This is a genomic window from Rothia sp. P4278 (genome assembly GCF_048512945.1).
Taxonomy (GTDB): domain Bacteria; phylum Actinomycetota; class Actinomycetes; order Actinomycetales; family Micrococcaceae; genus Rothia.
The window spans coordinates 807,400-919,276 of sequence record NZ_JBLXXU010000001.1 but is presented as its reverse complement, the minus strand read 5'-3'; the positions used below and the strand labels follow the sequence as shown (position 1 = coordinate 919,276).

The 111,877-nt window shown below is 55.6% G+C and carries 86 protein-coding genes and 1 tRNA gene (1 of these 87 cut by a window edge); 63 read left to right on the top strand and 24 right to left on the bottom strand.

What is annotated here, in order from left to right; translation table 11 throughout:
• Nucleotides 1-217: 217 nt before the first annotated feature.
• The 9 genes from ACN085_RS04080 to ACN085_RS04040 all read left to right on the top strand — a co-directional run bounded on the left by ACN085_RS04080 (nt 218) and on the right by ACN085_RS04040 (nt 10,031).
• Entirely contained in the window at nt 218-1,465 is a 1,248-nt protein-coding gene (locus tag ACN085_RS04080; RefSeq protein ID WP_419110687.1) for a hypothetical protein, read from the top strand.
• Nucleotides 1,465-2,454 (top strand): HAD-IIA family hydrolase, encoded by a 990-nt coding sequence (locus ACN085_RS04075; protein ID WP_419110686.1) that lies wholly within the window; start codon nt 1,465-1,467, stop codon nt 2,452-2,454. The genes ACN085_RS04080 and ACN085_RS04075 overlap by 1 nt, the downstream gene beginning before the upstream one ends.
• Nucleotides 2,447-2,653 (top strand): hypothetical protein, encoded by a 207-nt coding sequence (locus tag ACN085_RS04070; protein WP_419110685.1) that lies wholly within the window; start codon nt 2,447-2,449, stop codon nt 2,651-2,653. The genes ACN085_RS04075 and ACN085_RS04070 overlap by 8 nt, the downstream gene beginning before the upstream one ends.
• Before the next feature lies 1 nt (nt 2,654).
• Nucleotides 2,655-3,395 (top strand): TlyA family RNA methyltransferase, encoded by a 741-nt coding sequence (locus ACN085_RS04065; protein WP_419110684.1) that lies wholly within the window; start codon nt 2,655-2,657, stop codon nt 3,393-3,395.
• A 93-nt stretch (nt 3,396-3,488) separates the two neighbouring features.
• Nucleotides 3,489-4,472 carry an NAD kinase gene (locus ACN085_RS04060; RefSeq protein WP_419100003.1) on the top strand — a complete coding sequence of 328 codons (984 nt, stop codon included), beginning with the start codon at nt 3,489-3,491 and terminating at the stop codon, nt 4,470-4,472.
• A gap of 25 nt (nt 4,473-4,497) precedes the next feature.
• On the top strand, nt 4,498-6,204 hold the full coding sequence (recN, locus tag ACN085_RS04055; RefSeq protein WP_419100004.1) for a DNA repair protein RecN: 1,707 nt from the start codon (nt 4,498-4,500) through the stop codon (nt 6,202-6,204).
• Between the two features lie 198 nt (nt 6,205-6,402).
• Nucleotides 6,403-8,082 carry a CTP synthase gene (locus tag ACN085_RS04050; protein ID WP_419110705.1) on the top strand — a complete coding sequence of 560 codons (1,680 nt, stop codon included), beginning with the start codon at nt 6,403-6,405 and terminating at the stop codon, nt 8,080-8,082.
• Between the two features lie 204 nt (nt 8,083-8,286).
• Nucleotides 8,287-9,030, top strand: a complete 744-nt coding sequence (locus tag ACN085_RS04045) for an NUDIX domain-containing protein (RefSeq protein ID WP_419110683.1) — start codon at nt 8,287-8,289, stop codon at nt 9,028-9,030.
• Between the two features lie 2 nt (nt 9,031-9,032).
• Nucleotides 9,033-10,031 carry a site-specific tyrosine recombinase XerD gene (locus ACN085_RS04040; protein ID WP_419110682.1) on the top strand — a complete coding sequence of 333 codons (999 nt, stop codon included), beginning with the start codon at nt 9,033-9,035 and terminating at the stop codon, nt 10,029-10,031.
• 62 nt (nt 10,032-10,093) lie between these two features.
• Here the strand turns inward: ACN085_RS04040 and ACN085_RS04035 are convergent, their stop codons facing one another.
• From ACN085_RS04035 to ACN085_RS04020, 4 genes are all read right to left on the bottom strand, one after another.
• A complete protein-coding gene (locus ACN085_RS04035; RefSeq protein ID WP_419110681.1) occupies nt 10,094-11,227 on the bottom strand; it encodes a bifunctional 2-methylcitrate synthase/citrate synthase in 1,134 nt (377 codons plus the stop codon).
• A gap of 100 nt (nt 11,228-11,327) precedes the next feature.
• On the bottom strand, nt 11,328-12,248 hold the full coding sequence (prpB, locus tag ACN085_RS04030; protein WP_419100008.1) for a methylisocitrate lyase: 921 nt from the start codon (nt 12,246-12,248) through the stop codon (nt 11,328-11,330).
• On the bottom strand, nt 12,248-13,765 hold the full coding sequence (locus tag ACN085_RS04025) for an MmgE/PrpD family protein (protein ID WP_419100009.1): 1,518 nt from the start codon (nt 13,763-13,765) through the stop codon (nt 12,248-12,250). The genes prpB and ACN085_RS04025 overlap by 1 nt, the downstream gene beginning before the upstream one ends.
• Before the next feature lie 36 nt (nt 13,766-13,801).
• A complete protein-coding gene (locus tag ACN085_RS04020; RefSeq protein ID WP_419100010.1) occupies nt 13,802-14,515 on the bottom strand; it encodes a GntR family transcriptional regulator in 714 nt (237 codons plus the stop codon).
• 244 nt (nt 14,516-14,759) lie between these two features.
• Between ACN085_RS04020 and ACN085_RS04015 the strand changes: the two genes are divergently transcribed.
• From ACN085_RS04015 to ACN085_RS03960, 12 genes are all read left to right on the top strand, one after another.
• The gene (locus tag ACN085_RS04015; RefSeq protein WP_419110704.1) at nt 14,760-16,673 is read left to right on the top strand and encodes a propionyl-CoA synthetase; all 1,914 of its coding nucleotides are present in this window, start codon (nt 14,760-14,762) and stop codon (nt 16,671-16,673) included.
• A 225-nt stretch (nt 16,674-16,898) separates the two neighbouring features.
• Complete coding sequence (locus ACN085_RS04010) at nt 16,899-17,759, top strand: ParA family protein (protein ID WP_419110680.1); 861 nt, start codon at nt 16,899-16,901, stop codon at nt 17,757-17,759.
• A 205-nt stretch (nt 17,760-17,964) separates the two neighbouring features.
• Nucleotides 17,965-18,942: a segregation and condensation protein A gene (locus ACN085_RS04005; protein WP_419110703.1), complete on the top strand. Its 978-nt coding sequence runs from the start codon at nt 17,965-17,967 to the stop codon at nt 18,940-18,942.
• On the top strand, nt 18,935-19,780 hold the full coding sequence (gene scpB, locus ACN085_RS04000; RefSeq protein ID WP_419105413.1) for an SMC-Scp complex subunit ScpB: 846 nt from the start codon (nt 18,935-18,937) through the stop codon (nt 19,778-19,780). Before ACN085_RS04005 ends, scpB begins: the two co-directional genes overlap by 8 nt.
• A gap of 41 nt (nt 19,781-19,821) precedes the next feature.
• Nucleotides 19,822-20,871 (top strand): pseudouridine synthase, encoded by a 1,050-nt coding sequence (locus ACN085_RS03995; protein WP_419100013.1) that lies wholly within the window; start codon nt 19,822-19,824, stop codon nt 20,869-20,871.
• Nucleotides 20,871-21,992: a prephenate dehydrogenase gene (locus ACN085_RS03990; protein ID WP_419110679.1), complete on the top strand. Its 1,122-nt coding sequence runs from the start codon at nt 20,871-20,873 to the stop codon at nt 21,990-21,992. The genes ACN085_RS03995 and ACN085_RS03990 overlap by 1 nt, the downstream gene beginning before the upstream one ends.
• Before the next feature lie 10 nt (nt 21,993-22,002).
• Entirely contained in the window at nt 22,003-22,674 is a 672-nt protein-coding gene (gene cmk / locus ACN085_RS03985; protein WP_419110678.1) for a (d)CMP kinase, read from the top strand.
• Nucleotides 22,675-22,759: 85 nt separating this feature from the next.
• Nucleotides 22,760-24,337, top strand: coding sequence for a ribosome biogenesis GTPase Der (der, locus tag ACN085_RS03980; RefSeq protein WP_419105410.1), 1,578 nt, complete (start codon nt 22,760-22,762; stop codon nt 24,335-24,337).
• 317 nt (nt 24,338-24,654) lie between these two features.
• Nucleotides 24,655-24,728, top strand: a tRNA-Pro gene (locus ACN085_RS03975).
• Nucleotides 24,729-25,014: 286 nt separating this feature from the next.
• Complete coding sequence (locus ACN085_RS03970) at nt 25,015-25,479, top strand: hypothetical protein (RefSeq protein ID WP_419110677.1); 465 nt, start codon at nt 25,015-25,017, stop codon at nt 25,477-25,479.
• Between the two features lie 878 nt (nt 25,480-26,357).
• Nucleotides 26,358-26,669 (top strand): hypothetical protein, encoded by a 312-nt coding sequence (locus tag ACN085_RS03965; RefSeq protein WP_419110676.1) that lies wholly within the window; start codon nt 26,358-26,360, stop codon nt 26,667-26,669.
• 531 nt (nt 26,670-27,200) lie between these two features.
• A complete protein-coding gene (locus tag ACN085_RS03960; protein WP_419110675.1) occupies nt 27,201-28,859 on the top strand; it encodes an L-lactate permease in 1,659 nt (552 codons plus the stop codon).
• A 208-nt stretch (nt 28,860-29,067) separates the two neighbouring features.
• On the opposite strand, the gene ACN085_RS03955 is transcribed toward ACN085_RS03960, so the two are convergent.
• The 4 genes from ACN085_RS03955 to ACN085_RS03940 form a co-directional block, all read right to left on the bottom strand.
• Nucleotides 29,068-29,577: a methylated-DNA--[protein]-cysteine S-methyltransferase gene (locus ACN085_RS03955; protein WP_419110674.1), complete on the bottom strand. Its 510-nt coding sequence runs from the start codon at nt 29,575-29,577 to the stop codon at nt 29,068-29,070.
• 114 nt (nt 29,578-29,691) lie between these two features.
• Nucleotides 29,692-31,245 carry a glycerol kinase GlpK gene (gene glpK, locus ACN085_RS03950; RefSeq protein ID WP_419110673.1) on the bottom strand — a complete coding sequence of 518 codons (1,554 nt, stop codon included), beginning with the start codon at nt 31,243-31,245 and terminating at the stop codon, nt 29,692-29,694.
• A gap of 62 nt (nt 31,246-31,307) precedes the next feature.
• On the bottom strand, nt 31,308-32,120 hold the full coding sequence (locus ACN085_RS03945) for an MIP/aquaporin family protein (RefSeq protein WP_419100118.1): 813 nt from the start codon (nt 32,118-32,120) through the stop codon (nt 31,308-31,310).
• A gap of 93 nt (nt 32,121-32,213) precedes the next feature.
• Complete coding sequence (locus ACN085_RS03940; protein ID WP_419110672.1) at nt 32,214-33,977, bottom strand: FAD-dependent oxidoreductase; 1,764 nt, start codon at nt 33,975-33,977, stop codon at nt 32,214-32,216.
• Between the two features lie 108 nt (nt 33,978-34,085).
• On the opposite strand from ACN085_RS03940, the gene ACN085_RS03935 reads away from it, so the two are divergent.
• Together ACN085_RS03935 and ACN085_RS03930 are read left to right on the top strand one after the other, a co-directional pair.
• The gene (locus tag ACN085_RS03935; protein ID WP_419110671.1) at nt 34,086-35,030 is read left to right on the top strand and encodes a sugar-binding transcriptional regulator; all 945 of its coding nucleotides are present in this window, start codon (nt 34,086-34,088) and stop codon (nt 35,028-35,030) included.
• A gap of 136 nt (nt 35,031-35,166) precedes the next feature.
• Nucleotides 35,167-35,877: a DUF3800 domain-containing protein gene (locus ACN085_RS03930; RefSeq protein WP_419110670.1), complete on the top strand. Its 711-nt coding sequence runs from the start codon at nt 35,167-35,169 to the stop codon at nt 35,875-35,877.
• A gap of 189 nt (nt 35,878-36,066) precedes the next feature.
• Here ACN085_RS03930 and ACN085_RS03925 read toward each other — a convergent pair whose 3' ends face one another.
• From ACN085_RS03925 to ACN085_RS03905, 5 genes are read right to left on the bottom strand one after another with little or no spacing between them, the layout of a single operon-like run.
• Complete coding sequence (locus tag ACN085_RS03925; protein ID WP_419110669.1) at nt 36,067-39,246, bottom strand: type I restriction endonuclease subunit R; 3,180 nt, start codon at nt 39,244-39,246, stop codon at nt 36,067-36,069.
• A gap of 10 nt (nt 39,247-39,256) precedes the next feature.
• A complete protein-coding gene (locus ACN085_RS03920; RefSeq protein ID WP_419110668.1) occupies nt 39,257-40,444 on the bottom strand; it encodes an MBL fold metallo-hydrolase in 1,188 nt (395 codons plus the stop codon).
• Nucleotides 40,445-40,450: 6 nt separating this feature from the next.
• Nucleotides 40,451-41,533, bottom strand: coding sequence for a DUF4917 family protein (locus ACN085_RS03915; RefSeq protein ID WP_419110667.1), 1,083 nt, complete (start codon nt 41,531-41,533; stop codon nt 40,451-40,453).
• A 9-nt stretch (nt 41,534-41,542) separates the two neighbouring features.
• Nucleotides 41,543-42,769: a restriction endonuclease subunit S gene (locus ACN085_RS03910; RefSeq protein ID WP_419110666.1), complete on the bottom strand. Its 1,227-nt coding sequence runs from the start codon at nt 42,767-42,769 to the stop codon at nt 41,543-41,545.
• Complete coding sequence (locus ACN085_RS03905; RefSeq protein WP_419110665.1) at nt 42,769-44,760, bottom strand: type I restriction-modification system subunit M; 1,992 nt, start codon at nt 44,758-44,760, stop codon at nt 42,769-42,771. The genes ACN085_RS03910 and ACN085_RS03905 overlap by 1 nt, the downstream gene beginning before the upstream one ends.
• A 256-nt stretch (nt 44,761-45,016) precedes the next feature.
• Between ACN085_RS03905 and ACN085_RS03900 the strand changes: the two genes are divergently transcribed.
• Nucleotides 45,017-46,243: an ATP-binding protein gene (locus ACN085_RS03900; protein WP_419110664.1), complete on the top strand. Its 1,227-nt coding sequence runs from the start codon at nt 45,017-45,019 to the stop codon at nt 46,241-46,243.
• A gap of 193 nt (nt 46,244-46,436) precedes the next feature.
• Entirely contained in the window at nt 46,437-47,300 is an 864-nt protein-coding gene (locus ACN085_RS03895; protein ID WP_419110663.1) for a DUF6318 family protein, read from the top strand.
• 55 nt (nt 47,301-47,355) lie between these two features.
• Here ACN085_RS03895 and ACN085_RS03890 read toward each other — a convergent pair whose 3' ends face one another.
• Nucleotides 47,356-48,258, bottom strand: a complete 903-nt coding sequence (locus ACN085_RS03890) for a LysR family transcriptional regulator (RefSeq protein ID WP_419110662.1) — start codon at nt 48,256-48,258, stop codon at nt 47,356-47,358.
• A 178-nt stretch (nt 48,259-48,436) separates the two neighbouring features.
• Here ACN085_RS03890 and ACN085_RS03885 point away from each other — a divergent pair, with 178 nt between their 5' ends.
• From ACN085_RS03885 to ACN085_RS03865, 5 genes are all read left to right on the top strand, one after another.
• Complete coding sequence (locus ACN085_RS03885) at nt 48,437-51,922, top strand: bifunctional proline dehydrogenase/L-glutamate gamma-semialdehyde dehydrogenase (RefSeq protein WP_419110661.1); 3,486 nt, start codon at nt 48,437-48,439, stop codon at nt 51,920-51,922.
• A 216-nt stretch (nt 51,923-52,138) separates the two neighbouring features.
• The gene (gene gcvH, locus ACN085_RS03880) at nt 52,139-52,531 is read left to right on the top strand and encodes a glycine cleavage system protein GcvH (protein WP_419110660.1); all 393 of its coding nucleotides are present in this window, start codon (nt 52,139-52,141) and stop codon (nt 52,529-52,531) included.
• A 284-nt stretch (nt 52,532-52,815) separates the two neighbouring features.
• On the top strand, nt 52,816-53,256 hold the full coding sequence (locus ACN085_RS03875) for an FHA domain-containing protein (protein WP_419100035.1): 441 nt from the start codon (nt 52,816-52,818) through the stop codon (nt 53,254-53,256).
• Nucleotides 53,256-53,990 carry a MerR family transcriptional regulator gene (locus tag ACN085_RS03870; protein WP_419100036.1) on the top strand — a complete coding sequence of 245 codons (735 nt, stop codon included), beginning with the start codon at nt 53,256-53,258 and terminating at the stop codon, nt 53,988-53,990. The genes ACN085_RS03875 and ACN085_RS03870 overlap by 1 nt, the downstream gene beginning before the upstream one ends.
• 261 nt (nt 53,991-54,251) lie before the next feature.
• Nucleotides 54,252-54,812 (top strand): MerR family transcriptional regulator, encoded by a 561-nt coding sequence (locus ACN085_RS03865; protein WP_419100119.1) that lies wholly within the window; start codon nt 54,252-54,254, stop codon nt 54,810-54,812.
• 90 nt (nt 54,813-54,902) lie between these two features.
• Here ACN085_RS03865 and ACN085_RS03860 read toward each other — a convergent pair whose 3' ends face one another.
• Complete coding sequence (locus ACN085_RS03860; protein ID WP_419100037.1) at nt 54,903-55,721, bottom strand: ParA family protein; 819 nt, start codon at nt 55,719-55,721, stop codon at nt 54,903-54,905.
• 287 nt (nt 55,722-56,008) lie between these two features.
• Here ACN085_RS03860 and ACN085_RS03855 point away from each other — a divergent pair, with 287 nt between their 5' ends.
• The 4 genes from ACN085_RS03855 to ACN085_RS03840 all read left to right on the top strand — a co-directional run bounded on the left by ACN085_RS03855 (nt 56,009) and on the right by ACN085_RS03840 (nt 61,947).
• On the top strand, nt 56,009-59,458 hold the full coding sequence (locus tag ACN085_RS03855; RefSeq protein ID WP_419110659.1) for a pyruvate carboxylase: 3,450 nt from the start codon (nt 56,009-56,011) through the stop codon (nt 59,456-59,458).
• Nucleotides 59,459-59,777: 319 nt separating this feature from the next.
• A complete protein-coding gene (locus ACN085_RS03850; RefSeq protein ID WP_419110658.1) occupies nt 59,778-60,176 on the top strand; it encodes a hypothetical protein in 399 nt (132 codons plus the stop codon).
• A 24-nt stretch (nt 60,177-60,200) separates the two neighbouring features.
• Nucleotides 60,201-60,407: a hypothetical protein gene (locus tag ACN085_RS03845; RefSeq protein WP_419100040.1), complete on the top strand. Its 207-nt coding sequence runs from the start codon at nt 60,201-60,203 to the stop codon at nt 60,405-60,407.
• A 130-nt stretch (nt 60,408-60,537) separates the two neighbouring features.
• Complete coding sequence (locus ACN085_RS03840) at nt 60,538-61,947, top strand: mycothione reductase (protein WP_419100120.1); 1,410 nt, start codon at nt 60,538-60,540, stop codon at nt 61,945-61,947.
• 151 nt (nt 61,948-62,098) lie between these two features.
• Here ACN085_RS03840 and ACN085_RS03835 read toward each other — a convergent pair whose 3' ends face one another.
• A complete protein-coding gene (locus tag ACN085_RS03835) occupies nt 62,099-64,183 on the bottom strand; it encodes an AMP-dependent synthetase/ligase (RefSeq protein ID WP_419110657.1) in 2,085 nt (694 codons plus the stop codon).
• 312 nt (nt 64,184-64,495) lie between these two features.
• Here ACN085_RS03835 and ACN085_RS03830 point away from each other — a divergent pair, with 312 nt between their 5' ends.
• Nucleotides 64,496-65,242, top strand: a complete 747-nt coding sequence (locus tag ACN085_RS03830; protein ID WP_419110656.1) for a lysophospholipid acyltransferase family protein — start codon at nt 64,496-64,498, stop codon at nt 65,240-65,242.
• A 165-nt stretch (nt 65,243-65,407) separates the two neighbouring features.
• Entirely contained in the window at nt 65,408-66,766 is a 1,359-nt protein-coding gene (locus ACN085_RS03825; protein ID WP_419104235.1) for a class II 3-deoxy-7-phosphoheptulonate synthase, read from the top strand.
• Between the two features lie 108 nt (nt 66,767-66,874).
• On the opposite strand, the gene ACN085_RS03820 is transcribed toward ACN085_RS03825, so the two are convergent.
• The gene (locus ACN085_RS03820; RefSeq protein WP_419110655.1) at nt 66,875-68,440 is read right to left on the bottom strand and encodes a serine/threonine protein kinase; all 1,566 of its coding nucleotides are present in this window, start codon (nt 68,438-68,440) and stop codon (nt 66,875-66,877) included.
• 135 nt (nt 68,441-68,575) lie between these two features.
• On the opposite strand from ACN085_RS03820, the gene ACN085_RS03815 reads away from it, so the two are divergent.
• The gene (locus tag ACN085_RS03815) at nt 68,576-68,917 is read left to right on the top strand and encodes an Rv2175c family DNA-binding protein (RefSeq protein ID WP_419100121.1); all 342 of its coding nucleotides are present in this window, start codon (nt 68,576-68,578) and stop codon (nt 68,915-68,917) included.
• Nucleotides 68,918-68,983: 66 nt separating this feature from the next.
• Here the strand turns inward: ACN085_RS03815 and ACN085_RS03810 are convergent, their stop codons facing one another.
• On the bottom strand, nt 68,984-70,096 hold the full coding sequence (locus tag ACN085_RS03810) for a polyprenyl synthetase family protein (RefSeq protein ID WP_419110654.1): 1,113 nt from the start codon (nt 70,094-70,096) through the stop codon (nt 68,984-68,986).
• Between the two features lie 186 nt (nt 70,097-70,282).
• On the opposite strand from ACN085_RS03810, the gene dinB reads away from it, so the two are divergent.
• From dinB to nrdR, 26 genes are all read left to right on the top strand, one after another.
• Nucleotides 70,283-71,494, top strand: a complete 1,212-nt coding sequence (gene dinB / locus ACN085_RS03805) for a DNA polymerase IV (RefSeq protein WP_419110702.1) — start codon at nt 70,283-70,285, stop codon at nt 71,492-71,494.
• A gap of 144 nt (nt 71,495-71,638) precedes the next feature.
• Nucleotides 71,639-72,031, top strand: coding sequence for a DUF3040 domain-containing protein (locus ACN085_RS03800; protein WP_419104239.1), 393 nt, complete (start codon nt 71,639-71,641; stop codon nt 72,029-72,031).
• 294 nt (nt 72,032-72,325) lie between these two features.
• Nucleotides 72,326-72,760 (top strand): division/cell wall cluster transcriptional repressor MraZ, encoded by a 435-nt coding sequence (mraZ, locus tag ACN085_RS03795; protein WP_419100048.1) that lies wholly within the window; start codon nt 72,326-72,328, stop codon nt 72,758-72,760.
• 48 nt (nt 72,761-72,808) lie between these two features.
• Entirely contained in the window at nt 72,809-73,804 is a 996-nt protein-coding gene (gene rsmH, locus ACN085_RS03790) for a 16S rRNA (cytosine(1402)-N(4))-methyltransferase RsmH (RefSeq protein WP_419104240.1), read from the top strand.
• Nucleotides 73,801-74,457, top strand: a complete 657-nt coding sequence (locus ACN085_RS03785; protein WP_419100050.1) for a hypothetical protein — start codon at nt 73,801-73,803, stop codon at nt 74,455-74,457. Before rsmH ends, ACN085_RS03785 begins: the two co-directional genes overlap by 4 nt.
• 87 nt (nt 74,458-74,544) lie before the next feature.
• Nucleotides 74,545-76,416 carry a peptidoglycan D,D-transpeptidase FtsI family protein gene (locus tag ACN085_RS03780; protein ID WP_419110653.1) on the top strand — a complete coding sequence of 624 codons (1,872 nt, stop codon included), beginning with the start codon at nt 74,545-74,547 and terminating at the stop codon, nt 76,414-76,416.
• 82 nt (nt 76,417-76,498) lie between these two features.
• Nucleotides 76,499-78,193, top strand: coding sequence for a UDP-N-acetylmuramoyl-L-alanyl-D-glutamate--2,6-diaminopimelate ligase (locus ACN085_RS03775; RefSeq protein ID WP_419110652.1), 1,695 nt, complete (start codon nt 76,499-76,501; stop codon nt 78,191-78,193).
• Nucleotides 78,194-78,207: 14 nt separating this feature from the next.
• A complete protein-coding gene (locus ACN085_RS03770) occupies nt 78,208-79,803 on the top strand; it encodes a UDP-N-acetylmuramoyl-tripeptide--D-alanyl-D-alanine ligase (RefSeq protein ID WP_419110651.1) in 1,596 nt (531 codons plus the stop codon).
• Between the two features lie 21 nt (nt 79,804-79,824).
• Entirely contained in the window at nt 79,825-80,943 is a 1,119-nt protein-coding gene (gene mraY, locus ACN085_RS03765; protein ID WP_419100054.1) for a phospho-N-acetylmuramoyl-pentapeptide-transferase, read from the top strand.
• On the top strand, nt 80,943-82,478 hold the full coding sequence (gene murD, locus ACN085_RS03760; protein WP_419110650.1) for a UDP-N-acetylmuramoyl-L-alanine--D-glutamate ligase: 1,536 nt from the start codon (nt 80,943-80,945) through the stop codon (nt 82,476-82,478). The genes mraY and murD overlap by 1 nt, the downstream gene beginning before the upstream one ends.
• A gap of 97 nt (nt 82,479-82,575) precedes the next feature.
• Nucleotides 82,576-84,426 carry an FtsW/RodA/SpoVE family cell cycle protein gene (locus ACN085_RS03755; RefSeq protein WP_419110649.1) on the top strand — a complete coding sequence of 617 codons (1,851 nt, stop codon included), beginning with the start codon at nt 82,576-82,578 and terminating at the stop codon, nt 84,424-84,426.
• A gap of 100 nt (nt 84,427-84,526) precedes the next feature.
• A complete protein-coding gene (gene murG / locus ACN085_RS03750) occupies nt 84,527-85,624 on the top strand; it encodes an undecaprenyldiphospho-muramoylpentapeptide beta-N-acetylglucosaminyltransferase (protein WP_419100057.1) in 1,098 nt (365 codons plus the stop codon).
• Nucleotides 85,621-87,111: a UDP-N-acetylmuramate--L-alanine ligase gene (gene murC, locus ACN085_RS03745; protein ID WP_419110648.1), complete on the top strand. Its 1,491-nt coding sequence runs from the start codon at nt 85,621-85,623 to the stop codon at nt 87,109-87,111. The genes murG and murC overlap by 4 nt, the downstream gene beginning before the upstream one ends.
• Entirely contained in the window at nt 87,111-88,058 is a 948-nt protein-coding gene (locus ACN085_RS03740; RefSeq protein WP_419104248.1) for a cell division protein FtsQ/DivIB, read from the top strand. The genes murC and ACN085_RS03740 overlap by 1 nt, the downstream gene beginning before the upstream one ends.
• A 192-nt stretch (nt 88,059-88,250) precedes the next feature.
• The gene (ftsZ, locus tag ACN085_RS03735; protein ID WP_419100060.1) at nt 88,251-89,459 is read left to right on the top strand and encodes a cell division protein FtsZ; all 1,209 of its coding nucleotides are present in this window, start codon (nt 88,251-88,253) and stop codon (nt 89,457-89,459) included.
• A 111-nt stretch (nt 89,460-89,570) separates the two neighbouring features.
• A complete protein-coding gene (locus tag ACN085_RS03730; protein WP_419110647.1) occupies nt 89,571-90,371 on the top strand; it encodes a polyphenol oxidase family protein in 801 nt (266 codons plus the stop codon).
• 25 nt (nt 90,372-90,396) lie between these two features.
• Nucleotides 90,397-91,209: a YggS family pyridoxal phosphate enzyme gene (locus ACN085_RS03725; RefSeq protein ID WP_419110646.1), complete on the top strand. Its 813-nt coding sequence runs from the start codon at nt 90,397-90,399 to the stop codon at nt 91,207-91,209.
• A gap of 141 nt (nt 91,210-91,350) precedes the next feature.
• The gene (locus ACN085_RS03720; protein ID WP_419110645.1) at nt 91,351-92,034 is read left to right on the top strand and encodes a cell division protein SepF; all 684 of its coding nucleotides are present in this window, start codon (nt 91,351-91,353) and stop codon (nt 92,032-92,034) included.
• A gap of 14 nt (nt 92,035-92,048) precedes the next feature.
• A complete protein-coding gene (locus ACN085_RS03715; RefSeq protein WP_419110644.1) occupies nt 92,049-92,348 on the top strand; it encodes a YggT family protein in 300 nt (99 codons plus the stop codon).
• A 361-nt stretch (nt 92,349-92,709) separates the two neighbouring features.
• Nucleotides 92,710-93,420: a DivIVA domain-containing protein gene (locus tag ACN085_RS03710; RefSeq protein ID WP_419100065.1), complete on the top strand. Its 711-nt coding sequence runs from the start codon at nt 92,710-92,712 to the stop codon at nt 93,418-93,420.
• 148 nt (nt 93,421-93,568) lie between these two features.
• Nucleotides 93,569-94,141 (top strand): signal peptidase II, encoded by a 573-nt coding sequence (gene lspA, locus ACN085_RS03705; protein ID WP_419110643.1) that lies wholly within the window; start codon nt 93,569-93,571, stop codon nt 94,139-94,141.
• Nucleotide 94,142: 1 nt separating this feature from the next.
• Nucleotides 94,143-95,111, top strand: coding sequence for an RluA family pseudouridine synthase (locus tag ACN085_RS03700; RefSeq protein ID WP_419110642.1), 969 nt, complete (start codon nt 94,143-94,145; stop codon nt 95,109-95,111).
• Between the two features lie 50 nt (nt 95,112-95,161).
• A complete protein-coding gene (gene dnaE / locus ACN085_RS03695; RefSeq protein ID WP_419110641.1) occupies nt 95,162-98,704 on the top strand; it encodes a DNA polymerase III subunit alpha in 3,543 nt (1,180 codons plus the stop codon).
• Nucleotides 98,705-98,959: 255 nt separating this feature from the next.
• Nucleotides 98,960-99,697 (top strand): Abi family protein, encoded by a 738-nt coding sequence (locus tag ACN085_RS03690; RefSeq protein ID WP_419110640.1) that lies wholly within the window; start codon nt 98,960-98,962, stop codon nt 99,695-99,697.
• A 143-nt stretch (nt 99,698-99,840) separates the two neighbouring features.
• Complete coding sequence (gene hisD, locus ACN085_RS03685) at nt 99,841-101,247, top strand: histidinol dehydrogenase (protein WP_419110639.1); 1,407 nt, start codon at nt 99,841-99,843, stop codon at nt 101,245-101,247.
• Between the two features lie 11 nt (nt 101,248-101,258).
• A complete protein-coding gene (nrdR, locus tag ACN085_RS03680) occupies nt 101,259-101,735 on the top strand; it encodes a transcriptional regulator NrdR (protein WP_419100071.1) in 477 nt (158 codons plus the stop codon).
• Between the two features lie 78 nt (nt 101,736-101,813).
• On the opposite strand, the gene glgX is transcribed toward nrdR, so the two are convergent.
• The 6 genes from glgX to ppgK all read right to left on the bottom strand — a co-directional run.
• Nucleotides 101,814-103,685 carry a glycogen debranching protein GlgX gene (glgX, locus tag ACN085_RS03675; RefSeq protein WP_419110638.1) on the bottom strand — a complete coding sequence of 624 codons (1,872 nt, stop codon included), beginning with the start codon at nt 103,683-103,685 and terminating at the stop codon, nt 101,814-101,816.
• Nucleotides 103,682-105,136: a glycogen synthase GlgA gene (gene glgA, locus ACN085_RS03670; protein ID WP_419110637.1), complete on the bottom strand. Its 1,455-nt coding sequence runs from the start codon at nt 105,134-105,136 to the stop codon at nt 103,682-103,684. Before glgA ends, glgX begins: the two co-directional genes overlap by 4 nt.
• Nucleotides 105,137-105,156: 20 nt before the next feature.
• Nucleotides 105,157-106,455 carry a glucose-1-phosphate adenylyltransferase gene (gene glgC, locus ACN085_RS03665; RefSeq protein ID WP_419100074.1) on the bottom strand — a complete coding sequence of 433 codons (1,299 nt, stop codon included), beginning with the start codon at nt 106,453-106,455 and terminating at the stop codon, nt 105,157-105,159.
• The gene (gene glgB / locus ACN085_RS03660; protein ID WP_419110636.1) at nt 106,452-108,587 is read right to left on the bottom strand and encodes a 1,4-alpha-glucan branching protein GlgB; all 2,136 of its coding nucleotides are present in this window, start codon (nt 108,585-108,587) and stop codon (nt 106,452-106,454) included. The genes glgC and glgB overlap by 4 nt, the downstream gene beginning before the upstream one ends.
• Nucleotides 108,588-108,623: 36 nt before the next feature.
• On the bottom strand, nt 108,624-111,029 hold the full coding sequence (locus ACN085_RS03655; RefSeq protein ID WP_419110635.1) for a glycogen/starch/alpha-glucan phosphorylase: 2,406 nt from the start codon (nt 111,027-111,029) through the stop codon (nt 108,624-108,626).
• Between the two features lie 243 nt (nt 111,030-111,272).
• Nucleotides 111,273-111,877, bottom strand: partial view of a polyphosphate--glucose phosphotransferase gene (ppgK, locus tag ACN085_RS03650; protein ID WP_419110634.1) — the 3' portion only. It continues 238 nt past the right edge of the window; only the last 605 of its 843 coding nucleotides appear in the window; its start codon lies beyond the right edge, outside the window; its stop codon occupies nt 111,273-111,275.

Sequence of the window (111,877 nt, the reverse complement as noted above, 5' to 3'; positions counted from 1 at the left end):
GTGGGGTTTGGTGACCTGACCCCCCTTTTTGTTTAATAAGAAAACAGTGTCCAGCTATACCCAAGCTCTATCTTGACAACGGATGTGCCTGAAAACGCACCCCAAACCTGTCTACCCCACTACGCAAGTAGATACTAAGCCCGATAAACTAGAAGCCAGCGTCCAGCACAGGGCAAGACAGTTAGCCCGGATAACAGAACACTATAGAGGAGAACACTTGGCTGATTACTCACGCAACCACTCAGAATCTAACCGAGGTGGATACAAGAAGAGCAGGCCCCAGAACTCCTCTAACAGTAAACGTAGCTACGGAGACCGCACCGAAGGCGGCTACCGCAAGCAGGAGGGTGAGAGCCCCTTCCGCGGCGAGAAGAAGAAACACTTTGACTCACAGCGTGGCGGAAAGCGCTACGACGACCGCAACTCCAACGGTCCAAGGAAGGACAGATTCTCCAAAGATCGCAACTCCAACGGCCCCCGCCGTGACTTTGACCGCGATAGTAAGCAAGGCTACAAGGACCGAGAGGCTGAAAAAACCGACTACAGGCCTTCCAAGAAGGCACCCGAGATTGACACAGACGTTACCGGGAAAGAGCTAGAGAACTGGACTCTGCGTGCTCTACGCCAGCTCGAAGCCCAGAACGCAGAGACCGTAGCTAAGCACCTGGTCATGGTTGGGCGTTACCTCGATATTGACCCCGACTTCGCACTCGAACACGCGATCGCTGCCTCTAAACGAGCAGGCCGTATCGGCGTCGTCCGCGAAGTCGTAGGCATTGCCGCCTACGCAGCAGAAAACTTTGGGCTTGCCCTGCGTGAGCTCCGCACCCACCGCCGTATCTCCGGTTCTCATGACCACCTTGCCCTGCTAGTGGACTGCGAACGCGCCCTGGGTAGGGTTGATAAGGCACTTACCTTGGCCGATGAGGCCAACCAAGAGGAAGTACCCGCAGCCGTACGTTCAGAGGTAGCAATTGTTGTCTCCGGTATCTACCTTGACCGGGGCGAACTCTCAAAGGCTATCTCTGCCCTCGAAATTCCCGAGCTTAACCCCAAGCGCGGCTATGACTACTCACCCCGCCTATTCAAGGCCTACGCTGAACTGCTGCAGCAGGATGGCCGAACCAAAGAAGCGGCCCGCTGGGCCCGTCTAGCGCTCATGACTGAGGCCGCACTGGGCCAGGGCGACTTCGTGGAGCCCGAAATCTTTGACATCTTCACCGAAGAAGATTTGCTTGAACCTGAGGAAGTTTCAGTAGACCTTGAAGCCGCTGAAGCCCAGAGCCAGGAATCGGAACCTTCCGACCAGGAAACTAGCCAAGCAGAAGACCCAGTAGCCGGCCTTGATGACGCTCAAGAAGGGCTCACCACAGCTGAAGCCGTGGTCAGTGAAGAAGAGACTGAAGAGGAAAACCTCCACCAAGTCTCCGCTGACCATGAAGCACCCATAGAGGACGAAGCCTAATGCTGCTAGCCGCATACGACGCTATCCTGTCCGACCTTGATGGCGTAGTTTACGCTGGCCCCTACGCCATTGAGGGAGCACCCCAAGCGCTTAACCGCGCCCAGGAGCAGGGCATCACCCTTGCATTTGTCACCAACAATGCCTCCCGTAGCGTGCAAACAGTTGCAGACCACCTGGTTGAGCTAGGAGTCAAAACCGATGCTGATCACGTGGTCAGCTCAGCCCAGGCAGCCGCTCACCTACTGGCTACCCAGCTACCGGCAGGCTCTAAGGTTCTAATTACCGGTGCACAGGCTCTAGCAGATTGTGTAGCTGCAGAGGGTCTAAGGCCCGTGACCAGCCAGGCCGATGAACCCCTTGCCGTGGCCCAGGGTTTCAACCCCAAGATGTGCTGGGAAGACCTGGCTGAGGCCTCCTACACCCTTGCTGATCATTCGGTGCTCTGGGTGGCATCTAATACCGACTTCACTATCCCTAAAGAACGCGGTTTTGCTCCCGGCAACGGCACACTGGTTGCAGCGGTAGCAAGAGCCACCGGGCGCAAGCCCCTGGTCGCCGGTAAACCCGAGACCCCCATCTTTGAAACAGCTGCCCAGAAACTCGGCGCCCACAAGCCCCTAGTAGTAGGGGACCGCCTGGACACCGACATCCAAGGCGGTAACCGAGCGGGTATGGCAACCGCTGTTGTGATGACCGGTGTTGAGACCTTCCAGACCATTCTGGCCGCCATCCCCGGAGAACGCCCCACCTATATCTTGGAAGACCTCAACGGCTTCTTTGAGACCTACCCCCATATCCAGCTTCAAGAAGCCGAAACCGGCATTGAGGCTCGAGGCGCTGGCTGGACCGCTCTAGCAAGAGATGAGGAAATTCACCTGCAGGGGCAGGGGAGCGACCTCGATAGCTGGCGAGTAGCCTGCGCGGCATGGTGGGCCAAGCACCCCCATGCGAGTGAACCCACTTCCCCCAAGGATATACACCGTGGCTAAACTCCAGGCCGAAACAATATCTGCCGATTCGACTAAAGACTCGACGACCGATGTGAGCCTAGACCCTGAGTTTGAGGCAGAACTTGCCGCGACTCTTGCCTGCGACCCCACCGAACGTATCGAGCGGTTAAGCCGCCTGGTCCAGAGCCTGCAAGACGAGCTGTATAAGCACGGGGCACCAGAGAGCAAGGAACTGTAGCGTGCGGCTAGACCAGTACATGGTACAAGCAGGCATCACCCGTTCACGCACCCTGGCTGCCAAAATGATTAACGCCGGGCACATTAGCGTCAACGGGCAAACCGTGCAGAAAGCCTCCCACAAGGTGCACGAAGCTGATAAGGTCAGCGTCCGCAGGAGCGAGCTCACCGAGTACGTCAGCCGAGCTGGACACAAGCTTGCCGGTGCTCTCGACGCTTTCCCCAGGCTGACCGTAGTAGGTAAGCGCTGCCTTGACGCAGGCGCTTCGACCGGCGGCTTCACCGATGTTTTGCTGCGCCGGGGGGCATCGTGGGTTGCCGCGGTGGACGTAGGCCACGACCAGCTTGTTCCCGAGATACGTAACCACCCGGATGTTGCCGTCTATGAGGGAATGAACGTGCGCCACATGAGCCCTGAAGATATTGGCGGGCAAGTGGACCTCACAGTATCTGACCTCAGCTTTATTTCCCTGACTAAGGTTCTTGGGCCGCTGGCAGGAGCAACCGCTGCTGGCGGTGACCTGCTCCTGATGGTCAAACCCCAGTTTGAGGTAGGACCAGCGCGCATTGGCAAAGGTGGTGTCGTAACAGACCCAGCCGCGCGAGCCGAAGCAGTGGCCCGTGTCCGCGCCTCAGCTCAAGCTGTGGGTCTGGAAGTTCTTGGGGAAGAAACCAGCCCTCTGCCCGGGCAGGACGGTAATGTGGAGTTCTTCCTCTGGTGCCGTAAGCCTCTAGAATACTAACCTGACACCAGGAATCGAATAAATATTCGAAAAAATGTGTGTTGCCGGGCTTAAAAGCCCCTAAAACCTCGGGCTGTCAGTTAGCCTAAAAAGGTGAAGGAAACAGCAAACTCAGCTCCCAAGCCCCTGGCCGGTGAACGCAAGATACTGGTCTTTGCCCACACCGGTCGTCTTGAGGCCCGTGATGCCGCCCGCGCAACCTGTACCCAGCTCTACCAAGCCGGCCTGGTTCCCGTAATGAACCGTGCCGACTTAGAGGCTCTGACTGAAAAGTGGGAGAACCCCGTACCTGTAGCGGTAGCCCACGAAAGCGTGGCTCTCAAAGACATTGAGCTTGGCATGGTCTTAGGCGGTGATGGCTCAATTCTGCGAGCTGCCGAGATGATTCGGCATACCCAGATTCCTCTGATCGGCGTTAACCTCGGCCATGTTGGCTTCCTGGCCGAAGCCGAGGAAGTAGACCTCGCCGAGACGATTGAACGTGTCGTATCCGGTGCCTACACCGTTGAAGAACGCATGGCTATTGACGTCAAAGTGTGGGACGGGCGAACTAAGATCCTTGATACCTGGGCCCTCAACGAGGCCAGCGTTGAAAAGGGCAACCGCGAAAAAATGATCGAAGTAGTCGTTGAAGTGGACCGCCGCCCACTCTCGTCTTTTGGCTGTGATGGCGTGGTGCTCGCAACACCAACAGGCTCCACCGCCTACGCCTTCTCCGGTGGTGGACCCGTGGTTTGGCCCAGCGTTGAAGCTATGCTGATGGTTCCCCTATCGGCTCACGCGCTCTTTGCCCGCCCCCTAGTTACCGCGCCCACCTCCATGATGGCCGTGGAGCTGGTATCCACCAACGGTGCTGAGGGCGTGCTCTGGTGCGACGGCCGCCGAACCAGCGACCTGCCCCCGGGTGCCCGCGTTGAAGTAACCCGCTCTGCTAAGCCGGTACGTTTGGCCCGTATGCACCCGGCGCCTTTCTCGGAGCGCCTGGTCAAAAAATTTGAACTGCCTATCGCCGGCTGGCGTGGCCCCCATTCCCTGGGCCCGGCCACCAGTACACTGCCCCAAGTCAGCGCTCAGTAACTATACCCGGAAGAGATGCACACCCGTGATTGAAGAAATCCATCTGCGTGACCTAGGCGTGATCACCGATGCTCGCCTACCCCTTGAACCGGGGTTCTCGGTGCTCACCGGCGAAACCGGTGCCGGTAAGACCATGGTCGTGACCGCCCTCGGCATGCTTCTGGGCGCTCGTTCCGATGCTTCTAGCGTGCGCAACGGTGCAAAAAATGCGTTGGCTGAAGCCGTTATCCGTCTGCCACAGGGGCACCGCGCCCTCCACCTGGCAGAAGAAGCTGGGGGAGCGGTCGAAGAGCTCGACGGCGGTAGCTCGGAGTTACTGCTAGCCCGAACCGTGAGCGCCACGGGGCGTTCTCGCGCTCACGTTGGTGGGGTTTCTGCCCCTATCGGGACGCTGGCTGATATTGGGCACACCCTGGTCGCGGTCCATGGTCAGTCAGACCAACTACGGCTTAAAGATGCCGCCGAACAGCGGGCTGCCCTAGATGCTTATGCCGGTAAGAAACTGGAAAAGCTCTTAGCAAGCTATACCCTCAACTATGAGCGCTACCGCAAGGCCGCCGGAGAACTGCGTGACGTCCGCGAAAACACCAGGGCGCGTGCTCTCGAAGCTCAGACCCTTCAAGGTGCACTTGCCGAAATCGATTCGGTCGCGCCTACCGACGGCGAAGACGAAGCCCTAAGAATTGAGAGCCAGAAGCTAACCAATGTGGAGTCTTTGCGGCTGGCCGCAAGCACAGCAGCAAGAGCTCTGGCCGGCAGTGAGTACGCAGACGCCGATGCCCCAAATGTGCTGGGACTGCTCGATGTGGCCCGGTCCGCCCTGGCCGCTGAGGCTGAAGCTGACGCAGATTTAGCCTCGCTAGCAGGGCGTTTGAACGAGGCTCTGATTCATGTCACCGATATTGCCGAGGAAATCTCCGCCTACACCTCTGGGTTAGATAGCGAAGGCCCCGAGCGCTTGGCCGAGGTAGAGAACCGACGTGCCGCGCTCAAAACCCTGACCCGCAAATATGGGGCCGATATTGCTGAGGTCCTTGCCTGGGCTGAGGAATCACGCGCCCGACTTGCAACTCTCACCGATGACCCGGCCCGCCAAGAGGCTCTGGAGAGCGAACTCCGCCAGCTCCGTGAAACGCTGGGGAATCAGGCTAGCCAACTCACTGAGCTACGGTCCAAGGCCGCCCGTAAGCTGGCCCTGGCGGTGAGCGAAGAACTGACAGCTCTGGCCATGCCCAACGCCTCACTGGTCGTACAGGTAGAAGAAACCGAGAAGTTCCACCGGTTTGGCAAAGACTCCGTGACCTTTATGCTGGCTCCCCACCGGCAGGCTGTTCCCAGGCCGCTGGGTAAGGGGGCCTCGGGCGGTGAGCTCTCCCGTGTCATGCTGGCACTAGAAGTTGTACTCTCTGAGGTAGACCCCGTACCCACCTTTATCTTTGACGAGGTGGACTCAGGCGTGGGCGGTAAAGCCGCTATCGAGATCGGCCGTCGCCTTGCCATGCTGGCCAAGAACGTGCAGGTACTGGTGGTTACCCACCTGCCCCAGGTCGCGGCCTTTGCCGACCAACACATTCTGGTGCGTAAAAACGATGACGGTTCCCTCTCTAAGGTCCAGGTACTTTCGTCCGAGGAGCGAGTAGTGGAACTTGCCCGTATGCTCTCTGGACACGACCAATCGGCGGCCGCACAAGAACACGCCCGCGAGCTACTACAGAACGCTGGCCAGCTTTAAAAGGAGAGTACCGGCCTCAGAACTTTAGCTGCAGGAACAATGAACTGCTACGAGAGATTGCTGGCAGTCAGCCAGGGCAGAGGCCACAAAATATCCGCCTTAACCGCTCTTCTTAGTGCGGTTTTCGCGGATTTTCCTGAACGGGAAAACGTGATTTTACATAAAGATAAGTCCCGCGAAACCATTCAGGCCAAAGTGGTGATAAGCTGGAATTCCGTGGTAGATACTCAGACATCAAACAACGGTAAAGTCACCCGCCAGATCTTCGTGACCGGTGGCGTGGCATCATCTCTCGGCAAAGGCCTTTCCGCCTCATCTCTAGGCCGGCTCCTCCGCTCCCGTGGTCTTTCTGTGACCATGCAGAAGCTTGACCCCTATCTCAACGTCGACCCCGGCACCATGAACCCCTTCCAGCACGGTGAAGTCTTTGTGACCGACGACGGCGCTGAAACCGACCTCGATATCGGTCACTATGAGCGGTTCCTAGACGAAAATCTCAGCCAGTCCGCTAACGTCACAACCGGCCAGGTCTACTCCCACGTGATCGCCAAGGAACGCCGCGGCGAATACCTGGGCGACACCGTACAGGTTATCCCGCACATCACTGACGAAATTAAACGCCGCATGCGTCTGCCTGCTGAAGACGAGAACGCCCCCGACATCATCATCACCGAAATTGGCGGCACTGTAGGTGATATCGAATCGCTGCCCTTCCTCGAAGCCGCACGCCAGGTCCGCCGCGATCTGGGCCGCCGTAACGTCTTCTTCCTGCACGTATCGCTGGTGCCCTTTATCGGGCCCTCCGGCGAACTAAAAACCAAGCCCACCCAGCACTCTGTTGCGGCCCTGCGCGGCCTGGGCATCATTCCCGACGGCCTGATTCTGCGCTGTGAACGCGAAGTTCCCGAATCGCACAAGGTCAAGATTGGTAACGCCTGCGACGTAGAACCCGAGGCCGTTATCTCCTGCGCCGATGCGCCCAGCATCTATGACATTCCCAAGACCCTGCACAGCCAGAAGCTGGACACCTACATCTTGGACTACCTGGGCATCGAAGCTCAGCCCCTTGACTTCACCCAGTGGGATAAGCTGCTGAGCGCGGTACACACCCCCAAGACCGAGGTCCACGTCGCGCTGGTTGGTAAGTACATTGACCTGCCCGACGCTTACCTGTCGGTGACTGAGGCCCTGCGTGCCGGTGGCTTCGCTAACGACGCCAAGGTAAACATCAAGTGGGTAGCCGCAGACCTCTGCTCAAGCCCCGAGGACGCCGCCCATCAGCTTCGCGGCATAGACGCTGTGCTCGTACCCGGTGGCTTCGGTATCCGTGGCCTGGATGGCAAGATCGGTGCCCTGCGTCATGCCCGCCAGAACAAGATTCCCACCCTAGGTATCTGCTTAGGCCTCCAGTCCATGGTCCTAGAGTATGCGCGCAACGTCCTGGGCATTACCGATGCATCATCCACCGAGTTTGACCCCGAGACTGCCTCACCCCTGATTGCCACCATTGAAGAGCAGAAAGCCTACGTTGAGGGTGCAGGCGACCTGGGTGGAACCATGCGCCTGGGCCTTTACCCTGCGCACCTGGCTGAGGGCTCCCTGGCTGCTAGCATCTACGGTGCGACCGAAGTGTCGGAACGTCACCGCCACCGCTACGAAGTCAACAACGACTACCGCGCCCAGCTTGAAGAAGCAGGTCTAGTTATTTCGGGCACCTCCCCGGATTCCTCCCTGGTTGAGTTCGTAGAACTACCCGTTAGCGAGCACCCCTACTACATCGCAACTCAGGCTCACCCCGAGTACCGTTCACGCCCGACCAAGCCGCACCCGCTCTTTTCCGGGCTGATAAAGGCGGCGCTGCAAGCACGCAAGGCCTAACTGCCACTCTTGCCTAGGTACTAGAAGAGGCCCCGGTTATTTTTTCCCCAGAAAATAGCCGGGGCCTTGAGCCTTGCCGAACATATCCCGCTACCAGGGACTGCTTTCAAAAGAACCCAGCTGGACCCGCCCTTGGGGCGGTGCCACCGACCGGGTAGGGTTGAAGAGAACAAAACGGGTTGAACACGGCAGAAGGGCAGACCCATGCAAAAGAACCTTAACTATGACATCGGAACAGCTGACCGGATCGATGCCGCTGCGCTCGCAGCCGGGCAGGAGGGCATCGCGGATATTGCTAACCCCCGTTATGTCACCAGTCGTACGACCAAATTTGAGGGGTATGTCTGGGATGTTGTACGCGAAGGAATTGCACTGACTCCTGGCGATACTCCCTTTGAACGGGACTTCTTGCTCCACCCCGGGGCGGTGGCTGTGATTGCACTCAATGACCTTAAGGAAGTGCTCCTCATTAACCAGTACCGTCACCCCGTGAGGGCTAACCTGTGGGAAATCCCGGCGGGCCTGCTCGATATTGACGGTGAGCCACCGCTTGAAGCCGCCGCCCGTGAGTTGGCTGAAGAAACAGACCTTCGTGCTGAACGGTGGGACACCCTCATGGAGTTCTACAACTCGCCCGGGGGTATGGGGGAGACCTGCCGCATCTACCTGGCCCGGAACCTGAGTCAGATTCCCGCCGAAGAGCGCGAAGACCGCGTCCACGAGGAGTCAGAAATCGTGCTGCGCTGGGTGCCTCTGGACCAAGCCGTGGAGGCTGTCCTCGCCGGACGTATCCACAACGCGGCCTCAACTAATGCTATCCTGGCGCTGGATGCAGCGGCCCGGCGGAACTTTGAAACCCTATACTCCACCGATGCTCCTTTCACCGCCCACCCAGCCCTGCGCGAGCCTAACTATCGCGGTGAGATCAGACCGGCAGAGGGCCTCTAGGCATGGAGCAACCCCGCAACCTGGGGGGAAGAACGCGCAAGGAGCCAGAAGCGCTGACCCCACTCGACCAGGCGGTGGAGGCCTACCTCAACCACCTGGCCATTGAGCGTGGCCTGGCCGCCAACACGCTGGCCTCCTACCGGCGAGACCTAATCCGCTACAGTGTTTACCTTGATAGCGTCGGAATTATCGACCCCAAGAACATCACCAAAAAGCACGTGCGTGACTTTGCCGCTGATTGTGCCACTCCACCTGCTGGGGGCGGGAATCCGCTATCCCAGAGGTCTATCGCCCGGGTGATTAGTGCTGTCAGAGGCGCTCACAAATTTTGGTTGCTTGAGGCCATGACAGCCACTAACGCTGCCTCTACCGTGCGGCCACCCACACCGGGTGCCCGGCTCCCCAAAGCGGTACCGCTGAGCGACATTACACGTTTACTGGAAAGCCCTGACCCGGCCACGCCTGCGGGGCTACGGGATAGGGCACTCCTGGAGTTTCTCTACTCCACCGGGGCCCGCATTAGCGAAGCCATCAACGTGGACCTCGATGATGTTGTGATAGACCGAAACCAGTCAGACTCAGCCCTGCCCGCTGTGGTGCGCCTGTTTGGTAAGGGCAGTAAAGAACGGGTGGTGCCGGTGGGCTCTTATGCAAGCAGAGCCATTGAAGACTACCTGGTGCGCGGCAGACCCGCCCTGGCTGCTAAGGGTAAGGGCACCCCTGCCCTGTTCCTGAATGGGCGGGACGGCGCGCGGATAACCCGGCAGGGGGCCTACCTGGTCCTCAAGAAGCACGCCCAAAGAGTAAAAATTCGGGCCGAGATTTCACCGCACACCCTGCGGCACTCATTTGCCACTCACCTGCTTGAAGGCGGGGCAGATATCAGGGTGGTACAAGAGCTTCTGGGGCATGCCTCCGTGACCACCACCCAGGTCTACACCAAGGTCACCGCAGATACCCTGCGTGAAGTTTTTGCCGCCAGTCACCCGCGTGCCCGATAAAAGGCACCTGCCCCGGGCGCTATAACTAGCTCCCGGGCAGGTCGGCGGGCTATGGTGCGGGTTTAGAGGTGGCGCTCATCGACACCCCGGTAGGCTGAGAGCGGCCTAATCAGTGAGTTAGCGGCTCGCTGCTCCAGAATGTGGGCGGTCCACCCGGTCAGTCGGGAGGCCACAAAGATGGGGGTAAAGGTGGGGGTATCAAAGCCCATCAGATGGTAGGTAGGCCCAGCGGGGTAGTCCAGATTGGGCTTGATCCCCTTTGCCTCGTCCATTGCTTCTGCCAGGCCCTGGTAGAGGCCAATGACATCTGAGCGGTCATAGTACTGCACCATGTCAAAGAACGATTTCTGCATGGTGGGTACGCGGGAATCTCCGTTCTTGTAGACGCGGTGGCCAAAGCCCATAATCTTCTTTTTCTGGGCCAGAGCGGCCTCCATCCATTCCTTAGCACGTGCCTTGGCAGCGGCCTGGGACTCGCCAGCAATGACACCGATTTCATCGAAGGTGTGCTGAACTGCCTCGTTAGCGCCGCCGTGCAGGGGACCCTTGAGGGCTCCGATTGCGCCGGTGACAGCTGAGTGCAGATCAGACAGGGACGATGTAATCACGCGGGCTGTGAAGGTGGAAGCGTTGAAAGAGTGCTCGGCGTACATGACCATCGAGACGTTGAAGGCAGTTTTGACTTCGGGGGCCGGGACCTGGCCAAAGGCCATGTAGAGGAAATTATCGCAGTAGTCCAGATCATCGCGGGGCTCAAGGAGTTCCTGACCTCGCCGGCGGCGCTGGTCGTAGCAGACCACAGCGGGCATGACCGCAAAAAGCTCCCAGGCTTTGCCCAGCTCAGCCTCAGGGGCTGAATCTTCGCTCTCCGGGTGGCAGGCCCCCAGGAAAGAGACGGCTGTGCGGCACACGTCCATGGGGTGACTGTCCAGAGGCAGAGCATCGATAACAGCTTTGAGGGCCGGTGGCAGTGCTCGGTGGGAGCGTTCAAAAGCGGTGAACTCTGCAAGCTGTTCATCGGTGGGTAGCTCGCCGTTCCAGAGGAGCAGGGCTACCTGCTCAAAAGGAAGAGTAGCAAGTTCCTGGACGGGGTAGCCGCGATAGAGCAGGGAGTTGGTTTGGGCATTGACCTTTGAGATCGCGGTGTAGTCGGCAACAACACCGGCAAGACCCTTAGCGACGTCTTTGTCAGTCATGGTGTATCTCCTTGTGATGGGGTGAAACGATGCACCCGAACTATGTTTGGTCTGGGTAGGGGCCGAGCAAAAACTACCCGGCCCCTGCCCTGAGGCGGGGTTAGTTCGTTGATTCCCCAAATTTTCCGGGTACCTCGAAATTGAAGATGCCGGTGTCAAAGTGGTTGTAGCCTTCGTAATCGACCAGTTCGTAGAGACGCGAACGGGTGAGCATCTGGTCTACAGCGGCTTCTTGGGTTCCATCGGATTCGATGGTTTCCAGTACCCGTTCCATGGCCCCCAGTGAGGAGCGGAGCAGAGTAACCGGGTAGATAATGAGAGAAATACCGGCTTGAGCAAGCTGGTCTTTGGTGTAGAGCTGGCTCTTCCCGAACTCGGTCATATTGGCCAAGACCGGCACCTGGACGGCATCGCAGACAGCCTTGAACTCGTCCAGGTTCTTCATGGCCTCGGGGAAGATTGCATCGGCGCCGGCATCGACCAGGGCCTTGATGCGGTCGATGGTCTCTGCCAGTGAAGAGGTGCCACGCAGGTCGGTCCGGGCCATAATCAGGAAGTTCTCGTCCCTGCGGGCTTCGGCTGCCGCCCGGATTCGCTTGGTCGCGGTTTCCAGGTCAACCATGTTCTTGTTATCCAGGTGGCCGCACCGCTTGGGGTTGAACTGATCCTCAATATGGCAACCGGCCAGCCCGTGTTCCTCGAACTCTTGGATAGTTCGGGCCACGTTCATGGGTTCGCCAAAACCGGTGTCAGCATCGACGATAGCCGGTAGGTTGGTGACGCGGGCAATCTGCCCGGCCCTCTGAGCGACCTCGGTCAGAGTGGTCAGCCCGACGTCGGGAAAACCTAGCTCATTGGCCAGCACTGCACCGGAGATGTAGATGCCGTCAAAGTTCTTCTCTTCAATCAGGCGGGCTGAGAGAGGGGTGTAGGTTCCCGGGAACTGGCGAATCTGGTTGCTTGCCAGCATGGCGCGCAAATCCTGGCGTTTTTGAGTGGCGGTTTTCGATGAGTAAAGCATTAGAAGATACCTTTCGCTCCGGTTTGAAGGTCAAGGGAGGCGGTGATGTTGAGGGCATCAAGTTCACCGGCACCTAGCTGGGCCAGGTTTTCTACGGCGGTGAGGAAGCGGTCCTGCTCCTCCTCAGAGACTTGACCTGCGGCTAGAGTGCGGAACTTCTTGATATAGTCGGCGCGAGCGAAGGGGCGGGCCCCGAGCGGGTGAGCGTCGGCTACCGCGATTTCCTCAATCAGAGTTTCACCGTTGGTTAGCTTGATTTCTGCACGCCCGCCAAAGGCCTTTTCTGCCGGGTCCTTGGAGTGGTAGCGGCGGGTCCACTCAGCATCTTCTGCGGTGGTGACCTTATGCCAGAGCTCTACGGTGTCGGGGCGCTGGGCCCGTTCGGGGGCGTAGGAGGCTAGGTGATCCCATTGGCCGTCCTGGAGCATGACGGTAAAGATGTAGGGAATCGAATGGTCAAGGGTTTCGCGGGTTGCGCTGGGGTCGTACTTCTGCGGGTCGTTAGCGCCTGAGCCAATGACGTAGTGGGTGTGGTGTGAGGTATGCAGAACAATGGACTCAACATTTTGCGGGTCGGTAAGTTCCGGGTGTTCCTTGTGGAGCTTGCGAGCCAAATCGATCCAGGCCTGGGCCTGGTACTCGGCGGAGTGTTCCTTGGTGTAGGTATCCAAGATAGCGCGCTTGGGCTCACCGGGCGCGGGGAGCGGAACCTGGTAACGGGCATCGGGGCCATCTAGCATCCAGGCAATCACGCCGTCTTCACCCTCGTAAATGGGAACCGGGGAGGTCTGCCCGCGCATGGCACGGTCAACAGCTTCAACAGCCATTTTTCCGGCGAAAGCAGGAGCGTGGGCTTTCCAGGTAGAAATCTCGCCCTTACGTGACTGGCGGGTAGCGGTGGTGGTGTGCAAACCCTGGCCAATGGCCTGGAAGATAGTCTCGGTATCCAGCCCCAGAAGGGTACCGATTCCTGCGGCAGCGGAGGGGCCGATGTGGGCAACGTGGTCAATCTTGTGCTTGTGCAGGCAGATTGCTTTGACCAGGTCTACCTGAACTTCGTAGCCGGTAGCGATGCCACGAATAAGGTCGTACCCGCTGCGACCGGTGTGCTGGGCAACAGCCAGTATGGGCGGAATGTTGTCGCCGGGGTGGGAATACTCAGCAGCCAGGAAAGTGTCGTGGTAGTCCAGCTCGCGCACGGCAACACCGTTGGCCCAGGCTGCCCACTCGGGGGAAACCTTGGTCGTGGCGGGGACACCAAAAATTGTCGCGCCGCTACCGTTGGGGGAGTGGGCGTGAGTGAGCGCCTGGTCGCGGGCAGAGATAATGGGGCCGCGATTGAGCGAAGCGATAGCCACCGATGCATTATCGATGATGCGGTTAATGACCATCTCTTCAACCTCGGGGAGCACCTCAACAGGGTCGGTTGCTAGCTGGGCGAGCTTATAGGCTAGCTGCTCCTCGCGGGGTAGGTTCTCATCGGAACGGTAGACACGAACTTCGTGTGTAACGGTCATGGAATGATCCTTTCAACAACAGTGGGTTACTTGGTTTTAGGCTGTGGTGGCTGATCCTGCGGTGATAGTCGAAGGCTGAGGCGGGGACTGCTCGAACTGGATCTGTTGGTTTTGTGAGTTTGCCGCCTCCTCAATGGCATAGAGAGCCTTGGCCAGGTGGAGCCGGACGGCGGCCTCGGCTAACTGCTGATCTCCTGAGGCGATGCACCGGGCTATCTGCGCGTGTTCCTCAGCTGCTTGGGCCAGCCGAATAGGGTTGGCCTTGGAGAGCTTGCGGATGCGGGTCAGCTGGGTTCGCAGGGAGGCTTGGGCCTGGTGCAGGTAGCGGTTATCCGCAGCCCTGTCGATTGCGCTGTCAAGCTCATCAACGAGTGCATAGTATTCGGCCAGCTGGCTACTGCCTTGGTGTAGCTCAAGGGCAGCTTGCTCAAAGGCGCTGGCAAGCTGACGGAAAGTTAGAGGGTTACCGCGGCGGGCGGCTAGGGCTGCTGCAGTACAGTCCAAGCTGGTCCGCAATTCAAAGAGGGAGTAGACATTGGCCAGAGAAATCGGAGCAACAATTACGCCCCGCCCAGGGGCCGGTTCAGCTAACCCCTCAGCAAGGAGCCGGGAAATTGCTTCCCGGACAGGGGTGCGTGAGACTCCCAGCCGTTCAGACTGCTCGACTTCAGCAATCACAGAGCCGGGGGCCAGCATTCCCTCCATGATGTTGCTACGCAAACTTTGATAGGCAAGCTCGCCTGCTTTCATGGCTACCTCTCCAGCTCAACTATGACTTCTAGCACTGGTGTGCAGATGGGATTACTCTAAAACACCGCCGGGGATTTTGTATACATAAAGTTTAAAAAATATGGTTTATGGCGAAATATTTGTGTCATTTTTGGGTCTAGGGCAATTTTTTGTATACAAACTCTTGCTTAAGTGTGACCCTCAGCACTAGGTTGGAGTCACTTACCTCCACAACAAACAGTCCCACAGTCCTGAAGGAGTGCCCCTGGTGACAACCTACAGTGAAACCTACCGCGACAGTATCGACAACCCAGAGGGCTTCTGGTTAACCCAAGCGCAAGCCATCCACTGGGATAGGCCTCCGCACACAGCCCTGGATAGCTCAGCTGAACCTATCTACCGCTGGTTCCCCGATGGGCAACTCAACACCTGCTACAACGCTGTAGACAGGCATGTCCAAGCGGGCAAGGGTGACCAAACCGCTATTATCTACGACTCAGCCATGCTGGGTACCCGCCAACAGATCACTTACGCCGAGCTCAAAGAGCAGGTCGAACAGCTGGCGGGAGCGCTCGCATCGGCTGGAGTAGCTCAAGGGGACCGCGTCCTCATTTACATGCCCATGATTCCGCAAGCTGCTGTGGCCATGCTGGCTGTGGCACGGCTGGGCGCTGTGCACTCTGTGGTCTTTGGTGGCTTTGCTCCCAACGAACTAGCCAGTCGTATCAATGACTGTCAACCCGGCGTGGTACTTACCGCATCCGGCGGCATTGAACCCCGCCGTCACATTGAATACATCCCGGCAGTTGAAAAAGCACTGGAACTAGCAGAAGCTAAGCCTCACACGGTCTTTGTCTTTGCCCGCGAAGGCTTTGAACATTCGGTAGACGATGCCGCAGCACGCGCCCAGAAGCAAGGCACGGACGTGACCTGGCAGGACTGGGGAAAGGCTACAGAGCAGGCTAGCCCGCATGGGCCGGTACCCGTCACTGCAACTGACCCCCTGTACATCCTTTACACCTCGGGAACGACCGGTTCTCCCAAGGGCGTAGTGCGCGATAACGGCGGCCACGCCGTTGCCCTGACCTGGACCATGAAGAATATCTACGACGTTGGCAAGCAAGAGGTCATGTGGTGCGCCTCGGACGTTGGCTGGGTTGTGGGCCACTCCTACATCGTCTATGGGCCCCTGCTGGCCGGTGCAACAACCGTGCTTTATGAAGGCAAGCCTGTGGGTACCCCTGACGCCGGTGCCTTCTGGCGAGTTATTCAGGATGCCGGGGTAAAGTCACTCTTCACCGCGCCCACCGCACTGAGGGCTATCCGCAAAGCTGACCCCGAAGCAGAGCTACTGGGATCCTACGATATTTCCTCCCTTGAGCTTCTGTTTGTGGCTGGCGAAAGGCTTGACCCAGAAACCTACCACTGGGCTACCGAGAAACTGGGTGTCCCCGTGATTGATAACTGGTGGCAGACCGAAACCGGCTGGGCGATTGCGGCTAATCCGCGCGGGCTTGAAGCGCTCCCACTCAAGCCCGGTTCCCCCTCGGTGCCCTCGCCCGGCTATAACCTGCAGGTGCTCGATCCCATGGGCGAGCCGGTTGGGCCGGAGGAGGAAGGCAACCTGGCTATTAAGCTACCGCTCCCACCCGGCACCTTGCCCACCCTGTGGGGCGATGATGACCGCTACATCGCCTCCTACCTCGAAGCCTTCGAAGGCTACTACGCCACCGGTGACTCCGGCTATGTTGACCAAGACGGCTACGTGTTTGTCATGGGTAGAACCGACGACGTGATCAACGTTTCGGGGCACAGGCTCTCCACCGGTGCCATGGAACAGGTTCTTGCCGGGCACCCAGCAGTAGCCGAGTGCGCCGTCATCGGTATTGCTGACCCACTCAAAGGCCAGCGACCCGCTGGCTACGTGGTTCTCAAAGCCGGGGTGGATATTACCGAAGAAGAGCTGGCTGCCCAGCTGATTGCGAGCGTGCGGGAAAACATCGGCGCTGTTGCTGACTTCAAGGACGTCAAAATCGTTGAGGGTCTGCCTAAGACCCGCTCCGGCAAGATTCTGAGAAAGACCATGCGCCAAATTGCCGATGGTGAGGAATACAAGGTGCCCTCAACCATTGAAGACATGGGCGTACTTGACGATATAGCCAAGATCATCAAGGGCTAAGCCCAGCCCGGGGTGCTCCTGACTTCCTCCTGACGCGGGCGGTTGGGGGCACCCCCCTTTTTTGTGCGGAGCCAGGACCAAAGAACCTTATTTATCAGCCCCCCTGGGGCGCTGTTCCCCCTTTTGGTGTGGAGGAATAGGCCCCCGTGTGTGCTTGCCCTCCTTTGAGCCAGTAGACTGTTAGGTAAAAGTCTTTTATAACCAAACTGCAAAAGGTGACGTACAGTGACTGAAACAGGAGCTGAGCAGCTTGGCCCCACAGGCCGACCCCTGCGCATCTACCCGGATCCCGCGCCCCTGACGAGCCACGGGCCTGCCCGTATTATCTCCATGGTGAACCAGAAGGGTGGTGTGGGTAAAACTACCTCCACCATTAACCTGGGCGCCGCCCTGGCCGAGGTAGGGCGCAAGGTTCTGCTGGTTGATTTTGACCCGCAGGGAGCACTTTCAGCGGGCTTTGGGGCTAACCCCCACGAGCTAGACCTGACCGTATACAACGTCATGATGGACCGTAAGGTTGAGATTCGTGACGTTATCCAGAGCACCGACTTTGAGAACATCGACCTGCTACCGGCTAACATCGACCTCTCAGCCGCAGAAGTCCAGCTGGTTAACGAAGTAGCTCGTGAACAGGTACTGGCCAGCGCACTGCGCAAGGTCGAGAAGGACTACGACGTCATTCTTATTGACTGCCAACCATCGCTGGGCCTGCTCACGGTCAACGCCCTGACCGCAAGCCACGGTGTGATTATTCCTCTGATTTGTGAGTTCTTTGCCCTGCGTGCGGTGGCCCTGCTGGTGGATTCGATTGAGAAGGTTCAGGATCGCCTGAACCCCAAGCTCGAAATTGATGGCGTCCTAGCCACCATGTTCGATTCCCGTACCCTGCACTCTAAAGAAGTGCTGGCGCGTATTATCGATGCCTTTGGCGATAGGGTCTTTGATACGGTTATCAAGCGCACCGTTAAGTTCCCCGATGCGACCGTTTCGGCTGAGCCTATTCTGTCCTACGCATCGAATCACCCCGGCGCTGAGGCCTACCGTCAGCTTGCCCGTGAGCTCATCAGCCGCGGCGGCGCACCCTAACCAGAGTTACCTGCGGACAGAACGGGGTAGGTACAAGCTAGGCGATGAGCCCTACCTGCCCCGTTCTCTATGCCCTTGGCTACTTTCTGCCCTCTGGCCTTGAAAGCCGGGAACATGCAGGGGACAATGGAAAGAGTGCCCCCTACCCCGCACAGGGCTGAGAGCGCACCTGGTTTGACCCCAAGGATGGAGAATCGCTGCCGTGATGGTACCGACACAAGAGGCCCCTAGCGCTCCTGCGCAGGTTCGGCCCCCCGAGCCCTTTACCCTGGCTCTGAGCAACTTTGAAGGCCCTTTTGACCTTCTACTCACCCTGATCTCCCGGCGCAAGCTGGATATTACCGACATCGCTCTAGCTCGGGTCACCGACGAATTTCTCAACTACATTCACAGCGCTTTTGAGAGTGGCAGTGACGCTGCCCTTAATACCGCCAGTGAATTCTTGGTAACAGCGGCAACCCTGCTTGAACTTAAAACAGCCCGGTTACTCCCGCAGCCCGAACGCGTGCTCGCGGCCAGCCCGGAACTCTTAGAAGCCCGCGACCTCCTCTTTGCTCGTCTACTTCAGTACCGCGCCTACCGCGAGGTAGCCGCGGTGCTCGATGAAAAATTCTCGGGTGAAGCCCAGCGTTTTGCCCGTACCGTGACCCTTGAACCCAAGTTCTCCAAGGTACTGCCGGAGCTTGTTTTTGACCTGACCCCTGAGGAGTTTGCCCGTATTGCGGCCGGCGCCCTACGGCTGGATAAGGGGCAAGAACAAGAACCGCTCCCGGAGACGGTACAGACCGATCATATCTACCGGCCCGCAACAACTATTGCGGCGGAAGAAGCGCTGATTCTGGAGCGGCTGAGGCAAGCCGGTGGAGCTATCAGCTTTACTGACCTGTGCCGTGATACCGCATCTGTAGAGATTGTGGTGGTGCGTTTTCTTGCGGTGCTGGAGCTCTACAAGGAGGGGGTGCTAGAGGTAGAGCAGACCGAAACACTGGGGCCTATATATCTGGAACTCCAGCCAGAAAATGACAGCGCTGAAAACCACAGTACAGAAAATGACGGCACAGAAAATAACGGCACAGAAAATAACGGCACAGAGAATGACGGCACAGAAAATGACGGCACAGAATTAGCCGGTACAGAATGTGGTAGCCAAACAGCTGATGGGAAGGAGTTAGACCGTGGGTAGTGCAGACTTTACCGATGATGACCTGAGGCTCCTGACCTCAGGCTCGTGGAGCTTTGACCCGGGGGAGAGCACACCCGAGTCTGCTGAGGGTACAACAGATGCGGATAAGGTCCAAGGGGAGGAAACTCCCACCCCCGAAGCCCCCCAAGACCAAGAAGCCTTACCGCCGCAGACAGCTAGCCCAAACCCTAGAAGGAAAAGCCGGCAAGAACCCGTCCTGGCTGCTTCGTCCGATGGTTTCTCACGGGTGGAACTCCAACCCGGAGGCATCAAAGCGGCTATCGAAGCGATTTTGGCGGTCGCCGATGTGCCGGTGAGCGTGCGAGAGTTTTCCGCCGCACTGATCGTCTCCGAACGAGCCGTGGAAACAGCCCTCGATGAGCTGGACCGCGAATACAAGGGTTACGACGATGGGACAACCGTCCACGAGCCACGCGGCTTTGAGCTGCGCCAGGTGGGTGGGGGCTGGCGGCTCTACTCCCGGCAGGACTTTTCCCCCTGGGTGGGGCGCTTCGTGGTGGGTGCCCAGAGCACCAAACTCACCAGGGCGGCCCTAGAGACCCTAGCTGTGATTGCCTACCAGCAACCGGCAACCCGCTCCTATCTTGCTCAGGTACGAGGGGTATCGGTCGATGCGGCGGTGCGCAACCTGCTCCACCGCGGCCTAATCGCCGAAACAGTACCCGACGAAACCGGAGCTACCCAGTACATCACCACCGACACCCTGCTTGAAAAACTGGGGCTTAACTCGCTCGATGAGCTCCCGGCCCTAGCCCCCTATCTGCCGGACCCGGCAGAGGTAAACGACCACCACAACATTGACCTAAACGCCGGCTAAAACGGCGAAGACAGAACACGACAGAAAGAAGATACAAGACGATGGCATACGGACATAATTCATCACGTGGTAACTCAAATTCACGCGGCGCTCGTCCCGGCGCGGGCCGCCCGGGTACAGGTAAAGGCAAGGCAGCCGGTAAAAAAGGCTTTGGTGCTAAGAACGCCCGTGGCGCTAAGCCCGGTGCGCCCGGTGGCCCCCGCAAGGCAGGAACCGGCAAAGGCCCCAAGTTCCGTTCAGGTACCCCCTTCGCCAAGGAAATGGGCGAATTCCGCCCGGCTAATCGTGGCACCAAAAACTTTGGCCCCCACCGCCCCCGTCGCCCCAAGAACGCACCCGTAGATCACTACCCCTTCTACGACCACGAGGGCGTACGCCTGCAAAAGGTCATGGCTCAGGCCGGTGTCGCTTCCCGCCGCGTGTGCGAAGAAATGATTGAAGAAGGCCGCGTCACCGTTGACGATATACCGGTGACCGAGCTGGGCGTTCGTGTTAACCCCGATGCTGTGACCATTCAGGTTGACGGTATGACAATTCAGACCAACGACAAGCTGGTCTACATGGTGCTAAATAAGCCCTCCGGCGTCGTCTCCGCTATGGATGATCCCGATGGTCGCCCCAACATCAGCAACTTCTTGCGTTCCTCCATGACCGAACGCGTCTTCCACGTGGGCCGCCTGGACGTTGAAACCGAGGGCCTGCTCTTGCTGACCAACGACGGTGAACTGGCTAACCGGCTGACCCACCCCTCCTACGAGGTTCCCAAGACCTACCTGGTTCAGGTGCCGGGCCCCATGGAACCCGGTATCGGTGCGGCCATGAAGAAGGGTCTGCGTCTTGAAGATGGTGTGACCCGCGTGGACGAGTTCAAGCTGGTGGACTCAACCCCCGGACACGTTCTGGTGGAAGTTACCATTCACTCCGGTAAAAACCGTATTATCCGCCGCATGTTCGAGCAGGTGGGCTACCCCGTGGAGAAGCTGGTGCGCGTAGAAATGGGACCTATCCACATCGGCTCGCAGAAGCAAGGTACCGTCCGCAACCTCTCCAAGGTTGAAATCGGCAAACTGCTGGCTTCGGTAGGTATGTAATGAGTAGCTTTGACTCTCACCTGCACGGGCCGGTGCTGGTCATCGGCACCGGTCTGCTGGGAGCCTCAGTGGGTTTGGGCCTGCGACTGAACGGCTACACGGTCTACCTCAGCGATATTTCGCCGACAACCGAAGCCGTAGCCGAGGATATCGGAGCGGGGCTCTCCCTGCGTTCCTTGGAAGGGCAAGAGCGGGGGAGCGGCTCTGACCTTGAACCCCAACTGGTGGTGGTGGCCGCGCCCCCGGACGTGACCGCAGAACTGGTCATCTCTGCGCTGAACCGTTATCCCAAGGCTTTCGTCATCGATATTGCCTCGGTGAAGTCTGAAATCTTGGACCGGGTCCTGGCATCTAAGGCCGATTCCAGCCGTTACCTGGGCACCCACCCCATGGCTGGGCGTGAAAAGTCCGGCCCGGTGGCCGCCCGTGGCGAGCTGTTCTCTGCCCGCCCCTGGGTTCTGTGCGAGCACCCGCTGGTTCGCCCCGAACTGGTCAAGCTTGCCCAGCAGGTGGCAACCGAGCTGGGCTCTACCATTACCCATCTTGACGTGGTAGAACATGACCAAACCGTCGCCCTCATTTCACACGTGCCCCAGGTGATGTCCTCACTGCTAGCTTCCCGCTTACAAGATACCCCGCTCTACGCCCTGGGGCTGGCTGGTCAAGGCTTGAGGGACACCACCCGTATTGCGGCCTCCGATCCCGGCCTGTGGGTGCAGATTCTTGCGGCCAACGCCCAACCTGTCGTCCAGAGCCTCTACGGTGTGCGAGAAGACCTGGAGCGACTGATTGCCACTCTTGAAGCTCCCACCGAGCCAGGCTCACGCCTCGATATTGCCCAGCTGATCAGCGAAGGCAACCACGGCGTTGCCCGTATTCCGGGTAAGCACGGGGGATCACCCGGCGCTTTTGCCCAGCTCACCGTGCTGGTAGATGACACCCCAGGTACCCTTGCCCGGCTACTGGCTGAGATCGGGGAACTGGGTGTCAACCTGGAAGACCTCAGATTGGAACATTCACCCGGCGCTCAGGTGGGTATGGCTGAGCTATCGGTCAACCCCAACGAACACGAAAAACTGATTGAAGACCTCACCAGCCGCGGCTGGAAAGTCGTCACATAAAGGAGAACACATGACTGAGAAGCTCGTTATTGCTATTGACGGCCCTTCCGGCTCCGGTAAATCTTCGGTGTCTAAGGCGGTGGCCCGCCACTACGGCCTGGACTACCTTGACACCGGAGCCATGTACCGCGCCCTGACCTGGTACTGCCTGGATCAGCAGGTTGACACCTCAGATGCGGATGCCCTGGTGGCTGCCGCCCGTGCCTTCCCCTACCTTCAGGGCACCAGCCCCGATCAGGAAGTGATCCAGGTCGCTGGTATTGATGTACGCGATGCTATCCGTGAACCACGAATCTCCGAGGCGGTTTCTGCCGTTGCCTCAAACCCGGACGTACGCCAGATTCTGATTGACCTGCAACGAAGTTTTATTGCCCAGGCACCGGCTGGCATGGTCGCAGAAGGCCGTGACATCACCACCGTTGTTGCTCCCGAGGCCCATGCTCGAATCCTGCTGACCGCTAGCGAAGAAGTTCGTTTGGCCCGCCGGGGCCTTCAGCTTGGCGGTACCCAAAATAAAGAACAATTAGCCGCACAGGTCTCGGCCCGTGACGCAAAGGACGCACAGGTCACCAGCTTTACCCAGGCAGCTGCCGGCGTCACCCTGGTGGATTCCTCCGAGCTGAACTTTGAAGAGACTGTTGCTGCTGTTATTTCCGCAGTTGACCAGCAACTAGGCCGCTAAACCACTGGCTACTGCCACTCCATCAACTAGACTTATCAACCAATGCACCGGCGCTAGCCGGAAACCACCACAGGAGGTATCGCCTATGAGCGAAGAACTCGCACCCCAAGACGACTATGAGGTTAAATTCCTAGCCGGCGGCGCTGATGATGTATCAGACCGCCTGGCTGAGATTGACGATGAAACCGCCAACCAGCGCGCTGAAGCGCTGCTCGCCGGTCTTGAAGACTACGCACTGGATGAAGAAGACCGGGAGCTGCTGGCCTCCTGGGGCTTTGACGCCGATGAAGACGAGGACCGTGAGGCTGACCCCGTCGTAGCTATCGTGGGCCGCCCCAACGTCGGCAAATCCACCATTATCAACCGTATTCTGGGCCGCCGAGAAGCTGTTGTTGAGGACAAGCCCGGCGTAACCCGTGACCGGGTCTCCTACAAGGCTGAATGGTCCGGTAAGGACTTCACTCTGGTTGATACCGGTGGTTGGGAAGCTGATGCTCAGGGCATTGACGCTCAGGTTGCGGCTCAGGCCGAAATCGCTGTGGCTCACGCTGACGTTGTCTTGCTGGTTCTTGATGCCCTGGTCGGCATCTCAGCTACCGACGAAGCTATTGTTCGTATGCTCCGCCGCGTGGATAAGCCCATTCTGCTGATTGCCAACAAGATTGACGACGCCCACCAGGAACCCGACGTGCACAACCTCTGGTCGCTGGGCATGGGCCAGCCCTATCCCGTTTCTGGCTTGCACGGGCGCGGTCTAGCTGACCTGCTGGATGCCCTGCTTGAGGTCATGCCCGAGCATTCTCAGTACGCTGAGCCTGAAGCTCTGGGGGGCCCTCGACGTATTGCACTGATCGGCCGACCCAATGTGGGCAAGTCCTCCCTGTTGAATAAGCTGGCTGGCGAGGAACGTGCCGTGGTTAACGACCTGGCCGGTACCACCCGAGATCCTGTTGACGAAATCGTTGAGCTAGGTGGCCGCCCCTGGCGCTTTGTGGATACCGCCGGTATTCGCCGCCGCGTCCACATGGCTAAGGGGGCTGACTTCTACGCATCCCTGCGCACCCAGACCGCTATTGAGCGCGCTGAGGTTGCTGTTGTCCTGCTCGATGTCTCAGAACCTATCTCGGAACAGGACGTCCGTATTATCCAGATGGCCGTTGATGCTGGTCGCGCTATGGTGCTGGCCTTCAACAAGTGGGACACTCTCGATGAGGACCGCCGGGAAATGCTGGAACGCGAAATTGACCGCGACCTAGCCCACGTGACTTGGGCACCGCGCGTGAATATCTCCGCCAGGACCGGTTGGCATAAGGACAAGCTGGTGCCAGCCCTGGAGCGCTCATTGGAGTCCTGGGACTCCCGTATTCCCACCGGTAAGCTCAACGCCTTCCTGGGCGAGATTGTTGCGGCCCACCCGCACCCTCTGCGTGGCGGTAAGCAGCCCCGCATTCTCTTCGGCACCCAGGTATCGTCCCGCCCGCCCAAGTTCGTGCTCTTTACCACGGGTTTCTTGGACCCGGGCTACCGCCGTTTCATTGTTCGCCGTCTGCGCGAGACCTTTGATTTCACCGGTACACCGATTGATATCACCATGCGTGTGCGTGAGCGTCGCAGTCTAGGGGAGCGCCAGAGCGGTAAGTCCGCTAAGGGGAGCCGCCGCTAGGGAGGGAGCCCTCCCTGGTCTATATGCAAGGACGCCGGTAGCTGGCCGCCAGCGGTTCCAGCCACCGGCGTCCTTGTGTGCGGGGGAGAGGCAGGCAAAGTCTGAGGACTCTTGCGCTTAGTTTCTGGTCGCCTGGTATATGAAGCTACATGCTATGGGCACGGTCGCTGACCAGTAGCAAGCACCAGCAGAACCTGGGGTGATGTATAACACCGAAAATATGGGCACAAAGAGCTTCTTCGATTTTGCGCTGATAAATAATCTTGTGTATAGTTATCTGAGTGCTCGGGAGAATCGAAAGATTCACCAGAGACAATCGGGTTGTGGCGCAGCTTGGTAGCGCACTTGACTGGGGGTCAAGGGGTCGCAGGTTCAAATCCTGTCAACCCGACAGACAAAGCCCCGGTTACTAGGATAGACACCTAGTAACCGGGGCTTTTTTGTGCCTACTTTTCAAGCCATGCGCCCTGTATGTGCCATCTTCCACCAAAAACCCATCACATTCTTTGGCTGTGGACTGCTAGGTCACAGAGCCTACCTTCTTCACCACTTACGGATGCCTTCTTCTCAGGCATCCCCCTATCTTTCTAGGGAATCGAGGGGTAGAAGCCTGCCTCACCCAATCCACAGGCATGGATGAAGCGATCAGTCATAGCGGCTCTTGCTAGCTTGATGCCATGACACAGCTAGAAACTCTCGCTCAAAAACTACTGACCATTCGTGAACTGAGCGCCCGCTATAGTAGCCGCTACCAGCTGGAAAGAGCCATTGCACGGGGGTGCTATAGCCGGGTAACCCGGGGCACTTACATGCACCGGCGCGACTGGGAGGAACTCACCGGTGAGCAAGGCTACCTGGCCCGAGTGCTTGCTCTGGCCCTACAGAACCAGGGGATAATTTTCAGCCACGAGACTGCGGCTTTACTCCACGGACTGCCTCTGGCTAGTATCCCAGCAAGCGTGCACATCTACAGCCCCTACCGCACCCGGGTGCGGGACTTTACCGTCCATCACGGTGAGCTGCACCTGCCCACTGACAGCACCGTTTTTAGACCGGGGATCCGAGCGACAAGTCTGGCGCGGACTCTTGATGACATGGTCGTGGAGGCCTCTGAACCCCGGCGAACCCTAGTTCGGCTCTAGCGTCACCTCCTGTGTATGAAATTGACCCCCATTCCTGACGGGGTGAATGGGCCGAGCCTTGAGGGCAGAGATTCGACATTCATAAGGGGCCTTGAGGTTGGCTGGCTTCCCTTGATGCAATAAATTATTAGGTATTCAGTTGATTCTTGTATTTACTCTTATTATGATATAAATTACACAGCCAATCGCTAGGGCAAGGGAGTCCTAGAAGGAAAGGAAGTTATGTATATATTGAGGAAAATTTTAGCAGGTAATGCTACAGGTATTCTTGTTACAGGGATGGCCGAAGAGGGCGGCTCCTGCGGCTTATCTCAGTGAAGAGAATATTGACTGAAGATGAGCTTCTAGCGTCAACCTCCCGGCGACGGATAGCAGATTCTTATTGAAAGCCCCTGAAGGTAAACAGTGGTATCGGGTGAATCTTGAAGAGAAACAGCGACGGATATAGATAATGGAGTAACTGTGTATCTAAATCCGGTAACTATCGGCCTGTGTGATGCTGGCTTTGGGGACAAAAAATTAGAACTTTTAAATCAAAGAATGATGGGGAAATAAACCTATATTGTGGCGATTCAGATAGTGGATATGTACATATTAGGGAAAGGCGTGAATCTCTAGGGGAAAGTTAGCAGGGAGGGTTCGAAGGTTGTTGGGATGATTACATGGTTTTAGCCACCCAAGCCTCTTTAGAATCTCCCGCTTACTCTGCAGAAAAACCAAGCCAAAAACCTTGCTACACTAGGCCAATTGAAGTGTATGAAGTTATTAACGGAGCGCCGGTCAAGAAAAAGACAATCAACCCGACTGTCATGATTTCTATGAATAACAAAAAGGTCATTACCTCCTATCCAACAAATAACCATAGGTGCTAACTCATCATGGAAAGAAAATATCTGCCGGAGTTCAGTTTCTACCATACATATTTTCCATTCAATGAGCCTATATACCACAGTAACGGATTCTCGAACTATGAGGAATTTCAAGAATATATAAATAAAATTCCTAGAAAAATATATCAGCAGTGTATTGAGTGGGCTGAAAACTTCGAAAAAGAATTTAAGGAAGATGAAAACGGTGATTTTACATTTTCATCACAAAAAGTTCGGGCAAAAATTGACCGCGAATATATCAGACTAGCGGAGATCCTGGCTGAAGAAGGGCTGGAGTTCAAACTTAGTATATGGTGGTAATAATAAAGTCTTTTAGAGGGGCAAATATATTTGCCCCTCTAAAAGATTTTAACTATCAGGTTTTTCGTGATCCTGAACGTGCCAATCAGCAATTGACCAGGTTGCTCCTGTCTGTTCAGCAATGCACCGGACTGATAGACCTTGGGCAGGGACTTCTGCTGCCTGAAAACCAGCCAGGAGTGGCTGAGGCAACATTGGCGGGCTACTGAAACATAGAGGGGTAGGCCTGGGCGAAAAAATGTAAGCAAGTCCACTGACTTAGGGTGTAAAGGGAAAAAACCTTACCTCTGCTGTGACATAAAGACCCCAAAGCAGCTCTGACAAGGGGCAATAAACGAACAGCGTCATGTCTGCTCGGGGATAGAGCTCAGTCGTAGACTTTAGTGTTTATTGACCCTAAGACGGCTGTGAGCCCACACATTGTTTATGTAATTTTTATGTTTGATTAAGTGGTAATTTAGAAGAGGAATCGTGCAAAAAGCACACAAAACCAACCATGGGGCTAGGCCCCGTACCTAAGGAACCATACACATGTGGCAGCAGGTCTATGACCCACTGAACAATCAAGCACTCTCAGCACTCCTAGCATCCGTCCCTATTCTCGCTTTCCTACTGGGACTCACCGTCTTCAAGCTCAAGGGCCTTCACGCGGCCCTGATCTCTCTGGCATCGGCTGTGGCGCTGGCCGTACTAGTTTTCGGTATGCCTTTTGCGGCCTCCATCTCCGCTATCGGTTACGGCTTCCTCTCCGGCATGTGGCCCATCGGCTGGATCGTTCTGATGGCAGTCTGGCTCTACCGCATTACCGTTCGCGCCGGTAACTTCGAAATCATTCGTAGCTCAGTCTCCGCTATCTCTGCTGACCAGCGCATCCAGGTCCTCCTGATCGCTTTCTGCTTTGGGGGCTTCTTAGAAGGCGCCGCCGGATTCGGCATCCCCATCGCTATCTGCGCAGCTCTGCTCGTGACCCTGGGCTTTGACCCCGTCAAGGCATGTCTTGTTGCCTTGCTATCCAATGTAGCTTCCGGTGCCTACGGAGCTATCGGTATTCCGGTTCTGACCGGCTCCACCGTATCCGGTGTTCCGCAGGCTGACCTGAACGGCATGATGGTCTGGGTGCTTCAAGTAATTACCATCTTCATTCCCCTCCTGCTGGTGATGGTGCTGGATGGCTTGCGGGGCCTTAAAGAAACCGGTCTGGTAGCCCTGGGCCTTGGCCTGCTTGTTTCTGCAAGTCAGGCTGGTGTTCTGGTGATTCTGGGCCCTGAACTCGTTGACATCATTCCCTACCTGCTGGGCCTTGTCGTCCTGGCGCTGGTCATGATGAAATGGCAACCTGCCCACATCTACCGCGAACCCGGCGCACCGAGCCTTGAAGAACTGGGGAAAAACTCAACCGGGTTTACCTTCTCTGGCATCGTCAAGGCATGGAGCCCCTTCATCATTCTTTCGATGATGATTCTGCTCTGGTCAACCCCGCTCATCAAGGGGCTGGTCAAGGCCAAGACCGCTGATGCTGCAGCTGGCGCACTGAACTTCACCACTATCCCGCTTCAGATGCCTGCCCTCCACGGTCAGATCGCCCAAGTCGCTCCCATCGTGGCCCAAGAAACCCCCATGAAGGCGGTATGGAGCTGGAACCTCCTGGGCGCTTCCGGCACAGCTATCTTGATCGCAGCGCTGATTACTATCGCTCTCTCCAACATCTCCTGGTCTGCGGCCTTTGAAGAGCTCGGTGGAGCCTGGAAGCAGCTCTGGCAGCCCATCCTCTTGATCTGCCTGGTCATGGCCGTTGCAAACGTTATGAATTTTGGCGGCATGTCCTCAGCCCTGGCGCTAGCTCTGGCCGCTGCCGGTTCAATCTTCCCGCTGCTCTCACCCGTCATCGGCTGGATCGGCGTATTTGTTACCGGTTCTGTGGTCAATAACAACACTCTCTTTGCTGGGCTTCAGGCCACCACTGCCACTCAGATTGGTGCCGCACCCAGCCTGCTGGTAGCCGCTAATACTGCCGGTGGCGTAGCAGCCAAGGCTGTCTCACCGCAGTCGATTGCTATTGCGGCCGCATCCGTGAACATGTCCGGTCAAGAGTCAAAGATCACCAACGCAGCCATCAAGTTCTCCCTAGCCCTCCTACTCATCCTCTGCATCTGGGTTTATGTCCTGTCCCTGGTCATGCCTGCAGCCTAATGAGCATAAGCCCTAGAGCCTAGAGAGCCCGCCCACCGACCAGGAGGGCGGGCTCTTTTCTGCCCGGTAAGGGAAGATAGCTTGACCTGGGTACAGGTACAGGGTGCAGGTGCTGGGGGCTATGCGCCGGGCGGCTCTCATGGCAGAACCTCAGCTCACAGAGCCCCTTACCAATGAGTGTGCCGGTCATTTACCCTGCCAAGGGGCCTTAGAAGAGTCGCCCCTCTTCCAGGGCGCTAGGGGCTTCCAGGGACAGGAGGAACTGCTTGCGTTCTAAACCGCCAGCATACCCGGTCAGTTTGCCGTCGGCAGACAGCACCCGGTGACAGGGGATAAAGATAGAAATCGGGTTACGGCTTACCGCCTGGCCGACGGCCTGAGCGGGAGCACCAGGGCCCACGATTTTAGAGATAGCACCGTAGCTAGTGGTGTAGCCGTAGGGGATATCCCTCAGAGCCTGCCAGACCGCCAGCTGAAAGTCAGTGCCATCAGGAGACAGCGGAAGATCAAAATCAGTGAGGCCCCCCTCCAAGTAGTCAAGGAGCTGGGCCTGCGCCCTGGTGGGCAAGTGGCAATCACTGATCTCAACCTCCTGCCCCAGCTGATCTTCTGCCGGGAAGTGAGCCTGACCCATAAACCAGGCACCGGTAAGGGCCTGACCATCGGAGGCTAGAATCATCAGACCCAGCGGAGTCAGAGTATGGGCATGGTAGGTCATAGAACTATCTTGTCATACTCGTATTCTTAAAAGCTCTGCCCGCCACACAACATATGTGGCGGGCAGAGGTACTTCCTTCAAAAAAATAAATGGGTTGAGGAATCTGGCGGTTTCTTAGTTCTCTTCTACATCCTCATCTACCCACTCTAGGGTCTTAGAGACGGCTTTCTTCCACAGGCGGTACTGGCGGTCCACTTCTGCCTGGTCCATCTGCGGGGTCCAGCGCTTATCTTCGGCCCAGTTATCAATGACGTCCTGTTCGCCCTCCCAAAAGCCCACCGCAATACCTGCGGCATAGGCCGCACCGAGGGCAGTGGTTTCAATGACCTTGGGGCGAATAACAGGCACACCCAGCAGGTCAGCCTGGAACTGCATGAGGAATTCATTGGCTGTCATACCGCCGTCCACACGCAGTTCTTCCAGCGAAACCTTGGAGCCTGCAGCCTGGGCATCGGCGTTCATAGCGTCCAGGACTTCGCGGGTCTGGAAGGCGGTAGCCTCCAGGGCCGCACGCACAATATGTGCCCGATTGACGTAACGGGTCAAGCCCACAATCACACCACGGGCATCTGAGCGCCAGTGGGGGGCAAAAAGACCGGAGAAAGCAGGCACAACGTAGGCACCGCCGGAGTTCTCAACGCTGGTAGCCAGCTTCTCTGACTCGGCGGCATCATCAATCATCTTGAGGTTATCGCGCAACCACTGGATCAGTGAACCGGAGACTGCTACAGAACCCTCCAAGGCATAGACAGGTGCGGCGTCCCCCAGCTTATAGGCCACAGTGGTCAGCAAGCCATTCTCAGAGATAACAGGCTCGTTGCCAGTGTTCATGAGCATGAAGTTGCCGGTTCCATAAGTATTCTTAGCCATGCCTTTCTCAAAGCAAGCCTGGCCAAAGGTGGCCGCCTGCTGGTCACCAAGAATACCGGAGATGGGGGTGCCGTTGAGCAAGCCCTGGGCCCGGCCGTAGCCGTAAATTTCCGAGGATGACTTAATCTCAGGGAGCATGCTCAGAGGGATACCCATATCCGCTGCGATGGATTCGTCCCACTCTAGGGTGCGGATGTTCATGAGCAGGGTGCGTGAAGCATTGGTGACATCGGTGACGTGCACGCCACCATCCACACCGCCCGTTAGGTTCCAGAGAACCCAGGTGTCGGTATTACCAAAAAGCAGGTCTCCTGCCTCAGCCTTTTGGCGGGCACCTTCGACGTTATCAAGGATCCATTTGATCTTGGGGCCGGAGAAGTAGGTGGCCAGATTCAGGCCCACGATGTCGTGGTACTTGCCGGGGCCAGCTTCACCACCGAGTTCATCACAGATTTTCTGGGTGCGGGTGTCCTGCCAGACAATAGCGTTATAGACCGGCTTACCGGTGGTCTTATCCCAGACCACAGCGGTCTCGCGCTGGTTAGTGATGCCTACCGCAGCGATTTCGTGATGGTTGACCTCAGCTTTGCTCATGGCCTCGCCCACGGCTTTGCGGACGTTCTCCCAGATTTCCATGGGGTTGTGCTCTACCCAGCCGGCCTTGGGGAAGATCTGTTCGTGCTCGTGCTGACCGACGCTCTTAATTTCACCCTTCTTGGTGAAAAGAATGGCGCGGGAGCTGGTAGTTCCCTGGTCGATGGAAAGGATGTATTTCTTGCGTTCTGGAAGCTGTGACATAGTCCAACCTTTTCTGTGAGGGTAAACCCCTCTTTGGGCTTACCGGGTGTATAGGGGTGGTTTTAGAGAGCCAGGATGGCGGGGATAATCAGGGCCGCTAGGCTAGCGCCAAGGAGGGGGCCAACAACAGGAACCCAGGAGTAGGCCCAGTCACTAGAGTCCTTAGCCTTGATAGGCATCAGGGCATGGGCTATACGGGGGGCTAAATCACGGGCGGGGTTGATAGCGTAGCCGGTGGGGGTACCCAGGGACAGGCCAATAGCCACAACGATCAGGGCAACAGCCAAAGGCCCCAGACCCGAGGGAGTGCGACCGGAGGCCACCACGAAACCCACCAAGACAAAGGTGCCGACGGCTTCGGTTAGCAGGTTCCAGCCGTAGGAGCGGATGGCAGGTGCAGTGCAGAAAATCCCCCGGGTGGTTCCCGGCTCAGCCTCATCAAAGTGCTTCTTGTAGACCAGGTAAGCACCCCAGGCACCCAGGAAAGCACCAATCATTTGGCCAGCCACATAAACAAGTAGCGCGCTCATGGAGGGAGCGATTCCGGGGGCAAAATCATTACCCGCCACGAGTTGGCCCAGAGTGACCGCCGGGTTCAGGTGGGCCCCAGAAGGCGCCCCAATGTAGACCGCCGCAAAGACAGCAAAACCCCAACCAAAGGCAATAGTCAGCCAGTCTGTGTTCTTGGCCGCCGACTTGGGTAGGGTGACCGCCGCGCAGACTCCAGCGCCCATCAAAATGAGGGTTGCGGTTCCTAAAATCTCCGAAAAGAAGGCGCCTAACAAGGTGGCGTTACCCTCTGCGGTCACCAGGGCGCTGGCCTGGGCAGTAGCCTGGACAGTGGCCTCAGCGCCAGCTACCAGTAATGAGCTCATCATTGACCTCTTTCACGTCATTGTGGTGGGTGCAACCCCGGAGGGCTGCACCCATGATTGGATATAAATAGGTGGTTTAGCTCAAGCCAAAAGCTAGTGAGCTTGTTCAACCGCTTGGCGAGGAGCCACCGGGGTCGCCCCCAGAACTTCTGCGGCTGCCTCAGAATCTGTGATCAGTTGCTGGGCGGCGGCAATAGCCTGGACCCGCTCACCATAGAGCTTTTTCTCCTGCTGGCAGGTCTGCTCGTCCCAGCCCAGCTCCTGCGCCATAATCTCGATAATTTCATCGGCGGCTGACAGGCCCCGGTCCTTTGCCTCCAGATCCAGGCGGATACGGCGGACCAGGACGTCCTCAAGGTGCAGGGCACCTTCGGCCCGCACCGCCTGGAGCACATCGGCCCGCAGGAACTGGGGGGCTTCAGCCAGGGGAGTGCCCCAGGACGAATCCTGCTCAATGAGGGCAATAATATCTGCTAGCTCAGATCCATAGCGCTCCAGCAGGTGCTCTACGCGGTCGGCACCCCAACCGTTCTCGCCTGCCAAAGCCTCTGACCGGGAGGCAAGAGCCTCATAGCCCTCGGCACCGACCAGCTTAATGTTTTCGGTCACCGATGGCAGGTTCTTGGCACGACGCCCTAGAGCAAAGTCCACCGCGTCCTGAGCCATGACCCGGTAGGTGGTCAGCTTACCACCGGCGATTGCGCTCATGCCGGGGGCAATTTCCATGACGGTGTGCTCACGGGAGACCTTGGTAGAAGCGGCCGCCTCGCCCTTCTTGGCAACCGGCTGTAGCAGGGGGCGCAGGCCCGCGTAGGTGCTGATGATGTCGTCCTCGGTCAGCTCATCTGCAATCAGCTTGTTGGCTTGATCTAGCACATAGCGGATATCGGCCTTGGTTGCCACGGGGCGCTCGCGGTCCTCGGTGTAGGGGGTATCGGTGGTGCCGATAATCCAGTAGCGCTGCCAGGGAATGATAAACAGTACAGACTTCTCGGTCTTGGTGAAGATGCCGCTACTGGCCTTGATGCGCTCACGGGGAACAATAATGTGAACGCCCTTAGAGGCTAGGACTTCCAAGCCCTTGTTTGAGGTGGCCATAGATTCGGTTTCTTCGGTCCACACGCCGGTGGCGTTAATAATGTGGCCTGCACGCACGGTCTTTTCCTGGCCGGTCTCTAGGTCAACAATCTGGGCACCGGTGACACGGCCCGAGGCGTCTTTCTCAATGGCAGTTACCTGTGTACGGGAAGCGGCCAGAGCGCCGTAGCCTGCGGCGGTGCGAACCAGGTCGATGACCAGGCGGGCATCATCGACCCGGGCATCGTAGAACTGGATAGCGCCGCTAAAGGCTGAGTCCTTGATGCCGGGGAAAACCCTCTTGGTTCCTTCCTTGCTGAAGTGACGCTGGGCCGGTACAGCGCGGTGGCCACCGGCCCCTAGGAAGGCCATGGTGTCGTACATGCCGATGCCCACAGCCGAGTATGCTCGTTCCACTACCGGCATTTTAAGGGGCCAGAGGAAGGGTTGAGCCTTGACCAGGTGGGGGGCGGTGCGCTCCAGGAGCAGGCCGCGCTCTTTGAGAGCTTCGGCTACCAGCTTGAAGTCTAGGTTGTAGAGGTAGCGCAGGCCACCGTGAACCAGTTTGGAGGACCAGGCGCTGGTTCCAGCAGCCCAGTCGCCAGCTTCGACAATGGCGGTGCGAAGCCCGCGGGTTGCTGCGTCCAGGGCGATACCTGCGCCGGTCACACCCCCGCCAATGACGAGGATATCGACCCCGGCCTCATCGGTCATGGCGTCGAGAGCCTGGCTACGGGACTGAGCGCTGAGCTGGGATTGGGTGGTGAAGGTGGCTGTCATGAGGTTTTCCTTTGACGATGGTGCCGGTAAAAGTGTCTAAGACCATTTGAGCGCCCACAGTTGCCCAGAAGCCAGCAAGCTGAACAAAATTTCATTTAGAATAAAAAGATGGTGAACAAAAGTGAAAATCTGCTGGTTGAAGCAGCCCAGCTTTACTACGGCGAACAGCAGACCATGGCGGCTATAGCCAGCCACCTCGGGGTGTCCCGGCCCACGGTGTCCCGTCTGCTTAAAGCCGCCCGTGACACCGGGGTGGTGACCATCCACATCAAGGAACAGCCCCACCGGGGGCACCCGCTGGAACGACGCCTAGCGGACCTCTACCGGGTGCGGGTGCAGGTGGTGCGCCCACCCGATCACGCCACCGAACAGGTCAGGATGCGCCGAGTGGCTATCGCTACCGCCCAGCTGGTGGACTCTCTCATGGTTGCGGGCACCACCCTGGGGGTGGCTTGGGGTTCTACCGTCACCGAGGTAGCCCAGTACCTACCCAAACGTCACCTAGAGGGCGTGACCGTTGTCCAGCTCAACGGGGCAGGTAACGCCAGCCACACCGGCATCCCCTATTCCGGCGCCATTTTGGGGCAGGTTTCAGCGGCCTACGGGGCGCAGATGGTTCACTTCCCGGTCCCGGCCTTCTTTGATTTTGCCGACACCAAGGCCGCCATGTGGCGCGAGCGCAGTATTCGCGGCGTGCTGGCCGTTCAACGTAAGGCGGATGTGGCACTTTTTGGGGTGGGCGCCTTTGGCGGGGCCATTCCCTCCCACGTCTACGCCGGCCGTTACTTTGACACCCAGCAATTAGCGGACCTGCGGGCACAGGGGATTGTGGGGGACGTGTGTACCGTCATGGTGCGTCAGGACGGCACCTGGGCCGACCTGGACGTCAACCGGCGGGCAAGCGGCCCGACCCCGGCCGAGCTGGCAAAAATCGGGCGCAGGGTCTGCGCCGCCGCCGGCAAACACCGAGCCGCCGCCCTGCGTGGGGCACTGACCACCGGGGCTATCACCGACCTGGTGGTAGATGTGGAACTGGCTGAGCAGCTGCTCTAGGTGCTCAGCAAGAAGTTGCATTGATGGAGGGCTAAGAAAGTTTACGCGTATGATTGGGCTTCCAACTCACCATTTTCGAATATTTGTTCTATTCTTGGGTTGTGGCAAACCGAAGAAGATTCCCCCACAAGGAGGTGTGCTGTTGCCTACTTATCCAGATGTAAAAATGATTTATATTGATGATTCAGGCCGGCCACAATCAGGCCTGGTTGTATACGGGTGGATTGAATTTTCGCAATCTGAATGGCGAGCGGTGATGAGGACATGGCTGGACTTCCGAAAAGACCTCTGGCGGAAGTACAGAATCCCGGTGGACAAAGAGTTACATACAACAGAGTTCGCAAACGGACGAGGTGATCTTTCTAAGAAGTTTCCTGATCAGTTCCGTGGGCCTGATGGAACCCCCTATAAGAAAGATTTCGGGCAACATATCGCTGTGCTTTGCTTGCAACAAATTTCCAGTATTCAAGGGGTGCGGTTAGGTGCTGCTTATAGGGAGGGAAACCCTGCGGAATTAGCCCATATACGTACTGATTTATACAGGATGCTGGTATCCGATGCTGATGCTCGCCTTAAACTTCAAGGGGCTCTGGGACATATCTATATGGATGGCGAGGACAGCATGTACCGTCATGTTCATAGGGAGCTGAAACTTCAAGATAGAACTATTATTGAAGACCCAGTAATGCTGAGTTCTAAAGAATCACAGCTGATACAGATGGCTGATTTGGTGGCTTGGAGTGCTTACAGCTCTGTTAATCAGCATCCTAGCCAGAAGTTTGCTTGGAACTGGTACGGTGATTATTTGGCTACCAGGGACCCATACCGCAGACCTCGTGAGATGTAGTTATTTAAACAGCTAGATCCCCTGATTCTCCACGTACGGGAGAGGGGATCCGCTCTTTAAGCATATGGCGTGTAGCGTAAAAGAACAAGCTTAAGCTATTGGCTATGAGAAGCTGCTCTGCAAGGTAACGATACAGAAGCACATCGCTAGAAGGAATAGGGGCCCTAGCACCGATACTCAAAGGAGGTCTTAGACCACAGTAAGCCGTGCCCCGCCATCCTCGTCGGTTGTTTCGTCGCGCAGGCGCTCGTAGAGGCCCAGATCCAACATGAGGCTCATGAACTTATCAGCCGGCATTTTACGAACAAAGTCCAGGAGCTCGTTGGTGTCGGAGCCGTAGGACCAGAGCATGGTGGCTAGGCCGTTGCGGGCCTTCTTGGAATGGGCGAAGTCGTCCTTGGTGTTAGCGGCGGCGCTCTGGCGCAGGCCTTCGTCCTTGGATGCCTCAGCTACAAAGGTCGTGGCGAAGGCAACCTGGTACTCGTCCGAGAGGCTCAAGCCCTTAAAGTACTCATTGACCAGGTCTATCAGGGCTGACCTAGCTTTTGATTCCCTTTCCTTGATGGTGGCTAGACCGGCCTCGGTCATACCTCGTAGCCCTACCTTGGGGGCTGATGAAAGCCCCAGGTTCTGGTTCTCTTTCATCTTTTCGAGTTTGTAGTGGGTGAGCACGATATCGTCGATATCGAGAACGTCGGGGGAGGCCGCATCCAGGGTGAAGCCGCGCAGACGGCGGGCGAGCAAATCCGCAAAGGCCGACAGTTTCTCGTAGTAGGGGTTCCCGAAATTGAAAATCTGCGAGAAGAAAGCGTAAGACTTCACATACTGTTGCAGGGTAGCCCGGAACTCCAATAGAACCTCAAGTTCAGCGGCGGCGTCAGCACTGCTACCGGGGGATCTGGCATCTTGCTGGGCGTTGAACCAGCGCCGCTTGAAACGGTCTACCGGCACGGCCAACAGAGAGTCATAGGAGGCCTGGCGGGCACCGGGCTTGCACCACTTTAGCCAGAACTGCTCAACATCAGCCGGGGTATAGATACCGGTGGCCTCTAGTTTATCGATCTGGCTATCGATCAGACTGAGGTCGGATTCAGTCTCAATGGTAGCGTCCTCGTAATAGGTTGCGAAGGCTTCAAGAATCTGTTTGGGGTCGTTCACAAAGTCCAGGACATAGGTGTTCTGCTTGCCTTCGGCTCGGCGGTTGAGCCGGGAGAGAGTTTGCACGGCGGTGATGCCGGAGAGCTTTTTATCCACGTACATGGCAACCAGGAGCGGCTGGTCAAAGCCGGTCTGGTACTTGTTGGCGACCACCAGGATGTTCTGGTCGGGCTGGTTGAAGAAGGTCGCCAGGTCTTGCCCGCGTAGCTCCGGGTTCATGCTGGCCTCGGTTACGGTGGGCACGGGAGCATCATTGTTGAGTGGGCGAATGTCTGGGTCTGGTAGTTCGCCGGAGAAAGCGACCAGGGTTTTGAGCGGTAGCTTTTTCTCTGCAATAGCTTTTTGGAAGGCACGCTGGTACTTGACGGCTGCTACCCGGGATCTGGTAACAACCATTGCTTTAGCCTTGCCGCCGAGCTCCTTCTGCACCGTGCCCTGGTAGTGTTCCAGAATCACAGCAACCTTAGAGGCCACATTGGTGGGGTGCAGGTCAACAAAGTCAATGAGTGCGCGGGTGCCCTTGCGAATATCAATTTCGTCATCGGCTCCGGTGGACTCGTTGCGCTGGGCGATACGCGCGGCCATATCGTAGGTGGTGTAGTTCTGAAGAACATCAAGAATGAAGCCCTCTTCAATGGCCTGCTTCATGGAGTAGAGGTCAAAGGGCACGTGCGCGCCACCGTCAGCCGGGCGGCGGCCAAACACCTCAAGCGTCTTCTCTTTGGGCGTTGCCGTAAAGGCAAAGAAGGAAACCTGTTCACCTGACCCCACCACACGCTGAGCCATGCGGGTCATGGCCTCCTGGTCAGCCTCCGAATCGCCCTCTTCAAACTCAAGAGAAACCTCTGTGTTGAGCATTTTCTTAATAGAATCGGTGGCCTCACCTGATTGGGAGGAGTGAGCCTCATCCGCAATAACGGCAAAGCGGCGCCCCGCTAGTTGGCCACCTTCCTTGGTCATTTCTTCCATAGCAAAGGGGAAGGTTTGCAGGGTCACACCGATAATGGGAGTGCCGCTGGTCAGCGCTTCGACCAGTTGCTTAGATTTGGATTCCCCATTACCGCGTGTAACGGGCATAAAGATACCGGGAATGGTGACCAGCTGGTCAATGGCATCTTGCAGTTGCCTGTCGAGTACCTGCCGGTCGGCAATCACGATGATGGAGTCGAAAACGCGCTCGCCGGTTGCTGAGTGCAGGTTAGAGAGCTGGTGGGCGAGCCAGGCAATGGAGTCAGTTTTGCCGGAGCCTGCTGAGTGCTGGACCAGGTACTTGTTGCCTGCGCCTTCGGCCCGTGCGGCGGCAATGAGCCTGGTGACGGCTCGCCACTGGTGGTAGCGGGGGAAACGGGTTGAGGCTTTGGTGAGGGTTCGCCCGGTGAGTGGGTCTTTGACTTTTTGGTGGTTGGTGTAGATGAACTTGGTGATGATTGTCAGCCAGGTGTCGCGGTCTAGGATTTCACGCCAGAAGTAGCTGGTGGCTAGGTCGCCTTCTACCGGTGGGTTGCCTGCGCCGCCTTTGTGCCCTCGGTTGAAGGGGAGGAAGACGGTGGATTTTCCGGCCAGGCGGGTGGTCATGGCGATTTCGTCTTGGGTGAGGGCGAAGTGGACCAGGGCGCCACGGTGTTCTTGTAAGAGCGGGGAGGTTTTGGGGTCGCGGTCTTCGCGGTATTGCCGGGTGGCGTGCGCTAGGGTTTGGGCGTATTCGGACTTGATTTCGATGGTGGCTACGGGGAGCCCGTTAACAAAGAGGACGAGGTCGATGCGGCTGAGCTGGTTGTGGGGGTCGTAGCGGACTTCTTCTACAACGCGCAGGATATTGGCCTGGTAGAGCTTGGCGACTTCTGGGTTGCGGTTGTCTTGGGGCGGGGGTGCTAGGAGCTTGAAGTCGCGGCGGGCACCGAGCACGCGGAAGCCTTTGCGGAGGGTGTTGAGGGGGCCACCGCCGTTTTCTTCTGGCAGGCTGAGCTTTTTGGTGAGGGCGGTGATGATGCGTTCCTGCGCCGCGGCTTGGGCTGATGCGGGTTCATCTGGGTTTACCAGGGAGCGGTAGGCTACGGGGTCGCTTATCTCTAGCCAGGTGAAGAGGTCTTGCGGGTAGAGCGCGTTTACGGGGTCGTAGCCGTCTGAGCTGGGGGAGTGTTGCCAGCCGTGAGCCGCCAGGTGGGCGCAAATTTCCTGCTGGAGAGGACGTTCAAGATGAGTGCGCAACATAGTTCTTACCTTATCTATAATAAATTGAATAACTTTCAGAGAATCTCGTATTAATAAATTCTGTCATGTTCATAAAAAAATGACCGAGATTATTGATTTGACTAACGACGAAAGGAGATGGATGTTTATATTGACCATTTGCCCCAGCAAAGCAATAAGATCCGATTGGAAAATTTGTCATAATTGAATTGTTCCAATTTTTTATTGAACCATGGTGTGGAACAGTTATTGAATCGCAATGAATTTTAAACTTATCAAATAATTTATTAAAGTCGTTGACATTTCTGTTTGATGCTAATGGGGCATCTCCTGTGCCAATCCAACCAGGTCTAGGGTTCCATTTGGCTAAACGTGATTTGGAGGCTTGATTCACACTCATATGTTTAGAGTTGAAAGTTTTATAATTTTTTGATTTATTTTCAGGAGGGCCTGAATAGACGCAAAGGGAAGTGTTGTTCAAATCTCTTAGACCCCTCTGGTTTCTGTAGCACTGTTTCAGTAAATTGAGATTATTTGTGAATAGCTTATCTCTAAAATGAGAATCATTTATTTTTGATAGTAGGTCAATTTTGGACATGCTAAGAGAAGCAGATAAATCATCATAAAATCCATCTCTTTTATCATAGGAAGGTAATACACTAAAAGAAAAGTTCCAAACGCTGAAGTGTGCCGAGTTCCCACCAAAAGACAATCCCGGCAAAGAAGTGCTACGTGACCTATCCATATCTTCAGGGGGGACCGCTATCACCTCATTCGCATATTCATTTAAATAATCATCAATGCTGAATAATATACTGCGGATACTTTGATTTCGAGGAGATGATGCTAAATAAACCAGCTCCGACAGCTCAAGAAAGGGGTAATAAATTTTTTTAATTTCCTTACCCATGTTACTAAGTTGTTTATATAGATATGAGATTCCACTGATATGATCTTTGTCTAGATGAGAAATAAACAATAAATCGATATCAGCATTACCAATTGTTAACAAGTATTCATCAATCTCTCGCTCAATAAAAACTTGAGAACTGTTGGTTCCGCAATCATACACCATATTTACCGTTTGTGTTCCGGAGGTGGTTGGGATATGCAGTTGTTGAGAGGTAAAAAGACCTGCTCCGACAGCCCAGTAGTATCGACCAAGTTTAATCGGGCTAGACCAGCAACCGCAGTCTGATTTTATATCTATTGAATACACTTTATTTTACCTCCAAATATGTGCGGAATTAGCATCGAATAGTTTATATTCAATACTATTTTTTCTTGGATTCTTTTTAATGATTTGGTTTCGGCGACTAATTATTTCGTTCAAGCTTTTTATAAGCTGTTGATTGGTTTCAGAATGAATATTTCCGTATATAGATACAGCCAACTTCTGAATATTTGAAGAAGCAATCGCGTTTGCAATATGTTGATCGTTCAAACTCAGCGATAAACCATATATAACTAAGGCGCCACCTCGGCCGGCCAGAGAACGATGCCCATGGCTTAAGAATGCGCTTTCATCGACTCGCTTTAATTTTGTTTCAGCACTACCTTCAGCTACAACTAAGGGATAATTGTCTTCTTCAAGGAATTTTCGCGTTTGATCGATTAAAGCTTTTTTTGTTCTTTTATAAGTGATTTTCCGGATCGAACCGTCTTTGCCATCTTTAAAAAAATGCAAAGCGCCATGAAGATAAAAAATATTTTCACCCGAATGGTGCAGTCTGTCCCAAATTACATAAGGTTCATCGCTGTTGCGACTGTAAAAACCATCTCTATGGATAAAATCAGGATCATGAGCTCCTTGAGAGTCTTGCATCAGGGCCCAATAGAGCAAATAATCATAATTTGTTGTGTAGTAATTTTCAAATTTTCTTAAAAATTTTCTACAATTGACGTACTCTTGCTGTGTTACTTCGAATGGTCTATCTGAATGTAATTCAGCGATAGATTCAGCTAGTATTCTCTTTACCTCTGCAGCCTCGTGTCGGAATTGAATTATTTCATTTTTAAATTTATTGGAGTCAGTGACTTCAAGGGTGTTCGCAGTTTGCTCTAACTTGTGTATTACTTCTTCAAAATCTTTAGAGTTTTGTTTTTTAAAAATATTTTTAGAAAGTGGAAGTGCTGAAATTTTTGAAGAAGCAACTTCAAGCAGGGCACTGTAAGAGAATTTATCTGGAGCGTAAGAGATGCTGAACCCATTGCCCAGTAGAAGATTCGGTTTTTTCCAAACTATTTCATTTCTTCTGGTAACATTTGAAGACCATTCATAGCAATCATTAAATTCTAATATTTCCATTCATAAATCCTAACTGCAGAAAGAGGTTGATAGTAGGCTACTTCTTAACTCTATGAGGTTTTCGATTGATTTATCGATGTCAGTAGTTATTTCCTTGTAGATTTTTTCTGCTGAATGATATTTTTTGGCTGCCGATAGCTGGCTATTCCATTTGGGTAAATTGATCATACATGATGCAACATCGCCTAGATATATTCCAGGTTGTGCTGAAGTTTTTATTCCCAGTGAAAGCTGCTGTTGAAATTTGTGAGAGCTCATCACCAGTTTTAGATAATCACTAGTAATTAACTTTTCGTTAGGTCTGAAGAATCCGACGCTACGTTGAAAAGGAAGCGTCTGATCTAGGTTGTACAGAGAAGTTCTGCCATATGTGGCACCCACTAGAATCATCATCACGTCACCCTTTTTGGGGAAACCAGAAGCAGTAATCTGAGCAGCTTCCTCTAAAGAAATCCGCGATTCGTCCTCAGAAATGACAAGTTCACCGCTGCTGATGTTCTTTGCGGAGAGCAAAACCTCACCACCTGAGCTGACTCTAGGGTGAGTACCGTGAGTGCCATCTTTAAGTCCCTTTAGAACTCTTGATAAGCGAACCTCTTGACCACCAGCTTCCAAGATAACTTGCTCTTTTTTGGCTTCAAACTGCTCTTTCAGTAGTTCCTTAAGCTTTAGCTGGTCAGCAATTAGCCCATCAATCTCTGCCAGCTCGCGATCAAGGTTATTAGAAATTTTCTTTTGCTCATCAAGACTGGGTACTGGCACTTTTATCGAGGCTAATAATCCTCCTGTAATATTCGCCAAACCCGTCGAAGTTGTAGATGCTAGCTTGAGCGCTTCTTTGAAAGCTGAAGATTGAAAGACATACCAAAAATACTTAGGGTAATGTCCTGGTTTTAAGCGAAGACGTTGCATAAAATTTGAAAATGATGGATTGAGATCAAGGACTGATTCGTCTACAATCGTTGTTTTCCCAATATGTAATTGACTTCCTGAAGACTTAGTAACAAGTAAGTCCCCTAACTCAAGAGCGGTGCGTGCTTTTTCTGAAGATGAAATACTTCTAGGGGCAGGGTCATCAATAATCCATTTACCATCCTGCGTTTGTTCTGTGGAACGAAGAACTAAAGTGTCTTGCTCCCCTGTAGGGTCATTACCCCAAGTACCGCCATCATTTTTACTAAGAAGATAACCGAGAGGAACTAGAGGAAAATCTCCATCCCAAAAATGTTCATTCATTACCCCATCACCTCGTCCAGGTGCTTCCGAATTCTGCCCAGTACCTCTTTGAGGTCGCGGTCTATTTCTTCCAACGGGCGGGGTGGCACATACTCGTAGAAGTGGCGGGTAAAGGGAATCTCCGCGCCCTCTTTCGTCTTGGCTTCATCAATCCACGCATCTGGCACAAAGGGTTTAACCTCCCGCTCCACATACTCGTGGATATCCTCGCCCCAAGGCACGTTCTCCGTATCGCGCAACTCGCTATCCGCTACCTGCTTACCAGCCTTCAAGACCGGGGTTGCGGTCTCGTCCTTTACCGCCAGCTCATCCACCAACTTAGCCAGAGCCGCAGGCTTAACCGTCACACCTGCCTCCGCCAACACCTTCAAAAGCACAGCCTGAACATCCGCCTTGACCGTGGACACCGCACCGGCGGTCTGCTCCACCTGCTTATTCAAGCCAGTCGCCAGAGCCTCCTTAGCCTCAGTCGACAGCTTTAACTTAGCCAGCTCCTTAGAACCCAGCAGACGCCCCACCCGCTCAGCCGTAAAACCCCAGTTCAAGCGCAGAGGGCGCTCCACCGTAATCGTGCGGTACAAGAACTCCTCACGGTCAAACACCTTAGAACGCTTATCGTCCGCAGCATCAAAAGCGGCAAAGAGCCGGGTAATCTCCGCAATATGCTCTGTCGACAGGCGCTTACGCTTAGAACCCACCGACTTACGCATCTTCTCAAACATATCCGTGGCATCAATCAGCTGAATCTTGCCCTTACGCTCAGCCTTCTTCTGCTTATTCAAAACCCAAATGTAGGTGCTGATACCGGTGTTATAGAACATGTCAGTGGGTAGGCCAATAATGGCCTCCAAATAGTCATGGTCCAGCACCCACTTACGGATATTGCTCTCACCTGAGCCAGCCCCACCCGTAAACAGAGGCGAACCATTCAGAACAATCGCGGCGCGGCCACCCACCTGGGGCACACCGTCACGGACTTGACCCGGCTCACGTAACTTAGCAATCAGGTGCTGAAGAAAGAGCAGGGAACCATCAGAAACGCGGGGCAGGCCAGCACCAAAACGGCCGTGGAAGCCCATGCTCTTATGCTCGTCCTCCACAAAAGCCTTAGCGGTCTTCCAATCCACCCCAAAAGGCGGGTTGGACAGCCCAAAGTGGAAGGTACGCCCCTCAAAAGCCGGGGCAGTGAGAGTATTACCCAGGACGATGCTATCCACCTCCTGGCCCTTAACCACCATGTCCGCCTTACAAATTGCGTAGGACTCAGGGTTGAGTTCCTGGCCCAGCAGGATCACATCGGCGGTGGGGTTAATGGCCTTAATCTTTTCCTCCGCCACAGAGAGCATACCGCCGGTACCTGCTGTGGGGTCATAGACCTCACGCACAATATAGTCGGTGCGCAGGTCCTCATCATCGGCCAAGAGCAGGGTCACCATCAGCTCAATGACCTCACGCGGGGTGAAGTGCTCACCGGCAGTCTCGTTAGAGGCCTCCGCGAACTTGCGAATCAGCTCCTCAAAGATATTGCCCATCTGCTCATTGCTGACTTTATCCGGGTGCAAATCAACCTTGGCAAAGTGCTGCATGACCTGAAAGAGCAAGTCATGCGATTCAAGCTCGGCAACCGTATCCTCAAACTTGTACTTCTCAAAGATATCGCGCACATTCGCGGAGAACCTGTTGATGTAATCGCGCAGGTTAATGGCCAGAGTATCGGGGTCGTTCGTGATGGTTTTAAGGTTGTGACGCGACAGGTTATAGAAACTGTAGTGGTGCTCCGCCTGGGAAGCGAGCATGGCCAACGGGACATCGTCCAGCTGGTAGCCCTCGGCTGCTTTCACAACGGCCTCTTTAGTCGGGGCTAGGGTGGCGTCCAGGCGGAAGAGCACGGTAAAGGGCAGAATAATCTGGCCATACTGGTGTTGCTTATATGTCCCGCGCAAGACATCGGCTACGTTCCAAATAAACTGAGAATGATTCAAAGACGACACAAGCTACCCTTCACAAACGGTCAGCCCCGGTCAGGGGCCTTACAGATAATTCTAAGGGAGCGGTGCCTTCTAGGGGGAGTCTCACCGCGGTTCAAAGGGGGTCCGCTTTCCCGTCAATCTTGAAGAAGCCGTAATACATTGAGTGAAAATCAGGTCATACCGTTCATGAAATTCAGGTAATAGAGTATATGAAAACACGGTAATAGAGTTGTCTGACAAGTGATAATATCTAGTTATGAAATAACTTCCAAGATCGTTGGACCGGGAACTTGATAACCTTTTACCCCACCTTTCTGCTGTAGCTATTGATGGCCCAAAAGGTGTCGGTAAAACCGCCACCGCCCAACGTCGCGCAGATACTGTTCTATCTCTCGACCGAACAAGTAATGTGGCCCTCTTAGAAAGCGACTTTGATTTTGATAGTTTTCGGGGTAAGAAGCTTCTACTTGATGAGTGGCAGTACTACCCGAAGGTCTGGGACATGGTGCGCAGGGCAGTTGACCAGGGGGCCCCTGCTGGGTCATTCCTGCTCACTGGCTCAGCTACCCCCTACGATATGGCTGGAAGCCACAGCGGGGCCGGTCGGGTAGTTTCCCTGCGTATGCGCCCCATGGGGTTGCATGAGCGCGGCCAAACAACCCCAACCGTATTCCTTTCTGACCTGCTGGCAGGCGAAGTCGATATATCAACCTATCGGTCAGAGTATAAGCTGGCAGACTATATGGAAGCGATTGTCGCGAGCGGATTTCCCGGGCTGGCTGGGCTCAACCCCCGTGCCTTGCGTGCACAGCTGGAAGGGTACCTCGTGCGTGTGATCGACCGTGATATCCCAGAACTTGGTGCCGAGGTTCGCCACCCCTTGGCTCTTAGAAAATGGCTGGCGGCATACGCGGCTGCTGAATCAAGCACAACTGCATACTCAAAATTGCTTGACGCAACGACCGGTGGTGATGGAACACAGCCATCTGAAAAAACCACCCGCACCTATCGTGAGCATTTGGCTAAATTGTGGTTACTCGACCCGGTGCCCGGTTGGGTACCGGCCTTAAACGCTTTCACGCGCTTACAACAATCCCCCAAACATCATCTAGCAGACCCCGCGTTAGCGGCTTATCTTCTAGGGTTGGATGCCTCTGCTTTGCTCTCTGACCGGGGGAGCCACATGGCAGGCCCCCTTTTTGAATCTTTAGTAACTCTCACGGTACGTGTTATGGCGCAGTCGCTGGAGGCCACAGTTTCTCACCTCAGAATGAATTCAGGTGCCAGAGAAATCGACCTCCTTGTAGAAGGGCATGACGGGCAACTAGTTGCCATAGAGGTGAAATTGAAAGCGGTTCCTACTGACCGGGACGTACGTCATCTTCTTTGGTTGAAGGAACAGCTGCCTCACCGCGTTGCAAGCCTGGTTGTTATTACCGCTGGCGACGTGGCCTACCGTCGCCCCGATGGCGTGTATGTTATTCCGCTGGCTCTTCTAGGGTAAATACATCTGCCTCAGTCAGTAGGTTCCAGCCGCTTAATACATTTCTGCTATATACAGTTGGTTTGCCGTGACCGCCTGTTCACTGGGGCCCTACGTTATGTCCTCCACCTGCCCTGTGGGTAAAAACATGCTGACCGATTGCTGAGCGGGTAGGGTGTAACTACCCAAACACCACATGTTCAGGAGTACCTTCATGCGTTTTTCCGCCCCATCTCTAGCCTCTTCTGCCCGGCCTGCCTCCCGTCTAGGGGCCACGCTGGCTCTCTCGGTCCTTGCCCTAACCGGTTGCGGTGTGGGGGCCTCCGGTTCCCCGTCTGCTGACCGATCAACGGCAAGACCCGAGCCTAGCTCTAGTAGCTCAGCACCTTCCGGTGAAGCCGGTTTCTCCACAACAACAGGCTCCCCCTCAGCATCGGCTGGTGCCACTGCGTCCTCATCAGCCTCCGCTACAGCAGCAAGTTCAGAAGCTCTGTCCACCCAGAACAGGGTTCCAGCTATCGGGCTCAAATATGATGGGAGCTTTGACGACTACGTGCCTGCCACAGAAGAAGCCCCCGCCCAGAAGGTCCCCAGGCCCATTGAACCTGAGGGTATGAATGAGCACACCCAAGAGGGTTTCGTCAAATTCTTTGAATACTACCTGGCTGAGCGTAACTACGCGATCACCAGCGGCGACACTGCCCGCTGGCGGGAGCTGGTAACACCAGCGGGCAAGCCTAACCCCTCTCAGCAGGCTGAGCTCGACTTCCTGGACAAGGTCGATGCCGCCTACAAAAACGGCGGGTGGGTTGTGCGGGGCCACCGCAAGGCAGTGACCGACTTCTACCTTGTGGGCAAGGGCAATGAGTTTGGTGAGTATGTACTCAATACCTACCTGGTAGAAAACGGGACCGTGCTCCTGAATCCTGAGGCTAACCCTCCCCGGACCGAATGGGTTCCGGTGACGGAAGATCCCTACTTCTTTGGGCTGGCGGCTGACTATGAGGACGGGGCCTGGGCGCTGACCCTGCAGGCTATGGACTACTCAGATACCATGGCGGTGCCAGCAGATAAGTAAGACTGCCGGTTTCGTGAGGTCTTGAGCCCGTCTACCCCTTAGGCCCGTCTGCCCCTTAGGGTAGGCGGGCAACTGCGTCTTGGAGGGCTTCTTTGACCGCCTGGATTGCTGGCTGGTTGGAGCTTTCGGCGCGGGTTGCCATGAAGATTTTCCGGGAGGGCACATGGGGCAGGGGTAGGGCTTTAACACCGTAAGCTTCCTCTAGTTCTTTGCCCTGGGCAGGCAGGGCAAAGCTGGGCATGATGGCTGCCGCCCCGGTTGCGGCCAGTTGCAGGTGGGCGTTGAGGTCATCAATCACGTAACGGATGTGCGGCTCAAAACCTGCCGCCCGGCACTGGTTAATACCCCAGATGCGGGAGGTGTTGTGCTCGCCTTCAAAAACCCAGGGGAGGGCGCTAGCATCGGCCAGCTTTTCCACGGGGCTGTCCTGAGCAACAACCAACTGCAAAGTGTCAAGGGCCAACAGGTCATAGGTGAGGTCCGGGTATTCGGGAATGTAGTGGTGGGGGTAGGACTCAGCAATGACCACATCGAATTCCCGGCTGCGGGTTAGCGACAGGCCGGTTTCCGGGTCAATCTGTACCACGTGCAGTTGTACCTGAGGCGCCTGGCGTGCCAGGTGCTCAAGCACACCGGTGAGCAGGGCGTGCGCGGCTGACTGAAAGATGGCCAGCTTGACCTGGCCGGTGGGCACACCATCCAGCAGCGTGATGCGGGTGCGGGCAGCATCCATCTCTCTGAGTATGTTCCGGGTACTATCGGCCAAAATCAGTGCTTCTGTGGTGAGTTCAACCCCCCTGCCGACCTTGCGGAGCAGGGGAGCGCCCACCTCTTTTTCCAGTGTGGTGATTTGCTGGGAGATGGCGGAGGAGGTCAGGTGCAGTGCTTTGGCTGCGGCGGCAAGGGTACCGCGTTCGTGGATTTCTAGCAGCATGGCAAGGCGGCGCAGGTCGTACATGGGGGAACCTCACTAGGGGTAGAGCACTCAGACCAATAAACATTAGTGCTACTAAATATACAGGGTAAAAAATATTCACTTTTACTAATAGTGTAACCAGAACCTAAAGATGGTGAAATGGATAACAAGAAGCAGGTTTTTCGCCCCGCCAAGAGCGGGCCAACAAGGAGGTCACCCCATGGCACAACCCTTCACCGACACCCACCACCAGAAACTAGCAGAACAGGCCGTCCAGCTGGTTGCCGACTGGGTTCAGGCAGCCCAGCAGATTCCCTCTGACCCTTCCGCAGAAAAACTGGCCGGAGTTCTCAAAGACCCTAACGGCCTAGACTTCACCGTGGGCTTTGTGGACGGCGTCATCCGCCCCGAAGACCAGCAAGTCGCCGGTAAAAACCTGAGCCGAATCGCCCCGATCGTGCCCTCCTTCTTGCCCTGGTACATGAAGAGCGCTGTAGGGGTGGGCGGCAAGCTGGCCGCCAAGGCTTCCTGGCCCACCGTACCCCTTGCCCGCACCGTCCTGCGCCAGATGGTGGGCCACCTGATTGTCGATGCCCGCGACCAGAAGCTGGGCCCCGCCATCAAACACCTGACCTCAACAGGCAACAAGCTCAACATCAACCTGCTGGGTGAAGCCGTCCTAGGTGACCGCGAGGCAGAACGCCGCCTGAGTGAAACCAAGCGACTGCTGGCCCGCGACGACGTTGACTACGTTTCCATTAAGGTATCCTCCGTATCTGGCCCCCACTCGCACTGGGCCTTCGAAGAGGTCGTTGCCGATGCCGTTGAACGCCTAACCCCCCTCTACGAGCAGGCGGCGGCATCACCGACCCCCAAGTTCATCAATCTGGACATGGAAGAGTACAAGGACCTGGACATGACCATCGCGGTCTTCACCAAGATCCTTGACCAACCCCAGCTTAAGAACTTGGAGGCCGGCATCGTGCTCCAGGCCTACCTGCCCGACACCCTGGCCGCCATGCAGCACCTTCAGGTGTGGGCCGCTCAGCGCGTTGCCGCAGGTGGCGCTCGCATCAAGGTTCGCCTGGTCAAGGGCGCAAACCTGTCCATGGAAAGGGTAGAAGCCGCCGTTCATGGCTGGCCCCTGACTACCTGCGACTCCAAGCAGGACTCTGACACTAACTACAAGCGCATCCTCAACTATGCACTGACCCCCGAACGCACCCGCAACATCCGCCTGGGCGTTGCCGGCCACAACCTCTTTGACGTCGCTTTTGCACTGCTTCTCGCCGAAGACCGAGGGGTCGAAAAAGATATCGAATTTGAGATGCTCATCGGCATGGCCTCCCAGCAGGCGGAGGTTATCCGCCAGCGTGTGGGCCACCTGCTGCTTTACACCCCCGTGGTCCGCCCCGAAGAGTTCGACGTCGCTATCTCCTACCTGGTGCGCCGCCTTGAAGAGAACGCATCGAGCGAGAACTTCATGAGCGCAGTCTTTGACCTGGATTCTTCCCCCCAGCTCTTTGAACGCGAAAAGAATCGATTCTTACGCTCCCTGGAGGCTGTGACCGATGAAGTTCAGCCGCCCCAGCGCACCCAGAACAGGCTGGAGGAGACTGCTGAAACTGTTTTCAAGCCTGCCCCCGGGACCTTTGAGAACACTCCCGATACCGACCCAGCCCTGGCGGGTAACCGTGAATGGGGCCGCGCTATCTTGGAGCGCTCCAAGACCACCCAGATTGGTCTGGATGCTCTGGAGGCTAACGAGCTGGGTTCATCAGAAGAGGCTGAGGCCCTGGTCGCCCAGACCGTGGAAGCTGGCCGCGCCTGGGGCGCCCGCCCCGCCTCCGAACGCGCCGAAATCCTGCGTAAGGTAGCCGTCAACCTGGCGGTCCGCCGTGGCGAGTTCATGGAGATTATGGCTGCTGAGGCCGGCAAGACCCTGGACCAGGGAGATGTTGAAGTCTCTGAGGCTATCGACTTTGCCTACTACTACGCTCTGCTGGCTGAGCGCCTTGATTCTGTGGACGGTGCCAAGCACCACCCGGTTAAGCTGACCCTGGTCGTTCCGCCCTGGAACTTCCCCACAGCGATCCCCGTCGGTGGTGTGCTTTCTGCCCTGGCCGCTGGCTCCGCCGTGATTTTCAAGCCCGCAAGCAACACCGCCCGGGTGGGCGCACTGATTGCTGAGGTGCTGTGGCAGGCTGGAGTGCCCGAGGAGGTCCTGCGCCTGGTCAAGGTTACCGACCGCCAGGCCGGTTCCACCATGATTGCCCACCCCAGCGTTGACCGCCTGATTCTGACCGGCGGTTACAAGACCGCCGAGATGTTCCGGTCCTGGCGTAAGGACCTGCCGCTATTCGGTGAGACCTCCGGTAAGAACTCCATTATTGTGACCCCCAATGCTGACCTTGATCTGGCGGTTAAAGACGTGGTCTACTCGGCCTTCGGTCATGCCGGGCAGAAGTGTTCAGCGGCTTCAACGGTTATTCTTGTTGGCTCGGTAGGGGAGTCTAAACGCTTCTACAACCAGCTGGTCGATGCGGTAAAGTCCCTGCACGTTGCCCACCCCCAGGACATTGAAGCCGAGATGGGCCCGGTCATTGAGGTTCCCGAGGGCAAGCTCAAGCGCGGCCTGACCGAGCTGGGCGAGGGCGAGACCTGGGTACTCAAACCCCAGCAGCTCGATGAGACCGGCAGGCTCTGGTCACCCGGCGTCCGCGCAGGTGTCAAACCCGGCTCCGAGTACCACCTGACCGAGTACTTTGGCCCCATTCTGGGTGTCATGAAGGCCGCAACTTTAGAAGAAGCCATTGAGCTTCAGAACGCAACCGACTACGGCCTGACCGCTGGCCTGCATTCACTGGATTCCGGTGAACTTGAACTCTGGCTCAGCAGGGTTCAGGCGGGTAACCTCTACGTCAACCGAGGCATCACCGGCGCGATTGTTCAGCGTCAGCCCTTCGGCGGCTGGAAGAAGTCCACCGTAGGTTCGGGCACCAAGGCTGGCGGCCCCAACTACCTGGTGGCCCTCAGCGACTGGGAAAGCGCACCCGCAACTGCGACCACCGCCCCCTCCGACCAGAAGGTGCTCTCTGTGCTGACCGCTGTTCGCGGCCTGGATGGCTTCCCACCAGAAGAGCTGGATATGCTGGCTCGCGCCGCAAGCTCTGATGCTGATGCCTGGGCAACTGAATTCGGGCAGGGGCACGACCCCAGTAAGCTGGGTGTAGAACGCAATATCCTGCGTTACCTGCCAACTACGGTTCAGGTTCGTCTAGACCAAGATGGGGAGCTTGTCGCTGCCTTGCGCGTTCTGCTGGCGGGGCTGGTTGCCGGGGCACGGGTTGAGTTCTCCACCGCCCAGGAGCTACCCACTGCTCTGACCGCAGCTCTGGGCGTCGCAGGTATCAGCCTTGTCTCTCAGGACGATGCTCAGTACCGCTCGGCTCTTGCCAAAATTGCTCACACCCCCTCCAAGAAGCTTGAGGGAACCGCCTTTGAGGGTGCCCGTATCCGCTACATTGGCCAGGATGTCACGAGTGTCTACCAGGCCTTGAATGGCCGACCCGACATTGCGGTTTACTTCCAGCCTGTGACAGAAGCCGGTCGAATCGAGATTCTGCCCTTTATCCGGGAGCAGGCCGTTTCGATTACTGCCCACCGTTTCGGTAACCCCTACAAATTCTCTGAGGGCATTATCTAATCCACGGTAAAGACCAGCCCGCCCTTCACCATGAGGGGCGGGCCTTTTATGGTAAGAAGACAGTAAAAGAGGTGGCGCCAAACACGCATCACTGTTTTCTGTGTCATATAATCGTGCCTAGGCTGATTCCTTTTCCCTCACTGGAATCATGCGCAGTTAGTTCGAGCTTCACGCACCTCGATCGGCATCTTTGATCACTAGAAAAGGACACCTCCGATGAGCAATGTTCCCGCAGAACTCAAATACACCAAAGAACACGAGTGGGTTGGTCAACTCACCGCAGACGGAACAGTTCGTATTGGGGTGACAGACCACGCCCAGGGTGAACTGGGCGACGTTGTGTACGTTGACTTGCCCGAAGTGGGGGACACCCTCGAAGCTGAGGCAACATTCGGTGAGATTGAATCCACCAAGAGCGTCTCTGACCTCTTCGTTCCGCTTTCTGGCCAAGTTGTAGCTGTCAACGATGCCTTGGAAAGCTCGCCCGAAATTGTGAACTCTGATCCTTACGGTGAGGGCTGGCTGATTGAACTCCGCCCGGCGAACAAAGCTGATATTGATTCCCTGCTTTCTGCTGAGGGCTACCTAGCTGAGATTGAAGCCCAGTAGCTTTCCCACTTTTCGTAGAGCTTGTGCACCGCCTTTTCCCTACCGGGGAGGGCGGTGCCCTTCTGCTGAGCGAAAATCACGAAAAATACCGGATGGAACACGGCCTGAAATAGCCATAAATCGTTCCTAATGGCTAAGATTAAACAAGCGGTTCACTGTTTACCATTTCGTGACCTTGTGCCGGTTCATACCACAACACAACATATCCCTTGACGTAGTCATCTTCCCCGGGTTCCAGACCCCAAGATTCTTCTGTCGCACCATCCCACAAAGGACTAGATTGTATGGCCCCCGCCGAAGCCCACCCACAGACAAGCACCATTAGCCTCACCGCCCTGGGGATTTCTCAGGCTCACACTCCTACTGCTGAGGAAACCGCCCTGCTGGCAACTCTTCCTGTTGGCTCAGCTGTTCTTATTGGTATTGATGGTCAGTTCAAGGGTGCTCGTTTCCTGCTGACTCCCGATGCGACAGATGACGGCGGGGTTCTACCCACTATTGCCGGCCGTAGCCCTGAGTCTGACATCTACTTAGACGACGTCACCGTTTCGCGTCGCCACGCACTCTTTATTCCGAACGCAGGCAGCTTCATCCTGACCGACGCTGATTCCTTGAACGGTACCTATGTTAATGGTGATCGCGTCGATGAGGCTTACCTCAAGAACGGCGATGAAATCCACATCGGCAAGTTTCACTTCGCTTTCTACCAGGGTCAAGGCAAGTAATGAAACCCCAGGCACAATCTGCTGACGCTAGCGGTGCCGGGGCCAAGAATAAGACGATCGGCCAGGTACTCGGCGCCCTCGAAGGTGAGTTTGAGGGTATTAGCGCCTCTAAAATTCGCTTCCTTGAAGACAAGGGGCTGGTGAGCCCGCAGCGCACTAATACCGGTTACCGTAAGTACTCTGAGCAGGATATTGAGCGCCTACGCTATGTCCTCCAGCTTCAGCGAGACCAGTACCTACCGCTCAAAGTTATCAGGCAGCGTCTAGCTGAGTTAGATGCTGGGCTTGCGCCCGAGGCCGTCCAGTCTCAGGAAGAGAAAACCGTTCCTGCTGTTGCTCCGGGTCAGCGCCCAGCTCTTCCTGCTGAACCTGGGCAGGTCTATACTCTGCGAGAGCTGGGCCAGGCGGCAGGCGTTGATATGCCCCTGCTCCGTGAACTCCTCAACTACGGGCTGCTAGAAGAGGGGAAAGAAGCCTACGACCAGTATGATCTGGCTGTCACCGAGGTCTGTAACCAGCTCACTGTCCACGGCCTACACCCGCGCCACCTGAGGGCTTTCCGGGCGGCGGCTGACCGGGAAGTAGACCTGGTGGAGACCGCTGTCGGCCCGCTGGCCTTGCGTAAGGACGAAAAATCTCAGGCCAGGGCGGCTGAGCTTGCTGGTGAAATTGCCCAGTTGATGCTCCGCCTACACATGGCCCTTGTCGCAGGCGCAATGCCAAGCTTTGATTAGGCTCTTTGAGGGCTGGGTCTCTGGCTAGCTTTCTGGTGGCGGTATTTTAATGACTTAGACCACCTTAAAACGCCGGGTGTCTGGCTGACCTAAATAACAGTCAATCGGTTTGGGGCAGGTAGGATAAGAGAGTCCATGATCCACATGAGGGAAGGAATCGCTATCACCGTGAATAACGATAACGGTTACAAGAGCGCAACTGATGCGCTACAAGGCGTACCTGCCCCTCTGGATCAGCCCTTGCTGGGTATTGACGACGTCATGCCTCGCAGTGCCCCGGTAGGCGAGCAGGGCGTTCTGTTTGACGATCCGCTTTCCCTGGTCGATGAAAATCTGGGCTACCGTGGGCCTACGGCCTGTAAAGCTGCTGGCATTACCTACCGCCAGCTTGATTACTGGGCCCGAACTCACCTGGTCGAACCCACCGTGCGTTCTGCTCAGGGGTCAGGTTCCCAGCGTCTATATTCTTTTCGCGATGTCCTGGTTCTTAAAATCGTTAAGAGCCTTTTGGACACCGGGGTTTCCCTGCAACAGATCCGCACTTCGGTGGAGCACCTGCGTGCCCGGGGTGTCGAAGATTTAGCCGGTATCACTCTCATGTCTGACGGTGCATCGGTCTATGAATGCACCTCAGCTGCCGAGGTAATCGATTTGGTACAGGCTGGCCAGGGGGTCTTCGGCATTGCCATTGGCCGGGTCTGGCGTGAACTCGAAGTTTCGCTCAGTGAGCTACCCGGCGAGAACACCGCACAAGAAGTCGCTCAGGGCCCCGAAATTCACGATGAGCTCTCTGCCCGCCGGGCGCGTAAAGCTGGCGCCTAATCAGCTATTAGTTTTGTTCTGTGTAAACACAGCACATAAGGGAAGGAAACCCTTCAAGGGTTTCCTTCCCCTTTTGTATTCCTAGGCGCCTTACTTGGCTTTCTCAAGCTCTACCAGCCCGGCTAAGAGGGCTGTAAAAGCATCTGCCAGAGGCTGGGCTTCTGCTTCAGGCCAGTAGTGGACGGGGTAGGCGGAGCCTTGAATTCGCTGAAGCAGGGGAGTCTCAGGAATCGGGATTTCTGCTACCAGATCACCAAAGAGGACCCGCATTTCTTCGGTGCGGTATTCGTGCTCAGGGTCATTGTCCCTGACCTTATTCATAATGATGGATGCTGCTCCGACAGCGTACTCAGTGTTTGACTCAAAGCGGGCGATAGCTCGCATAGTGCGTTCAGAGCCGGCAACAGAGAAGAGGGAAGGCTCGGCAACAGAGAGAACCCGCCCGGAAGCCGCCCAGGCCATCTCGGTCAGGCGACCAAGGGTTGGTGGGCAGTCGATGAGGATGAGGTCAAAATCGTCGCTCACGGGTTCTAGCAATCGTGCTAGATGAGGCAACAGAATGTCTGTAGGCTCAGACCGTTCCAGGGCTGTCAGCCGGGCTGACGCGCGCCCAACCCACACCCCGGCTTCTAAGCCAGTTCGGGAAGCCTGCCCCAAACTGCCCAGAGCGGTCCATGAGGAGGGACGAATCTCGTCCTTGAGCCAATAATTGTCGGGCGCTGAGAGCATGGCACCCATATCGGCACCATCGGTAGGTGAGCCCAGACCCGTTGAAGCATCCCCGTGCGGATCCAAGTCAATGACCAGAACACGTAATCCGCAGGCCTGGGCGGCAGAAGCAAGCCCTAGAGTAACAGAGGTTTTACCCACGCCGCCTTTAAGGCTACTGATGCTTACAATGCTGGTCATACTGGGAAGCCTCTCGATTACTGGGAACACACTGCCTTTACTATGCTACCTAAAAAGCTGGGGACGATGAGTTTGCCTATACCCACGCCTGGGAAGGGGCTAGCAGGAGAAAATACCAAGTGTAGTGCTAGTGACCATAAAATCCATAGATTACGGTCCTCATCACACAACATGGCCCCAAAAGGGAGTCTGGGCCGTCAAAAAAAGCTATATTTGAGGTGTTCACACACTCTTGTGGCTTAGCTCCGCCTGCCTGTCTAGGTTTCGACGGAGCGGAACGGAAAGAAATGTTTTCAAAAATCTTGGTCGCCAACCGTGGCGAAATCGCGATTCGCGCCTACCGAGCGGCCTATGAGCTTGGTGCAAAGACAGTCGGTGTCTTCCCCTACGAAGACCGCCACTCCATTCACCGTCAGCAGGCTGATGAAGCTTACCCCATCGGTGAAGAGGGACACCCCGTTCGGGCTTACCTGGACATTGATGAGATCATCCGCGTCGCCAAAGAAGCCGGCGCCGATGCCATCTACCCTGGTTACGGTTTCCTCTCCGAAAATCCTGATTTGGCGCGGGCTGCAGCTGACGCTGGTATCACCTTCATTGGCCCGCCCCCGGAGGTACTGGAGTTAGCGGGAAATAAGGTAGAGGCACTGCGTGCCGCCCGCCGCGCAGGTATCCCGGTGCTCAAATCAACCGAACCCAGCTCAGACATCGACTACCTCCTGAGCCAGGCGGAAGAAATCGGCTTCCCCATTTTCGTGAAAGCTGTTGCCGGTGGCGGTGGCCGTGGCATGCGCCGGGTCGAAAACCGCCAAGCTCTTAAAGGCTCCATCGAAGCGGCGATGCGTGAAGCTGAAACCGCGTTTGGTGACCCCACTGTCTTCCTGGAACAGGCTGTCTTGCGCCCCCGCCACATCGAGGTGCAGATTCTTGCCGATGCAGAGGGCAACATCGTTCACCTCTTTGAGCGTGACTGCTCGCTCCAGCGCCGTCACCAGAAGGTCGTTGAAATCGCTCCTGCCCCCAATCTGGACGATAAGATCCGTCAGGCCCTCTTCCGCGATGCTGTGAAGTTCGCCCGGGAGCTAGGCTACGTCAACGCCGGTACCGTGGAGTTCCTGGTCGATACCGCAGGTGAGCGCGCTGGCCAGCATGTCTTTATCGAGATGAACCCCCGTATTCAGGTGGAGCACACCGTCACCGAAGAGGTGACCGATGTTGACCTGGTTCAGTCACAGATGCGTATTGCTGCCGGTGAAACCCTGGATGATTTGGGAATCCACCAGGAGGACCTGAAAGTACGTGGCTACGCCCTTCAGTCCCGCATCACTACCGAAGACCCCGCCAACGGTTTCCGCCCGGACGTTGGCAAGGTAACCTACTACCGTTCGGCCGGTGGCTCCGGCATCCGACTGGACGGTGGCACCGTCTACACCGGGGCGCAGATTTCACCGCACTTTGACTCCATGCTGGTCAAACTGACCTGCCGGGGTCGTACCTTTGAATCAGCTGTTCAGCGCGCCTCCCGTGCGCTGGCGGAGTTCCGTATTCGTGGTGTTGCCACCAATATCCCCTTTATCCAGGCGGTGCTGGAGGACCCCACCTTCCGCGCGGGCGATGTCTCCACCCCCTTCATCGATGAGCACCCCGAGCTCTTGATCAAGAAGCCCTCCGCTGACCGTGGAACCAAGGCTCTTCAGTACCTGGCGAACGTAACCGTCAATAAGCCTCACGGCCCCCGCATTGAGGGTATTGACCCGCGCACTAAGCTCCCACGTTTCCCCGGGGATAAGGTTTCAGAGCCTTTCCGCTCACCCTTTGACGCTTCGTCCCATCAGCCTCCAACTGGTTGGCGGCAACGCCTGCTAGAACTGGGGCCGGAGGGCTTTGCCAAGGCAGTGCGTGAGACCAAGGAAGTGCTGATCACAGATACAACCTTCCGAGATGCTCACCAGTCACTGCTTGCAACCCGTGCGCGTACCCGTGACCTCTTGGCAGCAGCACCAGCTGTAGCTCACGTCACCCCGGAGCTTTTCTCGGTTGAAGCTTGGGGCGGTGCTACCTACGACGTTGCTCTGCGGTTCCTGACTGAGGACCCCTGGGAACGCCTTGCCCACCTGCGTGCGGCCATGCCTAACCTGCCTATCCAGATGCTACTGCGGGGTAGGAACACTGTGGGCTACACACCCTACCCCACCGAAGTAACCGATGCTTTCGTGCAGGAGGCAGCAGCCACCGGTGTTGATATCTTCCGCATTTTTGATTCGCTGAACGATGTCTCCCAAATGACACCGGCTATCAAGGCCGTTCGTGCAACGGGCACAGCGGTAGCTGAGGTGGCAATCTGCTACACCGGCGATATGCTCGACCCCAACGAGAAGACCTACTCACTGGACTACTACCTCAACCTTGCCGATCAGGTGGTTGAGGCCGGTGCTCACATCCTAGCCATTAAGGACATGGCAGGGCTGCTGCGCCCCGAGGCGGCCCGCCGACTGGTGACCGCTCTGCGGGAGCGCTTTGATCTGCCAGTGCACCTGCACACCCACGACACTGCCGGTGGCCAGGTGGGTACTCTGCTTGCGGCGGTTGAAGCCGGTGTTGACGTTGTGGACGTGGCCTCAGCCTCCATGGCTGGCACCACCTCACAGCCCTCTTTCTCAGCTCTTGTGGGTGCTCTCCAGCATACCGAGCGTCAGCCCTCTATCACCCTTGAGGCCGCCTGCGCTCTGGAACCCTACTGGGAAGCTGTTCGTACCATCTACAAGCCCTTTGAGATGGGCCTGTCTGCCCCGACCGGGCGTGTCTACACCCACGAGATTCCCGGCGGTCAGCTCTCCAACCTCCGCGCCCAGGCTAAGGCTCTTGGGCTGGGGGAGCGGTTCGAGGACATCGAAGATATGTACGCGGCAGCTGATCGCATGCTGGGCCATATCGTCAAGGTCACCCCGTCCTCCAAGGTTGTGGGCGACCTGGCTCTCCAGTTAGTCGGTATGGGTGTCTCACCTGAGGACTTTGAGAAAGATCCTCAGAACTTTGATATCCCCGACTCCGTTATCGGCTTCCTCAACGGTGAACTGGGTACCCCGCCTGCTGGTTGGCCTGAGCCCTTCCGCACCCGGGCACTTGAGGGCCGCAAGCTGGCGAAGCCTAGTCTTAAGGAACTTTCTGCGGAGGATCTTGCGGCTTTGGCTGGGGACTCGGCAACCCGCCGCGCTACCCTCAACCGCCTGCTCTTTGCCGGCCCCACCCAGGATTATGAGAAGGCCCGGGAGGAGTTCGGCGATGTTTCAATCCTGCACACCCGTGACTTCCTCTACGGCATGGTCTTCAAGCGCGAACACGTCATCTCCCTGGGTAAGGGTGTGCGTTTGATTGCTACCCTGCAGGCTATCTCAGAGCCAGATGATAAGGGTATCCGTGAGGTCATCTGCACCTTGAATGGTCAGCAGCGTAGTGTCTATGTTCGCGATAACTCGGTTGAGTCCAACGTCAAGGAAGCTGAGAAGGCTGATGCCTCCAATCCCGGTCATATAGCGGCTCCTTTCGCCGGTGGTGTGACTATTACGGTCAAGCCCGGCGATGTCATTGCGGCGGGTGACCAGGTAGCCACCATTGAGGCTATGAAGATGGAGGCTTCAATTACTTCCACCGTCTCAGGTACCGTCGAACGTATCGTCTATAAGGACATCTCGCAGGTAGCTGGTGGTGACCTGCTGATTGTGGTCAATGTTCAGTAGAGAACCTGAGTAAGAAGGCGGCGGTTCCCGGGCAACGGGGGCCGCTGCTTTCTTTTGCCCCCACCGATGGCCTAAGGCAGGGGTAAGTTTGCGGGTATTTCTTTCTTTAATCTAGTCAGGTCAGCTTTCCAGTGCTAGTTTTTTAGGCATGATAAAGACTCGTGGACTGTTGATTTCCTGGCTCCTGAGCGCTGCTCTCTTTTACATGTGTTCGATTGGATACACCGTCTTTCAAGCTAGGTTCAGTGATATGAATCCCCTGGGGGCAGGAGGCCTTACTTTCACGCCTATCGTGGACCGTTGGGTAGTAGTGGTTGCTATGGTTACACTCTGGGTAAGCGCAATTTTGGGTGTTATCTACTTGAGTTTGAGCATCAATAATTGGAAACATAGAACTGCCATTCCCGGGCAAAGGGAAAGTACTGCAGGAGTTCTGACCGCAGTTCTTTGGGTTCTCGGGACGCCCATCTTCCTCGTTTTCTTTCTGCTCGGTCTATTAATGGCGTTTATTACATATAGTATGCAGGATTACAAATATATACAGAGCGAAAGCGCCCAGACATATATTTTGGTTAGTAAAGACAACATCGATTACAGCACCTACTATCAGTACAAAAGAGTTGCTCTTGGCCTGATGATTCGAGACCGGGAAATCAACTACTCACATTGGCAGGCTGGAGAATATGTTCCCCCGGAAGCGCCTTTATTTGATTGGTGAATGGGCCCAGATAAGCTAGGTAGCATGAATATTACTCACATTATGGTTATTGGTTTTGGTGCTCTTCTCTTGCTGGTGGGGGCGCTTGCTCCTCAAGCTGGGTGGAACCTGCCGGTAATGATTCTGGGCGGTCTGCACGTGGTAGTAGGTAACGTCCTTGTTTTCCGTCAGATGAAACAGAACCTTCAGCAGACCAAGCAAACTCCCCAAGACAAGGCAACCAACGAATAAGCACACTAGGCTGATCGGGAGGATTTCAGTCTGGGGCAGTGGGCGGGAATAGCCTGTCAGCGTTCGATGTTGAACCTTACACGGGCACACCGAATCAGTGCCCACAAAAGCTACAGCGAAAGGTACCGTGTTGAGCGCAGTACGCGAATACGACATCATTATCATCGGATCAGGTTCCGGTAACTCTCTACCGAACGCAGCAATGGAAGGCAAGAAAATTGCCATTATTGACGGCGGACGGTTCGGCGGAACCTGCCTGAACGTGGGGTGTATCCCCACCAAGATGTACGTTTACCCTGCCTCGGTTGTTACCCGGAGCAAGGAGGCCGCTCGGCTGGGGGTTGAGCTAGAACACCGCAGTACTGCCTGGCGCGATATCCGTGACCGCATTTTTGGGCGTATCGATGCTATCAGCCAGGGCGGTTTGCAGTGGCGTAAGTCCCTGGACAATGTGGATGTCTACCAAGAGTTCGTTCAGTTCATTGACACCCACACTCTACGTACCGATTCAGGTATTGAGCTGACCGCCCCTCAGATTGTTGTAGCGACCGGTTCCCGCGTTTCACTGCCTCAGGTTCCCGGTATCGACCTGCCCCAGGTGCACACATCCGACACCATCATGCGCTTGGAGGACCTACCCCAACACATCGTGGTGGTGGGCGGTGGCTTTATCGCCGCTGAGTTCGCACATGTCTTTAACGGGCTTGGGGCTCGTGTAACCCAGGCTGTTCGTTCCGACCGTCTGCTCAGGAGCCATGACCGCAGTATCGCAGAGACTTTCACCACTGCCGCTCAGCATCAGTGGGACCTTCGCCTTAACCACGCCCTGCGCTCTATAGAACCAAGTCAGGGTGGAAAAGTGACGGTTCACTTTGAGGCCCATGGGCAGGATGTCACGGTTGAAGCCGATACCGTACTGGTAGCCACAGGGCGCACCCCGAACTCGGATACAATCTCGGCCGCCACTTTCTTTGACGTTGATGAGCGAGGCCTGCTGCAGGTCGATGAGTACCAGCGTGTTCTCTCAGGTGGCCTTCCGGTCAAGGGCCTATGGGCGCTGGGTGATGTGTCGTCACCTTTCCAGCTCAAGCACGTTGCCAACGCTGAGATGCGCACTGTGCAGTGGAATCTGCTCAACCCTGAGCACCTCAAAGCCACAGACCACCGCTTTGTCCCTTCCGCTGTTTTCACCTACCCTCCGATTGCTTCGGTGGGCCTGACCGAGGAAGAAGCCCAGCAAGAGGCTGACCGCGAGGGCTTTGAGATAACCGTCAAAGAGCAAAAGTTCGGCGACGTTGCCTACGGTTGGGCCATGGAGGACTCTGAGGGGCTCTGCAAACTGATTGCCCGCAAGGATACCGGTCAATTACTAGGAGCACACCTGATTGGTGAAGAATCACCAACCCTGATTCAACCCCTCATCCAGGCTATGAGCTTTGGCCTTTCTGCTCGGGATATGGCTCGTGGCCAGTACTGGATCCACCCGGCCCTGACTGAAGTTGTAGAGAACGCGCTTCTGGGCCTGGAGCTGGACTCCTAGCAAGTCACTCTGAGATAGAGGTACCGTGCACCGGAGGCTAGAGTTTTCTAGTTGCTCTCTCTGCCTTCGGCTCAGAACTAACGAGAGTCAAGCCCCGAACCCTCATAAGGGTTCGGGGCTTGACTCTATTGGATTAACCTACCCTCAGAAGCTAGGGCTTGGTCGAATCCGAACTAGCACCGCCCTCAGCAGATCCTTCACGGCCTTGATCTGCTGTATTCTTTGAAGCTGAGAGGGGAGATGCCTGCTGAATTTTTTCGGCCAGCTCCTGGAACCGCCCAGCCTGGTGACCGGTAAAGTCCTGGAACTTTTGGCCCTGCACTGACTTGAACTCTTCCCACTTCTCAGTCTGCTCTGCCCTAATCTCCTGAACACGTTCGGCAGTCTGCGCCGCCGTTTCGGTCACTGAAGTCTTGGTACGGTTGTAGATATCTTCAATATAGGAGTTGAAATCGGCAAGAACCTGCTTGCGCCTTACCTTCATGGAGGGGGTCAGATGTCCCTCAGCTTCGGTGAAGTCCTTGTCAACGATACGGAACTCGCGGATCGACTCAGCCTTGGACACCAGGGCATTCGCGTCGTCCACAAATTTCTGGATGGCTGCTCGGACGCTCGGGTGGTTGGCGGCCTCCTTGGGAGTAAGGGTGGGCGGAAGGCCGATACGTTCCAGCTCATCGGGAAGGACGTCGGGATCAAGGGTGATAAGTGCTGCGATAAAGGGCTTCTCATCGCCTACCAGCATGGCCTGAGAAACCATAGGGGCCTGACGTAGGCGGTCCTCGGCGGGTACCGGCATGACGTTTTTACCGCCAGCGGTCACAATGATTTCCTTTTTACGGCCGGTGATATAGATTTTACCGTCCTCATCAATATGGGCCAGGTCACCGGTTCGGAACCAACCGTCCTCGGTAAAGGCTGCTACGTTCTCTTCGGGGTTATCCAAGTAACCAGAAATCAGACCGACACCGCGGTATTCAAGTTCACCATCTTCTGCGATTCGGGCTGAACCGCCCGGAATTAGAGTACCGACGTTGCCGATATCGAATCCGCGAATACGACCCACCGCCAGCGGTGCAGTAGTCTCCGTCAGACCGTAGCCTTCAACAACCTGGATACCTACAGCATGGTAGAAGTGGCCGTAGTGCGGGGCAAGGCGGCCTCCACCAGAAACAGCGAAACGAACCTTTCCCCCCATTGCTTCACGGAGCTTTGAGTACACCAGCTTGTCGTAAAACTTGTGCTGGAGTGCTAGCTTGTGGGTCATCTTCCCCGCAATTTGAGCCTCTGACCACCTAATGGCAACCTCAACGGAACGGTGGAAGAGCTTAGCGTTGATCTTGCCGCCCTTCTCTGATTTCTTGATTGCGCCCTCATAGACTTTTTCAAAGACTCGGGGGACAACCAGGAGCATAGTTGGCCGGAATGAACTTAGATCTGTGGAGAGATTTTTGATATCGGGGGCATGCCCGACGGTCAGCCCGGCCTCAAAAGCAAGGATTTCGATGATACGACCCAGCACATGCGCTAGTGGCAAAAAGAGGAGCGTTGAGTTTGTTTCGTTGGCGATCTCAGGAATGGTGAGCTTGGAATTAACGCAGAGCCGTACAAAGTTACCGTGGGTAATGGGGCAGGCCTTGGGGCGGCCAGTAGTTCCCGAGGTGTAGACGATGGTAGCAAGCGAATCGAGGTTTGCTAGGGCACGCCGCTCTAAGACGGCTTCATCGGTTACCCCGGAACCTGCCTGAACCAGTGTGGAAATAGCTGCGTCCTCAATGACCCACACATCCTTGAGGCGCTCAAGAGAGAGCTCCTCGTCGGTGAGGTCACGGGCCTTCTCAATAACACCGGCCAGCTTAGTGTTTTCAACGAATACGGCCTTAGCCTTCGAGTGGGAAAGCGCCCATGCTGCCTGGGCGGGGGAAGATGTCTCGTAGACAGGTACAGAGATGCCGCCTGAATACCAAATCGCAAAGTCAATCAGGGTCCACTCGTAGCGGGTGCGACTCATAATGCCAATGACGTCTCCGGCTTCGATGCCCGATGAAATGAGCCCCTTGGCGAGGTCAATGACCTGACGGCGGAACTCTTTGGCGGTTACGTTCACCCAGTTGCCTGGCGACTTTTGTACTCGGTAGACAACAGGGTCCCTGCTGTCCTGCGCGCGACGTTCCACCATTTCAGTCACGTTGATAGATGGGTCAACGCTGACAAGTTGCGGGGAGTGTATTTCTTTCACCTTGCTACCTTTGCAATCTCACCCCACCGTTGGGGATGGAACGGGCTGTGGCTTCGGCACCACGCATGGGCATCTTATCCTGAGCAATTTTACAGGGCAAAATTAATCGGACTGCACGATTAGCGCTCTTAGAGAGCTGTTTTCTTAATCTACTGATCTACACGATGAGCTTACTTAAACTAGCGGTTATATTTAGCCTGAAAAACAGACAAAAGCAGTCCGGAAGAGTGCGCTTCTCTTTTTAGCAGAGTAGGGCCCGTGCTTACAATGTTTGGTAGGAAAACAGCGTACTGCCCCAAGGAGTGACTTCGCATGTATATGCAGCTTCGTTTCGTGCTCAAACCCCTCCTGCAACGGGTATACCATCACGATGTGGTGGGTGCTGAACACATCCCTGGTGACCAAGGTGCCATATTGGCAAGTAACCATGTGTCCTTTGTGGATTCTCTTTTCTTGCCACTTGCCGCACCTCGTCAGGTCTTTTTCCTGGCCAAATCAGACTATTTCACTACCCCAGGCCTCAAAGGTAGGTTGATGAAATGGTTTTTTACCTCGGTGGGGCAGCTTCCCATCGATCGTTCTGGTGGAGCTAAATCAGCCCAGTCTCTTGCTGCGGCAGTATCAGCCTTGCGAGAGGGGAAACTGGTGGGCATTTACCCAGAGGGTACCCGCAGCCCCGATGCCCGCCTCTACCGGGCAAAAATTGGTGTTGCCCGCCTAGCACTTGAAGCTGGAGTTCCTATTATCCCGGTTGCGCAACTGGGCAATGAGTATGTTCAGAGGCCGGGATCTAATAGGTTGCATGTGCGCCACCAGGGGAAAGCCATCCGCGTGCGAACCGTTATTGGTGAGCCGATTGATACGACCCCCTACGCTCACCGGGAAGACCAGTGGGTCGCTCAACGGGAACTTGCTGATTTGGTTATGCAGAAAATTAGTGAACTCACCGGCAGAAAGATTATCCCAGCCTATGCAGGCGATATTAAGAAGCTTATGGCCTCTGAGAACATCAGCGCAGATGAAGCACTGCGCAGGTTGCACCCTGATTACACCCCCTAAGCGAGGAGGGTATGTGCCCCGGCTCATCATGGAAGCCTAGACCGGTTAGGGGTGTCATATGATGGACTCCGCATTGTAGGGCACCCCAACCAACACCATACTTTATCAAGAAAGCCTTTCCCCACGAGGCAGAGAACGACCACTATACTAAGGATTTATCGCGTCATGACCTCCGATATCAGCCCCAGCACCAAGAATTTATCTGAACTCGACGAGTGGCGTTCCCTCAAGATTGACCAGCACCCTCAGTGGGTTAATCACCCAGATTTTGCCCAAGTCATGCGTGAACTGAGCACCGTACCTCCGCTTGTATTCGCCGGTGAAGTTGATCAGATGCGTGCTGATTTAGCGCGGGTGGCAAACGGTGAAGCTTTCCTCCTGCAAGGTGGTGACTGCGCCGAAACCTTTGCCGGTGCAACCGCAGATAAGATATCGGGCCGTATTCGTACCCTGCTTCAGATGGCGGTAGTCCTGACCTACGGTGCGTCTATGCCCGTTGTAAAGATGGGGCGTATGGCCGGGCAGTTCTCAAAACCCCGGTCCTCCAACGACGAAACCCGCAACGGGGTGACACTGCCTTCCTTCCGCGGCGAGATGGTCAATGGCTTTGACTTCACCGAAGAATCCCGAGTCCACGACCCTCGCCGTATGCTTCGCGGCTACCACACCAGCGCATCCACCTTGAATCTGATTCGTGCTTTCACCCAGGGCGGCTTTGCCGATTTACGACTGGTGAACTCCTGGAATAAGGGATTCACCTCTAACCCCGCTCACTCTCGCTACGAGTCTATCGCGGCCGAAATTGACCGAGCCGTCAAATTCATGGAGGCCTGCGGCACTGACTTTGGACCGCTCAAAACCACCGATGTTTACACTGGACATGAAGCTCTGCTCCTTGACTTTGAGCGTGCACTCACCCGCATTGATTCACGGACCAACCTCCCCTACGATACCTCAGCCCACTTCCTCTGGATCGGTGAGCGAACCCGCGGCCTGGACGATGCCCACGTCAACTTCCTATCCAAGGTCCGCAACCCCATCGGTGTGAAGCTCGGCCCCACTACCACCGCTGACGATGCGCTTGCCCTGATTGACAAGCTTGACCCGGAACGCGATCCTGGCCGTCTGACCTTCATTATCCGCATGGGCGCCGCTACTATTCGTAAGAAGCTACCGGCGATTGTCGAAGGGGTGCAGAAAACAGGTGCCAAGGTCGTTTGGGTTACCGACCCCATGCACGGCAACACCATCTCTGTTCCCTCGGGCTACAAGACTCGCCGCTTCGATGATGTGGCCGATGAAGTTCAGGGTTTCTTTGAGGTCCACGAAGCCCTGGGCACCTTCCCCGGTGGAATCCATGTTGAAATGACCGGCGACGATGTCGCTGAGTGCCTGGGCGGCTCTGATCCGATTGAGGAAGCGGCCTTTGCTGACCGCTACGAGACTCTATGTGATCCCCGCTTGAACCACCAGCAGTCGCTGGAAATCGCTTTCCAGGTTGCTGAGTACCTGGCCCGCCGCTAAAAGGGACAGTCTCAACCCGTTAGCTTTCTAGTTACTTACTGAAAAGCCATCTGCCCTATCTGGTACCAGATAGGGCAGATGGCTTTTAGTTTTGGTCGAAGCAGAGAGCTAAAACAGTAGGGTAGCTAGCCACCAACCGATGAATCCGGCACCAACCAGACCAAGGAGTAAGAAGGCCGAGAAAGCTAGCAGGGCTACCGGCTGAGGTGCTGCTCGCCAGGGTTCAGCAGGGGAGCGGCGTTCTGCCTGGCTCTTAGCTGTGACGATGCCTGGACTCTGGTGAGCAGAACGTGCGGGAATGAAAGCATCACCTGCTTGCTGGGTTTGCCCTGCCCGACGTGGGGTATAACTGGCGGAGATGCTGGTTGCCGATGGCGCAGAGGCCGGTGCGTTTGCTGCTTCCGTGGCAGGGCTTAGTCCAGAAAAGGCCACGGTGGTGTTGGGGTCCTGAGCCACGTCCCAGTAGAGAGTTTCATGGCCTGATCTGTCAGACTCTGGGGTAGCTGACGCGCTCGCCTTTTGTGTCGCCTGAGGCTTGGTCATGGGGCCCACACCGGCTATCTGGGTGGGGGCATAGACCTGAACCGGCGCTGAAGCGGCTGAACGCACCGCTTTCTCGTGCGCAGTCAGTGGCGCTGACGTATCAGCTTCTACATCAATGAGGTCATCGGCCTGTCCAAAAGCAGAGATAGGGGTGTTCCGATACACACGGGTCATGCCGGATCGGTCAGCGATTTCGGTAACGTCCTCCCACATCCTTGTGAGAGGCAGATCGGTTACTAGAGGTGCACGGAAAGCCCTCTCATCAGCGGTGGAACGGTTCAGACAGTCTTGAAGAGCGCGGTAGAGCTCGGTGGCGTCCTGGGGCCGATCTGCAGGGTTGCGACGCGTAGACCAGCTGACTACACCCGCAATATCCGAGGAAATTCCGGGAGCCAGTTGAGTGACGGAGGGGATATCGGTGTTGGTGTTATGGTAGAGCACCTGCTGGTCATTTTCTGTTACCGCGAACGGCATACGGCCGGTGAGCATACGGTACATCATGACACCGGCTGAGAAAATGTCGCTGGCGGGCCCGACAGAAGCACGAACATCGAGAATCTCCGGGGCCACAAAGGAGGGCGTGCCCATGAGCTGGCCGGTCGCATTCTGGTCAGCGCGGCGGGTCAGGCCAAAATCGGAAAGCTTGATGGTCTGGTGCTCATCTTCAAGCAAAATATTGGCGGGTTTGATGTCGCGGTGAATGAGCCGGTGAGCGTGGACTTCTGACAGTCCCTCGACGGCAGGAATCATAATGGAGAGAAGCTCCCCGACCGAGAGCACAGGCCTTACCTTCAGTAGCTGAGAAAGGGTGCACCCGTGGACGTATTCCAGAACCAGGAACATCACCTGCTGTCCATGGACCTTCTCAGTGCCTGAGGCTATAACCCCTACCACATTAGGGTGCTTGATTTTGCTGAGCGCCGCACCCTCCCGGAAAAACTTCTGTTGCTGAGTTGGATCCGCAGAAAGGTGCGGTAAAAGCACCTTGACCGCAACGGGGTTATTGGACCACAAATCAACCGCGTGGTAGACCTCTGCCATGCCTCCGCGGGCTATCAGGTGGCCGACCTCGAAATGACCGTCAAAAATTACCCCGGTCAGCCAGGGGGCAGCAGCGTTCTGTTCAGACATCTTTACCATCTTACGTGCGCCAGCTAGCGGGCGGTAGTGCAGAAGTGATGAGGGTAAGAACACGTCATGCTACCGCTTACCCCGGTTCTAGGGCACAATGGTTAGGTGACTGATGATAAAACTACACCCCAAGTAATGAGCCTGGTAGGTAACTGGCTAACGATTCCGGATATTGCCGAAGCCCTTGACCTCAAAGTAACCCGCGTTCATAACCTACTTTCCGATGGCACTCTGCTTGCCGTTCGTGACCCCGAGAGCGGGGTTAGGAAAGTTCCCGCGCTCTTTATCCGTCAGGACCGTGTCCTGGAATCTTTGAAGGGTACCCTTATTGTTCTTAAGGACGCAGGGTTTACCGCCGAAGAAGCTATCGTGTGGCTCTACACCGAGGATGACTCCTTGCCCGGTCGACCTATCGATGCTCTCCTTGAAGGCCGAAAGACTGAGATCCGCCGAAGGGCATCCGCTCTGGCCTGGTAAATCAGATGGATGCTCTGGGACCGGGGTGCTGGTGTGCTGAATACAGCTACTGGCACCCCGGTCTTTTTATGAGCTACGGTTCAGAGCCTTAGCTGCAATTTCTCGGAGGGCCTGCATCACATCTGCATCGATGCTCAGCTCTGCCAGCTGGGTCAGTGCCTGCTCGCTCTTTTCGCTAATCATTGCCTCGGTGGCCTCTAGCGCGCCGCTATTTCGCATGAGGTCCTGGAGGGCCGTGATAGTTGCGGGATCCAGCTGGGGGGAACCCAAGGATTCCTCCAGGAAAGCTCGTTCTTGGGCTGAAACTTTCATGGCGGTAAACGCCGTAAGCACGGTCCGCTTGCCCTCTCGGAGATCATCTCCGGCAGGTTTCCCGGTTGTCTCAGGCTCCCCAAAGACACCTAGCACATCGTCCCTGAGCTGGAAACCTTCTCCCAGGGGGAGGGCAAAAGTCCGGTACCCATGGAGCAGGGAGGACGGCTCCCCATGCTTCAGGTCCTGCCCAAGAGCACCGCCTAAGGCCAGAGGGTGTTCACAGGAGTACTTTGCTGACTTAAAACGAATCACGTTGAGAGCGCGTTCAAGGGCCAGCTCGGGTTCTTCTTCTGGGACAACTTCACCCACAATATCGAGGTACTGCCCGGCCATAACCTCGGTTCTCATCAGGTCAAAAATAAAACGGGCTTCGCTCTGTGCTGTCAGCTCAGGAATAGAAGAGAACACCATCTCTGACCACGAAAGGCACAGATCACCCGCCAGGATTGCACTAGAAACGCCGAAAGTTTCGGCGCTGGTTTTGTAGCTAAGGTCAGTGTGCATGGCTTCAAAGCGGCGGTGTAGGCTGGGGGCACCACGGCGGGTATCGGAAGCGTCAATAATGTCATCGTGAATCAGCGCAGCAGTCTGGAAGAGCTCAATAGCAAGCCCGGCTTTAACGATAGATGGAGTCAGACCGGCACCGCCTGAACCGCGATATCCCCAGTAGGCAAGAAGCGCCCGTAGTCGTTTGCCTCCGGAGGAAAGAGATTCTATGGAGTCAAGCAAAGGGAGAGTCTCCTTGGAAACAGCCAGCATAATTTCTCTTTGCCGCGCAAAGAAACGCTGTCTTTCAAGCTCCAAGGCCTCAAGATAGCGGGAGGTTTCCAGAGAGGAGGGATCGGATGCTTGCTGGGGGGTCATGGCGTCCTTGGGTGGTATGAGCAGGTGTAACCAGTCTAGTGGATTGAATGATTGGTCTGGCAAAGTTTGGGTATCTCGACTAACCTAGATTGTTAGAACATATATTCTAATTGCTGTAAAGGTCGGTGCCAGGTGGGGTGGGAGAGTCGGGAGCGCTATCAGCTGAGGAAGCCAGCGCCCGTTATCATGCACCTTGACATGGATGCCTTCTTCGTGAACGTGGAATTGCTTTTCCGGCCAGAACTCAAGGGGCGCAGCATCATTGTCGCCAGGAACACTCCGCGTTCTGTGGTCACTTCTGCTTCCTATGAGGCTCGAAAGTATGGTGTGGGCTCAGCCATGCCTTTAGCTAGGGCCTTGCAACTGTGCCCTAATGCTGTTGTGGTTGAGCCATCCTCTAACTATCGTGACTACTCCCGTAAGGTCATGGCTATTCTGCACCGGATTACAGACCGGGTGGAGCAGGTCAGCGTAGACGAGGCTTTTGTCGATCTCACCTCGGCTATCCGCGCCCAGGGCAACCCTGTACAGATTGCTCAGAAGGCGCGGCGACAGATAGCTGATGAACTGGGGCTCCCATCATCAGCGGGCATTTCTTCTACGAAATTTATTGCCAAAATGGCCTCCTCTGCTTCTAAGCCCAAGGGCCTCTGGGTCATTCCGCCCCACAAAATACAGGATTTTTTGGACCCTATGCCGGTGGGGCGGCTCTGGGGTGTTGGGGCCAAGACCTCTGCCCATCTTGAGGGACTGGGGATACATACAGTCAAGCAACTTCGGGGGTACGAGCTAGGGTGGCTCCAAAGTCGCTTTGGGCTGTCTGCCGGGACTCATCTGTTTGAGATGTCGAGGGGCATTGATCGTCGTGCGGTAGAAAACCACCGGGTTGAAAAATCCATAGGAGCCGAGCATACATTTCTTGAGGACCAACAAGAAGCCACAGTCCTGGCTACTGAGCTCTATGGCCTGTGCCTGACTGTCGCGCGGCGTCTGCGTGCTTCGGGTAAGCAAACCCGTAGCCTGAGCATCAAAATTCGTTATTCCAACTTTGAGACGCTGACCCGATCCTGCCCTCTTCTGGGGGCAACAAGCTCAGGGCGGCAGATCTTCGAAGCGGTTCAGGCCTATCTCAGTCGGAATGGAATTCTCGACTCTCGCGGGAATTCTCACCGGCCGATCCGTCTGCTGGGGGTACGCGCTGACAAGCTGGAGGCTCAGAGTGCAGGGGTGCAACTCGCCCTGCTTCAGGATGACCTCGATGTGGGTGACTTTGACCGCCACCAGCATTGGCAGGGCGCTGAATCTACCATGGACCTCATCCAGGCAAAGTTCGGGGCTAGAGGTTTGATACCTGCACGGTTGCTGATGGCCGACCAAAGAAAAGGGCCCCTGGAATAAAATTCAAACCCTTGCGGCTTTTTCTTGGGTCTTTAGCCTGACAAAATGTAAGATGGTTAGACTGAAATGGTTCGGTACCTGGCCTGCGTTTGAGCGCGGTTCTCGGTAACTTTCCAGTCCTTTCCACAAGCTCTAGGAGATGCCATGGCGCTATCGGAACGCGAGAAAGAACTTCTTGCTCAGCTTGAGAAGCAGCTCAATGACGATCCTGCTTTCGCATCTACTATGACTGGGCCGCAGGATGTCGTGGCTCCCGCTTTGACTGCATCACCTCGTCACCTGGTTCTAGGTGCCCTGGGGGCTGTCCTGGGTTTGGGTGTGATCATCGCCGGTGTAGCCAGCAAGCTCATTATTGTGGGTGTCCTCGGGTTCCTCCTTGCTAGTGCTGGCCTATATTTTGCAACTACCGCTCCCCGGAACTCCTCCCCGAAGGCAGGAAAGGGAGTATCTGCCCCCAGGTCCTCTAAAGGGCCCTCATCCTTTATGAGGGGACTAGAGGAGAAATGGGATAAGCGCCAAGGCGGTACACGCTTTTAGGCAGGCAGTTCTTTGGACCGCCCGGTAGCTACCGGGCGGTTTTTTGTGCCTTAAAGAGATTTGCTGTTTTTAAACGAATTAAGAGGCAAAAAGGAATTCCTGTTTAATGCACGAACCTGCATAAACCTCAGCGGTGGCTTGAGTGTGAAAACGCTCAAAAACTTATTGAAAATTCTAGTTTTGGTATATGCAGTGGGGCATTGTGGAGTAAAGTGGAGGGGTAGAGCAATACTGGTGTAGTTTCCCGTTGGGTTCGGAAGCACACGAAAAACGAGAGCAAGAGGTGGTGGTGTGATGTTTCTAGGGACGCACACTCCCCGTCTTGACGCTAAAGGCAGGCTCATTTTGCCGGCTAAGTTCCGCGAACAGCTTGAGCCTGGGCTTGTCCTAACGCGCGGTCAGGAGCGTTGTCTCTACGTTTTTACTGTCTCTGAGTTTGAACGTATTCATGAGCAGTTGCGTGCGGCCCCGCTGTCTTCAAAGCAGGCAAGAGACTACATTAGAGTTTTTCTATCGGGAGCCTCAGATGAGGTCCCCGATAAACAGGGACGAATTACTATTCCTCAGAATCTGCGGGACTACGCCGGGCTTGAAAAGGAGCTCACGGTCATCGGCGCAGGTTCAAGGGCTGAAATCTGGAGTACGGAGGCTTGGGAAACCTACCTCCGGGAACAAGAGGAAAGCTTTGCAGAAACAGACGAGGACATTCTTCCGGGGCTCATGCTCTAAAGACTTTCACTAGCTGACAACCAACCACCACTGCAAGGAGCTAAAACCTTGACTCAGGTAGAGAACATCTCACCCGGCAAGGCTGCCAAAGACAGGCACGTTCCGGTCATGCTCGACCGTTGCCTGGACCTTCTTGCGCCCGCAATCTCCCGCCCAGGTGCTGTGGTTATTGATGGAACACTCGGTATGGGTGGGCATTCAGAGGCTATGCTGGAACGATTTGAGGGGCTGACCCTGATTGGTATCGATCGTGATCTCATGGCTCACCGGTTGGCAGGTGAGCGCCTTGCTCGTTTTGGTAAGCGCTTTATCCCGGTACACGCCGTCTATGATGAGATTCCCCGGGCTATGGAGGAAGCCGGTGTCAGCGAGGTCGATGGTGTTCTCTTTGATCTGGGCGTTTCATCCATGCAACTCGATGAACGTGAACGCGGTTTTGCCTACTCCTACGACGCACCTTTGGACATGCGCATGGACGGCACGGAAGAACTCACCGCAGCAATCGTAGTGAACACTTACGAAGAGACTGAACTGCGGCGTATTATTCGCCAGTGGGGCGAGGAAAAGTTTGCTGCCCGCATCGCTCAGAGAATCGTGGCGGCCCGCGCTGAACGGCCTTTTGAAACGACGGGTGAGTTGGTTAAGGTTATCCAGCAGGCTGTTCCTCTTGCCGCACAACGTAAAGGCGGTCACCCCGCTAAGCGCTCCTTCCAGGCGCTCCGTATTGAAGTTAACCATGAACTTGATGCGCTCGAACGAGCTATCCCCGCCGCAATTGATGCCTTGAATATGGGTGGTCGGTGTGTTGCCATGAGCTATCACAGCCTGGAAGACAAAATTGTTAAGCGGAGCTTCACCGCACGTTCAACATCGAGTGCACCCAAGGGTTTCCCCGTGGAGCTTGAGGAACACAAACCCGAACTTAAGATTATAACTCGGGGTGCTGAGCCTCCCACAGAGCAAGAAATTCAAGAAAACCCGCGGGCGGCCTCAGCAAAACTAAGAGCAGCAGAAAAAATCAAGACCACTAAGGTAAAACCATGAGCGCGGAACCCCGATTCCCTATTGCAGCTGACTCTGGTACAGCGGATGCTAAACCGCGCCTGACTGTGGTCCCTGCTGAGGCTGGGACTTCCAGCCCGGCACGTCGTCCCCTGTCTCGTTCTCGGTCTTTGAAAGCGCAGTCAAACCGCTGGCGTGTTTTCATTGCCCTGGGTGCAATGCTGGTTGCTTTGCTCACTGTACTTGTACTTAGCATCGTCATGGCGTCTCGTCAGTACAAGCTGGTGGAGCTTCGTTCGCAAGAGCAGGCTCTCAGCCAGGAAAATGAAGCGCTTGTTCAGGAGATTGAGTACTACCAGGCACCCCAGGATCTGGCCATCCGCGCCAGCCAGCTTGGCTTGGTAGCAGGTTCAAGCCAAGCTACGCTGAATCTAAATACGGGAGAGATTACCGGTATTCCTATGGCAGCTGAGAAGGGTCAGGCAGAAAGCAAAAACCGTATTGCCCCTCCGGCTCTGTCCGATACCCAAGCCTATGAGAAAGCTCAGGCCCAGGCCGAGGAAGAGCGCAAGAAGGAGGAACGCAAGAAGCAAGAAGAAGCTAAGGCAAAGGCTAAAGCTAAAGCATCGGCTAGAGCATCATCCAAGGCTTCGCCTCAGCCTTCCGCTCCCTCCAGCGCACCCGCCAACCGGTAACCATGGCTTATACGCTCAGGTGCTTGCCTAAGAAGGCAGGCACCTCAGCGCATCAGCATCAGCGCAACAACCAGGAAGACAGATACCGTGACAGAACCAGGTGGAACCATGAAGGGCTCGCAGTATGAAGATCCCGTTCAGGGGATAAAACAGACTGTAGGGCGCCGTGGATTCTTAACCGGCACTATCGCGGCCGCTGGTTTTGGTCTTGTGGGTGCTCGTCTTGCCTACCTACAGGGGCTTGACCCCGACGGCTTAGCGGATGCTGCAAAGAAGAAAAGAACCCGCGAGCAGGTCATCCCCGCCCTGAGAGGGGAAATTCTCGATATCAACGGTAACGTCCTGGCTCGAAGCGTCCAAAGGTATAACATCACCGTTGATCAGTCCGCAGTTGGCCCCTTCAAAAGGTACGAGGAGGGGAGCAACAAGCCAGTTGAGGTAACTGCCACCGAGCTTGTCTACGAGCTAGCCGATATCCTTGAGATGAAAGATGAGGATGTCAAAAACGCCTTGGACGGCACCCTGCGATACAAGGTAGTTAAAGATAATGTCACTCCTGCTATCTATAACAAGGTTCAAGCACTGGGTGCTCCCTATATATACGGTGAGATTCTGAGCGAACGTAAGTACCCCAACGGGCAGGTTGCTGGGTCAGTAGTAGGTCGCTACAGCATCGTTGAGGAAGCCGTTGACGGGACCAGTAACCAAACCCGAACCGCCAATAACTCTGTGGGTATTGAACGAACCATGGGAGAGCATCTGGCGGGTAAGGACGGACTGCGAGTCTATGAAATCTCAGCTGACGGTATCCGTATCCCTATCGGAGATGAACAGAACACACCCGCTGAAGACGGTAAAAACATTCGCCTTACTATCAACCAAGACGTTCAGTATTTTGCTCAGCAGGTTGTCAAGGCGCGTGCTGATGAGCTCAAAGCTGAGTGGGGCACTGCCATTGTCATGGATGTCCGTGATGGTTCTATCCTTGCGCTCGCGGATTCTTCTACCATGGATCCTGGCTCTGATAAGTTCGAGATTGCAGATATGAATCCCCGTGCTATCTCTCAGGTTTTTGAGCCGGGTTCGACGGAGAAGATCCTGACCACCGCTGCGGTTCTTGATGAGGGGCTAGTGACTCCCGAGACGGTTTTTGACGTGCCCGCCGAGCTAGTGATTGATCAGCAGACCATTACCGATGCTTTCGTTCACCCTGCCCAGAAGCGAACCGTAACTGGAATTATCGCAGACTCCATGAACACGGGTACCGTGATGATGGGGAGCAAACTGACCAAAGAACAGCGCTATAACTGGCTCAAGAAATTTGGCCTGGGAGACTTCACAGGGGTTGAGCTGACCGGTGAGTCTCAGGGACTGGTTAGTGATTGGCGGGAGTGGGATATCCGCCAGCAGTACACCGTGCTCTTTGGCCAGGGTATCGCTCAGACGGCCCTCCAGACCGCCATGATTTATCAGGCCATTGCTAACAAGGGCGTCATGCTCAAGCCCCGCATCATCGATGCTGTTCTCGATAATCAGGGGACCGAGGAAAAACGCCCTGTTGAGGAGGGCACCCGAATTGTTAGCGAGGAAACTGCCCGCAAGACCCTGAGCATTATGGAAGCCGTTGTCTACGAGGGCGGTGCCAAGGGTGCCCAGGTTGAGGGTTACAGGGTTGCCGGTAAAACCGGCACCGCTGAAAACGTAGGAAAGAACTCATCGACCTATGACGGTTGGACTACCTCCTTTGTGGGGGTTGCGCCTTCGGAAGATCCGCGCTTTTTGGTCTCTGTCACGATCCATCGCCCTCAAACAACAGCCGCCGCTGTAGGCCTAGCTAACACAACCGAGCAGTTCGCTGAGATTATGGAGAAGACCTTGCACACCTATAACGTGCCGCGTTCTTCAACGGAGCCTCAGCTGACCCCCAAATTTGCCGAGGGTCACGATGAAACCGGCTAAAGTAGAGGCTACGAATAAGGGGCGCTGCCCAGAGCGCCAGATAAAGTTTTAATTTCACTCGCTATACCTGGAGGGAAACCCCGTGAACAATCAAAGACTGCTCAACGGTAGCGCACAGACTCTGCGCCCCCGTCAGGTTAACCGCACCAGCTGTGTGCAGGTTGCTGAGTGGCTGATCGATCTGGGGCAGGAGGCACGACATGTGCAGGAAGCCGCTGCGCCTATTAGCGGTATCACCCTGGACTCGCGTGAGATTCAGAAAGGTGACCTGTATGTTGCTCTGTCGGGGGCAAAGACTCACGGTGCTACCTTTATTGCTGCGGCCTTAGAGCGTGGGGCTTCCGCAGTTTTGACTGATGCTGATGGCCTTGAACTTATAAAGCAGGACGGGGCTTTGCCGCAGGGACTGGGCGTGATTGTGACCGCCGACGTACGGGCAGCGGTTGGGCCACTTTCTGCTCGTATCTACGGTTCTCAGCCTGCAAACGGGGGAGCACCCCGACTCTTTGCCGTGACTGGAACCAACGGCAAGACAACTACCACCTACATGATTAACTCAGCTATGCAGGCTCTGGGCCACACCACGGGCTTGATTGGCACCATTGAGATTTTGGCTGGTGGCCAGGCAATTCCTTCCAAGCTAACAACCCCGGAGTCGCCCCACGTCCATTCTTTGATTGCGCTCATGCGTGAGCAGGGTATCAGCAGCGCAGCTATGGAGGTTTCCTCACACGCTCTGGACTACCGGCGTGTTGATGGCATTCGATACGATGTTGCTGGTTTTACCAACCTGACCCAAGACCACCTAGATTTGCACGGCACCATGGAGAACTATTTTGAGTCCAAGGCCGAGCTTTTCACCCCCCAACGTACCCGCCGTGCGGTGATTACCGTTGACGATGAGTGGGGTCAGAAGATGGCTGACCGTGCTATCAAGAATCTGGGGAGCCGCGCCGTCGTTCGCTTGGCGACCAAGAGGGGTGCTGGCTTTGAAGCCGGGGCGGAGCTGTCTGCGCTAGGGCCTTCCGACTGGAAGCTGATTCGGGTTCAGCGGAGCGGAATCGGACACAGCTTTGTGCTGGAACGCGGGGACGGCCTGCAACTGGCAAGCTCGACTCAGCTCCCTGCGGACTTCAACGTCTCAAATGCTGCTCTAGCTGCCCTGATGGTCTTTGAGTCTGTCCAGCATGAAGGGGAGCGGAGCCAGGTGGCAGAGAAGCTCTCTCGCCCTGAAACTCTGGCGCCCGTGGTCCCTGGGCGGATGCAGCTCATTTCTACCGCTCCGACTGCACTGGTCGATTTTGCCCATAATCCCGATGCCCTTAAACGGGCTCTTGAAGCAATCGAACCAGCTAATCCCAAGGGCAAGATTATTATCGTCTTCGGCGCCACCGGTGAACGGGATCAGACCAAACGGCCTCTCATGGGGCAGATTGCCGCATCCTACGCCGACATCGTAATCGTGACCGACGATGATCCGCACCATGAAGCTCCTGGCCCGATCCGTGAGGCCGTTGAATCAGGTGCCTTGGCCGCCGTTGAAGGCGGGGCCCGAGCTCAGCAGGTGTTCAATATCGAGCCTCGTTCAGCCGCTATCACCCGGGCTATTGAACTGGCCGGTCCCGAAGACTCTATCCTTATTGCTGGTAGAGGGCACGAGGTGGCTCAGGACGTAGCTGGAACAGACCTTGAACTCGATGACCGAGTCGAAACAGCATGTGCGCTCCTGGCCGCTGGTTACAGCGTCCTACCCGCTTATCAGAACGAACAGAAGTAGCTTGAGGTAAACCCATGATTGAACTGTCTGCCCTTGAGATTACCGCCGCTGTGGGAGGAACCCTATTGGGCCTATCCGAAGCGGAGGCGGCTGCTATTTCGTGTACCTCAGCTACAACCGACTCCCGCCAAGTCACTGCCGGTTGCCTTTTCCTAGCTAAGCCGGGTCAAGTGACTGACGGCCACAATTTCCTACCCCAGGCTTTTGCTGCGGGCTCACGGCTGGCTCTGGTGGAGCGCGAGGTCAAGGACGAAGCTGGGGTTCCCTACCCTTCAGTACTCGTAGATGACGTTGTCCTGGCGATGGGGCAGCTGGCCGCCTTCATCCTTGCTCGTCTGCGTGAACGTGGTGAGGTAACCGTGGTGGGTATTACCGGTTCAGCGGGTAAAACTACGACCAAGGACCTCCTGGCCGCTATCTTTGGAGCAGTGGGCAAGACCGTGGCACCAGTCGGCTCATTCAACGGTGAGGTGGGGGTTCCACTGACCGTGTTCCGTGCGGAGGAAGATACCCGTTATCTGGTCATTGAAATGGGGGCAGACCGGGTCGGCAACATTCGCTACCTGACTGACATGATTCAGCCTGACTACGGAATTATCCTCAAGGTTGGTACCGCTCACGCCGGTGAATTTGGGGGCGTCGATAAGATCGAAGCAACCAAGGGCGAAATGGCTGAAGGTGTTCGTCATGGGTTGGGACTCAACATTGACGATTACAGGGTACGACGCATGATTAACCGTGCAAGTACACCCGTGACTTACTTTGGTGTGGCGGGTCGAGAAGCTGAGCTGACCACCACGTCCAACCCCGGGGTAACCGAGGAACGTGTGATTGCGGAAAACCTGAGCACGAACTCCCAAGGCAAACCTAAATTTACGCTTATTTTCCCTGATGGGCAGAGGTATGAGGTGTTATCCCAGCTCATCGGTGAGCACCACGTCTACAACCTGCTAGCGGCAGCTACCCTTGCCTACCAAGCTGGTATCCCAACCGACGTCATTGCGCAGAACCTTATCTCCTCTGCCGCAGCTTCTAAATGGAGAATGCAACGCACTGACCGGGCCGATGGCGTAACCGTCATTAACGATGCCTACAACGCTAACCCCGAATCCATGACAGCAGCCTTGCAAACTCTTGCTTCTTTGGGCCGGCAACCCGGCACCAACAGAACATGGGCGGTTTTGGGAGCCATGCTGGAGCTGGGGGAGCAGAGCCTCACCGAGCACGACCGAATCGGCCAGCTCGCTGTACGACTCAACATCTCCAAACTAATTGCAGTGGGCGAGATCGCTAAACCGATATATAACACCGCCCATTTGGAAGGTTCCTGGGGGAATGAGGCAACCTGGGTTGCTACCGGCGAAGAGGCCTTCGAACTCTTGCAAGGCCAGCTTGAACCAGGCGACATTGTACTTTTCAAGTCCTCAAATGGAGCTGGCCTGGGCATTCTAGGCCAACAGGTTGCAGACTTTGAGGGCAACCTCACCGTACCGGTGAGCTCAAAAGGCTCAAATCAGCCCTGGAAGAGCGCCGGTGACTTTGCACAACCGCTAAACTCTTTCAGTGGTGCAGAAACTGCTTCTGCCACCAACACTTCAGACAACTTATAACTGGGAAGGCAAAGACACCACATGATTTCTATCTTGTTGGCTGCGGCTTTGGGCCTGATCATTTCGATTGCAGCGACTCCGGTCTATACCCAATGGCTGGTCAAGCAGCAATTCGGACAGTTCATCCGCGAAGACGGGCCCACATCACACCAGGTTAAACGCGGCACCCCCACTATGGGTGGTGTGGTGATGATGGTAGCCACCGTACTCGGTTTCTTCCTTTCCATGGCCTTGACCCCCTTGCTGACAGGCGTGGGGCAGGCCCCTTCCGCTTCGGTCTTACTGACCATGTTCCTTATGCTGGGCATGGCCGGCGTGGGTTTCATTGACGATTTCTCAAAGATTTGGAAGAAGCAAAGCGAAGGCCTGACACCTAAGGGCAAGATTATTCTGCAGGGGCTCATCGGCACGCTTTTTGCGGTAGGTGTTCTCCTGATCAAGGATGACCGGGGCTGGTCACCTGCCAGCTACCACCTATCCTTCACCCGTGATATCTCTTGGCTGAACCTGGCTTTTGCTGGCCCTCTTATTGGCATGATTCTCTTCATTATCTGGGCTAATCTGATTGCCACGGCAACCACTAACGCGGTTAACCTGACCGATGGTCTAGACGGCCTGGCAACCGGCGCAGCCATTATGGTCTTCAGTGGCTACCTTTTGATTTCTATGTGGCAGGCTCAGCACCTGTGCGTTCCCGGCTCCTTGGACAGGGTCTGCTATGAGGTTCCTGATTCCGGCCAAATGGCGGTTCTTGCCGCTTCACTGATTGGTGCCCTCATCGGCTTTCTCTGGTGGAACACCTCACCGGCAACCATCTTCATGGGAGATACCGGCTCATTGGGCCTGGGTGGCGCACTGGCTGCTTTCGCCATTATTACCCGCACCCAGATGCTCCTGCCCATCATCGCTGGGCTCTTCGTGACGATTGCTATCTCCGTTATTCTGCAGGTGGGTTACTTCAAGCTCAGTGGTGGTAAGCGCATCTTCCGTATGGCTCCCCTCCAGCACCACTTTGAATTGAAGGGCTGGGCCGAGGTCAACGTCGTTATCCGCTTCTGGATTCTGGCGGGCCTCTTTGTAGCGGTAGCCCTCGGTATTTTCTACGGCGACTGGCTTATTATCAACGGAGGTGCCTTCTAATGCAGGCAACAAACGCTAATCCCGTGTACGGCTACGAGCGACTTGAATCGCTAACCCGTTGGGAATCTGACTGGGCTGGGTTGCGTGTTGTAGTGGCGGGTCTTGGTATCAGCGGTTTCTCAGCAGCAGACACCCTGATTGAACTGGGAGCTCGTGTTGTTGTCGTCGATGGAAATGATAACGAGGTCACCCGTGGCAAAGCAGACACCCTGGCGATTGTTGGTTCTGCCGGGTCTGTACTGGGGCCCGACGCTATGGAAGCGCTTCCCCTGGTAGACGGTCAGCCAGCAGAGCTCGTCGTGACCTCACCCGGGCTTGCCCCTACCATCGGCATCCTGGCCGATGCTGTAGGCCAGAAAATCCAAATCTGGGGAGATGTTGAACTTGCCTGGCGACTGCGTGAGAGGCAGGGGCGAACCCTAGCACCCTGGCTCTGTATCACCGGTACCAATGGCAAAACCACCACCGTTGGCATGACTGAATCAATTCTGCAAACGGCAGGTCACAAGGCTATCGCGGTGGGCAACGTGGGTACACCTATCCTCGATGCCCTGCGTGACCCGGTTGATTACGACTTCTTCACTGTTGAACTCTCTAGTTTCCAGCTCCACTGGACCTACTCCATGTCACCGCTCGCTTCAGTTGTGCTGAATGTGGCGGAGGACCACGTGGACTGGCACCAAGGCTACGCCAACTATCTGGCCGATAAGGCACGCATTTACGAGAACACTCAGGTTGCCTGCATCTTTAACGCCAACCAGCAAGAAATTGTTCAGATGGTTGAAGAAGCTGACGTAGTTGAGGGCGCACGAGCTATCGGTTTTTGGGCTGATACCCCCGGGCTTTCTATGGTCGGTGTTATTGACGGTTTACTCGTTGATCGTGCTTTCCTCGATGACCGCCGCAACCAGGCTTTAGAGCTGGCAGAGGTTGCCGATACCGGGCAGCTCCCCACCAGACACACGGTGGAGAACGCGCTGGCCGCCGCTGCCCTGGCACGAGCTGCCGGGATCTCTCCCGAGGAGGTCAAAGCGGGCCTACTGAACTATCAGCCGGGTGCTCATCGTATCCAGCTTGTGGCTAATACTCACGGGGTGCTCTGGGTCAATGACTCTAAAGCCACCAACCCGCACGCAGCCAACGCGTCTTTGAGTTCTTTCACGCCCGTGATTTGGGTTGCCGGGGGGCTTTCCAAGGGAGTTACCTACGATGAGTTGGTAGCCGAACATAAGGACAGGCTCAAAGCCGTTGTGGTCATCGGAACCGATACCGCTGCCCTGATTTCAGCTTTGGCTAAGCAGGCACCGGCAGTGCCCGTCTATAACATGACTGAGAGCCCGCTCCTAGCTGATGCTCGTGACGGAAGAGCCGTCATGGGACTTGCTGTGGCTAAAGCCCACGAACTCTCAGCCCAGAATGACACGGTTCTTATGGCCCCCGCAGCGGCTTCTATGGACCAGTTCGTTTCTTACGCCGATAGAGGCAATGCCTTCATCGACGCGGTAGCAGATCTTGTGAACCAGATTAATTCTTAGTACTAACAGGGGGAGCACCGATACGTCTCGGTGCTCTTCTTCCAGCATCTAACCCGCCGGGTGAGTGCCACCTGACTGAAGAGAAGAGAACCGGAGCATGAACCTTACAGCCTCCCCATCATCGAAGAATCAGCAGAGCCGGCTGGGCGGTTTGATCACCAAGGTCCGGGATATCTGGGAGCAGGCCCAAACACGGTTGGGCTCGATGGTGCTGACCGATGTGCCCATCGTCCTGTCTGTTGCTGCGTTTGTTCTATCTATCTTTGGTGTGATGATGGTTCTTTCGGCATCAAGTGTGGAGCAGATTTCCGTGGGGCACACTCCCTATGGGCAGGCCAGCACCCAGGGGGTATTCGCTGCGGTTGGCATCCTGCTCATGCTGATTGTGGGGTTCCTGGTACCTGTTAGGTTTTATAGGCCCCCTCTCGCACTTAACCTCGCGATGCTGGTTGTTGTTGCCCTTCTCGTTGCCGTGATGTTTTTTGGAAGTGTGGTTAACGGTAATCGCAACTGGCTGAATGTTTTTGGCTTCAGTATGCAGCCTTCTGAGTTCGCCAAGCCCGTGATGATTTTGTGGTTAGCCTCCGTATACTCCCGCCAGGGCAGAATTGACCGGGGGACAACTGGTCAGGCGCTCTATAAAGCGCTCTTTCCCGCGATCCTGGGGTTTGGCTTGGTCGTGGCTCTCATTTTGGCCGGTCACGACGCTGGGACGGTTCTGATTTACGTTATGTTCTTCGGAGCTATCTTCATGGCTGCGCGCCCGTCGCCTTCAACGGTCCGCATCGGCATTGTGGCACTCTTGATTGGGGCTCTTGCTCTGGTAGTAACCAGCCCTAACCGTATCGAGCGTATCCTTAACACCTTTTCTTTCTGGAGCGAATGCCAGGAAGCAACCTGTGATCAGGCAAACTCAGGCTTGGCAGCGCTGGCAACCGGTGGGTTCTGGGGGGTTGGCTTAGGCCAGTCTCGTCAGAAATATAATTACCTTCCCGAGGCCCACAACGACTACATCTTTGCTGTGATCGGTGAAGAGCTGGGGCTGGTGGGCGCGGTAGCTCTGATTCTCTTGTACGCTGCCCTCATCTACTGCTCCATGCGTATTCTTTTGCGTTCTTCAGATTTGTTTATCCGTTACGCGACCATTGGCATCATCACCTGGATAGCCGGTCAGGCTTTGCTAAACATCAGCATGGTCGTTGGCATCATGCCCGTTATTGGTGTGCCCTTGCCTTTCATTTCTGCCGGTGGTTCTTCTCTGGTCTCCGTGCTATTTGGTGTGGGCGTGCTGATTGCCTTCGCCCGGCAGACCCCACTTAACCCGATTGTGGGGGAACGTACCGGCCTGGTAAACGCCAAGAAGCAAAAGGACGATGCCCGTCGCGTGGCTCTTGGGCGTGTGGTTGCTCGAGAACAGATTGCACTAGCCAAGGACCCCGATGGTGCCGGGTGGACCCTTGAAAAGTTCCTGGACCGGTGGAACGCCCTCGTTGATGGAGGCAAGGCTCGCCCCAATGGTAAAAGTCATAACCGCTCGCAAGGAAAGGCGTCAGCTCTGGGTGCGAGCCAGGCTTCGGTACCGCGACAGCAGACAAGAAGGCCGGGGCAGGCTCCTGTGCCTGGAGGCCAAAAGCTAGCGACTACTGCACCGCGCTTAAACACCGGTGAACCCCTTCGTCCTCAGCGGACTCAGCAGAAGCCGCCGGCTTCATACCAGAGTGGCTCAGTTCAGGCTTCTGGCTCAGTTCAGGCTTCTGGCTCAGCCACACGGCCTCCAGCAAACGCTGAAGGCACCACTGCACCAGCTCCTAAACCCCAGCATCAGGTAAAACAGGCTCCTGCTGAGGGGAGCGCCCATGTTCAGCGCCTAGCCCCACAAGAGCGGAAAGTTCCTCAAGGCCTGCGTACCATCCGCAAGGCACGAGATTTACCTAATCACAAAAAATAAGGGCAGGTTACACTGAACCCTTTGCGCTCAAAGTGTGCCAAGAGCCCATGACGCGTAAACTTAAGGGGCGAAACTGAACCCTAAGGGAGTGAAATATCCTATGACCCATGCACCTACTGTCGTGCTTGCCGGTGGCGGAACTGCCGGGCATATTAACCCTATGCTTGCTATCGCTCGGGCTATCCAAGACCGTGAGCCGGAGGCAAGGATTCTTACGGTAGGTACCGAAAACAGCATGGAGGCTACCCTGGTTCCCGAAGCTGGATTTGAGATTAGCTTTATCCCTAAGGTTCCTTTCCCCCGCCGTCCCAGCCTCGAAGCTCTGAAATTCCCCCTGCGCTTTCGCGGTTCCCTAAAGCAGGCGGAGAGCATCCTGCGCGATACCAAAGCGGACGTCCTGGTCGGTGTCGGTGGATATGTCTGCACACCCATGTACCTTGCTGCCCACAAGCTAAATATTCCTGTGGTTATTCATGAGGCAAATGCTAAGCCCGGGTTGGCCAACAAAGCCGGTGCTAGGAAAGCTGCCCTGGTGGCCACTGCATTCCCCGATACCCCCATTGCCGGGGCGCGAACTGTGGGTATGCCGATGCGCCAGAACATTGCCTCTCTTAACCGGCCAGAGGCTCAAAAAGGCTCACGTGAACGTCTGGGGCTTGACCCCGATAGACCAACTCTGGTTGTCACGGGTGGATCGCTCGGCGCTTTGAACCTCAACCGTGCTATCTCTGAGATTATCGATGAGGTTCAGCCTGCCGGTTACCAGCTGCTCCATATCACCGGGCGCGATAAGGCGCTTAAAGATGCTGCCGGTGAGCTTAGGCAGGCACCCGGGTACCGCCAGGTGGAGTTCGTGACATCTATGGAAGACGTTTATGCTGCAGCGGATTTGATGATTGTGCGATCCGGCGCGGCAACCGTCAGCGAGATTGCAGCTGTCGGTTTGCCCGCAATTTTTGTGCCTCTGCCTATCGGTAATGGCGAGCAGGCCCTAAATGCGCAGTCTTTGGTATCTGCGGGTGCCAGCATACTGGTCAAGGACTCAGATTTCACTGCTAGCTGGTTCCGGGCTAATGTCCCGGCGCTTCTTGCAGATAAGGCTAAACTTAGCGACATGGCAGAAAAGTCCTACCGGCACGGCATCCGTGATGCCTCGCAGGTGATGGCAGAAGAAGTATTGAAGGCGGCTCGCGCATGACTGACTCATTGCTGGATCTTTCGATTGATCTTCCGGCACCTCTTAACCCTCCTTTCCCGGAACGGCCTGTGCTCTCTGAGCTAGGGGCAGTACATTTTGTGGGTATCGGTGGTGCTGGCATGTCTGCTGTTGCCCGTTTGATGCTGAGCGCCGGTATGGCCGTGAGCGGTTCAGACCAGGCAGAAAGCCCGGCTCTTGCCTCCTTGAGGGAACTGGGGGCCAAAGTTTCGGTCCCGCAGTCTGCTGAGAACATCGCTGGCGCTGATACCGTGGTCATCTCAACCGCTATCCAGGAAACTAACCCGGAACTGGCGGAGGCCCGCGCTCGGGGCCTGCGTATCCTTCATCGTTCAGAGGCACTTGCGGCCACCATGCGTGATTCACAGGTTATCGCTGTGGCGGGCACCCACGGCAAGACTACGACCAGCTCTATGATGTCTGTGATGTTCGACGGTCTGGGGCTGGCACCCTCGTTTGCTGTTGGGTCAACTATTGCCGGGTTTAACACCAACGCCCACCTGGGGGCGGCAGGGCCGGACTCCTGGTTTGTGGCAGAGGCCGATGAATCTGACGGTTCTTTCGTGCGCTACCGCCCTGAGATTGCGGTGATTACTAACGCAGAACCCGACCACCTCGACTTTTACGGCACAGATGAACGGGTATTTGAGGCTTTCCATCGCTTTATTTCCTCTATGGCTCCCGGTGGAGTCTTTGTGACCTGCGCCGATGACCGTGGTTCTGCCTTGCTTGCCTCGCGCGCACTTGCAGCTGGAGTGCATGTTGTGACTTACGGGGAGAGTGAAGACGCCATGGTGCGGATTACAGGTATCACCTCTGAAGGCACCGAATGCTCATCAAACCTTGTGTGGGATTTTACAGTAGCCCATAAAGCTCACAGCGGGCATATTACTCTGACCCTTCCCGTCCCGGGGATTCATAACCAGCTTAACGCTACAGCTGCATTTGTGTGCGCTCTGATAGCAGGTGCGAGCCCTGAAGCCGCGGTTGGTGCGCTCAGCCAATTTTCGGGCACTGACCGTCGCTTTACGCTACGCGGTGAGGCGGCCGGTGTGAAGGTCTTTGACGATTATGCCCACCATCCCACCGAAGTGCATAGGGCCCTAGAAACCGGGCGGACAGTAGCTGAGGGGCATAACCTCTATGTTATTTTCCAGCCCCACCTCTTCTCGCGGACCAAAGAATTTGCTCGTGAATTTGCGGAATCTTTAGCTCAAGCTGATCGGTCATACGTTGTAGATATCTACCCGGCGCGCGAACAGCCCATTGAGGGTGTTACCAGCCATTTGATCACCGATGCGGGGTTCTCTGAGGTCCATTATGCTGCTAACGTCGATGAGGCACTAGATGCCCTTGTCGCCGCGGCCTTACCGGGCGACATCATTATGACGGTGGGCGCAGGGGATGTAACGAACCTTAGTCAGGTTCTCGTGCACAAGCTCTCTGATCGTGAAAGTGTGCGGGGCTAGTGGAGGAGCGCAATCAGGGCCCACAAGCTGATGAAGCTACTTCTTCGGCAACAGGTAAGGCAGGTAAACCGCGTATTAGGCTGAACTCTTCCAAGGTTGCACAGCTCGAAGAGTCGAATGACAATTTGGTTGATCTCTCAGAGAACAGCAAATTTGCTCAATGGCGTCAAAACCATAGCAAGATTTCTCCTGATCCTGTCATCGCAGAGGATGGGGGCAACCAACCTGCCCCTATTGCCCTCAACTCACGGCGAAAGAATCGCTGGAATTGGAAGAACTGGCTGTATGCAAGTTTGGCCTTGCTGGCTCTTGCAGCTCTATTTATTGGCCTTGTCTTCTTTTCACCTTTGTTGGCAACCCGCACTATCAAGGTGGAGGGAGCCTCTCTGCTTGATGAAGCAACTATCCAAGAGCAACTCAAGCAACTTGAGGGTGTGCCGATGACCCAAATTACAGAGTCTGAGGTAGCTTCGCTTATTGGTAATGAGAATGTACTTTACGGCCTTACCTTGCAAGCTAAACCGCCTCATGAGCTAGTTGTCCAGCTTCGTGAACGAGTTCCGGTTGCAGTTGTTGATAATGAGGGGATTTTTGTTCTCGTCGATAACGAGGGTGTACAGCTTGGTACAGCTCCTTCTGTTGAAGCTGCTGGGGTTCCTCTGGTCAGTGGCGGGCTCGAGATTCTGGGGAGCGGGGCCTTCCATACCGTAACAACAGTGCTGGCCGCTCTGCCGACCTCTATCCTGTCGCAGGTATCGGAAGCTAAGGCCGATTCCGCTTCGACTATCACCCTGGAGATGGTAGACGGAACGAAGGTCGTATGGGGCACTCCAGACGAAAGTGAACTTAAAGCTAAGGTTTTAGTTCAGCTGATGACATCTGTGGGTGCAGAAACTGCGGTCCAAACCTATGACGTCTCAAGTCCCCTTGTCCCCACCGTCAAATAGTTTCAACTTTTACCTAAGGTTGTTCTTTACCTAGAGATTTTCTGAGAAAAATAAGGCCTGAGGTAAAACTGGGGCGACATTGTTGGGTGAAGTTGATAATCTTTCATTGATTGAATCAATAGTTTTGTGCCAAATTCAACCTTAAATCTAAGGTTGATTTGCTCTGAAAACAGTAAACATAGTAGGGAATCCATGGATACAACAACTCCCCAGAACTACCTGGCAGTTATTAAGGTCGTCGGTATTGGTGGCGGCGGTGTCAACGCCGTCAACCGCATGATTGAGGTTGGTCTGCGAGGCGTTGAGTTTATCGCCATCAACACCGACGCTCAGGCGCTCCTGATGTCAGATGCCGATGTCAAGCTTGATGTAGGCCGTGAGCTGACTCGCGGTCTTGGTGCAGGCGCTAACCCCGATGTTGGTCGTCAGGCAGCTGAGGATCACGAACAGGAAATCGAAGAGGTCCTCAAGGGTGCCGACATGGTTTTCGTCACCGCTGGTGAAGGCGGTGGCACCGGTACTGGTGGCGCTCCCGTTGTAGCCCGTATCGCTCGCTCTCTTGGTGCCCTGACCATTGGCGTTGTCACCCGCCCCTTTACTTTTGAAGGTCGTCGTCGCTCCAATCAGGCAGAAACCGGTATCGCAGCACTGCGCGATGAGGTTGATACTCTCATTGTCATTCCTAACGACCGCCTGCTGTCTATCTCAGACCGCAACGTTTCTATGCTCGACGCTTTCAAGTCGGCTGACCAGGTTCTGCTCTCGGGTGTACAGGGTATCACTGACCTCATCACCACCCCCGGTCTGATTAACCTTGACTTTGCAGACGTTAAGTCCGTTATGCAAGGTGCCGGTTCGGCACTTATGGGTATCGGCTCGGCATCGGGTGAAGACCGTGCTGTTAAGGCAGCTGAGCTGGCTATCGCCTCCCCGCTACTGGAGGCTTCTATCGACGGTGCGCATGGCGTTCTACTGTCGATTCAGGGTGGTTCTGACCTGGGCCTCTTTGAAATCAACGAAGCCGCACGCCTGGTTCAGGAGGTTGCCCACCCCGATGCAAACATCATTTTCGGTGCCGTTATCGATGATGCCTTGGGCGATGAAGCTCGCGTGACCGTTATTGCTGCAGGTTTTGATTCGGTAAACCCCGAGACCAATTCCAACAACAACAGCGCAGCTAACACCCAGGCCGCTCGCACCCAGCAGAGCTTCGGCAACGCTTCAGCTGCTCCAGTGGCTCCCGGCAATGGCTTTGGTGCTGCACCTGCTCCTAACGCATGGAACGGCAGCGGTGCGGATATCCCCACCAACGCAGGTTTTGACGTTGATCTTCCCCCCGTTGTTGAAGATACTCAGGCAACTCGTCGTGACACCCTCGATGTGCCCGACTTCCTCAAGTAAGCCCCGGTAGCCGGTAGCTTAGTGCAGGACTAAGAGATGTGAGGGTGAAAGCTGGAAACAGCTTTCACCCTCCTTTGCATTTAAAAGATGGTCAGTGAACAAAGGACAGTCATGCCTCCAACCTCTGCGCGGTTATTTTCTAAACACCTTGCACACACCTCAGATGGATCGAGGGTCCACATCGGCTTTACAGCGATAGGGGCTGGTAACTTAGGCCTACATGTGGGGGAGAACCTTGAAGAAGTTCTGGAGAATAGGCGGGAGTTGGAAAGTGAACTACTCGGCGGGGCGAGGGAGCAGGGCTTTATCTACCTCAACCAGGTGCACGGTACAGATATCTTCGATGCTGATTCGAGGCCAAGGATCGTATCTAAGGGTTCTGAGCCTGACCAGCTCCTGGAGCTGGCTCCGGTGGCGGATGCTGCAAGCTCTAGCCAGGGGGTTCCCTTGGCTATCATGGTTGCTGACTGTATTCCCATAGTTTTTGTCGGTGAAGATAGTCGCAACGGTAGCCCCATCATTGGTGTAGCCCATGCTGGGCGAAGGGGGCTGCTGGACGGGGTAATTCAGCGTGAGGTTGATGACCTCAAAGCTCGAGGTGCCGTGGGTTTAAGGGCCTGGCTGGGCCCCTCAATCTGCGGAAAATGTTACGAAGTGCCCCAGCAGATGCGTGATGAGTCAGCTAACTTATTGCCCGAGGTGGAGTCTCTGACCAGCTGGGGGACACCTGCTTTGGACTTGCCTGCTGGAGCAGGCGCTATCCTTGTCAAGCTCTTAGGGGAGGGGGCTGTTTCTAGCCAGCTCGGGGCCTGTACCTTTGAAAACCATGACGTTTTCTCGCACCGAGGGCACACCCTCAACGGTGAGCCTGCCGGGCGCATTGCTGGGCTAGTCTGGATTGAGAAGAATTAGAGTTCAAGGAATCGGGAGTATCGAGATGGGATTGGTGTACGGCGCGGAGCGAGCATCTGATCTTGCCGGGAGGTTAGCTAGCGTCCGGGTAACTATTGAGCAGGCCGCCGCACAGGCCGGTGGGGCCAGGGTGAGCTCTGACCCACTTCCTGAGCTGGTAGTGGTCACAAAGTTCTTCCCGGCCTCAGATGTGGCGGCACTCTATGATGCGGGAGTGCGGCGCGTGGGGGAGAACCGGGACCAGGAGGCCGCCGCTAAGGCACAGGAACTGGCTGCCTATACTGGCTCCGCGGATCCGTTGAACTGGTCTTTTATCGGGCAGCTCCAAACCAACAAAGCCAAGTCAGCGGTACAGTATGCTACGGAGGTTCAATCAGTAGACCGAGCACAGCTTGTGACAGCCTTGTCCAAGGCATACGGTAATCGCTTAGCACGGTATGAAGCGGGGGAATGTCAAGCGCCCGCAGGCATGAAGCATGGTGGCCTGCGCTGTCTGATCCAGGTAAGTCTTGAAGAGTCGGGTCTTGTCACTGCTGGGCAGGCTGCCCAGGGGTATCGGGGCGGTGCGGCTCCTGACCATATTGAGTCGCTGGCTGAGCTTATCAGCAACTCGCCGGGGCTGACTCTGGGCGGCTTGATGGCGGTGGCCCCTCTTGGGCAGGACCCCTATGCAGCCTTTGAACGGCTCTACGGCTATGCCCAAAAACTACAGGAGCGACACCCCGAAGCAACTGAGATTTCAGCAGGTATGAGTCAAGATTTGGAGGCGGCTATATACTGGGGGGCAACTACAGTTCGTGTGGGATCGAAAATTATGGGGTCCCGGCCAAGTGCCTAATTTCACCGCGAATAGGAAGGCAATGCTGTGGCTGGCCTGCACGAAATAAGGCGGAGTTTTTGGTACTGTAAAAGGTTGTTGGAACATAGGCAAAAATACCGCAGAGAGCGGTATATGTAGCCGTTCAGAGGGAGGGCATAGATGGCTCGCACACTACATCAGGCCATGGCCTATTTAGGCTTGGGTCAAGTTGAGCACGATGACGACAGGGCCGATCAAGCCCACCGTCACCCCGAAACGGTCTATGAAGAAACCGTTTTTGAGGCTGATGACCGATACGAACAGTATGCCTACGAGTCGGATCGCCCCGCTGAGACTGTCTATGCAGAAACAGCTGAACGTGACGTTCTGCGGGGAATCTCCCCGGAGAATTCGCGGCACCAAAGTGACCGGGCAGGCTATGTTGACTCAAAAAATCCCGAAGATCTTTCCAGCGAAGAGGGGAACTCCTGGGAGCCTCTTCCTATTCAATCCTCCCACTCCGGCCAAACAGCAGTAGCCCTACCCAACCAAGAAAGCAGTGAAGAATTGAGCCGCATTACCACGATTCACCCTCGGTCCTACAACGATGCAAAGATTATTGGGGAGTCTTTCCGCGAAAACATTCCGGTCATCATGAACGTGACCGATATGGGGGATAACGACGCTAAGCGTCTAATCGACTTTTCAGCAGGTCTTGCTTTTGCACTCAACGGCCACATCGAGCGTGTGACTGACAAAGTTTTTCTGCTGACCCCAGCCAACCTTGAGGTTCTGGGCGCTGAAGGTGTTGAGGTACCTGTTGCGCTAGACAGCGACGAAGCCACTCCCTTTAACCAGATTTAGTCAAGAGACCTTACATGGGTTACATTTTTGCTGTCCTAGCAGTCCTGGTCTACTTTCTGATCGTGCTCTTTATGGTGCGGTTAGTCTTTGACTGGGTGCAGATGTTTGCGAGATACTGGCGACCGCGCGGCTTAGCTTTGATTTTGGCATCATTGGTCTACTCAGTAACAGATCCACCCATGAACCTGGCCCGGCGCTACATCAAGCCCCTGAACCTTGGATCATTTTCCCTGGATCTTGGCTTTATGATTCTGTTGATGGCCCTGTTTATTGGTTACCAGCTTCTGATCTCTTTGACAGCAAGCTTTTCTTAAAACCACTAGTCAGACAGCTAGTTGCGTGAAGCTCAATATAAGACCAGAGCAAAGACCTAGAAATGTCCAGCACAACGGCTACTTTGTAGGCCAGATAAAGGTAATACCCGCTACAAATGTTGCGACTTTTACATTTGCCAGGTAGTTTTATCTTGTAGTAAATAGGGGTCTACCCGAGCTTTCAGCGCTCTGAAAGTTCGAGCTTCGTTAAGTTAGCGCCAAGCAACTTTAAAAAGTTTCACAGCGCTCAAGATGAGCTAGCCTGCTAGCTATCACCTAAAAGCTTGATATCAGCATACGAACCTGCGCACCGGGGACACTACGGGCGAAGCAAAAGATTAGAAAATAGAGGTGAACGACCGTGGCACTTACGCCTGAGGAAGTTATTAATAAGCGCTTTCAACCGACAAAGTTTAAGGAAGGCTACAACCCAGAAGAGGTTGACGATTTCCTAGACGAGATCGTTATCGAACTCCGTCGACTGAACGCCGAAAACGCCAGCCTGAAGCGTCAGCTTGAAGAAGCTGAGGCTAAGGTTTCGCTTGCTCCTACCCAGCAGGTAAGTGCACCTCTTGCAGCTGAACCCGAGCCCGTTGTTGAGACTAAAGCAACTCCTGCTCCCGCTGCTGCCCTTGCTGAACCCGCTGCTGCCAGCCCCGCAGATCACTCTGCATCGCCCAGCAGTGCTACCGGCCTGCTGGCTATGGCTCAGAAGGTACACGACGACTACGTATTTGAGGGCAAGCGTGAACGTGACCGCCTCATCAACGAGGGGCGCGAAGAGGCAACCCAGCTCGTTACTGCAGCTCAGGACAAATCAAACCTTGTACTTGGCAACCTTGAGAAGGCCAAGGGGGAACTTGAGGTATCCGTTGCCAAGCTGCGTTCCTTTGAGAACCAGTACCGCACAACACTGCGTGACTACCTGAGCAAGCAACTTGCCAACCTGGAAGAAACTCCCGCACTTGAACCTAAGTCCGAGGCATCCGTTGCAGCCCAGCCCACCCCTTCGCAAGGTGGCGGGAACAATAACCTCGGCCAGCGCGGAGTCTTTAGCAATAACCAGCAGTAGAAAGGCCTAGCCTTTCACAAACAGGCGGCTACCTCACTTTAGTGAGGTGCCGCCTGTCATGTTTAAAACAATTCGTGCTGTCCTTGGTTATGGTGGGAACACGATAAGCTAAGAAGGCAGTTTTATCCAAGGTGGCAGAGAGGCAGTAGTGGCGCAATCACTCAACGAAAATACAAGACTGGTTCCCGTGCGAACAGTCTCTGGTGTAGCTAAAGCTGTTCTTGTCTGGTTTCTGTTTGCTGTGGTGTACGGCGCTGACCAGTGGGTTAAACATATCGTCGAAAGCACCATGCTGCCCGGTGAAAGCATCACTGTGATTGATGGCTTGCTCTGGTGGCGCTTCTACCTAAATTCTGGTGCTGCTTTCTCTATGGGGGAGAACTCCACCTGGATTTTTACGGTGATATCAACGGTGGGAGCTATCGTCACTTCCGTCCTGATTATGAGGTCCCGTGCTCTTGTCTGGACAATCCTGCTGGCTATCTTAGCGGGGGGCATAGTGGGTAACCTCCACGACCGTCTCTTCCGGGAACCGGGTTTCGGTAGGGGGCATGTTGTCGACTATATTTCAGTGCCCAATTTCGCTATTTTCAATATCGCGGATGCAGCCATCTGCATGTCCATGGCCTGCATCGTTCTTCTAACCTTCTTGGGGTACCGGCTCGATGGACAGCGTGAAATCAGTGCAACCACCGTACAGGGGAAGAAAGAAGAAGCCTAGAATGAGTGAGCTTGTAAACATCGAATGTATTGTCAGTGCTGAACAGGCTGGCCTGCGCCTGGACTCTTTGCTAGCCACACTCAGCGGTTATTCCCGGGCCACAGTGAGTAACTGGCTCAAAAATGGCCAAGTAACTCTCACCGACAGTAAAGGCCGCAGCATCAAAACTAAAGCATCTTCCAAGGTCGCCGCAGGCGCAACAATCACTGTTGCCGGTACGCCCCCTCGTGACCTAACTGAAATTGAACCGGAGCATGTGGAAGGGCTGAGCCTGATTTACCAGGATGATGACATCGTGGTGGTTGATAAACCTACCGGTGTTGCTGCCCACCCCTCCATGGGCTGGCACGGCCCCACCGTCCTTGGTGCACTTAAGCACGCAGGTGTTGAGATTGCCACCAGCGGTGCGGCTGAGCGCCAGGGGATTGTGCACCGCCTGGACGTGGGCACCTCCGGCCTTATGGTGGTCACCAAGAATGAGCGTGCCTACTCTGAACTTAAGAAGGCTTTCAAGGAACGGACCGTTACCAAGGTCTATCACACCTTGGTTCAGGGCCTCCCCGATCCGCTCAAAGGCACAATAGATGCGCCTATTGGCCGTCACCCCGGAAGCGAATGGAAATTTGCCGTCAACGAAGATGGAAAACCTGCGGTGACTCACTACGAGGTAGTGGAGGCCTTTGGGCCGGCGTCCTTAGCTGAGGTACACCTGGAGACAGGCCGCACCCACCAGATCCGTGTGCACTTTTCGGCACTGCGCCACCCATGCGCCGGTGACCTCACCTACGGAGCTGACCCCGCTTTGAGCGCCCACCTGGGGCTTACCCGCCAGTGGCTTCACGCTCACCGCCTGGGGTTTACCCACCCCACGAGCGGGGAAAAGGTGGAGTTTGAGAGCCCCTACCCGCAAGACCTCGCTTACGCATTGGATGCCCTGCGTCAGGGCAACTTTGGCTCTGACCGCCCCTAACACCGATCCCTCCCCCTCCCTGAGACTCTATCTCGTAAGGAAAAAGCGCTTTGGCTAGCACAGACTTCACCCACCTCCACGTGCATACCGAGTATTCCATGCTCGATGGTGCGGCCCGACTCACCGATCTGTTCGAGCATTCCAAACAACTGGGTATGGGTTCCCTAGCAACAACTGACCACGGTTTCCTCTTCGGTGCTTTCGACTTTTGGAACAAGGCCAACCAGGCCGGGATTAAACCCATCATCGGTGTTGAGGCCTATCTGACTCCCGGCACCGCCCGCCAGGACCGGACCCGCGTCAAATGGGGCGACGAGAACTCCGGTCGTGACGATGTCTCCGGTGGCGGTGCGTATACGCACATGACCATGTGGGCAGAGACCACCGAGGGCATGCACAACATGTTCCGCGCTTCTTCGCTGGCATCGCTTGAAGGGCAGCTCTACAAGCCCCGTATGGACCGGGAGCTACTCCAGACCTACGGTAAGGGCCTGATTGCAACCACCGGCTGCCCCTCCGGCGAGATTCAGACCCGTCTGCGCCTTGGCCAGTACAAGGAAGCGATCCAGGCAGCCAGCGACTTTAGGGATATCTTCGGTAAGGAGAACTTCTACTGCGAGATTATGGACCACGGTCTCGACATTGAGAAGAACGTGATGTCCGATCTCATTAAGCTGGCCAAAGAACTCAAGCTGCCTTTGGTTGCCACCAACGACCTGCACTACACCCACGCAGAGGACGCTAAAGCCCATGCCGCTCTGCTCTGTGTGCAGTCCGGCTCGACCCTGCAGGACCCCAAACGATTTAAATTCGACGCCGATAACTTTTACCTTAAATCCCCGGCTGAGATGCGTGAACTTTTCCGTGACTTCCCCGAAGCCTGCGATAACACCATGGAAATCGCAGAACGCTGCCACGTTGAGTTCAACACCAAGGCTAACTACATGCCCAACTTCCCCGTTCCCGAGGGGGAAAACGAGGAGTCCTGGTTCGTCAAAGAGGTAGAGCGAGGCCTGCACTACCGCTTCCCCAAGGGTATCCCCGATGAGGTGCGCAAGCAGGCCGAGTACGAGGTCGGGATTATTACCCAGATGGGCTTCCCCGGCTACTTCCTGGTGGTTGCTGACTTTATTAACTGGGCTAAGTCTCAAGGTATCCGCGTGGGGCCGGGGCGTGGTTCCGGTGCTGGTTCCATGGTGGCTTACGCTATGCGTATTACCGACCTGAATCCGCTGGAACACGATCTGATTTTTGAACGCTTCCTCAACCCCGACCGCGTCTCCATGCCCGACTTCGACGTGGACTTCGATGATCGCCGCCGTTCTGAAGTGATTCACTATGTGACCGAGAAGTACGGCGAAGATAAGGTGGCTATGATTGTCACCTACGGTACTATCAAGGCCAAGCAGGCCCTCAAAGACTCATCCCGTGTGTTGGGCTACCCCTTCTCCACCGGCGAGCGCCTCACCAAGGCCATGCCCGATGATGTGATGGGTAAGAATATTGCGCTTGCCAACGTCTATAACCCCGACGATAAGCGCTATAACGATGCCCAGGAACTGCGTGACCTGATTGAGAACGACCCTGATGCCTCCAAGGTCTTTGAGACCGCTAAGGGTCTTGAGGGGCTTAAACGCCAGTGGGGTGTGCACGCGGCGGGCGTTATTATGTCCAGCCACAACCTGATAGACGTTATCCCGATTATGCGCCGCGAACAGGACGGCCAGGTAATTACCCAGTTTGATTACCCCACCTGCGAGGGCCTGGGGCTCATCAAGATGGACTTCTTGGGTCTGCGTAACCTAACTATCATTTCTGATGCTATCGAGAACATTAAACTCAACCGTGACCTTGATCTTGACCTGGAAACCCTTGAACTTGACGATGTGGAGTCCTACAAGCTGCTGGCTCGTGGCGATACTCTGGGCGTGTTCCAGTTAGATGGTGGCCCTATGCGCCAGCTTCTCAAGCTCATGCAGCCCGATCACTTTGAGCATATTTCGGCGGTTTTGGCGCTGTACCGCCCGGGCCCTATGGGTGCCAACTCGCACACTAACTATGCTCTGCGTAAGAACGGTGTGCAGGAAGTCACCCCTATTCACCCAGAGCTGGAAGAGCCTCTGGCAGAAATTCTTGACACCACCTACGGTCTGATTGTCTACCAGGAACAGGTCATGGCCATTGCCCAGAAGGTGGCTAACTACTCGCTGGGTGAGGCGGATATTCTGCGCCGTGCTATGGGTAAGAAGAAGAAGGAAGAACTGGATAAGCAGTACGCTACCTTCCATCAGGGCATGCTCGATAACGGGTACTCTGAGGGAGCGGTCAAGGCCCTGTGGGACATTCTGCTTCCCTTCTCTGACTATGCCTTTAATAAGGCGCATACTGCGGCTTACGGTTTGGTGTCCTACTGGACTGCCTATTTGAAGGCCCATTATCCGCAGGAATACATGGCGGCTCTGCTGACCAGCGTTGGCGACGATAAGGACAAGCTGGCGGTCTATCTCAATGAGTGCCGGCACATGAAGATTACGGTCCTGCCGCCGGATGTTAATGAGTCTGCCCTGAACTTCACACCTGTGGGTGATGATATTCGTTTTGGTATGGGCGCAATTCGTAACGTAGGCGCGAACGTAGTTTCGGCCATGGTCCAAGCGCGTGAGGAAAAGGGCCGCTACGAGAACTTTAATGACTTCCTGTCCAAGGTTCCCATGGTGGTTTGCAATAAGCGCACCGTGGACTCCCTGATTAAAGCCGGTGCCTTTGACTCGCTAGGGCATGATCGCCGGCCGCTGTCCATGATTCACGAAGAGGCCATTGACGCTACCGTCTCGGTCAAGCGTCAGGAGGCCGCAGGTCAGTTTGACCTCTTCGGTGGCCTTGGCCTGGACGACGATGACCCGGCCAGCGAGCTGACCGTCCAGATTCCTGATGTTCCCGAGTGGGAGAAACGCGATAAGCTCAACTTTGAGCGCGAAATGCTGGGCCTATACGTTTCTGATCACCCCCTGCGCGGGCTGGAGGATGCACTGGATGCGCTTTCAGATTCAACCGTTCAGGGCTTGCTATCTGAGGATTCTGTAAAACCGGATGGGGCTATCGTGACCATTGCGGGTATGGTTACCAGCGTTTCCCGGCGTATTGCCAAGAACTCCGGTAACCCCTACGCCCGTCTGGAACTTGAAGACCGTACCGGTTCGATTGAGGTCATGTTCTTTGGCCGTGCCTACGAACCGATTGCCGGTATTTTGGCGGAGGATCTTATCTGCACCATTAAGGGCCGTCTGCAACGCCGTGATGATGGGACAGTTACCTTGAGCGCGCAGGAGCTCCACATCCCTGAGATTTCAGCTGACGGTGCTAGCGGACCGGTTACCATTGTGATTCCTGAGTACAAGGCCACCGAGCAAACCCTGGGGCAGTTGCGCGATATCCTGCGCAACCATAGGGGTGAATCTGAGGTGCGCATTGCGATTAATACCCGCACCAAACGGGTCTTGATGCGGCTGGGTGCCGATGTGCGCGTGAACCCCAACCCAGCGCTCTTCGGGGACCTCAAGGTACTGCTAGGCCCAACTTGCTTGGATGCCTAGGTAAGCCATAACTGCTGTGGTAGCCTTTAGGTAATAGCCCCCCTCCCAAGCCTCTCTTGGATGCTCAAATGGGAGGGGCCTTTTAACAATCTGGAGCAAAAACCCTTTAGCCTAGCCTATCTGTCCAAGAACAGCTTGAACTACTCAAAAGTCGTGGCCTGATGATCGAGGATGAGACCACTTGCAGGCAACTGTTGGCAACCGATAGCTACTATCGGTTTTCAGGCTATGCACGCTATTTTCAGGAAGCACCCCATGATGGCAACGATAGCTTCAGCGAAGGAACCTCTTTCGAAAACTATCCTAGACATCTATCAAGCCGATGCAGCTATACGTTATCGACTCAGCCGGCAACTGACTGCGGTAGAACTTATGTTACGAACAAAAGTTGCGAAAGTGATAGCTGAAGAGTACTCGCCATATGGAAACTACCTGGAAGACAGCTTTTATTTGGCTACTTGCGACCGAGTCGTGGAATCTTGTCTAAGGGATATCAGTAGGAGTCTAGAACCCTATATTCTTCGATACAAGGAAGAACAATCTTCCACAGGGGAGATGTATTCAACTCTTCCTATCTGGTCAGCTGTACAAGCTTTTTCTTTTGGAACTTTGTCTAAAATAATCGAGCGAGGTGCAAGTGGTAACCTTCATACGAGGCTTGCATCAGAGATTGGTCTTGGTCAAAGGGGCTTTTCTTCCCGAGTGAAGGCACTGGTCTATCTGCGAAATCGTGGTGCACACCATAGTAGGCTCTGGAATCACTCTGTAATTGATGCTGGTGCTACCCCTAACAACGTGAGGGGTAGGGCAAAACGGCTGGTAGGGCAGTTTGATCCCCAATCTATTGCCGATATCGTCGCATCACTGGATGATATCTACCTGCGTTGCGAGCTGGGTAAACCTGTTCTAAATGAGCTTTTTCAGGAATTTTGTGGTGTTCCTTCCTTGTGGGCTGGCTATACCCGACCTCTTTCTCCCCGTAATCACCGATAGCTTAAGAGTATTTATTTTTTTGAGAGAAAACAGGTGTGGTGGGTTTGAAAGCCCAGAAAATCTGGTCATTATCTATCAGCATTTGAAGGGGATTTCGGTAGACAGAAACCTCATAGGGGCTTGCCCGCGTCACAGATGCCTCTATGCTTGACGGGTGGCTTAAAATAGGGGTTGTGAGCACATCAGAGAATACCCAGAATTCAGGGGAAACACCCGCCCCCACCCTGCGCACCATTGACCTGCGCGGGACAACCCACAGCTACGCAGAACTACGGCGCCTTGTTCCCCGCCAGACTAACGAATACCTTGGCAACGCGCTCACCACCGTCCAGGAGATCATCCAGAAGGTTCAGTCAGACGGTGCCGACTACCTGCGCCAGCTTGCCGCCCGCTTTGACGGTGTAGAACAGGGCGCGCTGCGTGTACCCCAGCAAGCTATCGACCGGGCCCTGGAAAACCTGGACCCTGCCGTCCGTAAGGGCCTGGAAGTTGCTATCGAGCGCACCCGTGCTTTTGCCGCAGCCCAGCGCCCCGCCGACCAGACCATTGAGGTAGCACCCGGCGCTGTTCTGACCAACCGCTGGACCCCCGTGCGCCGCGCCGGCGTTTACGTCCCGGGTGGACTGGCTGTCTACCCCTCATCGGTCATCATGAACACCGTCCCGGCCCAGGCCGCAGGAGTGGGGTCCCTTGTGCTCTGCACCCCGCCCCAGAAAGAATTTGACGGCCTACCTCACCCCACCATCCTGGCAGCCGCAGGCTTGCTCGGCATCACCGAGGTCTGGGCGATTGGTGGCGCCGGCGCCCTTGCCGCCATGGCCTACGGTCTAGACGACGCGGGGGAGTACCTTGACCCTGTAGACACCATCACCGGCCCCGGCAACATCTTTGTGGCCATGGCTAAGCGTGCGCTCCAAGGTGTTGTTGGGGTAGACGGAGAAGCCGGTACAACTGAAATTGCTGTGATTGCCGACGAAACCGCTAAGCCCGAATTCGTAGCAGCTGACCTCATCTCACAGGCAGAACACGACCCCAACGCTGGTTCGGTCCTCATCACCCATTCCCAGGCTCTTGCCAAGGCCGTCCAAGAGACTATCAACCGCCGTGCGGCAGCCACCAAGCACGCCGAGCGTGTGGCTACGGCACTCTCGGGCCCTCAATCGGGGATCGTACTCACCGATACCCTTGAAGCTTCTATCTCGGTGGCCGATGCCTATGCCGCTGAACACCTGGAGATTCACACCGAGAACGCCGCTGAAGTGGCCGGTCGTATCCGCAATGCTGGTGCCATCTTCATTGGTTCCTACTCACCGGTACCGCTGGGCGACTACGCGGCAGGTTCTAACCATGTGCTACCTACTGGTGGCTCAGCCTCCTTCGCATCCGGCCTGAACACCTCAGTCTTCATGAAGGCCGTACAGCTCATCGACTATAGCGCAGATGCCCTGGCCGAAATTGGCGACGATATCGTTGCCCTAGCTATCGATGAAGATCTACCTGCCCACGGTGAGGCAATTACCGTCCGTACCCAACCGGGAACTAACCGCTAGGAGGCACCACTATGAACTGCCCCTTCTGCCGCAAAGCCGAATCACGTGTGGTTGACTCACGCACCACCGACGACGGCTCAGCAATCCGCCGCCGCCGTCAGTGCAACAATTGCGGTAAACGCTTTACTACCGTAGAAACAACGGCTGTTTCGGTCATTAAGCGCTCAGGTGTGACCGAGCCCTTCAACCGAGAAAAAATTATTTCTGGTGTCCGAAAAGCCTGCCAAGGCAGGCCTGTAGGGGAGGATGACCTGGCTAAGCTAGCTCAAGAGGTCGAAGAGAACATCCGAGCCAAGGGTCTAGCTGAGATTGACGCGCATGAAGTTGGACTATCTATCCTTGAGCCGCTCTCAAAGCTCGACACCGTAGCCTACCTCCGTTTTGCCAGCGTTTACCAGGCCTTTGAGAGCCTTGATGATTTTGAGCGCGCTATCGCTAACCTCCGCGAGGCAGACGCAGGAGAATGCCAACAACCCACCCTGCTGTAGACACAGAACGAGGCACACCCAACAATACTCGGTGTGCCTCGCTGAATGAATCCATCAAACTATCTCCAAAGCCTTGCCTTATGAGTAGACCCTAACCGATTGCGGTAGGTATTCATCCGATGCAAGCTCAAGGTGCCATTCTTTGCCTTCAGGGTGTGGAGGTAACTTCAGGTCTATTTCACCACCGGTGTTAAAGACCATCAGGATGTTTTCTATCATTACCTGGAAGCATTTAAAGTCTGGGCTGAGCCAGTCATGGTCCTGAGTGGGTACACCATCTGAACGCCACCAGCTAACCTCTTCACCGTGCAGAAAGTCCCGCTGACGCAGCTCAGGGAAACGGCGCCTTAAGCTAGTGAGCTTTCCAACGTATTCAATCAAGGAGCGATCAGCGGATTCCCAATCAATCCAGGTGATCTCGTTGTCCTGGCAGTAGGCGTTGTTATTACCAAACTGTGTATTCCCCAGCTCATCACCGGCAAGCAGCATGGGCACCCCCTGCGAAAGGAATAGGGTAGCAAGCATTGCCCTAATGCGACGCTGACGGGCTGATGCAATATCTGGGTTGTCGGTAGGTCCTTCTACACCGAAGTTGTCACTGTAGTTTTCGCTGTGGCCGTCCTTGTTATTCTCACCGTTTGCTTCGTTATGCTTTTGGGAATAACTGACGATATCGCCTAGGGTGAACCCATCGTGCGCTGATACGAAGTTAATCGATGATGTCGCTGGCCTCCCATAATGGTCAAACTGCCTGGCGCTACCCATGACAGCTGAAGCGAGCTGGCCTACAGCTTCACCGTTTCCTCTCCAAGCCTGACGTACTCCGTCACGGTAAGTATCATTCCACTCACGCCAGGGATGAGGAAAACCTCCGACCTGATAGCCATCTGAACCGGTATCCCAAGGCTCAGCGATCAGCTTGAGCTTCCTGAGCACTGGGTCTTGGGCGATAGCCTGGAAGAAAGCCGCTTGAGAGGAGAACCCAGTCTCATCACGGCCCAGGGTGCTCGCAAGATCAAAACGGAACCCGTCCACACCGTAGCGCTGAGCAAAATGGCGAAGCGAATCGAGTACGAGCCGCAGTACTTGAGGGTTATGAACCGCCAAGGTGTTGCCGGTGCCGGTGACGTTGGCATAGGACCCATCGGAGTTGCGCATATAGTAACCGGCATCGTTGAGCCCGCGCATCGACAGCACGGAATCCCTCTGATCGCCTTCACCACTGTGATTGAAAACAACATCAAGAATTACTTCAATCCCGTGCTCGTGCAAAGTATGCACTGCCTGCCTGAACTCTGCATCTGCCTCTAGCCCGTTGGGGTGTTTAGAGGCATAACGAGGTTCAAGTGCAGAGAAAGCCACCGGCTGGTAGCCCCAATAATTTACTAGGCCACGTCGAACAAGATATTGGTCGTCAATAAAAGCTTGGACAGGCAGCAACTCAAGGGCGTTAACGCCGATATCGCCCAAGTGCTTGAGCACTGCCGGATCCGCTAAAGCAGCGTAGCTGCCACGAATCTCGGGCCGAATATCGGGGTGCTTAGCCGTGAGACCTTTAACGTGGGCCTCAAGAATCACCAGTTCCTCCCAGGTATGGCCGGGGCGGTTGAGCCTTGGATCCGGTCCTTCAGGCAGAGGATCAGCCAGGATGCACTTGGGCATGACAGCTGCGCTGTCGCCCTCGGCATCGACTGCCATCAGAGGGTGCCAGCGCAGGGGAGCATCAAGATGCTGAGCCCACGGGTCAAGCAGAAGTTTATCCGGGTTGAATATGGGGTCGCAGCCGGTAGCCCTCAGGCCGTATCGGTCTGCGGGCTGTAAACCAGCAATATCGCCTACCCAGTACTCACCGTCGCGATGAGTTAGCTCATGCCGGGTTTCAAGCCCCTGCTCATCGAATACACAAAACCATATCTTGCTAGCTCCAGGTGCCCAAATTTCTACCTTCATGCAATGAGATTATCAAACATCTCCGAGTACTTCTGGGCAGAGTGCTCCCAACCAACAGGTTGATCCATGGCAGTTGAGCGCAGCTTCGACCAGGCTTGAGGATTTGCATAGAGGTCTAAAGCGCGACCTAGAGCGAAGCTCAAAGCACCGGCATCAATCCTGCCACCCAGGTAAGCATCACCAAAGGTAAAGCCGGTGGCGGTACCGTCAGCCAGACGCTCGGGAGTAGCATCACTCACAGTATCGCGCAGGCCACCGGTTGCCGCAACAACAGGTACAGTGCCGTAGCGCATACCGTAGAGCTGGGTCAGACCGCTGGGCTCGAAGCGTGAGGGAACCAAGACGATATCCCCACCGGCGTAGAGACGGTGGCTTAAAGCCTCGTCGTAACCGATTCGAATACCCACACGATCCGGGTAACGAGCTGCCAAATCCATCAGGGCACTCTCGTACTCCGCGTCGCCAGAACCCAGAACAACCACCGCGCCCCCCCGATCCAAGAAACTGGGGAGAGCCTCTACCAGCAGGTCAATACCTTTCTGGTAGGTCAAACGGGTAACCACAACAGCCAAGGGCCCGGTAGGCTCCGGCAGATTGAACTCTTTGAGTAGCTTCTGACGGTTAAGGGCCTTGCCCTCCGGCTGAGCAGCGGAATAGGGCTCAACTTCGGGGTCAGTCTCGGGGTTCCATACTGTGGTGTCCACACCGTTGATAATGCCGGAGAGCTCACCGCGGTCACGGCGGGCCGTAACAACACCTTGAAGGCCGAAACCGAAATCTGGGTCGGTGAGCTCCTGCGCATAACTGGGGCTGACAGTGCTCAGATGCGACGCATGAACCATGCCTGCTTTTAAAGTTGAAAGAAGACCATAGTACTCAAGTGAATCAGGTGTGAAATCCCAGGTCGGCAGCCGCATAGCGTCTAGCTGATCAGCACCCACAACACCCTGGAAGGCGATATTGTGTACCGTCATGACCGTGGGGATATTGGCCCCCGCATACTTGAGGTAGGAAGGCACCAGCCCAGCCTGCCAGTCGTGAACATGCACAAGGTCAGGCTTCCAGCTGTCGGTGGTGCCATTCATGGCAATCTGTGCTGCCGCCCAGCTGAGGGCAGCAAAACGGATGTGGTTATCGTGGTGGTCATGCCCGTGCGCCGAGTAGGGGCCACCTTGGCGTGCAAAAAGATGCGGCGCATCGAGCAAGAGCACTTTTAACCCGTCAATCTTGCCTCGCACCACTCTTGCAGGGCCACCGAACAGGTCATCATCATGCCAGACTCGAACCCCCCGCTCGATACGGTCCAATAGCCCAGGGTAGGCCGGAAGGAGTACCCTGGAGGACCAGCCAAGGGGCTCCAGAGCTGCGGGCAGAGCACCCACAACGTCTGCGAGTCCGCCAGTTTTAATCAGCGGTGCGCACTCGGAAGCAACCGAAAGTATACGTTTCACGCGCCCAGCCATACCTACCACTAACCTTCCAGCGCCGCAGCACGGCGCTCAAGCATGGGTTGGGTAATCAAAGTTACCCCGTTCTTGGTGACGCGGAACCACTTGGCGTCTTCTTCAGGATCCTTACCTACAACGAGACCTTCAGGGATGCGCACGTCGCTGTCGATGACACAACGGGATAGGCTAGCGGACTGACCGATATCTACATGGGGGAGTACCACAGCCTGATCCAGCTCAGCGAAAGAATGAACCCTGACCCCTGTGAAGAGCAGAGAGTTAGATACCTGAGCACCTGAAATCACGCAGTCACCAGAAATCAGAGACTGAACCGCTGTACCCTTGCGGGCACCCTCATTATGAATAAACTTAGCGGGCGGAGTAATCTCACCATAGGTCCAGATAGGCCAGGTGCGATCGTAGAAGTCCAGCGGCGGAATGTGGGCGGTCAAATCCAGGTTAGCCTGCCAGAAGGAGTCCAGGGTACCCACGTCGCGCCAGTAGGGCTCAGTCTCAAGGCCGCTCATGACGCATGAGTCGCTAAACCGGTGCGCGTAAGCCCTTCCGTCTTTTACGATCTGCGGGATAATGTCATGGCCAAAGTCGTGCGTGGAATCGGGATCATTCGCATCGGCAATCAGGATTTCACGCAGCAAAGCCCAATCGAACACGTATATCCCCATAGACACCAAGGACTCATCCGGGTTATCCGGTGAACTCGGAGGATTAGCAGGCTTCTCCAAAAAGTCAACGATTCGGCTATTTTCATCAACAGCCATAACACCGAATGCGCTGGCTTCCTCACGCGAGACAGTCAAGCAACCAACGGTGACAGCGGCCTTGTTATCAACATGCTGCTGCAGCATAATCTCATAGTCCATCTTGTAGATGTGATCACCTGCAAGAACAACAATGTACTTTACCTGGTAGTCATCAACGATATCGATGTTCTGGTAGATAGCGTCTGCAGTGCCCAAATACCACTGATGCTCAGAGACACGCTGGCTAGCAGGAAGAATATCAAGGTACTCATTACGCTCAGCACGGAAGAAACCCCAGCCGCGCTGCATATGGCGAATCAGTGAATGAGCCTTGTACTGGGTTGCCACAGCCATCTTTCGAATACCTGAGTTGTAGGCATTCGAGAGAGGGAAGTCGATAATTCTCGCCTTTCCTCCGAAATGGACTGCGGGTTTGGCGCGACGGTCAGTGAGCTCTTCAAGACGGCTGCCACGGCCACCAGCTAGCACGAAGGCCATGGCCTGACTTGAGAGGCGGTGGTTGCCGGTCCTTGGGCTGTTGGGAGGGGTGTTGGGAATCATGATTGTTCCTCTGCAAAATAGATAACTGAAAAGGGTGGAAGTTTGACCAGAGCTGATTGAGCTTCGTTGCCCATGGGGACGGGTTCTGTCTCAATAGCACCACCATGACCACGGTTGCCACCGTGATAGTGGGCCGAGTCGGTATTGAGAACCTCAAGCCAACGTCCAGCTATCGGGAAGGGAACCCTGAAGCCGTCATACTCAGTCGGGCTCATATTCATAACAACCACAATGTGGGGGTCTTGGGGTGCTCCGCGGCGTAACCAGGCGTAAACCTGTTCATCAAGAGCATCAAGAAGGAGCCATTGGAAACCGTGCGGGTCGCAATCACTGCGATGGAGGGCAGGCTGTTGCCGGTAAAGGCTGTTTAGATCTCGTACCAGTGACTGAACCCCCAGATGGCCTGGGTCCTCTAGGACCTTCCACTCAAGTTCGCTCTGGTAGTTCCACTCGCCGGGTTGGCCAAATTCTTGGCCCATGAAGAGAAGCTTTTTGCCGGGGTAAGCCCACATATAGGCTAAAAAGGCTTTGATATTTCCAAGTTTGGATGCATGATCTCCGGGCATCCGCCCATAGAGCGAACCCTTACCGTGGACAACTTCGTCGTGGCTGATGGGGAGCATAAAGCGCTCGCTGAATACGTAGGTTATGCCAAAGGTCAGCAAATCAGAATGGTCCTTGCGGTAACTGGGGTCTAGCCCAAAGTACCTGAGAGAGTCATTCATCCAGCCGAGGTTCCATTTATAGTCAAACCCGAGTCCACCGTCTTGGGTTTCTCGCGTGACGCCGGGGAAGGTTGTGGACTCTTCCGCAATCATCATTGTGCCTTCGGTGTTTCGACCTACGGCATCGTTTGTTTGGCGTACGAAATCGATAGCTTCGTAGTTTTCTCGTCCACCGTCTTTGTTGGGTACCCACTCACCTGCTTTACGGGAGTAATCGCGGTGAATCATCGACGCCACAGCGTCCACTCTTAAACCATCAAGATGGTATTCCTTGAGCCAGTAGATGGCGTTAGAACGCAGATGCCCGGCTACTTCTGGGCGACCATAGTTGTAGATGAAAGTGTTCCAGTCGGGGTGGAAACCCTCTTGGGGGTTTTCGTGTTCGTAGAGGGCTGTGCCATCAAACCGGCCGAGGCCGTGTTCATCGGTGGGGAAATGACCCGGTACCCAATCAGCAATAACTCCGAGTCCCTTTTGGTGAGCCTGATCTACAAAAGCTTGGAAATCTTCAGGTAGCCCGTACCTGTAGGTAGGGGCATACATGCCGATGGGCTGATAGCCCCAGGAACCATCGAAAGGATGCTCGGTAATGGGTAGTACCTCAATATGGGTGAACCCTAGGTCAGCTACATAGTCGATGAGATCATGCCAGCCTTCCTTCCGCCAGGATCCAAGGTGAACCTCATAGACACTGACTGGTGAATCCTGTGCGTGCAGCTGCGCCCGGCTCTGCAACCACTTTTCGTCCTGCCAGGTGTGCTTGCCGAGCTTTCGTACGATAGAGGCAGTTCCCGGGGGGACCTCGGCCCCGAAGCCGACAGGGTCGGCCTTGAGCGGTAACAGCTCATTGTCGTGGCCTAGAATCTCGTACTTATAGACTTCTCCCTCGCCAAGACCGGGGATAAAGAGTTCCCATACACCGCAAGATCCCAGTGGGCGCATGGGGTGTGTGATGCCGTTCCAGCTGTTAAAGGAACCCACTACGGAGACGCGGTGAGCGTTCGGGGCCCATACCGCAAAATGCAGGCCTGGGATATTCTCATGCTCCAGGGGGTGCGCTCCGAGTACCTTCCACAATTGCTCGTGTCGGCCTTCGCCGATAAGGTACTCGTCCAGTGCACCCAGTACGGGTGCAAAGCGGTATGGGTCCTGACGCTCTTCGATATGGCCACCGGTCCACTCAATGCGTAATCGGTAGTAGGGGAGAGGCTCCCCCACAAAGATTGGCATATTTGCCCACGGGCGGATCAGTTCGTTCTGATCTGTATCGTTGACTGCCCAGACCTTCAGAGCGCCTGGGAAGAGTGCAACTAGTTCTTTGCCATCTTCACTGGGGCCAAGAACCTTGAAAGGATCACGGTTCCTCCCTGTGGTGAGGGCTAGAGCTTCTGCTTTGGTGATCGCCATAAGGCTTCTCCAGATTCCTTAAAGTAACGGTCTAGCCTAAATGGCCGGGTCGATTCCCCATATTTGGCTCATGTACTCGCGCACAGAACGGTCGGAGCTGAAGTAACCCATACGGGCAATGTTCAATACCGCCATGCGATTCCAACGAGCTGAATCGCGGTAAGCGGCCTCAACCTCTTGCTGAGCACGATCGTAGTCATCAAAATCAGAGGCGACGAGGAACCAGTCCTTGTTCCACATATCATCGACCAGCTGACCAAAACGGTAAGGCTCACCGGGGCTAAAGGTGCCCTCTGCTACAGCCTGAAGGATGTCCCTAAGAGCCTGGCTCTTCTCGATTGCTAGGCGTGAGTGACCGGGCTGGCTACGGAGCTGAGCTACTTCCTCGGTGGTCAGACCAAAGAGGAAGAAGTTCTCTGCACCAACATGCTCACGGATTTCGACGTTGGCGCCATCGAGGGTACCGATGGTAAGCGCGCCGTTGAGAGCGAACTTCATGTTGCCTGTTCCCGAAGCTTCCATGCCAGCAGTTGAAATCTGCTCGCTCAGGTCAGAAGCAGGAATGAGGCGTTCTGCCATGGAAACGTTGTAGTTCGGCGGGAACACGATACGGAGCAGGTGGTTTGTCTCGGGGTCATTATTGACAAGATCCGCAACATCGTTGATGAGCTTGATGATGTCCTTAGCGGTCTGGTAGCTGGGGGCAGCCTTACCACCGAAGATCTTGACGCGAGGTACCCAGCCAGCGTTCGGGTCACGCTTGATGCGCTGGTAATGCGCAATAGTCCAAAGGATGTTCAGGAGCTGGCGCTTGTATTCGTGCATGCGCTTGACCTGTGAGTCGTACAAAGCATCAGTGGGTAAATCAATGTCGTGCTCTTCGCGCATCCAGCGGGTGAAACGCTCCTTAGCTGCGAGCTTAGTCTGCCCGAAGGCATGGAGGAACTCGGGGTCATCTGCGTATGCTTCAAGTTCTTTGAGACGCTCGAGATCAGTTTCCCAGCCTTCACCGACGGTCTTGGTGATCAACTCAGCCAGCGCGGGGTTTGCTAGCTTGAGCCAGCGGCGCGGAGTAATGCCGTTGGTGATATTCAGGATGCGATCGGGGTGCAGAGCATTGTGCACGGGGAAGAGCTCAGTTCGGACGAGCTCGGTGTGTAAGGCAGACACACCGTTGACACGGTGGCTGGTTGTAAAAGCTAGGTCACCCATATTGACCTGGTCGCCTGAGATGAGGCGGACTGGGTGGGGTGAGCCTGACTGGAGCTCAACAAACTGCTGATCGAGACGCTCAATGATGTGGAGATGGCGAGGTAGCACGTTACGCATCAGGCCAACGGTCCAACGCTCCAGTGCTTCGGGCAGAAGGGTGTGGTTGGTGTAGCCCAGAACGCGGTTGCTCAAATCTGCGGCGCGGTCGAAACCGAAGCCGTGGTCATCGACGAGGATACGGATGAGCTCGGGGCCTGCGATTGCAGGGTGCGTATCGTTCATTTGGATTGCTACGTGCTGATCCAGGTTCTCCAGGGAGGAATGGCCTGCTAGGTGGCGGCGCACGATGTCCTGAACAGATGCTGAAGTCAGGAAGTATTCCTGTGACAGGCGGAGCTGCTTGCCGCCGTCGGTGGTGTCATTGGGGTAGAGCACCCGGCTGAGACTACGAGCAAGAGCTTCGGGCTCAGCGGCGGCTACAAAGTCACCGGAGTTGAATTTACCCAGGTCAAAAAGTTCGGCGTTGGGTGCTGCGGCCCAGAGGCGAAGGGTGTTAGCCCACTTGCCGCCGTAGCCTACAACGGGGGTATCGAATGCCTGGGCCTGCACATGTGTACCGGGCTCCCAGCGCAGAAGACCATTTTCCTCGTACATTTCGCCGCCAAAGCCAACGCCGTAGACTGACTCAGGCCGGTTGAAGTCCCAGGGGTTTCCGTTAGCGAGCCAGTTCTCGGGGTTCTCCTGCTGGCGACCGTCTAGGAAGCTCTGTTCAAAGAGGCCGTGTTCGTAGCGCAGACCGTAACCGTAAGCGGGGCAACCAACAGTTGCCATTGATTCAAGGTAGCAGGCTGCCAGGCGGCCAAGACCACCGTTGCCAAGTGCCGCATCAGGCTCAGCCTTGGCCACGGTTTCAAAATCAAGGCCAAGCTCGCTGAGTGCTTCTTCAGCAGTCTCACGCAGACCCAGGTTGATTGCAAGGTCCTCCATCAGGCGACCGATGAGGAATTCCATTGAAAGGTAGTAGACACGTTTACGGTCTTCGTCCCAGGTGCGTCGTGTAGAGGCAAACCAGGGCTCAACGGCCCTGTCACGCAAAGTGTGCGAAAGCGCGATGCGCCAATCGAAGATAGTTGAATGTTGCGGATCTTTTCCTGCTGTGAACTGAAGATGTTCCAACAAAGAAGCGCGGAAGTTTGCTACTGAAATTTCAGGACGTTCGTTTTGTGCCATACTTCGATACTAATTTCAAATTCGCGGGTAGAGGCAAAAATGGCACGAACCGCCGATACCGATATCAAAAATTCTTTTTTTTGAGACAGAATGAGTTTCCCAGCGGCATGGTACGACTTAAATTGACGCAATCTTGGTGCTTCCTGAGAGATGCTCACAGATGGTTTTGTCTAAAGAAGAGGCCACCAGCTGCATATCTCAGCTGGTGGCCACTGCCTGCTACCACTGCTTTAGGGGGCAGTATTAGGCTTTCGCGGAAGCTCTACGCTTGTGCTCGCTGGGCATGCCACCAGCCCACAGCGCAGCCCCAACAATGCCAGCGTTATTGCGGAGGGTTGCCATAACCATTGGAGTACGCAGCTTCCCCTCAAGATAAGGCATGAACTTCTCAGGATTCTTAGAAATGCCCCCGCCGATAATGAACAGGTCAGGTGAGAAGAGCATCTCAAGGTGTGAGAAGTAGCGGTGCAACCGCTTGCCGTACTTTTTCCAAGAGAGCTCATACACCTCACGAGCACGTGCTGATGCACGGGTCTCAGCATCCTGCCCATCAATCTCGAGGTGACCGAGTTCTGTGTTGGGAATAAGCTGACCGTTGTTAATGAGCGCGGAACCAATTCCGGTACCCAGAGTAATCAGGGCAAGCAGGCCGTCCTTATCCCGTCCCTGGCCATAAGTGGCTTCTGCTAGCCCGGCGGCGTCGGCATCGTTGAGGGCATAGACCAGGCGGCCCCCCAGGGCCTTGCTCATAGTTTCTTCGAGGTTGGTTCCAACCCAGCTGGGGTCAACGTTTGCAGCCGAGAGAGCAAGACCGTTCTTGATGATGGCAGGGAAATCAATTCCGATTG

What these genes read in the sequence shown, in the direction of transcription:
- ACN085_RS04075 (WP_419110686.1), top strand. Translation starts at nt 1,465, where the DNA reads ATGCTGCTAGCCGCATACGACGCTATCCTGTCCGACCTTGATGGCGTA.
- ACN085_RS04045 (WP_419110683.1), top strand. Translation starts at nt 8,287, where the DNA reads ATGCAAAAGAACCTTAACTATGACATCGGAACAGCTGACCGGATCGAT.
- ACN085_RS04040 (WP_419110682.1), top strand. Translation starts at nt 9,033, where the DNA reads ATGGAGCAACCCCGCAACCTGGGGGGAAGAACGCGCAAGGAGCCAGAA.
- ACN085_RS04035 (WP_419110681.1), bottom strand. Translation starts at nt 11,227, where the DNA reads ATGACTGACAAAGACGTCGCTAAGGGTCTTGCCGGTGTTGTTGCCGAC.
- prpB (WP_419100008.1), bottom strand. Translation starts at nt 12,248, where the DNA reads ATGCTTTACTCATCGAAAACCGCCACTCAAAAACGCCAGGATTTGCGC.
- ACN085_RS04025 (WP_419100009.1), bottom strand. Translation starts at nt 13,765, where the DNA reads ATGACCGTTACACACGAAGTTCGTGTCTACCGTTCCGATGAGAACCTA.
- ACN085_RS04020 (WP_419100010.1), bottom strand. Translation starts at nt 14,515, where the DNA reads ATGAAAGCAGGCGAGCTTGCCTATCAAAGTTTGCGTAGCAACATCATG.
- ACN085_RS04005 (WP_419110703.1), top strand. Translation starts at nt 17,965, where the DNA reads ATGGTACCGACACAAGAGGCCCCTAGCGCTCCTGCGCAGGTTCGGCCC.
- ACN085_RS03995 (WP_419100013.1), top strand. Translation starts at nt 19,822, where the DNA reads ATGGCATACGGACATAATTCATCACGTGGTAACTCAAATTCACGCGGC.
- ACN085_RS03990 (WP_419110679.1), top strand. Translation starts at nt 20,871, where the DNA reads ATGAGTAGCTTTGACTCTCACCTGCACGGGCCGGTGCTGGTCATCGGC.
- cmk (WP_419110678.1), top strand. Translation starts at nt 22,003, where the DNA reads ATGACTGAGAAGCTCGTTATTGCTATTGACGGCCCTTCCGGCTCCGGT.
- der (WP_419105410.1), top strand. Translation starts at nt 22,760, where the DNA reads ATGAGCGAAGAACTCGCACCCCAAGACGACTATGAGGTTAAATTCCTA.
- ACN085_RS03970 (WP_419110677.1), top strand. Translation starts at nt 25,015, where the DNA reads ATGACACAGCTAGAAACTCTCGCTCAAAAACTACTGACCATTCGTGAA.
- ACN085_RS03965 (WP_419110676.1), top strand. Translation starts at nt 26,358, where the DNA reads ATGGAAAGAAAATATCTGCCGGAGTTCAGTTTCTACCATACATATTTT.
- ACN085_RS03960 (WP_419110675.1), top strand. Translation starts at nt 27,201, where the DNA reads ATGTGGCAGCAGGTCTATGACCCACTGAACAATCAAGCACTCTCAGCA.
- ACN085_RS03955 (WP_419110674.1), bottom strand. Translation starts at nt 29,577, where the DNA reads ATGACCTACCATGCCCATACTCTGACTCCGCTGGGTCTGATGATTCTA.
- glpK (WP_419110673.1), bottom strand. Translation starts at nt 31,245, where the DNA reads ATGTCACAGCTTCCAGAACGCAAGAAATACATCCTTTCCATCGACCAG.
- ACN085_RS03945 (WP_419100118.1), bottom strand. Translation starts at nt 32,120, where the DNA reads ATGAGCTCATTACTGGTAGCTGGCGCTGAGGCCACTGTCCAGGCTACT.
- ACN085_RS03940 (WP_419110672.1), bottom strand. Translation starts at nt 33,977, where the DNA reads ATGACAGCCACCTTCACCACCCAATCCCAGCTCAGCGCTCAGTCCCGT.
- ACN085_RS03935 (WP_419110671.1), top strand. Translation starts at nt 34,086, where the DNA reads ATGGTGAACAAAAGTGAAAATCTGCTGGTTGAAGCAGCCCAGCTTTAC.
- ACN085_RS03925 (WP_419110669.1), bottom strand. Translation starts at nt 39,246, where the DNA reads ATGTTGCGCACTCATCTTGAACGTCCTCTCCAGCAGGAAATTTGCGCC.
- ACN085_RS03915 (WP_419110667.1), bottom strand. Translation starts at nt 41,533, where the DNA reads ATGGAAATATTAGAATTTAATGATTGCTATGAATGGTCTTCAAATGTT.
- ACN085_RS03910 (WP_419110666.1), bottom strand. Translation starts at nt 42,769, where the DNA reads ATGAATGAACATTTTTGGGATGGAGATTTTCCTCTAGTTCCTCTCGGT.
- ACN085_RS03895 (WP_419110663.1), top strand. Translation starts at nt 46,437, where the DNA reads ATGCGTTTTTCCGCCCCATCTCTAGCCTCTTCTGCCCGGCCTGCCTCC.
- ACN085_RS03890 (WP_419110662.1), bottom strand. Translation starts at nt 48,258, where the DNA reads ATGTACGACCTGCGCCGCCTTGCCATGCTGCTAGAAATCCACGAACGC.
- ACN085_RS03885 (WP_419110661.1), top strand. Translation starts at nt 48,437, where the DNA reads ATGGCACAACCCTTCACCGACACCCACCACCAGAAACTAGCAGAACAG.
- gcvH (WP_419110660.1), top strand. Translation starts at nt 52,139, where the DNA reads ATGAGCAATGTTCCCGCAGAACTCAAATACACCAAAGAACACGAGTGG.
- ACN085_RS03875 (WP_419100035.1), top strand. Translation starts at nt 52,816, where the DNA reads ATGGCCCCCGCCGAAGCCCACCCACAGACAAGCACCATTAGCCTCACC.
- ACN085_RS03870 (WP_419100036.1), top strand. Translation starts at nt 53,256, where the DNA reads ATGAAACCCCAGGCACAATCTGCTGACGCTAGCGGTGCCGGGGCCAAG.
- ACN085_RS03865 (WP_419100119.1), top strand. Translation starts at nt 54,252, where the DNA reads ATGCCTCGCAGTGCCCCGGTAGGCGAGCAGGGCGTTCTGTTTGACGAT.
- ACN085_RS03860 (WP_419100037.1), bottom strand. Translation starts at nt 55,721, where the DNA reads ATGACCAGCATTGTAAGCATCAGTAGCCTTAAAGGCGGCGTGGGTAAA.
- ACN085_RS03855 (WP_419110659.1), top strand. Translation starts at nt 56,009, where the DNA reads ATGTTTTCAAAAATCTTGGTCGCCAACCGTGGCGAAATCGCGATTCGC.
- ACN085_RS03850 (WP_419110658.1), top strand. Translation starts at nt 59,778, where the DNA reads ATGGTTACACTCTGGGTAAGCGCAATTTTGGGTGTTATCTACTTGAGT.
- ACN085_RS03845 (WP_419100040.1), top strand. Translation starts at nt 60,201, where the DNA reads ATGAATATTACTCACATTATGGTTATTGGTTTTGGTGCTCTTCTCTTG.
- ACN085_RS03830 (WP_419110656.1), top strand. Translation starts at nt 64,496, where the DNA reads ATGTATATGCAGCTTCGTTTCGTGCTCAAACCCCTCCTGCAACGGGTA.
- ACN085_RS03825 (WP_419104235.1), top strand. Translation starts at nt 65,408, where the DNA reads ATGACCTCCGATATCAGCCCCAGCACCAAGAATTTATCTGAACTCGAC.
- ACN085_RS03820 (WP_419110655.1), bottom strand. Translation starts at nt 68,440, where the DNA reads ATGTCTGAACAGAACGCTGCTGCCCCCTGGCTGACCGGGGTAATTTTT.
- ACN085_RS03815 (WP_419100121.1), top strand. Translation starts at nt 68,576, where the DNA reads ATGAGCCTGGTAGGTAACTGGCTAACGATTCCGGATATTGCCGAAGCC.
- ACN085_RS03810 (WP_419110654.1), bottom strand. Translation starts at nt 70,096, where the DNA reads ATGACCCCCCAGCAAGCATCCGATCCCTCCTCTCTGGAAACCTCCCGC.
- dinB (WP_419110702.1), top strand. Translation starts at nt 70,283, where the DNA reads ATGCACCTTGACATGGATGCCTTCTTCGTGAACGTGGAATTGCTTTTC.
- ACN085_RS03800 (WP_419104239.1), top strand. Translation starts at nt 71,639, where the DNA reads ATGGCGCTATCGGAACGCGAGAAAGAACTTCTTGCTCAGCTTGAGAAG.
- mraZ (WP_419100048.1), top strand. Translation starts at nt 72,326, where the DNA reads ATGTTTCTAGGGACGCACACTCCCCGTCTTGACGCTAAAGGCAGGCTC.
- ACN085_RS03785 (WP_419100050.1), top strand. Translation starts at nt 73,801, where the DNA reads ATGAGCGCGGAACCCCGATTCCCTATTGCAGCTGACTCTGGTACAGCG.
- ACN085_RS03770 (WP_419110651.1), top strand. Translation starts at nt 78,208, where the DNA reads ATGATTGAACTGTCTGCCCTTGAGATTACCGCCGCTGTGGGAGGAACC.
- mraY (WP_419100054.1), top strand. Translation starts at nt 79,825, where the DNA reads ATGATTTCTATCTTGTTGGCTGCGGCTTTGGGCCTGATCATTTCGATT.
- murD (WP_419110650.1), top strand. Translation starts at nt 80,943, where the DNA reads ATGCAGGCAACAAACGCTAATCCCGTGTACGGCTACGAGCGACTTGAA.
- ACN085_RS03755 (WP_419110649.1), top strand. Translation starts at nt 82,576, where the DNA reads ATGAACCTTACAGCCTCCCCATCATCGAAGAATCAGCAGAGCCGGCTG.
- murG (WP_419100057.1), top strand. Translation starts at nt 84,527, where the DNA reads ATGACCCATGCACCTACTGTCGTGCTTGCCGGTGGCGGAACTGCCGGG.
- murC (WP_419110648.1), top strand. Translation starts at nt 85,621, where the DNA reads ATGACTGACTCATTGCTGGATCTTTCGATTGATCTTCCGGCACCTCTT.
- ftsZ (WP_419100060.1), top strand. Translation starts at nt 88,251, where the DNA reads ATGGATACAACAACTCCCCAGAACTACCTGGCAGTTATTAAGGTCGTC.
- ACN085_RS03730 (WP_419110647.1), top strand. Translation starts at nt 89,571, where the DNA reads ATGCCTCCAACCTCTGCGCGGTTATTTTCTAAACACCTTGCACACACC.
- ACN085_RS03725 (WP_419110646.1), top strand. Translation starts at nt 90,397, where the DNA reads ATGGGATTGGTGTACGGCGCGGAGCGAGCATCTGATCTTGCCGGGAGG.
- ACN085_RS03720 (WP_419110645.1), top strand. Translation starts at nt 91,351, where the DNA reads ATGGCTCGCACACTACATCAGGCCATGGCCTATTTAGGCTTGGGTCAA.
- ACN085_RS03715 (WP_419110644.1), top strand. Translation starts at nt 92,049, where the DNA reads ATGGGTTACATTTTTGCTGTCCTAGCAGTCCTGGTCTACTTTCTGATC.
- ACN085_RS03700 (WP_419110642.1), top strand. Translation starts at nt 94,143, where the DNA reads ATGAGTGAGCTTGTAAACATCGAATGTATTGTCAGTGCTGAACAGGCT.
- ACN085_RS03690 (WP_419110640.1), top strand. Translation starts at nt 98,960, where the DNA reads ATGATGGCAACGATAGCTTCAGCGAAGGAACCTCTTTCGAAAACTATC.
- hisD (WP_419110639.1), top strand. Translation starts at nt 99,841, where the DNA reads ATGCTTGACGGGTGGCTTAAAATAGGGGTTGTGAGCACATCAGAGAAT.
- nrdR (WP_419100071.1), top strand. Translation starts at nt 101,259, where the DNA reads ATGAACTGCCCCTTCTGCCGCAAAGCCGAATCACGTGTGGTTGACTCA.
- glgX (WP_419110638.1), bottom strand. Translation starts at nt 103,685, where the DNA reads ATGAAGGTAGAAATTTGGGCACCTGGAGCTAGCAAGATATGGTTTTGT.
- glgC (WP_419100074.1), bottom strand. Translation starts at nt 106,455, where the DNA reads ATGATTCCCAACACCCCTCCCAACAGCCCAAGGACCGGCAACCACCGC.
- glgB (WP_419110636.1), bottom strand. Translation starts at nt 108,587, where the DNA reads ATGGCGATCACCAAAGCAGAAGCTCTAGCCCTCACCACAGGGAGGAAC.
- ACN085_RS03655 (WP_419110635.1), bottom strand. Translation starts at nt 111,029, where the DNA reads ATGGCACAAAACGAACGTCCTGAAATTTCAGTAGCAAACTTCCGCGCT.